The following is a 113,466-nucleotide window of genomic DNA, read 5'->3' on the forward strand; positions in this document are numbered from 1 at the left end:
CTTCGGGCTCGACGAAGATCTGGTGGCTGGCCTTTTCGGCGAAGCGCACCACCTTGTCCTCGATGGACGGGCAGTAACGCGGGCCGATGCCTTCGATCTGGCCGCTGTACAGCGGCGAGCGGTGCAGCGCGCCACGGATGATCTCGTGGGTCTGCTCGCTGGTATGGGTGATCCAGCAGCTCACCTGCGCCGGATGCTCGGACACGCTGCCCAGGAATGACATCACCGGGCGCGGGTCGTCGCCGGGCTGCTCGTCCATGACGCTGTAGTCCAGCGAACGGCCGTCGATGCGCGGCGGGGTGCCGGTCTTCAGCCGGTCGATCGCAAACGGACGCTCGCGCAGGCGCGCGGCCAGCGTGGTGGCCGGCGGGTCGCCCATGCGGCCGGCGGCGTACTGGGTCTGGCCGACGTGGATCTTGCCGGCCAGGAAGGTGCCGGCGGTGAGCACCACCGCCGGCGCATTGAACTGCAGCCCGGTCTGGGTGATGACGCCGCGCACCGCGTCGCCGTCGATCACCAGGTCATCGACGGCGGCCTGGAACACGGTCAGGTTCGGCTGTGCCTCGACCATCCCGCGGATCGCCATGCGGTACAGGTTGCGGTCGGCCTGGCAGCGCGTCGCGCGCACGGCCGGCCCCTTGGAGGCGTTGAGCGTGCGCCACTGGATGCCGGCGCGGTCGGCGGCATGCGCCATGGCGCCGCCGAGGGCGTCGATCTCCTTGACCAGGTGACCCTTGCCGATCCCGCCGATGGCCGGGTTGCAGCTCATCGCGCCGATGGTTTCCACGTTGTGGGTCAGCAGCAGCGTACGCACGCCGCTGCGGGCGGCCGCCAGCGCGGCTTCGGTGCCGGCGTGGCCGCCGCCGATGACGATGACGTCGTAGCCGTAGAAAGAGTCGGTCATGGGTAGCTCGGGAGCGGGCCGGAACGGCCCGGATCAGCCCTGGGGCAGGGCGTGGCAGGTGATTTTAGCGCCGATCGCGGCAGGTCCGTGAACCGTGGCCGGCCAAGGCGGCGGCCGCCCCAGCGAAAAAAAAACGATATTCACCCTCAAGTTGGCACGTTTTCTGCAGATAACCCAATAGCACCCAGGATGGCAGGTGCCTTAGGGCGCTACGAACCGGAATTGGAACAGGGGCCGGTTCTTGCGCATCCAGGGGAAGCAGAGGGGTCGGCAGTCGGGGGACTGTCGGCCCTGTTTTTTTGTGCCCGCGCCACGTAGGGGGCGCCAAACAAAAGGCCCCGCCATGGCGGGGCCTTCTGCTTTATAGGTGCCGACATCCGACAGGGCCGGAACAGGGGGGATCCAGATGTTCCTGTCGGATATCGACATAGAGCTCAATGTGACGCCCCGTGTCGTTTTTGTCACTTTTCGACCGAGGCCGTCACCACCCGGCTAGATTGAACTGCCAGGGGCGTGAAAATCAAGCGCCTTCATCTCTCTTGTGTGCGCTGGTTCACCCTATCCATATTTCGCCAGGGTGAACCGTTCGACCGCTGCGCCGGCGGATTGGGCCGCGACTGCGGTGCGCTGACCGGCCGCTGCTGCTGGACCTGCTGCGGCGGGCGATCCGGGCGCTGCGGGCGGCCGCCCACCGAATCCATGTTCCGCCACGGGGAGCCGCCGTTGTAGGGCGGGCGCGGGCGGTCCGGCGGACGCACCTGGCCACCCTCGCCGTTGCCGGGACGCGGCGGCGGGCGATGGTTGTGCGGCGGGCGATAGTTCGGGTACGGGCGGTAGATCGGGTAGCTGTTGTAGCCACCGTAACCCCCGTAGCCGTAGTAGCCGCCACCACCGTAGTAGCCGCTGCCGTAGCCATAGCCGTTGCCGTAGCCATACGGATAGCCGGCCGGGTAGCGGTACTCCACCGATGGCGCGCCGTGGTAATAGCCGCTGCCACCGCCACCGCCGACGTAGTCGTAGGTGGCGCAACCGGACAAGGCCAGCAACAGGCCGCCGGCAAACATCAGGCGCATCTTCATGATCGGGTCCCCCCAAGGGTATGGCCCCAGCTTCAGGCCGGCGCATTGAATCGGCCCTTAACTTCGACCCATCCGGATGAATGGTTGCCATCGTGTCACGTTCGGCGCGGGCGGTGCGAATCGGAGGCTTACGTTAATCTTGTGTCATGACCGATTCATCCTTGCCCTGTGCCGATGACCTGTTGGCCGCCGCCGCGCGGATCGCGCCGCACGCCAGCGTCACCCCCGTGCTGCAGTCGCGCAGCCTGGACGCCCTTGCCGGGGCGCGGCTGGCCTTCAAGGCCGAGCATCTGCAGCGCGGTGGCGCGTTCAAGTTCCGCGGCGCCTGCAATGCGGTGTGGGCACTGAGCGATGCGGTGGCCGCGCGCGGCGTGGTCACTCATTCGTCCGGCAACCATGGCGCCGCGTTGGCCCTGGCCGCGCGCACCCGCGGCATCGCGTGCCATGTCGTGGTTCCCGAGGGCGCGGTGGCGGCCAAGCTGGCCAACATCGTGCGCCATGGGGCGACCCTGTGGCGGTGCGAACCCAGCATCGCCGCGCGTGAGGCGATGTGTGCGCGCGTCGAAACCGACACCGGTGCGACCCTGGTCCACCCCTATACCGACCGCCAGGTGATCGCCGGGCAGGGCACGGCTGCGCTGGAACTGCTGCACAGTCACGGCCCGTTCGACACGCTGGTGGTGCCGGTGGGCGGTGGCGGACTCGCGGCAGGCACCCGCCTGGCGCTGCAGGCCGCCGCCCCGGGCACGCGGCTGGTGCTGGCCGAGCCGGCCGGGGCCGCCGATACCGCGCGCTCGCTGGCCGCGGGCGAGCGGCGCGTGGACTTCACCCCCGATACGATCTGCGACGGCCTGCGCGGCACCCTGGGCGCACCCAACTTCGCGCTGCTGCACGGCGCCGCCGAGGTGATCACCGTGAACGACGCGGACACCGTCGCCGCCATGCGCCTGCTCTGGCAGGTGCTGAAACAGGTGGTGGAGCCCTCTTCGGCGATCGCGCTGGCCGCGATCCTGTCTGACCCGGCGCGCGTTGCCGGGCAGCGTGTGGGCGTGGTGCTGTCGGGCGGCAACGTCGATCTGGACGCATTGCCCTGGACCGGCGCATGACCCGGCGCGCGCGCGTAGGCCTGATGGGGTGGGTGTGGCGGCTGTGCATCCTGCTGGCCGCCTGGCTGCTGTGCGTGACCGCATGGATCGTCTGGGTGGGGGAGCGCGACCAGGCTGCGAAGGCCGATGCCATCATCGTGCTCGGCGCGGCCGCCTATGACGCCAAGCCGTCGCCCGTGTTCGAGGAGCGCATCCGCCACGGGCTGGATCTGTACCGGCAGGGCTACGCCCCGCTGCTGATCTTCACCGGCGGCTATGGCGGCAGCGGCGCACGCTTCTCCGAATCGCAGGTGGCGCGTCGCTACGCGCTCAAACAGGGCGTGCCGGAAGAGGCCATCCTGATCGAAACCGCGTCGCGCACCACCCGGCAGAACCTGGTCGAGGCGCGCCGGTTGATGGACCAGCACAAGCTGCACCGGGTGATCATCGTCAGTGATCCGCTGCACATGGCCCGCGCGCTGCGCCTGGCCCAGGAGCTGGGTATCGACGCGCTGGCGTCCTCCACGCCGAGCACGCGCTTCCGCAGCTTCCACACCAGCTGGAAGTTCCTGGCGCAGGAAATCTATTTCTTCCATCGGGACATGTTCCCGTCGTCGAACGGTTCCTGACCGCGCCGGACACGCATGGCGTGTCCCTACGGAGGGTTACGTGGTCTTGCGCCGGATCGGAATCGCCGACACCGGCACGCTGGCAACATCCTGCCCTCGCTCGCGGATCGGCGCACCCGCTTCAGGTGCCCACGCGTGCGCATAGATCACTTCCCAACTGCTGGGCAGCTTGCCATCGTCGCGGCGCAGCGGTTCGTAGGCCGCACGTGCAGCGGCGAAGCGCCCACGGCCGGTCAGGGTATGTCGGCGGTCCTGACGCGCGTTGGTGGCGCCGATGGCGCGCAACTCGCGCATCAGGGCATCCAGGTCGTTGTAGGTCAGCGTGAACAGGTCGCGGTCCAGCACCGGATCGCGGAACCCGGACATCATCAGCGCGTCGCCGAACTGGGCGATGGGCGGGAAGCGGCTGACATGCGGGCTGTTGTCGGCACTGGCAAACGCGTCGCGCAGTTCGATCAGCGTCTCCGGGCCGAACGTGGAACACAGCAGCAGCCCGCCCGGCTTGAGCGCGCGCCGGAAGCCGGCGAACACCGCCGGCAGATCCTCCACCCACTGCAGGCACAGGTTGCTGTAGATCACGTCGACACTCTGGTCCAGCACCGGCAGCGCCTGCGCGTCGCCGCACACGCGGGAAAACGGCTTCCACCAGCCTGCCTGTTTCTTCGCCTCGCGCAGCATCGGCGCGGCCAGATCCAGCGCGATCACCTGCGCCTTCGGCCAGCGCTTCTTCATGGCCGCGCTGGCGTGCCCGGTGCCGCTGCCTACATCAAGAATCACTTCCGGCTGCCGGCTTTCCAGGTAGTCCAGCGATTCCAGCAGCCGCTTCTCCACCTCGCGCTGCAAGGCAGCGGCGGCGTCATAACTGCTGGCGGCGCGCGAGAACGCGCGGCGGACGTGATGGGGATCGAAGCTGGAAGTCATGAAAGGCTCACTACGGAGAACGGACAACATGCCGGGAGCATCCCCGGCCGGTAGCGCACGACCGTGGGTCGTGCGGCGGAAACTCAGAACGTGCCGGGATACGCCCCGCCATCAATCAGCAGGTTCTGGCCGGTGATGTATCCCGAATGCGCGCTGCACAGGAATGCACAGGCCGCACCGAATTCGTCGGCAGTGCCGAAGCGTCCGGCCGGAATATGGGTGCGCTTGCGCTCGGCGATCTGCCCGGCATCGACGCCCTGCTGCTGGGCCATGTAGGCGAAATTGCCGCGCAGGCGGTCGGTATCGAACTGGCCGGGCAGCAGGTTGTTGAGGGTCACGTTGTGGGCGACGGTGCGACGGGCCAGCCCGGCCACGAAGCCGGTCAGGCCCGAGCGTGCGCCGTTGGACAGGCCCAGGATGTCGATGGGTGCCTTCACCGACGAGGAGGTGATATTGACCACGCGGCCGAAGCCACGCTCGATCATGCCGTCCACGGTGGCGCGGATCAGCGCGATCGGCGCGAGCATGTTCGCGTCCAGCGCGGCGATCCAGTCGTCGCGCTCGAACTGGCGGAAGTCACCTGCCGGCGGACCGCCGGCGTTGGTGACCAGGATGTCCACCTGCGGGCAGGCCGCCAGCGCGGCGGCTCGGCCCGCTTCGGTGGTGACGTCGGCGACGACGGTCACCACCCGACCGGCGCCGGGCAACGCCTGCAGTTCCAGCCCGGCGCGCTGCAGCGCTTCCTCGCCACGCGCGGCGATCACCACGTTGACCCCTTCGCGCGCGAGTGCCCGCGCGCACCCCAGCCCCAGGCCTTTACTGGCGGCGCAGACGAGGGCCCAACGGCCGGCGATTCCAAGATCCATGGGTCAGTTCCGTAAGCGAAGGCAGGGAGACATGATCGGCGATGCGCGTGCGCGGTGGGTCAACCGAGCGCGGCAACGAAGTGTTGCAGCTGCGCGGCCACCTCGTCGGTATGGCCCAGGAAGGGCGCATGGCCTCCGTGGGCCACCACATGGGCCGTCGCCTGCGGCGCCAGCGCGGCGCCGGCCTGCATCGCCCGCGCCGACACCAGCCGGTCACGCTGGCCCGCCAGCCACAGGCTGGGCACGGGCAGGGCGGGCAGTGCGCCGCGCAGATCGGTGTTCTCCAACAGGTGCAGGCCTTCCTGCAGCGCCCTGGGCGCGGGCTCGCCGCGCTCCACCAGGGTGGCGCGCAGCGTGCGCAGTTCCTGCCGGGCATGTTCAGAGCCCATGGCGTCCAGCGCCAGGAAGCGCTCCAGCGTGCCGCGATAATCTTCGGCCAGGTCCTGGCCGAACTGCGCGAACACCGACGGTTCCACCGCGTGCGGCCAGTCCTCGCCACGCACGAAGCGCGGGGTGGCCGCGATCATCGCCAGCCCGCGCACCTTGGGCATCGTGGCTGCCGCGTGCAGGGCGAACAGGCCGCCCAACGACCAGCCGCACCACACCGCCGGGGGTGTCGCGGCGGCAATGGCACCGACCACGAACGGCAGTCGCAGCGGCGTGGCATCGTCGCGACTGTGGCCGTGACCCGGCAGGTCCACCAGGTGCAGTTCGAAATGCGCGGAAAGCCGTTCGACCAGCGGCGCGAACACGCCGCCATGCAGCGCCCAGCCGTGGATCAGCACCAGCGCCGGACCGGTGCCGACGACCTCGATGTGCATGCTCACGCCCAACCGCCCTGCATCACGCGCTCAGCGCGTCCAGCGATTGCTGGCGCAGCACCTGGTCGCGCGCATGCGCGATCGCATCGGTGAGTGCGCGGACCTGCGGCACCGTGTGCAGCGCGGACAACGTCACGCGCAGGCGCGCCTTGCCTTCGGGAACGGTCGGCGGGCGGATCGCACTGACCAGGAAACCGGAAGCCTCCAGTGCCGCCGACAGCGCCATCACCGTGGCCTCGGCGCCGCACAGCAGCGGTTGGATCGGGGTGTCGGACGGCATCAGCTCCAGGCCATGCTGGCGTGCACCGGCGCGGTACACGCTGATCAGTTCGGCCAGCTTTTCGCGGCGCCAGTCATCGCGCCGCGCCAGCTTCACCGCCGCCAGTGCGGCCGCTGCCTGTGCCGGCGGCACCGCCGTGGTGTAGATGTAGGGGCGGGCGGTTTCGGCCAGGTGCTGGATCATCGCGTCATCGCCCACCACCACCGCACCACTGCCGCCAAGCGCCTTGCCCAGCGTGATCAACTGAAGCGGCACATCGGCCACGCCCAGCCCGGCCTCGGCCACGCAACCGCGGCCGTGCTCACCGACCACGCCAATGCCGTGTGCATCGTCCACGTACAACAGCGCTTCCTGCATGCGCGCCACCAGCGACAGCGAGCGCAGCGGCGCAATGTCGCCGTCCATGCTGAAGACGCCGTCGGTGACCAGCATCGCCGCGCCGTCGGGCGCGTGCTTGAGCTGGCGCAGCGCGCCTTCGGTGTCCAGGTGCGGGTAGCGGCGCAGGCGGCAGCCGGCCAGGCGCGTGGCGTCGAGCAGGCTGGCGTGGTTGAGCCGGTCCTGCACGCACACATCGTCTTCTTCGCTGAGCAATGCCTGCTGCACCGCCAGGTTCGCGGCGAACCCGCTGCCGAACAGCAGCGCACGCGGATAGCCCAGCCAATCGGCCACTTCCTTTTCGAGCGCCTCATGCAGTGCATGGTGGCCGCAGATCAGGTGCGAGGCGGTGGCCCCGGCGCCTTCGCGCGCGGCGGCATCCTGCAGGGCGCTGACCACGCCGAACTGCTGGGACAGGCCCAGGTAGTCGTTGCTGCAGAAGCCGGTGAGCCATTGGCCGTTGACCTCCAGGCGCACGCCATCGCGCCGGGTCACGGTGCGGCGCACCCGGATGCGGCCCTGCGCGTCGCGAAGCTTGCGCTGGGACTGAATGCGGTCGTGCAGGTCAGGACGGGCCATGGTCGTCAATGTCATGGGCGGGCAGGGCAGCTAGCGTACCCGGTTGCCGGGCGTTGCGCTGCACCGCCCGGGGGAGGGCTCAGGCCGCCTGTCCGCATCCGCCGCCGCACGTAATGTCGGCGTGCACCGTACCCGGGTGGTCATGTCCGGCCGCGTCCACCTGCACCGCCATCGGGCGAAGGCCCAGCCGGCTGAACAGGGCCAGGTCGCGTTCGGTGTCGGGGTTGCCCGTGGTCAGCAGTTTCTCGCCATAAAAGATGGAGTTGGCCCCGGCCACGAAGCACAGCGCCTGCAACTCGTCGCTCATCGCCTCGCGTCCGGCCGACAGCCGCACCATCGCCTTGGGCATGACGATGCGCGCCACCGCGATCATGCGCACGAATTCGAACGGGTCCAGCTCGGCGCTGCCATGCAGCGGTGTGCCGGCGACCTGCACGAGCCGGTTGATCGGCACCGAATCCGGGTGCGCCGGCAGGTTGGCCAGCGCCAGCAGCAGCCCGGCGCGGTGCGCGCGGGTTTCGCCCATGCCGACAATGCCGCCGCAGCAGGTCTTCAACCCGGCCTCGCGCACGTGCTCCAGCGTGTCCAGCCGATCCTGGTACCGGCGGGTGTGGATGATGGAGTCGTAGTAATCCGGCGCCGTGTCCAGGTTGTGGTTGTAGTAGTCCAGCCCGGCCTCGCGCAGCGCCACGGCCTGCGCGCCGTCGAGCATGCCCAGGGTGGCGCAGGTCTCCAGACCCAGCGCCTTCACCTCGCGGATCATCGCCGCCACCTTGGGGATGTCGCGGTCCTTGGGCGAACGCCAGGCCGCACCCATGCAGAACCGCGACGCGCCGGCGGCCTTGGCCTGGCGGGCCTTGGCAACCACCTCTTCGGTGGCCATCAGCTTCTGAGCGCTCACGCCGGTGTCGTAGCGCTGTGCCTGCGGGCAGTACGCGCAGTCTTCCGGGCAACCGCCGGTCTTGACCGACAGCAGGGTCGACACCTGCACCTCGGCCGGGTCGAAGTGCTCCCGGTGCACGCCCGCCGCCCGGTGCAGCAGCTCGGGGAAGGGCAGGTCGAACAGTGCCAGCAGTTCCTCGTGGTGCCAGTCGTGGCGGATGACAGAAGCCATGGGAGTGTCCTGACAGATTGGGCGATGAAAGGGCGGCAGTCTGGTGAGGTTGAGAGGGGCTGTCAACCTTATGGTCTTTGGTAAAGTTTACGATGCGCTGGGCTGGCTTGGACGTCAGTGCCTGCCGCTGCGCTGCCTGGTCTGCTCCAATCCCGGCAAGGATGGCCTGGACCTCTGTGCGGCCTGCCATGCCGAGCTGCCGTGGAACGACCACGCCTGCCCGCTGTGTGCCTTGCCGCTGCCGTCCGGTGAGCCAGTGGGTGCCTGCGGGGCCTGCCTGCGCGAGCCGCCGCGCCAGGTGGGGGCGGCGGCCACGTTCCTCTATGCGCCCCCCATCGACCGGCTCGTGCTGCGCTTCAAGTTCCATCAGGACCTGGCGGCCGGACGGCTGCTCGCGCAGCTGATGCTGCAGGCGGTGCCAGCCTTCGCAACGGACCCGTTGCTGCCCATGCCCCTGCATGGGCGCCGGCTGCGTGAGCGCGGCTACGATCAGGCGCGGGAGCTGGCGCGTCCGCTCGCCCGCGAACTCGGCCTGCCGCTGTGGTCGGGGCTCTGCCGCAGCCGGGCCACCGTGGCGCAGTCCACGCTGGACGCCGACGCGCGCCGCCAGAACCTGCGCGGCGCCTTCGCCGTACAAGCCACCCCGCCTCCACGGTTGACCCTGGTCGACGACGTGATGACCACGGGCGCAACGCTGGACGCGGCGGTGCGTGCGCTGCGCCGGTCGGGGCTGCAGGAGGCCACGCTGTGGGTCTGTGCCCGGGCGCCCTGAACCCCCTTGTCACGGCGTGCACAGGGCGCAGGCCTAGAATCGCGGTTGACCCTTCCGCCAGGAACACCGCCATGAGCCAGGCTCCGGAACTGCGCAGCACCTCGCTGTTGTCGTTGGTTGGCCGCAGTTGGTGGGTGGTGCTGCTCTACGGGCTGCTGGCGGTGGGCTTCGGCCTGATCGCCATCACCCGGCCGCTGTCCGCCGCCGCCGGGCTGGCCTGGGCGATCGGCATCATGGCGCTGGTGGAAGGCCTGATCAGCCTGTTCGCGGTGTTCAGCGGCAACAGCGGCACGCCGCGCGGCTGGGCGCTGGTCTACGCGCTGGCCTCTATTGGTTTCGGCGCGCTGGCGGTGATCAACCCGCTGGTGACCGCCAAGGTGCTGGTGCTGCTGCTGGCGATCTGGCTGATCATGGCCGGCATCTACCGCATCGTGTTCGCCATCCGCGTCCGCAAGCAGATCGAAGGCGAGTGGCTGCTGATCGTCAGCGGGCTGCTGGCCATCGTGCTCGGCGCGATGATGGTGGCCAATCCGCTGGGCGGGGTGGCAGTGACCACCCTGTGGATCGGTATCGGCAGCCTGATATACGGCGTGCTGCAGATCGTGGTGGCGTTCCGGCTGCGGAAGTTGCGCTGAACCCCTCCGTTCGGGCAACAATGCCCGCACCACACGGGGACGACGAACATGCGCAAGGGATGGCGATGGGGCCTGTTGGCCGCGGGTATGCTGCTGGCAGCCTGCAACAAGGACGGCACGGCCGAGCGACTCGATGTTCCTCGCGGCAACCCGCCGCGCAGCGACGCGCGCATTGAGATGCGGCTCGTGTCCCCCGATGAGTCAGGCGTTACCGCCCGGTTGCCGAATGGATCTGTGGTCAAGCTGGTGGGCCCGCCCATCATCACGACGTCGGCCATCGCGAGCGTGCGCCAGGAAGTCGGTGAGGATGGACTGGCAAGCATCTACTACACCTTCACCGAATCCTCCGGTCCGCGAATCCAGCGTGCTACTGAAGGGTTGGTCGGACGCGCTGCGGTGATGACGGTTGATGGCGAACCAATCAGCCAGGCGATGATCAGCGGCCCGTTCGGCAAGAGCATGATGACCTCGGGCGTGGATCCGGATGAAGCACGGGAACTGGTTTTCCGGATGACAGGACAACGCTGAAATGGAACGTACAGGCCCCAAACGCGGCTGCACCGGATCAGGGCATGCCGCGCTCGACTTCAACAACGTCCGGCTGGCAGATGCCGTTATACGTAGCGTTGTTTCGACGGGTAACGAACTTCGAGTTATCTATGTCGATTGGCGCGAGGTTGAACAGGGGCTGACCTTTCGCGATCTGGCCGGCTACCAGTCGTTTAGTCCCGAGGGGAAGGATCTCAGCCACGGCAACCGTGTGGAGATGGATCCCTTCATCGCGTTTGCGTGCCAAGCCGCCGAAGAAGAGGAGGTGGAAGGCTTCAGGGCGTACTCATTCATCGCCGCGTGCAGCGGTGCGGTCATTCTCAAGATCGTTGCCAAGGATGTGGTGATCTGTGAAGCGGGCACTCAAGCATGACTGCAGAGCTGTGCAGCCTTCGAATGCCAGGCGGCATCTTTGCGTTTGAATCTGCTTCTGGATCGGGTCGAGTGCTGGCGGCGACCAACCTAAGAGATACGTAGTCGTCGCTCCAACGTCCTGACCAGCACGAGGTAGACGCGTTCAGCGGAACTTCGCCTCGATCTCCTCCAGCGTTTTGCCCTTGGTTTCCGGCAGCAGGAACGCGGCGACCAGGAAGTAGAGCAACGTGCACCCTGCCCAGAAGAAGAACATGCTGGCGTAGCCGTGGTGGCCGACCGTAGGAAGGAAGATCGCGGCGATCACCGTTGACACGAACTGGTTGATCAGCAGCGCGATGCTCATGCCGTTGGAACGGATCCGCGTGGGCATCAGTTCGGACAGCGCCAGCCACACGCACACGCCGGGGCCGAAGGCGAAGAAGGCCACGAACAGCAGGATGCAGCCGGCGACCAGCCAGCCGTGGGTGGGCGAGGGCACCGGGCCGACGACGGCACGCTCGATCACCAGCGGCGCCTGCGCGGCGGCGGCCGGGTCCGGGAACGGATTGAGGTGGATGCGGCGGAAGAACGCACCGATCACGCTGTCGGCCGACACCGCATCTTCGCGGCGGATCTGCAGCGTGGCATCGATGGGGTTGTCGCTGCGCAGCGAGCGCACGTTGCTGAAGCCGCCGTACGCATACGACACGGTGAGCTGCTGCGGCTGGGTACCGGCATTGCCATCCAGGCGCTGCCACTGCGCGGCGTCCATCGGCAGCGACAGCGTGTGTCCGGTGACCTGCTGCTGCAGCGCCGCCTGCACGTCCAGCCGGCCGTGTTCGCTGCGCACGAACAGCAAGGCCGCACCCAGCAGGGCGACGGTGATGCCGCCGGTGCCTAGCATCAGCAGGAACTTGCGGCCCTTGCGGTCCACCAGCACCAGCGCCACCACGGTCATCAGCGCGTTGAGCAGCTTGATGGAGACGTCGGCCCAGTTGGCCGCCGCACCGGGCAGACCGGCCTGATGGAGGACGTTCACCGCGTAGGCCAGCACCGAGTTGATGCCGGTGGCCTGGGTGAAGGCCAGCACCAGGCACGCCAGCACGAACGGCCACACGTAACGGCGGCTCAGCAGCGGGTCGCGCTTGGCCGGGGTGCCGTCGCTGGCCGGCGCGTCCGGCACCTGCATGCGCGCGAGCGTCGCCTCGACCTCGGCGGGCGCCACGGTGCGTTGCAGCGCGCTGCGGGCCTTGGCGATACGGCCACGGCGCACCAGCCAGCGCGGCGATTCGCTGATCAGCAGCACGCCGCCGGTGAATACCAGCCCGGGCAGCAGGCAGCTCCAGAAGATGGTGCGCCAGGCGTGGTCCTTCACTGTGTAGAGCAGGCGCTGCTGCTCCTCGCCTGGCAGATGCGCCACGGCAGCGGTGGCCACGTCCACGCTGTGGGCGTGATACAGCCCGATCACGGCCGCCAGTACGAGCCCGATGGTCAGCAGCAGCTGGAACATGGCCGCACCGCGTCCGCGCCGTTCCGGGCTGAGCACCTCGGCGAGGTACAGCGGCACCACCACGCCGATCAGGCCACCGCTGATGCCCTGCAGCAGCCGCCCCATCAGCAGCGGGCCGTAGCCTTCGGACAAGGCCATCACCGGAATGCTGGCGGTGAACAACACGCCGGCCAACGCCATCGCGCCACGCCGGCCGATCAGGTCGGCAACGGCGCCGGCAAACAGCGAGGACAGCACGCTGCCCAGCAGCACCGCGGCCACCACGAAGCCCAGTTGCTGGGTGGTGAGGTGCCAGCTGGCGGTGGCCGTGGCCTCCAGATAGGGCAGGGCACCGGCGATGATGCCGATGTCGATGCCGTAGAGCAGGCCGCCCATGCCGCCGATGAACAACAGATAGCGCACCGGCCAGCGCGGGGCGCGGTCGGAAGCGGGCACGGGCATGGCGGCGGAAACGTCGTTCATGGTGCGGTCCTGTCTACGGTGGAACGCGCCGCCTGCGGCGCGGAATCAGTCAATCAAGCGCGATGCATTCGCCTTCCACCACGACCTGCTGCACGCGCAGGTCACGGTCGAGTACGACCAGATCCGCCCAGGCGCCGGGCTGCACGCGGCCGCGGTCCGGCAGGCCCAGATAGTCGGCCGGGAAGCGTGAAACACGGTTGGACGCGTCATCCAGCGCCAGTCCCAGCGCAACCAGGTTGCGCAGCGCCTGGTCCATGGTCAGCGCGCTGCCGGCCAACGAGCCGCTCTCCAGGCGTACGCAGCCCAGGCACTTGTGCACCCGCTGCACGCCCAGCGCATATTCGCCATCGGGCATGCCGGTGGCGGCGGTGGCGTCGGTCACGCAGTACAGGCGCGGAATCGCGCGCAGTGCGGTGCGGATCGCGCCGGGGTGGACGTGCTGCAGGTCGGGAATCAGTTCGGCGTATTCGGCGTGGGCCAGGGCCGCGGTGGCGATGCCGGGGTGGTAGTGGTCTACGCCGGTCATGCCGTTGAACAGGTGCGTGAAGCCGGCCGCACCCGCCTCCAGCGCCGCCACGCCATCGGCGTAGGTGCCGGCGCTATGGCCCAGCTGCACGCGGATGCCCAGCGCGCACAGCGCGGGAATCAGGGCCTGGTGCTGGCCAATTTCCGGCGCCAGGGTCAGCACCTTGATCGGCGCGATGGAGTGCAGGCGGCGCACCTCGTCCAGCGTGGCCTCGACCATCAATGGCGGCTGCGCACCCAGGCGTTCGGCGCTGATGAAGGGGCCCTCCAGATGCACGCCAAGCACGCGGGCCGTGCCCGGGGCGCGCTGCGCGATGGCAGACGACAGGCCCTGCAGGGCGCGCACGATGTCATCCGCATGCGCGGTCATGGTCGTGCCCAGCATCGCGGTGGTGCCGTGCCGTGCATGCGCGCGTGCCACGGTGGTGGCGGTGTCCCCGCCCTGCATGATGTCCACCCCGGCACCGCCATGCACGTGCAGGTCGATGAAGCCGGGCAGGATCAGCGGCACCTCGTCCTCGCCACGGGGGTCCGTGTGGTCGCTGCAGATCGCGACGATGCGCGCGTCGAAGTGGATATCGCCACGCACCCAGCCGTTCGGGGTCAGGAGGCGGCCATGCAGGGACGAGGCTGGGGTCAAGGGGTGGACTCGGCGATGATCACTTCGATGCCCAGCTTCTGCAGCCCTTCCAGGTACTCGGGGGCGATGCTGGCGTCGGTGATGATGGTGTGGACCTGCTCGAGGCGGGCGATGCGGTGCAGGCTGACGTGGCCGAACTTGGAGGCGTCGGTCAGCACCACCACGCGCCGGGCGCGTTCGACCATGCGGTGGTTGAGGCTGGCCTCGGCTTCGTGGTGGGTGGTCAGGCCGAACTGCAGGTCCAGGCCGTCCACGCCCAGGAACAGGGTGTCGAAGCTGTAGGTGTTGAGGCTGGCCTCGGCCTGGCTGCCCTGCAGGGACAGCGACTGCTTGCGCAGCAGCCCACCGGTCAGCAGCAGCTCTACGCCCGGCGCGTTGGCCAGCTCCCAGGCGATGTTCAGGCCGTTGGTCATCACCGTCACGTCGCGGTGCGCGCGCAGGTGCCGCGCCAGCGTCATGGTGGTGGAGCCGGAATCGATGATGATGTTGTCGCCCGAGCGCACCAGCCGCGCGGCATGCGCGCCGATGCTGTCCTTCAGCGGCAGGTTGAGGGTGTCCTTCTCATGGATGTCCTGCTCCAGCGGCGGCTTGCGCACCAGCGTCGCACCGCCGTGGGTACGGGTGGCCAGGCCCTGCGACTCGATGTGGGTCAGGTCGGCGCGGATGGTCACCGCCGACACCCCAAAGCGCTCGACCAGTTCGCTGACCTGCACGTTGCCGTGTTCCACCAGCAGTTGCAGGATCTGTTGACGACGCTGGCGTGTGTTGCGCATGGAGGCGATTCCGTTCGGAAGGAAAGCCGAAGCTTACCGTTCCGAAAGCTCCGTGGCGCAAAAAGCTTCGTTATTTGGGTCAAACACGTTGCGAGCGCAAGCGCGGGCGTATTCCGCCAGACGCAGGCCCACCTTGTGCTGGATCAGCGCGAGCGGCTCGGCGCGTAGCGCGCCGGTCTCCACCGCCGTGCGCTGCTCCGGCAGGAACTGGCTGAGCAGGATCAGCGGCGGCGCGTGGCGGGTGAGGTTGTCCATCAGCGTGGCCAGCGCTGCCCGCACCGGCGGTTCGCCCCAGTAATAGCGGCTGCGGTCGCTCAGCGAGTAAGCGCGCAGCAGGCGCAGTTCGTGCGCGTCGCCCTGGTAGTAGCTGCGCCAGCTGGCCGGCTTGTCCTGCATGCAGCGGTCGAGCACCTCGATGAGCTGCGAGCAGTCCGGCGCCGGCAGCAGCTCGCGCTCGATCATCGCCAGCGCGAAGACGGCTTCGCGGAAGGCATACGTGGCCGCAGGGCCGACCTTGAGGATGGCGAAGTGGTCGCGCACCAGGGCATGCAGGCCGGCTTCGGTCTGGTAGTCGGTGGAGTGCGCCTCGAACACGATGCGCGGCTGGGTGCCTACAAATGCAGACAGTGCCTGCGCGGCCGCCGGGTCGTAGTGGTGCACGCTGCTGTGGTCGAAATCCACGCCCGGCTGCACCACCATCGCGATGACGCGTTCCCAGGCCGGCAGAAGATCCGGTGCCGAGAATGCCTCGCGGTGGATCGCCAGGGTGGTCGCTGCGGCGGCCGGCGTGGTCACCGCCAATCCCCCTTCCAGCGACGCTTCACCGCCGGGTATCGGTACTTCGGTGCCGATCACATAGACCGGCGGCGGCAACCCGTGTTCGGCAGCCGTGCGTTCGGCGATGCGTGCCAGTTCGGCCGAGCGCGCAGCCACGACCGCATCCGGCAGCGGGCTCGGATCATCGGCGCAGGACATGCTGCAATCCAGGTGGATCTTGTGGAAGCCGGCGGCAACGTAGGCTTCGATCAGCGTGCGCGCGTTGGCCATCGCGGCCTCCGCCGGCCCCTTCTGCCACGCATTCGGGCCGAGGTGGTCCCCGCCGAGGATCAGGCGTTCGGTCGGGAAGTCCTGGCTGCGCGCCAGTTGCAGCACGTAGTCGCGGTACTGCGGCGGCGTCATGCCGGTGTAGCCGCCGAACTGGTCCACCTGGTTGGAGGTGGCCTCGATCAGCAGCACGGTGTCGTAGTCGCGCGCGACCTGCATGGCGGCCAGCAGCACCTGCTCGTTGCTGCAGCACACGCTGTACAGGCCAACGGGCTGGCCCTGGCGATGGGCGGCGATCAACGATTGGACGGCAGACATGGCAACGCTCCAGCGTGGCGGAAGGGAAAGAGGGGGAGTCAGCGCGCGGGATGGTGCTGGCGTGCCAGCAGCGCTGCACCGCGGGCACCGCCGGCATCGCCGAAGGCCGGCGGCAGGATCGGCGGCACGCGCGCGCCGTTGAACAGGTACGGAGCGATCGCCGCGGGCAGGTCGCGGTACAGCTGTTCCAGCTTGGAAAGGCCGCCGCCCAGCACGATCACGTGCGGGTCCAGGGCCAGGATCAGGCTGGCGAAGCTGTACCCCAGCAGATCGCGGTGGATCGCCAGCGCCTGCAGCGCGATGGCATCGCCACCGTGGGCCAGCGCGACCACCGCCGAGGCGTCCACCGCGGTGCCGCCCTTGCGCGCGTGGATCATCGCCAGGCCGCTGCCTGACACGTAGCGCTCAAGACACCCGCGCAGGCCGCAGCCGCAGTCCAGCAGCGGCAGGTCGTGGCGCAGCTGCAGCGTGGCGGGCAGGCTCCAGTGGCCCCACTCGCCGGCAATGCCGTTGTTGCCGGCCACCAGCTGGCCGTCCAGGCAGTACCCTCCGCCGGCGCCGGTGCCGAGGATCACCCCGAACATGCTCGGGTAGCCTGCGGCCGCACCCCCATGGGCTTCGGACAAGGCAAAGCACTGCAGGTCGTTGCCCAGTGCCAGCGGGCGCTCGAGTCGCACCTGCAGGTCGTGCCCGACGGTGCGACCGCTCAGCGCCGGAACATTCGCGCTGAGCTGGCGGCCGCTGTCGCGGTCACGCACCCCGGGCAGGCCCAGGCCCACGGCATGCGCACGCGTTCCCAAGGCGGCATCGGCGGCGTCCACCAACTGGCCGATCGCCTGGACGAACGCCGGGTAATCGTCCGTAGGCGTCGCCACGCGCTGGCGATGGTGCACCTGCAATGCCGCGTCGCACGCCACCAGCTCGATCTTGGTGCCGCCGATGTCGATGCCGTACCAGGTCTGCATGGGGTGGGTGTGCTCAGCCATGGGGGTGGATGGTCACACCCTGTACCACACGGTTGACGGTGCCGTCGGGGAAGGGGTTATCCGGAGTCAGTCCCAGCGCGGCCGAACGCTGCAGCGCGAAGCATTGCGCCATCACCAGCCACAGCGGTGCCAGCCACGCGTCCGGCAGCGCCGGCGCGTCGAGCACGAAGTCGCCCTCCACGGCGTCCGCGCCGGAAGGCCCGACCGAGATGACCCGCGCCGCAATCCCGTCGCGGCGCAGTTCGTTCAGCAGGTCCTGCTCGTAGCGCCGGGCCAGTGGCTGTGCACTGCGCAGCATCACCACCAGGGTGTCGGCATTGAGGGTGGACTTGGGGCCGTGGCGGAACCCCAGCGGCGTGTTGGCCAGCGCCAGCACGCGCCCGGCGGTGAGCTCCAGCACTTTCAGCGCGGCCTCGCGCGCCGCCGCTTCCAGCGGGCCGCTGCCCAGGTAGATCACCCGCGTGCAGTCGGCCTGTGCCAGCGCCGCCACCGGGGCATCCCACGCGTGCAGCGCCTGCTCGCCGTGCACGGCCAGATCGCGCAGGCGCGCAATGCGCTGCGGCCATGCCGCGCTGTCGAACACGCTCAGCGCGGCCAGCAGCATGCAACTGAGGCTGCTGGTCATCGCGAACGCGCGGTCGCAGCTGGCCGCGGGCATCAGCAGCGACAGCGTGTCGCTGCGGCCTTGGCCATTCTGGGCCAGCGCGCCGTCGGCATTGCAGGTGATGTCCAGGAAGCGCGCGTCATCCACCTGCGCACGCACCAGTTCCACCGCCGCCACGCTCTCCGGGCTGGAGCCGCTGCGCCCGAACGACACCAGCAGGGTCGGCCGGTCGCGCTCCAGGTACAGCTCGGGATGGGTAAGCAGGCTGGTGGTATGCAGTGCGCGCACCTCGGCCGGCCACTGCGCGTTGATCTGGTCGGCCACCATCTCGGCGATGAAGCCGGAGCTGCCGGCGCCGGTCAGGATCACCCGCTGCCCGGGCTGGCGGAGCGTATCGGCGAGGAAGCTGTCGATACGCGTATGGGCTGCCTCCAGTGCGTCGGCCAGGGCCGACCACAGGCGGGGTTGCTGTGCGATTTCTTCTGCAGTGTGCGCGCCGCCAAGGCGCTGCCAGGCGGTCAGGTCGGGGAGCAGGGTGACGTGCATTTGCAATTCCTGTTGGGCGACCGCAATTTCGATGTTTTCTTTCGAAATGTCAATTATCGAAAGATTAAAATAAGTTTGGTCGGTCACAGTTTTCGATCTCAATGTCGTTCCCTGCGCCATAGGATTTGCCTATCCCCACGCCGCACAAGGACATTTTGTCGCGTTCAGCGTGCATATAGAAAGTGGTGCTTTGCATCATCTTTCGTTTGAGCGCGATTCCCATTCTTTTTTCTTTTCAATTTGTTGACATCTTTCGAGTAGCTGCCCCATAGTCCGCCGCAATGGTTTCGGACACCCGCCAACCGCGGGCTTTGGGGGCAACGTGGTTACCCGCTGTCGACGCACCGTACTCAGCCTCTCCCTGTTGGTCCCGCTGTTGCTGGCGGTGCCTGCGCACGCCGCGCCGCTGGGCAACCTGCAGTCCATTCGCGCCGTGCCTGGGGGCACTGCAACGGCATGGACGCTGGCCACCGACAACGGCATGACGGTCCGCGTGGACCTGCTGCGCGACGACCTGCTGCGCGTACAGGCCGGGCGCGGCGCCACGCTGCAGCCCGCCGGCGACAAGGCGGCCCCGATCGTGCTGCCGCAGTCCCCCGCCGCCGTGCCATTCCAACTGGAGGAAGACGCCGCCGAACTGCGCATCCGCACCGGGGCGCTGGTGCTGCACATCCAGCGCCAACCATTGCGGCTGGCATTGGACCGCCGCGATGCCGGCGGCGATGTCGCGCTGTGGCGCGAACTGCAGCCGCTCGACCTGGATACCGCGCAGAGCGTGCAGGTGCTGAGCAGTGAAGCGGACGAGCAATTTGTCGGCGGCGGCCAGCAGAACGGCCGCTTCGCCTTCAAGGGACGCGAGCTGGAGGTGTCGTATTCCGGCGGCTGGGAGGAGGGCGACCGCCCCAATCCTGCGCCGATGCTGCTCAGCTCCCGCGGCTGGGGCATGCTGCGCAACACCTGGAGCGATGGCAGCTACGACCTGCGCCAGGCCGACCAGGCCACGCTGCTGCATCGCGAAGACCGCTTCGATGCCTACTACTTCGTCGGCGCCGGTCTGCCCGCACTGCTCGATCGCTATACCGCGCTGACCGGGCGCGCCGCGCTGCTGCCGCGTTGGGCGTTCTCGTATGGCGATGCCGACTGCTACAACGACGGCGACAACATCAAGAAGCCCGGCAGCGTGCCCGAAGGCTGGAGCGATGGCCCCACCGGCACCACCCCGGATGTGGTGGACAGCGTGGCCAGGCAGTACCGCGACCACGACATGCCCGGCGGCTGGATCCTGCCCAACGACGGCTACGGCTGTGGCTACAAGGGGCTGCCGGAAACGGTGAAGGGCTTGGCCGGCTACGGTTTCAAGACCGGGCTGTGGACCGAAAACGGCGTGGACAAGATCGCCTGGGAAGTCGGCACCGCCGGCACCCGGGTACAGAAGCTGGACGTGGCCTGGACCGGCAAGGGCTACCAGTTCGCGATGGATGCCAACCAGTCGGCGTTCAACGGCATCCTGCACAACTCCGATTCGCGCCCGTTCCTGTGGACGGTGATGGGGTGGGCGGGCATCCAGCGCTACGCAGTGGCCTGGACCGGCGACCAGAGCAGCAGTTGGGATTACATCCGCTGGCACATTCCCACCCTGGTCGGCTCGGGGCTGTCCGGCATGGCCTACGCCAGCGGCGACGTGGATGCGATCTTCGGTGGCAGCGCCGAGACCTTCACGCGCGACCTGCAGTGGAAAAGCTTCACCCCGGTGCTGATGGGCATGTCCGGCTGGTCGGGCAGTGCGCGCAAGCACCCGTGGTGGTTCGATGAACCCTACCGCAGCGTCAACCGCGATTACCTGAAGTTGAAGATGCGCATGACCCCGTACATGTACGGGCTGGCGCATGACGCGGCGACCACCGGCGCACCGATCCTGCGCGCGCTGATGTGGGATTACCCGCAAGACCCCAACGCGTGGAACGAAACCTACAAGTACCAGTTCCTGCTGGGCCGCGACCTGCTGGTGGCGCCGGTGTACCGCAGCCAGGCCGCCAGCCGTGGCTGGCGCCGCGACATCCACCTGCCGCAGGGCCGCTGGATCGACTACTGGGATGGCCGCGCGGTGCAGGCCGGTGCCGAAGGCCGCCAGCTGGATCGCCCGGTCGACCTGGCCACCCTCCCACTGTTCGTGCGCGCCGGCGCCATCGTGCCGATGTACCCGGAGATGCTGTACGACGGCCAGAAGCCGCTGGATGAGGTCACCTTCGATCTGTATCCGCAGGGCAACTCGCAGTACACGCTGTACGAAGACGACGGCACCACGCGCCGCTACGAGAAGGGCGAATCCAGCCAGCAGCAGATCACCATGCAGGCGCCGGCGCAGGGCAGTGGGCCGGTGCAGGTCAGCATCGATGGCGTGCGCGGGCAGTACCAGGGGCAGCTGGCGCAGCGCCGCTATGCGCTGCGGGTGCTCAGCCGGCAGAAGCCGGCGGCGGTCAGCCTCGACGGCCGCGCACTGCCGATGGTGGCCGACGCCACTGCGTGGCAGGCCGCGCCGGAAGGGTGGTACTACGACGCAGGCGAACGCCGTGGCACCGTGCACGTGCGCACCGCGCCGACCGACATCCGCCAGCCGCTCGCCTTCCAGCTGGATATCGCGCAGGCGCCCGCACCCGCCGATGACGTGTTCCCCGCCGCGCCGGTGCTGGGCCGCGCGCTGCCGGCCGACAGCCTGCTGGTGGTGAACCGCCCCGCCGAAGAGCGTGGCTACGAGCTGGAAAAAGCGTTCGATGACGACCCGGCCACCTGGTTCCGCACCGTGCGCAACCAGGCCGTGCGTACCGGCGCCCACGAATGGGTGATCGGTTTCGGCGAACGTCGGCTGATCGATGGCATCGCACTGGCGCCACGCAACGACCAGCACTGGAAGAGCGGGCAGATCCGCGACTACGAGATCTACCTGGCCGACAGCAACGGCGAATGGGGCGAGCCGATCAAACGCGGCCGCCTGGCGTTGAAGCAGGACCTGCAGCAGATCGACTTCCCCGCCCGCGCCGGCCGCCTGCTGCGCTTCCGCGTGCTCAGCGTGCAGAATCCGGACGGCGACGGGGCCGCCGGCAGTGATCCGATGGTCACCGCCGCGCAGGGCAACGTCGCGCGTGCGGTGGATGCATTGCAACCGCGCGATGTGGGCCCGATCACCCTGTCCACCTTCCAGATCCTGGAACACCAGTTTGCAGAGCGCCCGGCGCAGCAGCGCTACCTGTCCGAACTGACCTTGCCGGCTGCCGCCAGCGCGCAGGTGCGCGCCGACCTCGCCTTCCAGGGCGGCCAGCCCATGCGCATGAACGGCCTGCTGTTCCGCCGCGGCCTGGGCGTCGCTTCGGTGAGCCGCATCGACCTGCAACTGCAGGGCCAGTGGCGCCTGCTGCGTGCCGACCTGGGTATCGATGATGCCTGCCGTGCCTCTGGTGGCATGCAGTTCCAGGTATGGGGCGATGACCGCCTGCTCTACGACAGCGGCCTGGTGAAGGCGCCGGGCGTGGTCAAACCCGAACTGGATATTCGCGGACTGCAGCGGCTGAGCCTGCGCACGCTCGGCGCGCAGGGCACGCAACCCGCACAGGTATGTGGCAATTGGGCCAACGCCGCCTTGATCGGACAGGAGGGCGATACCGCCAGCATCGTGTCGCCCTGACCCACGCACCACCCCGCTGAAGAAATCCCCCCGTTTCCCGACTACGGCCCGCTGGCCGTGGTGCGGGGGACTGTTGCCCGAAAGAACCCACCCAGGCAGCCCCACGCTGCGGAATGCACAAGGAGCCAAAGATGTTGAACGAACGCCATCGCCATCGCCGCATCCCCGCTACACCCTTGTCCGTCGCGCTGGGGCTTGCCCTGGCCGTGAGCGGTCCGGCGCTTGCCCAGGACGACGACACCGCCACCGAAGGCAAGGCCAAGGCCAATGCCACCGAACTGGCACGCGTGCAGGTCACCGGCTCCAACATCCGCCGCAGCGATGTGGAAACGTCCTCGCCGGTACAGGTGATCAGCAAGCAGGACATCGAGAACATGGGCGCGCGCACGCTGCTGCAGGTGCTCGACAACCTGCCCGCCGCACGCCCCGGGCAGCAGGATTCGCGCTCGCTGTTCACCGGCTCCGACGGTGCCTCGCAGGCCAATCTGCGCGGCCTGGGTGCGCAGGGCACGCTGGTGCTGCTCAATGGCCGCCGCCTGTCGTACTACGGCGCGCCGGCCGGCTTCCAGACCCAGTTCGTCAACATCGACGCCATTCCGGCCGCCGCCATCGAACGCATGGAAGTGCTGACCGACGGCGCCTCGGCCGTGTACGGTACCGATGCCGTGGCCGGCGTGATCAACGTGATCACCAAGCGCTCCTACCAGGGTGCGGAGATCAACGTCACCGCCGACAAGTCCTCGCGCATCGATTCCTACGGCGAGCAGCAGGGCAGCATCACCGCCGGCTTCGGTGACCTGGATGAAGACCGCTACAACGTGTACGCCTCGGTGAATCTGTATCGCCGTGATGCGATTCCGCTCAGTGATTTCTACGACAAGCGGCCGAGCCAGTACTACGTCAACAATCCGAACTACATCACCAACCTGCGCCTGGGTACCGGCAGCAAGCCGGGTGTATTCAACCCGGGCAGCTACTTCGCCTTCGATCCGGTCACCGGCGCAAAAGTGCAGGAGGCGGCTCCGGGCTGCAACACCGTGCTCACCACCGAAGCCGCGGGTCCGCGCTGTATCTGGCAGACCTGGATGAACAACGAGATTGATGCCGGCGCCAAGACCGAGCGCAACACCATCTACCTCAATGGGCATTTCCTGCTGGGCGAGACCACGGAAGCTTTCGCCGAGGCGACCTACACCGACATCGACCTGACCGCCAACGGTGGCACGCCGCGCGCCTACGGCACCACAACCGGTAACCCGACCAGCTGGTTCTCGCGCAACACCGGTACCACCGTCAATCAGTTCCTGTACCCCTACCTGGGGCCGAACAACGAGTACAACCACGCGAGCCCGGAACTCAGGGCGCTGATGGGCGGCGTGGTGGGCCTGCAGTACCTGCTGCAGGACGTCGGCGCCAACCACTTCGGCCAGCGCAACACCGACCAGAGCTACCGGGTGCTCGCCGGCCTGCGCGGCAGCTTGGGCGACGACTGGAACTGGGAGACTGCCTTCGCCACCGCCGGTACCCACTCTGTCACTTACCAGACGACCAACGTGAATCTGGAAGGCTTCGAGCGCGCGTTTGGCCCGTACACCACCGACCCGGGCACCGGCCGGATCATCATCTCCGACCACCCGGCGTACAAGTTCGGTGAAATCAGCGAGGCCAACGCCGCGTTGATCCGTGAAGCCTTCCCGACCTTCGACATCCAGTCGTGGACGCGCCTGCATACCCTTGATGGCAAGATCGAAGGCCCGCTGTTCAGCCTGCCAGCCGGTGACGTCCGTGCCGCATTCGGTTTCAATGCAACCCGCGAAACGTTCTACACGCCCGGTAATCCGGACGCGGCCAACGGCCTGATCACCCAGCAGGGCGGCTCCTGGTTCGATGGCAAGCGCAACACCTATGCGTTGTTCGCTGAAGCGGTTGCACCGCTGACCGATAAACTGGAACTGGACGCCGCGCTGCGCGTGGACAAGTACCCCAACTTCAGCGCCAACCTTGCGCCAAAGATCGGCCTGAAGTACCAGGTCCTGCCGCAGTTGCTGCTGCGAGGCACATATTCGGAAGGCTTCCGCGCACCCAGTCTGGCCGAGGCCGGCACCGGCGGCGTGTTCGCCCAGCTCGGTGGCTACCGCGATGAAGTCCGCTGCGACGAGACCAACGCGATCGCCAACCTGCTGCGTCAGTCCAGCCGTACTGGCGACGTGGATCTGGGCAATAGCCTGCTCAACAGCGATTGCAGCCGTACTGTCGCGCGCATGACCCAGCCCAACCCGGACCTGAAGCCGGAAAAGGCCAAGATCTCCACGCTGGGCTTCGTATACGAACCGGCCAGCTGGATGTCGATCTCGGCCGACTACTGGTTCATCTACCGCCGCAACGAGATCGCCGCACCGGACTACAGCAAGGACGAAGACATCCTCTCGATGTCGCGCTCGCCGATCACCGATTCCGACCGCGCCAATCAGGCGGCGCTGGCGGCCATGTGCGCCGAGCCGGCCAGTGGCGTGAGCTGTCCGACGACACTGCCCGGCTACAGCGTGGGCAATGTCTCCAGTGTCGTGGGCCAATACAAGAACCAGGGCCGAACGCTGGTGGATGGCTTCGACATCGACGCACGCAGCCGCTTCTCGCTGGGCGACTGGGGCAGTCTGAACATCGGCCTGGCCGCCACCATCGCGCGTCGCAAGGAAACCTACACGGACGACGAAACCCGCTGGTACTACGGCAACACCATCGGCTACTACGGCAACCCGCGCCTGCGTGCCACGTTGAATGCCGACTGGTCCTACAAGCAGGTCACCACCAGCTTCTTCATCAACTACGTGGGCACCACCAAATGGGCCTGGGACCAGATCGACGCTGAGGACAACAACCCGGAGACCTGCACCGCCGGCTTCCTTCCGGTCAATCCGTCCCAGTGCGACGGCGTGCCGTCGTGGTGGACCGCCAACCTGAGCGTGGGCTGGCGCCCGGACGACCACTGGAGCCTGGGCTTCACGGTCAAGAACCTGTTCAACCGTCTGCCGTTCTACGACCCGAACAGCTTCCTGGGTGACTCCAGTGACTATGCCAGCATCTTCGGCCGCAGCTACAGTCTGCAGGTCGGCTACAAGTTCTGATCGTTCCAATGCGCCGGCGCACGCCGGCGCGATTCCACAGGAGTAACGTTCCATGAAGCGTAGGGAATTCATTGCCGCCAGCGCGGCCTTGGCTGCCACCAGCCTGCTGCCGGAAACCCCGGCCTGGGCGCGCGGCCGCACGCTGCGGCTGGGCCTGATCGGCACCGGCATGCGCGGCCAGGTGCTGCTGAAGGAGCTGGTCCGCCGCGACGACGTCGAAGTGGTCGCGCTGTGCGACATCGAACCGATCATGCTCAAGCGCGGCATGGACATGGTGGCCAAGGCCGGCAAGAAGGCGCCCACCGCCTACGGCCAAGACGGCGACCGCAACGCGTGGAAGCGCCTGCTCGAACAGCGCGGCCTGGACGGCGTCATCATCGCCACGCCGTGGGAGTACCACGCCCCGATGGCGATCGCCGCCATGCAGGCCAAGGTCGCGGTCGGCTGTGAAGTGGTTGCCGGCATCACCCTGCAGGACCACTGGGACGTGCTCAAGACCCAGCTCAGCACCGGCACGCCGTACATGCTGCTGGAAAACGTCTGCTACCGCCGCGACGTGATGGCCGCACTGCAGATGGTGCGCAAGGGGCTGTTCGGCGAGCTGGTGCACCTGCAGGCCGGCTACCAGCACGACCTGCGCGGGGTGAAGTTCAACTCCGGCGATCCGTCGCAGCCGTATGACAGCGGCGTGGAGTTCGGCCCGCATGCCTGGTCCGAAGCACGCTGGCGCACCCAGCATTCGGTGGACCGCAACGGCGAGCTGTACCCCAGCCACGGCATCGGCCCGTGCGCCATGTACACCGGCATCAACCGCGGCAACCGCTTCACCCACATCAATGCGTTCGCCAGCAAGGCGCGCGGCCTGCACGAGTACACCGTGGCCAAGAGCGGTGGCACCACCCATCCCAGCACCAAGGTGAACTTCAAGCTCGGCGACATCGTCACCACCACCCTGGCCTGCGAAAACGGCGAGACCATCCTGCTGCAGCACGACACCTCGCTGCCGCGTCCGTACTCGCTGGGCTTCCGTGTGCAGGGCACCCACGGTTTGTGGATGGATGTGAACCAGTCCATCCACATCGAGGGCCGCAGCCCGCCGCACAAGTGGGAACCGTTCCAGGCCTACCAGGACCAGTACGAGCACCCGCTGTGGAAGCAGCACGCCGACACCGCCGCCAGCGCCGGTCACGGCGGCATGGACTGGTTCGTGATCCACGCGTTCGTGGAGGCGCTCAAGGCCAAGGCCCCGATGCCGATCGACATCTACGACGCCATCACCTGGAGCGCGATCACCCCGCTGTCCGAGCAGTCCATCGCCAACAGCTTCCAGACGCTGGAATTCCCGGACTTCACCGCCGGCCTGTGGAAGCAGCGCAAGCCGATCTTCGCGTTCGACGGCACGTATTGACCTGATCCCGCGCAACGCCGGGCTCCGCCCCGCCGTTTGCCGTCCGGCACCCCGCAGCCACGCAGGGCGTGGCTCTACCGGGAAAAGCACGCGCACCGTAGAGCCACGCCCTGCGTGGCTGCACGCACGCCAAAACCGACCGGTAGCGCCACGCTCTGCGTAGCTGCCCGGCATATCCGGCGAAACAGGAATTCGAACGAGGTGGTGCGCCCGGAGGGATTCGAACCCCCGACCAATGGCTTCGGAAGCCACTACTCTATCCGGCTGAGCTACGAGCGCATATTGGAACCGCCGTGCCGCCGGCCAGGCCGGGGCGGGCATCGCAGCGCCTTGAGGCGGTGCGGGACGGGCATTCTATCCGTAAACGCGGCGCAGGTCTGCCCCCTGGGGCGAAACGCGTCGTACAACGCCCGACGGCGGCCTTGGCGGTATCCTTTACGCATGGCTTACGAACGTTTTGACGCCCCCGCCGGTGCCCCACCGTCGCGTTGGGGCCAGTACTGGAAACTGATGCGCGCCGATCGCCCGATCGGCACCCTGCTGCTGCTGTGGCCTACCTGGTGGGCGCTGTGGCTGGCGTCCGGTGGGCTGCCGCCGCTGTGGACCCTGTTCGTGTTCACGGCCGGCGTCTGGCTGACGCGTTCGGCCGGCTGCGTGATCAATGACTACGCCGACCGCTGGCTCGACCCGCACGTCAAGCGCACCAAGGACCGGCCGCTGGCCAGTGGCCGGGTGTCCGGCCGCGAGGCGCTGGTGCTGTTTGCCGGGTTGATGCTGGTGGCGTTCGCGCTGGTGCTGACCCTGAACGCGCTGACCATCGGCATGAGTTTCATCGGCATCTTCCTGGCTGCCAGCTACCCCTACCTGAAGCGTTACACCCATCTGCCGCAGGTGTACCTGGGCGTGGCCTTCGGCTGGGGCATCCCGATGGCGTTTGCCGCCGTGAAGGGCGAAGTGCCGGTCATCGGCTGGCTGCTGTATGGCGCCAACATCCTCTGGTCCACGGCCTACGACACCTGGTACGCCATGGTGGACCGCGACGACGACCTGAAGATGGGGTCGCATTCGACCGCCATCCTGTTCGGCGATCTGGATCTGGTCATCCAGGGCATCCTGTACGCGCTGTTCCTCGGCACCATGGCCCTGGTGGGCGTGCGGGGCGGGCTGGGCGGTTACTACTGGCTGGGCGTGGCCGTTGCCGCCGGGCTGATCGCGTACGAATTCTGGCTTGCCCGCAAGCGCGAGCGTGATCCGTGCTTCAAGGCCTTCCTGCACAACAACTGGGTGGGCGCGGCGTTGTTCGCGGGTATCGCGGCGGCATTGGCGACCGGCTGACCAGTCACCCGACCAACGGTCGGGGGCTACCGATTGATGACTGTGGGAGGGTGGGGCATGGCGAGCAACGTATCTGCAGCGGCACATGACGGCTGGATGGCACGCTTGGCGCTGCGTTCGGCCGCCTGGGCGGAGAAGTGGTTCCCCGACGCGTACGTGTTCGCGGTGCTCGGCGTGGTCATCGTCGCCGTTGCGGCCATGGGCTTCGGGGCCAGCCCACAGGCTACCGCGCGCGCGTTCGGCGACGGCTTCTGGACGCTGATCCCCTTCACCATGCAGATGGCCTTCGTGGTGATTGGCGGCTACGCGGTCGCCACCGCGCCCGTGGTGGCGCGCTTCATCGAACTGCTGGCGCGGGTGCCGCGTACCGGTCGCGGTGCAGTGGTGTACGTGGGCCTGGTCAGCATGCTGGCCTCGCTGCTCAGCTGGGGCTTTTCGCTGGTGTTCGGCGGATTGCTGGTGCGCGCGCTGGCGCGCCGCGAAGACCTCAAGATGGACTACCGCGCCGCCGGTGCGTCGGCCTATCTGGGCCTGGGCGCGGTATGGGCGATGGGCCTGAGCTCCTCGGCCGCGCAGCTGCAGGCCAACCCGGCCAGCATGCCGCCCGGCCTGGTGGAGATCACCGGCGTGCTGCCCTTCACCGAGACCATTTTCCTGTGGCAGTCCATCGCACTGACGGCCGCGTTGATCGGGGTATCGCTGCTGATCGCCTGGTTGACCGCGCCGGGCCCGGCCACCGCGCGCACCGCGCGTGAGTTCGACGGCGCCGCGCAGGCCGAGCCGCAACCGCTGCAGCCGCGCACGCGCGCCGGCGAATGGCTGGAGTACAGCCCGCTGCTGACCATCCTGCTGTCGCTGCTGGCGTTCGGTTGGTTGTTCAGCGAATTCGCCAGCAAGCCGGTGGTCACCGCGATCGCCAACCTCAACACCTACAACTTCCTGTTCATCTCGCTCGGCCTGCTGCTGCACTGGCGCCCGCGCAGCTTCCTCAATGCGGTGGCCAAGGCGGTGCCCAGCACTACCGGCGTACTGATCCAGTTCCCGCTGTACGGCGGCATCGCCATGATTCTCACCCATGCGGTCGGCAGCGGCGGCGAGACGCTGGCGCATCGGCTGTCCAGCGTGTTCGTCCACATCGCCACCACCGACACGTTCGCACTGGTGATGGGCGTCTACTCGGCGGTGCTCGGCTTCTTCGTGCCGTCCGGTGGCGGCAAGTGGATCATCGAGGCGCCGTACGTGATGCAGGCGGCGAACGAACTGCAGGCGCACCTGGGCTGGGCGGTGCAGGTCTACAACGCCGCAGAGGCGTTGCCCAACCTGATCAACCCGTTCTGGATGCTGCCGCTGCTGGGTGTGTTGGGGCTGAAGGCGCGCGATATCGTCGGCTTCACCTTCATCCAGCTGCTGGTGCACATCCCACTGGTGCTGGGCCTGCTCTGGCTGCTCGGCATGACCCTGGCCTATGTGCCCCCGGTCATGCCGTAAGCCCGCAGTGCCGCAGGCGGCTCAGTCGGCGGCCGACCAGTGCGGTGCCCGGGCCAGTACCGCGTCCACCACCGCGTGGACCTGGTCGGACTCCAGGCAGCCCTGAAGCAGCGGCGGCAACGCGGCTCGGAGCATGTCCCTGAACACCTGCGGCGGCATCGGGCGCGCGTCCGCTACCAGCGCATCGATCTGGGCGCCCATCCGGCGATACAGATCCGGGTTTGTCGCCACGTCGGCAAACCCACCCAGCAGCAACAGGCCGCGAGAGCACGGTGCCGCATCGCCGGCGCCAAGCGGTGAGCGCTGCGCACTGTCCAAACCGATCAGCGCCTGCAGGCGGGCATCCGGGTCGACACCCTCTGACGGCACCTGCAACAACGCGTGCCGCGCCGGGTCCACGAAACGCGGCTCCTCGGCGGGGTCGTCCAGGCGCAGCCGCAGCTGGGTGTAAAGCTGGTTCGCGCGTTGCGCGGCGGAAGCGTCCGGTCGTTCGGTGGCGCGCAGCATCAGATAGTCGGCCTCCAGCTCGCGCACCTCCGGCGCCTGTTCGCGTGCCCAGTGCCGCACACGCACATCCTCGGCCCCATAACGCCCCAGCTCCAGCGCCTCGTGGCTGGCCGCATCGCGCAGCAGCGAGTAGCGGTGCAGTTCGCGGCGGTACTGAGCGCCCAGCGGGGCGGACGGCATCCCTCCCCCGGTGGTCTCGGCCGCGGCCACGATCTGCAGGCGCCGCCCGAAGGCGGTGACCCGGCTATGCAGCAGGTCACGCCGCCGGCGGTGCCGGTCAACATCACCGCCCTGGGAGGTCAGCGCCCAGTGGGGGGCGAGGTGGTCAAGGCAGGCATGGAAGTCCTCGTCGGCATCCACCGGCATCAGCACGTGCAGGCGCCTGCGCTGGGAGGACAGCAGCTGCGGGTCCGCCGCCAGCGGCGCGGGCACCCAGTCCCAAGAGGGCGCTTGGGGGTGTTGCATCGCGTGCTCCATCGGCGCGTCATGGAGGTCCACCAACAGCGCTGCGTGCTTGTCCGGGTGGGGTGACGTGGTCATCCCGACGGCCCGCAGCCGCTCGGCGCCTGCCAGGGCACGGTCGATGTACAGCAGCGCCAGCCGTGGGTCCCGCGCCGTGGGCAGTGCGCCATGGGCGATGATCAGTTCGACTTCGGGTGGCACGGCGCGGCGGGGACGATTCCTCGGGACGCCGTAGGCGTCGTACCTGATCGCCTCGACACGCAGGTTCCCTTCCACTGCGAAGGCGTGCTGGTAGTGCTGCGCTTGCTGCTGGGAGTCCACCAGCAGCAGTGCCCGCAGGTCACGTTTGGCCAGGCGGACGAAGCGATGGAAGTGCTGTGCGATGACCGGCGCCATGCGCGCGCTGTGCAGGGCCTTGGCCGCGTCGGCGTCACGCGGAGGTGGAACGTGAAGCGCGGCATCTGCAAGGAGCGGGCCGTCGGTCCAGACGGGCACCACGACGCCATCCTCCACCGCCTGGCGCGGGGGGTAGTGGAACAGTCCCGCGCCTGGGTCGAGGTCGGGCGCGCGCGTGGCGACGGGGTGCGCGGCGAGAGTGAGCCATCCTGAGCCGGGCAGCGCGTGCCGCAAACCGCGCAACTCCTTCGGGTCGCTCGTCCAGAAATCGGCGTCCACCAGCAGGACCAGGTCGTTGCGTTGGACGGGCTCAGCGACGCCGCGCGCCCACCGGTGCAGGACACGTAGCGGCACCTCGAGCGAAGACGGCGCACACCCGGCAAGCAGCTCGTCCACCTCGCAGGCGGGGAGCGGGTCGCAGGCCTTTCCTCGCGGTTGCCGCGCCGACGCGGCGCTGCGCGTAACCGGTACCAACACGCGAAGCGCCGGCAGGCCGGGTTCGACAGCCAAGGCCTGCAGCAGCCATTGCCGCGTCTGCCGAAGACCCGAGCCGGCCGCCAGACAGAGCTGCCCGCCACTGCGTCGGCCGTTGGCGTCCACCGTGCGCAGTGCCTGCAGTGCTTGCTGCACGGCGAAGAACTGCGCAGACCGGGCGATGCAACGGCCGCCGTCGGGGCCAACACGCACGAAGCCACGTAGCACCTGCAGCAGCCGGGTACGCGCCAGCAGGCCGTGGAGCAGCTCGGCATGCGCAGACCGTGGCGATTCCAGCGGATCGTCGACGAACGGCACCGCCGCATCGCGCGGTTGCGCCTGCACCGCCGCGTTCCATCCGTGTTCGCGCCAGCGGACCCACGCATGCTGCGGCGTGCCCACGGTGGCGTAACGGCCACCGCGACGCTCCATGCTCAGCAACAGCTGTGCCTGCAATGGGGGAGGATCGATGTTGCCGGAGAGCATCCCGCGCCACAGGTGCTTGATACCCTCCGCCGCCGTGCCCCAGCGCCGCTGCCGGTCGCGCTCCACGCACGCCACCACCACCAGCGGCAGGCCATTGACGTAGCCCACCAGTTCGCGGATGTCCGGCGCGCCGCAGGGCGGCAGGCCGTAAGTGGCCTCGGCGACATCCCAGTGATTGCGTAGCACATTCACCCCGTCGACCAGCGGTACCTGCAGCAGGACCCGGCTACCGTCGGGCATTGTCTGCTCTGACGGCACACCCTCAAGCAGCAGGTGATGAAGCGCGTTGCTGGCGCTGAGCCAGTCGCGCAGGTGGCAGCACGCCGCCACGCGTTCGATGATCTCCGGGAGAGAGTCGGGTGCGAGCGGCACCTGCTGATCCTTCCACTCGAATCGGTACCGTCGCAACCAGGGCAGCAGGCGCTTCTCCAGTACAGGGCTGCCTTGTGCGTCACGCAGTGGCGCCAGTGCCGCTTCTGTCAGGTAGTTCCACCCCAGCCGACGCAGCCAGCCCACCACCGAGCGCCGCACCTCATCGTTTGGCAGGGAATTGATCATGCCGCTGGCTCCGCGATCAGGGGGAGCAGCGCATTGCGAGTGCGAAAGTGCGGGCCGGTGATATGCATGGCCCAGTGTGTTCGATCCGATGCGTGGCCGGTTGTGTGCATCATTCCGGTTCCTGCGTTGGCCAAGGCGCAACGCAGCAAATCTTTTGATCCATTGGCAAAACTACATAGTCACAGCCAATCATCGACGCGTACGTGCGTGCAGGCAGCACCTGGCGGTTCACTCAGCCTCGGAGAGCTCCAGCGCCAATGCCTCCAGCTCTGCATTCAATGCCTGCTGAATCTCGTCGAGCTGCGCGGTCAGCGCAATCCGGTGCTGCCTGTGCGCGGCAAAGTCGGCCGCCGTAGAGGAGGCCGGCGCCGGCTGCACGTAGCGCGCTACGCTCAAGCTGCCGCCGCTCGCTGCTACCTCGTCCGTCCGAACGAGATGTGCGATGCCGGGTACGCTGGCGCGATCGGCGCAGATGCGACGGATATCTTCGGCGGCGGTCGCATCCAGTCGCGGTTTGCGGGTACCGGGCTTGCAGAGCGCAGATCCATCGACGAACAGCACGGCGGCGTCGCGGCGAGCCGCGCGCATCACCAGCAGCGCAGTGGCCACGGGAGTGCCGGCAAACAGCCGATCAGGCAGGCAGATCACGGTTTCCACCAGATTCGCCTCCAGCCATGCCAGCCGCAGGCAGGCCTCGGCGCCATCGCGGAACAGCACCCCATGTGGCACCACCACGGCCATGCGGCCGTGCTGTGGATCCAACGTGGCGAGCATGTGCTGGACCAGGGCGGCGTGCGCCCACTGACGCGGCGCGATGGCGTGCATGAAGCGAAGGTGCGGGTCGTGGTAGCCGCGTGCCGGTGACCAGCGCAGGGTCAACGGTGGGCATGCCAGGCAGACGCGGAAGCGCCGGAGCTGCCCGCCGTCAACAAGCGGCTCTTCCAGCGGCTCGCCGGCAAGGATATGAAGATTGGCCAAGCCATGCAGCACAAGGCGCAGACGTGCGACCGCACAGCGCCCGGGATCGCGATCCTGGCCAAAGAGCAGCCATTGATGCGCGCCCAGCCGGCTGTGCCCGCCGTGTGCATCGCTGACCCAGCGGGCGGCCGCAAGCAGCAGGCTGCCCTCGTCACAGGTGGGGTCATACACGCTCTCATCCGTATCGGGATCGGTGAGCGCGGTCATCAGCCAGGCAAGCGATTCGGGGACCTGCGGTGAGGCTGCACTGCCACGCCGCCCGGCCGAGCGTTCCAGCATCCGATCCACGGCCTCGCCGACGTCGGGCCGGTGGGCCAGCGGCCGCCCACGGAAGTCCAGCGCCGGGATGCAGAAGCGGTCGAGCAGCCGCCTCAACGCCGTGTCACGACGTTCGGCATCGGCCGGCAGGGCATTTTCGAGGCGAAGGTTCGGAAAGAGGTTGCACAGCTGGCTGGGGTTGGCCTGCGCAAGCACGCGCAGCGCCGCCATGAACCGCGGCGCGTTGCCGGGTGTGTAACGCTGCTGGAACAGGTACTCGAAGTGGGCCTGGCTGGGCGCCTCGAGCAGCGGCAGGGAGCGCACCGCGCCCAATGCCGCGCTATCGGCAGAAGGCTCACGGGGCGTCGTATCACTGGCGATCTTCAGCAGCAGCAAGGCGAGCAGCAGGAGAGTAGCGGAGCCGGCGTCGTCTCCACCCTCCAGCACCTCGCGCGCCGAGGTCAAGGCAGCAAGCGTGGCGTGCGCGCCTCGCAGGGGTATGCGGCTCATGCAGGTCTCCTTCAGAGCAGTCGTGCGGTGACGGCGGCGATTTCCTGGCGCCGCGCGGCGATGAGGGCTTCCAAGCGGGAGCACTCCAGTTGCGCGGCGCGTGCGATGGCGACGATGCGCCGCTGCTGCGCCAACGGGGGCAACCGCAGCACCAGCTGCTCCACCGCGATCTTGCGCACGCTCTTCTGGCGTGATCCGGCCGACTGGCGGCGCAGTTGTTCCTGCGCCGGCGGCTGGTTGAGCTGCCAGGCAAGGAAGGCGGGCAGGACGGTGCAGGTTGACGTCACCCGGATGACGTAGAGGTGCGGGGTGCACACCGTGTCCGGGGGCGGCGAGCACAGCAGGGCAGCCACCGGGCGGTTGCCCCGCGCCGTCAGCAGGACGTCCTCATGCCGTACCCACTCCGGCTCCTTGCGCGGGCGCAGCCGCGTACGCAGCAGCGCGTGCGGTTCGTGCAGTCCCGAGGCGGTCACGTTCTTCAGCTGGATCACCCGCACCGGCCCATCGGAAACCTCGGCGATCGCACCCCGGAACGGGTGGCCCTGGCGCACGCTGGCGATGTCGGCCAGTCGCAGAGTGGAAGGCTCAACGCGGTGGGAGTACGACGACATAGCGAGGGTTCCGATAGTGGAAGATTGGATATAGCGTTGGCAGCTGCTCCATCACCATGCGCGGTCATGCCGAAAACCATCCATCGACCCGAGTACAGGCTGCTTGTTGATCTGGTGCGCGCCCTGCGTATGAAGGCAGGCCTCACACAGAGCGACGTTGCCGAGAGGCTAGGCGTCACGCAGTCACACGTCAGTGACGTAGAGCGCGGAAGCCGCCGATTGGATGTGATCGAGCTGAGAGATCTGGCGCGCATCTGCGGAACATCACTTCCGGACGTTGTGGCTGAGCTGGAGTCCAGCTTGCGGAAGAAACGCGTTCCTCAAGGAACAAAGGGACAGTAATCCGCTGATCCTGACGAGTTCGTCCATGTCGGCGATCACGCCTGGAAAGGAGTTTCGCTGGCGCAGGTTCGCAATCTCCGCGAGTTGCAGAATCGGATGCAGGGTGTTCATGGGTTCCAACCTTGCGTGGCGCAGGATGGAGCGTCAACGTGGCGCTCTGCACCATTCGGACTGGTGCACAACGCCCCCGGGAACTGGAACGGATCGCTGGGTTCTTGAGAGGTTGCGTATCTCGCGATTGGTTGCTGCAGAGAGTTGATCAATCGCGTTTCAACGCGTGCGCAGAATGCAGTCGTTCCGGCCTGCGCCGACATCCGTGTTCAGGGTGATGACTACGCTAGCTGCCGGAGAACGTCATCAGGGAATGACATCACGGCATAAGCGTGCCGGGAGCGCATGGAGGCCGTTGATAACACAGTCATTGCCGATGCATTACGGCACGGAATTGACGAATTTGTATGGAAATTGCCACGCGGCCTTAACCCAGCGCTGCACACGATTGCTCCGACCGCGGCATTCCGCACGCGGCATCCGGAGACCCGACATGTCCCAGCAGCGCAAGCAGAGTTCGCAGAGCCAGCGTGGTGAGCAGCAGGAGCGCGGACGCGAGCAGCAGCAACAGCAGCAGGAACAGCAGCGCAACCAGAATCAACAGCAGGGCTGGAAGGACGAGGAAGAGTGACGGCGGGCGGCATCGATCACCCCTGAGGGCCCCGCTTCGGCGGGGCCTTCATCGTTCAGCGGTCGCCATCAACTCGTCTTCATACGCCGAGAAGCGCTGCAGGTCGAAGGTATCCAGCCGCATCGCCTGCGCTGCGGTCGAGAAGGCCAGTGTCGCCAGCACACGCTCGGGGTGCTGCGCCCACGGCGGCACGTAACGGGGGGCGGCGATCAGCCCGTTGTCCCGGTAGGGCGCCAGCGTCACCAGGTCGCCCAGATCGACCCGCCCGCAGAACATCAGGCGCAGCGTATCGCCGCGATTCTCATGCAGGGCGCGCTTGATGAAGGCGGTGACCAGCAGCAGCCCCTCCAGGTACGCCCCGTCCTTGGTGAAGCACACCCGGCCGCGGACGTCGCCACCGCGGAAGATGCGGGCCGCGCTGCGGTAGCTGTCCACCTCCGATTGCCCGGCCGCCAGAAATGCGCGGAACACCTCGATGAAGTCGGCGCCTTCCAGCGCTTCCTGCAGGCGTACAACGCGCAGCGCCAGCCGCCGCAGTCGGTTGATGTCCATGGCCCCGGTGATGATTTCCGAGAACGTCGCCAGCCCCTCCTGCGTGCGGGTGGTGCGCGGTGCGCCGGCACCCAGGCAGCGCAGCCACGGTTGGTGCTTGCCATTGAGCAGCGTGGCCGAGTGGATGAAGGCCTCATGCTCGACCAGCTGGTCCAGGTCCAGGGTCGAGAACAGCGCATCGGCGCGCAGGCGGATGACCTTGCTGCCGGCGGCGGCCTTGGAGGCCAGCTCCGTATCCAGCACCACCTTGACCGGGTCATCGGTGAAGAAGGGCTCGATCCGTTGGCGCAGCAGCACGGAGAAGTCCGGGGCGGGAATCTCGTACTGGATGCGGGGCACGTACTGCGAGCCGATCAGCTGATCGGTGATGGCCAGCATCTGCGCCGCCGACTGCGCGGTGGTGGTGGCCTGCGAGCGGTACTGCGTGGCGGGCTGGCCGTACAACAGCGTGGAGCACTCGGTGAAGCGCGGTGTGCCGATGTTGGCCAGCATGATGGCCGCGATGCGGTAGCTCCAGGCGGTGCGGTACAGCCAGTCGCCCACCGGGTGGCCCCGGTCCAGGTGCTGCAGGATGTTGTCCAGTGCGCCGATGGTGTCGGCGTGGTCGACCGGCTGGGTCGGCGGGGCCGGCATTTCCGGTTTCCCGGCGCGCCAGGCGTCGAGGAAGCGAGTCTCCAGCTCGATCGGCCACGCCAGCCCGGACAGCACGCGAATCCTGCTGCCCAGCTTGGCCAGCTTGGCATCCACCTCCAGCAGCGGCGCAAGCGCAGGGTCCGCCTGGGTGGGGTCAGGGACGGGCGCGGAGGTGGCGTTTTCCACGGCATTACCCAGCGTTGAGGCACCTTCCCACTGTGTTGGCCGCCGGTTGCCCCGGCAACCGCGCTTCTACCTGTCGGGGATCAGCAAATGTACTGGGCGCAGGTGAATGCGGGTGCCAGCTCAGCCCGCCGCAGGCGCGGTCACACGCCAGCCCTGCTCGGGGTCATCCAGTTCGCCGGCGCGCACATCGCCCAGCGTCACCACAATGCCGCGCGCGTTGGGCAGCACCTTCTGCTCGGGAAACCAGCGGCGGGTGGCGTCCACCACGATCAACAAGCCCTCGTCATCGCCCACGGCGGCGAAATGCGGAACCGGCGGGCTGAGGTAGCCCAGCCCGAAGGCCGCTTCGGCGCGCGCACCCAGTGCCGCCACATCGGCCGTGGGCAGCCCCACCTCGCTCACGCAGGTCAGCTCGCTGCCGTTGAACGCGCCCACGCGCCCGGATGCGGGCAGCCGGCGCCGGCCGATCAGTTCCAGGATCAGCCCGTCGGGCCCGTCGAAGTAGATGGATTCCGAATCCCAGCGCCCGCCGAACATGAAGTGCGCTTCGCCGGCCGCATTGCGCTGCAGCGGCGTGCGCTCCAGCAGCCATTCGGTGGCGGCGTTGAAGCGATCCGCCGGTACGTTGAAGGCCAGGTGCACCCCGCCTACCGGATCGCTACCCGCCGGGCGCAGTTGCAGTGCCGTCCAGCCGATCAGCACCACGTCGTCCTGCAGGGGCAACTGCAGCACCTCTGCAAAGTAACCGCTTACCTGAGCAACATCGGATACGGGAAGCTGGATCGTGTGGATTCGCATGGAACAAGGCACCGGATGCAGCAGGAGATGTCAAAAGGCTGACATCGCGTCTTGGGATAATGGACTGGCGGCCCTTACAATGTGATGGGCATCACGTTAATTTCGTGCTTTGCATCACGCATGTCGTTATCGCCCCGGGCCGTGGGCGGGATGTGAACGCCATGGCATTGGCGCGCCGCTATGCTACGCGCCCCGGCGTAGTGTGATGTGCGCCACGACACGAATCAGGAGGATCCGTTGTCCCACTCTCGCCCCATGACCTTGCTGGCCCTGTCGCTGAGCATCCTGCTGGCCGCGTGCAAGCCCGACGCCGCCGCCCCGACTGCGCCCGCCGCACCTGCCGCCGCCGCACCTGCCGCCGCCGCGCCGGTGGCCGCAGCACCTGCTGCTCCTGTTGCTGCACCGGCCACCGCAGCCGATGCATCCGCTACCTGTGCCTACGCGGACTTCGATACCTTCCTGCCGCATTTCGGCCGTGAGATCGCCCTGCAGGAGAAATCGGTTGCCGATCCCCTGCTGAGCGAGCGCTACGACACCGAAGGACATGATGAGCCCACGCTGGTCAGCGAGAAGGTGCCGCTCAGCGAGGTGACCTGGCCGGTCATGCCCAATCCGTCCGGCTTGAAGGACATGGGCCGCGAGATGCAGGTCAGCCGCCAGGACGACGGCAGCATGAAGGTGCTCATCCGCACGCCCGATACCAGCAACCAGCAGTCGTACTACTTCGCTCAGCGCCCGTGCTGGCAGCTGGTACGAATGACCGACGAGTCGATCTGATCCAGGCGGCCGGCGCGCGTGCGCGCATGGCCGCCCCGCAACGGAGTGTGTGATGTCGACCTTGCGTTTCGTTCCTCCGCTCGCGCTGGCCCTGCTGCTGGCTGCGTGCAATGCACCCTCCGGGCCGGCTGGCAGCGCCGCCGCCCCGGATGCCGCCGTCGCGCCCGCGAGCGCTGCGGCCGCCACCCCTTCACCCACACAGCAGGAAGAGAAAGGCATGCACAAGGAATGCCCAGGTGCAACGTTGCACCTGACCGCGTTGCCGGCCAAGGACGGTGAAACCACCCACACCCGCCTGGAGATCGAGAAGGACGGCCAGCGCCGTGCCATCGACGCCCCGGCGGAGATGAGTGACTACACCGCCGTGGGCCTGGCCTGCGCGGAAGACACCAAGGGCGCATCGTATTTCGTGGTGCAGTACGGCGAACTGCCGTTCGGCTGCGCGTTCTGCGAATGGTTCTACCTGTACGACGCCGACGGCAAGCAGCTGACCCACAGCACCCCGCCACTGCGCGGCGAAGCCGATGCGCAGTCGCCCAACAATGACGAGTACTCGCAGTTGATCGCCAAGCTCGGCATCACCCATCCGGAGGTGGACTACCTGGAAGACTGAGTTGGACATCGACACGACGTCGATGCGCGTTGGCCGGAAATGATTTCCGGTAGGTATTGACCGGTGGTCAATACGCTTCAAAGGAGCGGTACCCCTTAAGGAAAGCCCCTTTCTCATAGAATGGATAGCACAGACATGCCTAACGACATTTACACCAATATGGTGCAGCCGCCCGGCGCGGCATACCGCAGCAGCCAGATCGAATCGTGGAGCCACTATCGCGAGCCGATCGACGAAAGCCGTGCCCTGCATGGCCAATCGCGCCGCTGGGGCGACGCATCCCCGGAAGTACAGTCGCGCGTCATCGACTCGCTGATCGAGTCCTCGCGTAATGCCGGCCTCACCCCGCGCGAAACCGCGCACGTGCTGGCCATCGCCCGCGTCGAATCGGGCTTCAATCCCGACGCTGCCGCCGGCACCACCTCGGCCTCCGGCCTGGGTCAGTTCATCGACAGGACCGGCAAGCACTACGGTCTGAACAACGCCAACCGCTTCGACGTCGACGCACAGTCGGACGCACTGGTGGCGCACTTTGTCGACAACCGCAACCTGGCCCGCGACCGTGGGCAGGGCGAAGACTACATCTACAAGTATCACCATGACGGCCCGACCAAGGATTACGGCGGCCTGGGCCTGTCGCACCGCAAAGTCGCCCCGCATCTGGATGAGTACGAACAGTTCGTCACCCAGCGCCTTAGCCAGACCCAGGGTCAGACCCATGCGCCGACGCATGCCCCGGGCCAGCCGCAGCCCGCAGCGCCCGCTGCTGCCGCCGTCGCCGGTGCTGGCGCGGCCAGCCATGCGGCCGGCCAGGCACGCTCGTACGACCACACCATGCAGGTGATGCTGCCACCGCAGAACGGCGTCAAGCCGCACATCACCGGGCACTTCGGTGAACACCGTGGCGAGAAGAGCCACGGCGGCAGCGACTTCAACTACGTGGGCGGCCAGGCCGGGCGCAACCTGCAGCACCCGACCATCCACGCGCCGATCGCCGGCACCGTGACCTCGGTGGGCGGCAAGTACGGCACGGTGATGATCCAGGACGCACAGGGCAACTCGCACCAGATCCTGCACATGCAGGACACCAAGGTGAAGGTCGGCCAGCACGTGCAGCCGGGCGATCCCATCGGCACCATGGGTGGCCGTGGCCCGCAGGGCGCGAACCAGTACGCCCAGCACGTGCACTACCAGATGAAGGATCCGGCCGGGAAGCTGATCAACCCGGAAACGTACTGGAACAAGGGCGTCCAGCGGGAAGCGGGCAAGCATGGTCATGCGCACGACCATGACCATGCACCGGCCGGCACCCTGCGCAAGGGCGACCGCAGCGACGAGGTGGGCAAGCTGCAGGAAGAGCTGAACCGCCTGGGTGTGCGCGATGCCAACGGCAACCGCCTGTCCGAGGACGGCAAGTTCGGCGACAACACCCGCGACGCGGTGCTGGCCTTCCAGAAGCAGCAGGGCCTGAAGGAAGACGGCGTGGTGGGCCGCGACACCCTCGGCAAGCTGACCGCCGCGCAGTCGCAGGGCGCCGACACCCGCACCGCCGCCGGTCCGCTGCTGGGCGACAAGGGCCATCCGGACACGGCGCTGCACAATGCGATCCGTGGCCAGCTGCCCGCTGCCATCTCCAACGAAGCGGCCGCCAACGTAACGCTGCAGGCCAAGCAGGCCGGCATCGATTCGGCGGAGAAGCTGCAGAGCGTGACCGTGCAGGATGGCAAGGCCTTCGTGATGGGCACCACGCCGGGCTATCGTGCCGCGGTGGACCTGAGCCACGCGCCGCCGGTCGAGCAGACCAGCGCGCAGCTGCTGGGCAGCAACAGCCAGCAGCAGAACCAGGTGCAGGAAGAGCAGCAGAAGGTCGCCATGGGCCGCTGAGCCCGAGGTCTGACCGACGCGTAACGTGTGTGTAGTGATGAAGCCAGCCAGGGAAACCTGGCTGGCTTTTTTTGCCTCTACGGCAGCCATCGAGGCAGAGTGAGCGCGTGCTGCCGGTGAGTGGGCGGCGCTGAAGCACGCCACTGGTAAACTAGGCCGTATTGCTGGAATGCCAGTGCAAGCCGCGGTGCGAAAGGTTGAGCGTGATGGACAGGAGCAGCCGACCACCGGCTATTGAGCTGGTTGCCATCGATATGGATGGCACGCTGCTGGACCCGGCGCACCGGCTCACGCCACGGGTGAAGCAGGCCATTACCCGTGCCCGCGAGCAGGGCGTGCGGATCGTGCTGACCAGTGGCCGGCCGGTATCGGGCCTTGCGCCGTTCCTGGACGAGCTGGGGATCAACGGGAGCGAGGACTACTGCATCGCCTGCAATGGCGGCCTGGTCACGCGCGTTGCCACCGGTGAGGTGGTAGTGGAGTATCCGCTCAGCTTCGATGACTTCCTGTTCTGTGAGCAGGTGGCACGCGAGCTGGGCGTGCACTTCCAGGCGCTGGATGGCGAGCGGCTGTACACGCCCAACCAGGACATCAGTATCTACACCGTGGCCGACTGCCACCTGTCGCGCGTGCCGCTGTCGTATCGGAGCGTCCGCGACATGGACCCGGAGATGTCCTTCATCAAGCTGATGATGGTCGACGAGCCGCATATCCTCGACGCCATCATCCCGCAGCTGCCTGCCGCGTTGACCGAGCGCTTCGCGGTGCTCAAGAGCGCCGCGTTCTTCCTCGAAGTCTTCGATCAGCGCGCAGGCAAGGGACCGAGCCTGCAGAAGCTGGCCGAACACCTCGGTATCGACCGCGCCCAGGTGATGGCCATCGGCGACCAGGAAAACGACCTGAGCATGCTCCAGTACGCCGGCACCAGCGTGGCGATGGGCAACGCGGTCGATGCCGTCAAGGCTGCCGCCCTGCACCAGACAGCAACCAACTCGGAAGAGGGCGTGGCCCTGGCCATCGAGCGTTTCGTGCTAAGCGACGAAAAAGATCGATAACGCTTCGTGCTGAACGACGCCGCACATCAATACTGCTGCGCGCTGCATGGCGCCGCACATCAATACTGCTTCGCGCTGCATGGCGCCGCAGATCGGTAGGGTCGGTTCCCAAACGACTGCCCTCGGCCCTACATGATGCATTGACGCATGGACCCAAAACGGAGCGACGCTTCTGCTATCAAGCGCCCCGCACGGCACCGCCCTGCTGGGCGACATAAGCATCCCAAAGCGCCGGCAGATCCTCGCCGGTGTGCTGCTTCCACAACGCAGGCGTATAGCGGCCCTTCCGCAGCGCCGCATCCAGCGCCTTCACCAATCCCGGATGCCCGGCCTCGCCCCACTTCAGGAACGCACCGGTAACCCGGTAACCCGTATCCACCTTGTGCTCAGCCTTCACCTGCGCGGGTAGCGCCCAGCCGCCGGCACCGTTGTCGACACCGTAAAAGTCACGTGCATAGTCGGCGATCCCCTCCACCAACCACGAAGGCGCCTGTTCGCTGGCGTAGCCCGGGTAGCCCTGCACGATGTGCATGGCTTCATGGGTGACCAGGTCGGTGTCGTTGGGATGCTTCTCCAGCCAGCGCGGGTTGATGGTGATGGTGGCAGATTTCTCCTTCTCACCCACGTACGCAACACCGTCGTACGACGGGTCCATGACGATGCGCACGCTGGACGGTGCCGAGGGATGGAAGTCCCTCCGCTCACGCGGATAGGTAGCGAAGAACGTCGCGATGATGCGGTCACGCACCGCTGCAACCGTTGAGCCACTCTCGTCCTGATAGGTCAGCGTGACCCCGTCGCGGGTCTGTTGAATCTCCGCAGCGTGTGCGGCGGGGAAGGCGAGGGCTGCAGCGACGACAGGGGCGATCAGGCAACGGCGCAAACGCATACGTGGCACTCCAGGACGGGATGGGCAACCGCGACGATCCTGCAACAGCGGCCTGGTCCATCGCAAGTGCCATTTAGTTCGATCTAAGCGCTTGGAATTGGTTTCATTTCAAATTATTGACAATCCATTTAGATCGATCTAGAAAAGCTGCACCCCACGCCCCACGGAACCCTTCTACACACCCAACCCTCCTGCGCCCCTGCGGCGCCGGGAGACCTTGTACTGGAGATCTGCAAGATGAAGCGCACGTTGCTGTCGTTGCTGGTGTCGTCCGTACTGCTCCATCCCCTGGCCGCACAGGCACAGGCAACCCCGCCCGCTGAAGACGACACCACGCCGGCCACGCGCCAGCTCGATGCCGTGAACGTCACCGGCTCATTGATCCCCCGCGCGCAGATCGAAGGCCCTTCGCCGGTGACCACCATCACCGCCGAGAAAATCGAGGCGCAGGGCTTCACCACGGTGTTCGATGCGCTGCGCTCGCTGCCCGTGGCCAACGGCTCGGTACAGGACTCCCAGGGCACGGGCTCCTACACGCCGGGTGCAAAGGCGGTGAGCCTGTTCGGGCTCGACCCGAGCTACACGCTCACGCTGCTCAACGGACGCCCGCTCAACAGCTATCCGCTTGCCTACAACGGCAATACCAGCATCGTGGATATCGCCAATATCCCCTTGGGCATGGTGGAGCGCATCGACGTGCTGACCGGCGGGCAGTCGTCGGTGTACGGCTCATCGGCCGTGGCGGGCGTGATCAACATCGTGCTGAAAGACAAGGTGGACGGCACGCACTTCCGCTACCGCGCTGGCGGTTACAGCGACGGTGGCGGATCGAGCCAGCGCTTCATCTTCAGCAGCGGCCATACCTTCGGCAACCTCGATCTCAGCTACGGCCTGGAGTACACAAAGCAGAAGCCCATCTTCGCCTCCGACCGCAGCTACATCGACAGCGTCAACGACAGCCCGACCGGGCCGCAGGACCCCTCGCGCACGTTCCTGCGCATGCAGATGTCCCCCAATGGCTACATCGACCCCGGCCAGGCCACCTGTGCGCCGCTGTCCTACCTGTTCGGTGGCAGCACCACCTACGCGCACCGCAACGCGGCGGGAACGGGCTACTACTGCGGCAGCCCAGACAACGTCGGCACCGCCACGCTCTACAACAGGAGCGAAGACGTCAACGCCACCACGTTCCTGCGCTACCACCTCAGCGAAACCACCGAGCTGTACTCGGACATCCTCTTCAGCTTCGGCCGGCCCACCTATTCCGGCGGCAGCCCTTTCTGGAACAAGACCTTCTACAACCAGACCACCGGCAACTACGAGCAGTGGCAGCGCATCTATGCACCTGAAGAAGTGGGCATGGACGCGAAGGACCAGCGTGTCTATACCCGCTCGCTCAACATCACCGCCGGCGCCCGCGGTGGTCTGGGTGATACCGGCTTCGACTACGACGTGTACGTGAACCGCTCGAGCACCGACGTCACCCGCAAGTCCACCGACTTCCTGGCCAGGGGCGGCATTGACGACTACTACCTCGGGCCGCAACTGGGCAAGGTCAACGGCTACGACGCCTATGCGCCGAACCTGGATGTGCTGTACCAGCCGCTGACGCGGGAACAGTACGACCAGTTCAGCGGCACCAACCGCGCCGCCTCGTCGGCGTCGCGTACCGGGGTGACCGCGCTGGTGACCAACACGTCGCTGTTCGGCCTGCCTGCCGGTGACGTGGGCTTTGCGATGATCCTGCAGGGAACCCGCGAGAAGTTCTTCAACCAATCGGCCGATCCCAATGCGTCGGTCCTGTTCCGCGGCCAGACGGCAAGCACATCGGCCGAGGGCCAGCGCGACCTGTACGCGGTGGGTGCCGAGCTGCAGGTGCCGATCTTCGACACGCTCAACGCCAACCTGTCGGGGCGCTACGACAAGTATTCCCTGCAGGGCGGCGGCGGCAATGGCAAGGCGACCTGGAAGCTCGGCCTGGAATACCGCCCGATCGAATCGCTGCTGCTGCGCGGCAGCTATGCAACCGCGTTCCGATCGCCCGACATGTTCTACCTGTACTCGCGCGAAAGCAGCGGCTACACCACCAACGTGGACACCTTCCTGTGCCGACAGGCCGGTTACACCTCCGAGAACTTCGATGAGTGCCCGCAGTCCTCGCTGCAGGTACTGTCCTCCAGCACCGGCAACCGCGACCTGAAGGACATCACGGCGGAGACCTTCACCTATGGCTTCGTCTGGTCGGCGCTGGACAATGCCCTGAATCTGTCGGTCGACTACAACTCGGTGAAGATCGAAAACGAAGTCGCCATCCTCGGCACCGACAGCATCCTCGCCACCGAGGCCAACTGCCGTCTGGGAACCTCCGAGAATGGCGACGTGGCGTTCGACATCAACTCGCCGACCTGCCGCCAGATCCTCGCCCAGGTGCAGCGCCTGCCGGCCACCGACCCGCTCAACCCCAACGGCGTGTCCAAGGTCTTCTCCTACCCCATCAACCTGGCCAAGCAGCGCCAGACCGGTATCCAGGCCTCCGGCGACTACCGCTGGAAGGCGGGAAGGCTGGGCGATTTCGGCGTGAGCGCGGGCTACTACCGCCCCCTGAAGCACGAACAGCAGCAGCAGGAAGGCGACCCGGTGTACGACATGCTGTGCTGCGGTAACTCCAATGAGCTTCAGTACCGGGCAACACTGGGCGTGAACTGGAATATCGGTGCGTTCAACACCAACCTGTACGGCGTCCGCAACGCCCCGACCTGGAATGCCACGGGAGAGGAACGCAACATCGGCCCGTGGACGACCTGGAACGCCACGGTCAACTACCGCATCAACAAGCTCGCCAGCGTGCTGTTGACCGCCAACAACCTGACCAATGAGCGCCCGCCGGTGGACAACACCAACGGCAACTGGCCGTACTACGACCAGGGCGTGTACAACGCCTTCGGCCGTTCGATGTTCGTGGAGTTGTCGTTGGACTTCCAATAGCCGAACGCCGAGGTATCGGCCGCCAAGCGAAACCCGACCCTGCCGGGGAGCATCGAAGCCGGTAGGGTCGGTTCCCAAACGACTGCCGATAAAGGGCCATCGTCCGGTAACGCATGACCCGAAACGGAGCAAAGGCCGTCCCGACCAATCGTCATTCCATCATCGGAAGTGTGTAATTCAACTGTGGTGGTTCCTTGGTTTGCAGATTGATTCAGCCCGTACCACCCCGATCCACCTGCCGGTAGCTGATGGCCTCGGCCAGATGCGCGGTTGCGATCTGGTCGCAACCGGCCAGGTCGGCCACCGTCCGGGCCACGCGCAGGATGCGGTGCATGGAGCGCGCTGACAGCTGCAGTTGCTCCACGGCGGACTCCAGCAGCTGTTGGTCGTCATCCGTCAGCCGGCAGTGCTGGTCAAGCTCGCTGGGCAACAGTTGCGCATTGGGTCCGCCACTGCGCGCGAGCTGTACTTCCCGTGCGGTTACCACCCGGGCACGCACGCAGGCGCTTGCCTCACCCGGTGGCGCGTCGCTGCGCAGTTCGGACGGCTCCAGCCGGGGCACCTGCACATGCAGGTCGATGCGATCCAGCAGCGGGCCCGAGATGCGGCCGCGATAGCGCGCGATGCTGTCCTGGCTGCAGCGGCAGCGCCCGCTGCGGTCGCCGGCCCAGCCGCAGGGGCAGGGGTTCATGGCGGCCACCAGCTGGAACCGCGCCGGGAAGGCATCGGTGCGCGCGGCGCGGGCGACCATGACCGTGCCGGACTCGAGCGGCTCGCGCAGCACTTCCAGCGTGTGGCGGCTCCACTCCGGCAGCTCGTCCAGGAACAGCACGCCGTTGTGGGCGAGTGAGATCTCGCCCGGACGAGGGTGCGCGCCGCCCCCGACCAGCGATACCGCGCTGGCCGTATGGTGCGGCGCGCGATACGGGCGATGGCGCCAGCGGGCGGTGTCGATGCCGGCGCCGCTGCAGGAGGCGATGGTGGCCGTTTCCAGCGCTTCGGCTTCGGTGGCGTCGGGCAGGATGCCGGGCAGGCGCGAGGCGAGCAGGGTCTTGCCGCAGCCGGGGGTGCCGACCAGCAGCAGGTGGTGCCCGCCGGCGGCAGCCACTTCCAGCGCGCGTCGCGCCTGTTGCTGGCCGCGAACGTCGCGCAGGTCGGGCACTGCCAGCGGCGTGACCGGTGCCGGCACTGCGTGCGGCAGCGAACGGCCCGCCAGTGCGGCGCACACCTCAAGCAGGGTGCGGGCCACGCGCACGTCGGCATGCTGGGCCAGTGCCGCCTCGGCGCCGTTGCTGGCCGCGACCACCAGCGTGCGGCCCAGACCTGCGGCGGCGATGGCGGCGGGCAGCGCACCGTCCACGCCGCGCAGTTCACCGGTAAGCGCCAGTTCGCCCAGGAACTCGTAGTCGGCCAGCAGCTGGCGGTCGATCTGGTCGCTGGCGGCGAGGATCCCCAGCGCGATGGCCAGGTCGAAGCGCCCCCCTTCCTTGGGCAGGTCGGCCGGGGCCAGGTTGATCAGGATGCGCCGCTGCGGGTACTCGAACTGGGCGCAGACCAAGGCGGCGCGGACCCGGTCGCGCGACTCGCGTACGGCCGCCTCGGGCAAGCCGACGATCTGCACATGGGGCAGGCCACCGGAGAGGAGAACTTCGATCCGGACCGCGGGCGCATGGACGCCGGCGCGGGCACGGCTGTGCACCAGCGCCAGGCTCATGGGGGTTCCTTTACGGGGCCGGGCGCTCGGCCGGCGGTTGGGCGGCCGCTTCCAGCGCGGCGACGGTCTGCTCCAGCGCGTCCAGCTTCTCGCGGGTGCGCAGCAGCACGGCGCGCTGCACGTCGAATTCTTCACGGGTCACCAGATCCAGCCTGGCCAACCCGGCCTGCAGCGCGCTCTTGAACGTGGCCTGCAGTTCTTCGCGCTGCTCGCGCAGGCCCGGGGGGACCATGTCGCTCAGGCGGCGGGCAAGGTCATCAATTTGGTTGAGGTCAATCATGGTGTCTCCGCTGGTGGGGGCATTCTCGGCCTTGCCGGCCGTGACCACCATCAGGCTGGTCAGGCTTCACGGGTAAGGATAATCCGCAGCGCACAGGGTGGTGGCGTCCGCCCGCATCGCGTTCATCGGCAGACAGGCGTTATCCTCTGCCGCGAAGACAGGAGCGAACAGATGAAGATGGTCATGGCGGTGCTCAAGCCGTTCAAGCTCGACGACGTGCGCGAAGCGCTGGCCGAGCGTGGCGTCACCGGTATCACGGTCACCGAGGTCAAGGGCTTTGGGCGGCAGAAGGGTCACACCGAGCTGTACCGCGGCGCGGAATACGTGGTGGACTTCCTGCCCAAGGTGAAGATCGAGGTGGCGGTCACCGACGGCCAGGTGGACGAGGTGGTGGAAGCGATCGTCAAGGCCGCCGGCACCGGCAAGATCGGCGACGGCAAGGTGTTCGTATACGACCTGGGCAGCGTGGTGCGCATCCGCACCGGCGAACTGGACGCGGACGCGCTGTAGTGCCGGGCTCTGCCCGGCAGGCATTCAGGCCTTGAACCACCGGTAAAACCGCTTCCACGCCACGCGCACCCCGGCCACCCAGCGCGGATCGGCCACCTGTGCCGCCTCGGAGGCGCTGGGGCGGGTGCCGGTGAGGCGCTGGCGCATCTTCAGCAGGTTCTTCATGTCGCTGCGGCGCAACTGGCGCGAGACCGGGTGCACCGGCAGCCAGCGCGTGCTGCGCCAGGCCGAGGTGAAGTCCACCAGCACCGGCACGCCACCGCTGACCATCACGTTGGTGCCGTGCAGGTCATTGTGGGTGATGCCGGCGGCATGCAGCCGGCCGAGCGCATGCTGCAACTGCTCGAACACCTCGATGCCAACCGACTGGGCCGCGCTCAGCGTCTGGCCAGGGATGAACTCCATGCCCAGCGCCAAGCCGCCTACCATGGTGCCCAGCAGGGCTGGCGCGTGCTTCCAGCCGCTCAGGCGTTGCAGGATGCGCGCCTCGCGGCGAACCAGCAGGCGGGCCACCGGCGACAGCGGGGTGCCCCGATAGCGGGTGTAGTCCTTCACCACGGCTGGCCGGCCGTTGAGGCAGGTGCGGTAGACATCGGGTTCAAGCAGGCGTTCGCCGCGCTTGAGCAGCTCGGCGGGGGTGGTGTCGTCGACACACGAAGCAGCAGTTGTATTCATGACGTTTTGGGGCGACCCGGCGGTCGGCGCAAAGCGTCAGGCGTACCGGTGTTGCTGAATGGGGGAGAGCTAAGATTTCGTTAATTTTAGTACTCATGAGTACACCAAACCAGTATTTGTCGGAAAAATGTCGTAACCGGGGGTGGAACAGTTTGTCGCGGCAGCGTGTCGCAAAACGCCTGAAAAATTCTCACATTCACATTTAAATCAATGATTTGAGAATGGCTGGTAACGCCACTGGCGGGCCGGACAGTGGGCTGTTCCCCGGTCCTGTATCCGTCGGATGGACATGAATGTCCCGTCCGCCTGGCTTGACCGGGGGCAGATCGGTGCCGACCATAGCGGTGTTGAATACAGCCTGCGCGGCAGTACCCGCACCCGACGGCACGTCTCCGTCGCGCCTGGCACTCCCCCCTTTTCACCCCGATGGGTTTTCCGGCAGCGGCCGGTGGATGCTCGATGATCAAGATAATTGTGGTGGCGCTGTTCGTGGCGTGCGTGCTGTACGTGCACTACCGCGGCAAGGTGCGCGCGCGCTGGTCGCGCCAGTTGCTCGACCATTCCAGCTTCATGGCACCGATCAACGTGGTCATGTACCTGTTCTCGAAGGTGCCGACCACGCCGTTCCTGGACCCGGGCCAGTCGTTCCCGCAGCTGCAGCCGCTGCGCGACAACTGGCAGATGATCCGCGACGAGGCGCTGGCGCTGCGCGACGCGGACAAGATCGCCGCGTCCAGCAGCTACAACGACGCCGGCTTCAATTCGTTCTTCCGTCGCGGCTGGAAGCGCTTCTACCTGAAGTGGTACGGCCCCTCGCACCCGTCGGCCAAGGTGCTGTGCCCGCAGACCACCGCGCTGCTGGAGTCCATTCCGGACGTGCGCGCGGCAATGTTCGCGCAGCTGCCGCCGGGCAGCGAGCTGCGCCCGCACCGCGACCCGTTCGCCGGTTCGCTGCGGCTGCATCTTGGCCTGGCCACGCCGAATGACGACCGCTGCTACATCGAGGTGGACGGCATCCGCAAAAGCTGGCGCGATGGCGAGTGGATGATGTTCGACGAGACCTATGTGCACCATGCGCACAACGAGACCGACGCGGACCGGGTGATCCTGTTCTGCGACATCGCCCGCCCGCTGCGGTTCGGCCTGCCGGGCCTGTTCAACCGCGCCGTGGCCGCCACGCTGCTGGCCGGTGGCGCCTCGCCGAACTTCCCCGGCGACCCCACCGGCGGCGTCAACAAGGCGTTCGGTGGCCTGTACAAGGTGCGCCTGAAGGCCAAGGCGCTGCGCGCGCGCAGCGCGTTCGCCTACCACGCGATCAAGTGGGGGCTGGTGTTGCTGGTCATTGCTGGGATCTGGGCCCTTTGAGGCCCGTATCGATCAACGGTCGATACCTACCAGAACGAAAAAACCCGCGCTGTCGCCAGCGCGGGTTTTTTTAGGTACCGACCGTTGGTCGGTACGCGTTTCGATCAGCCCTTCAGGGCTGCCGCCACGAAGGGCGGGGTCACCAGCACGCCGGTATGCAGCGCGGCGGTGTAGTACAGCGTGTCGAAGCTCTTCGAGGCCGAATCGGCCTGGCGGAAGTCGAAGCTGCTCTGGCCCTTGCGCGCCAGGGTCACGCTCCACCAGCCGGTGGGGTAGCACGGCTGCGGGAACGGCAGGGTCTTGAAGGACTGGAAGCCGGCCTTGCCCATTTCCGTGCGCATTTCGTTGATCAGGTCCAGCTGCATCAGCGGCGATTCGGACTGCTGCACCAGGATGCCGTCGTCCTTCAGAGCCTTGAAGCAGCTCTCGTAGAAGGCCTTGTTGAACAGGCCCTCGCCGGGGCCGACCGGATCGGTGGAATCGACGATCACCACGTCCACGCTGCCGGCCGGGCAGTTGGCCATGTAGGCCACGCCGTCGTCGAACATCAGCTCGGCGCGCGGGTCGCCGTTGGAATCGCACAGTTCCGGGAAGTACTTCTCGGCCATGCGGGTGACCTGCTCGTCGATGTCGCACTGGGTGACGCTCTCCACGCCCTGGTGCTTGAGCACCTCGCGCAGGGTGCCGCAGTCACCGCCGCCGATGATCACCACGCGCTTGGGGGCGGCATGGGTGAACAGCACCGGGTGGCTGATCATCTCGTGATAGAAGAAGTTGTCCTTGCTGGTCAACATGATGGCGCCATCGATGGTCATCAGATTGCCCCAGTCGGTGGTCGCGAAGATCTCGATCTTCTGGAACGGCGACTGCACCTCGTCCAGCTTGCCCGTCAGGCGGTAGCCGATGGCCGAGCCGGTGCGCTCGAAGTGCTCGATGTACCAGTTGTTGTTGTCAGTCATGGGGTAACGGTCCTGTTCGGAGGGGGGGATAACGCCGGGCAGCCCTGTTCAGGTTCCAACCTGGGCACGGGCACGGGCGCGGGCGCGCATGATAACGGAGCTGTCGCCATATAGGCGTTATCATGCACCCCCTTTTTTACCAACCAGGCCCACTGAAATGACCGATTGGTCCCTCGACCAAGCCCGCAAGACCTACTCGATTCCGCATTGGGCGGATGGTTACTTCGACGTGGATCAGGCAGGACACATGGTGGTGAGACCGACTGGCCAGGACGGCCCGGTGGTGTCCTTGCCGAATATCGTGGACGCCGCACGCGCGGGCGGGGCCAAGCTGCCCCTGCTGGTGCGCTTCCCGGACATCCTCGGCCAGCGCCTCGGCAAGCTGCAGGCCGCATTCGGCCAGGCCCAGGCCGACTGGGACTACGCCGGCGGCTATACGGCGGTGTACCCGATCAAGGTCAACCAGCACCGTGGCGTGGCCGGCACCCTGGCCAGCCATCACGGCGAGGGCTTCGGCCTGGAGGCCGGCAGCAAGCCGGAGCTGATGGCCGTGCTGGCGCTGTCGCGCCCGGGCGGGCTGATCGTCTGCAACGGCTACAAGGACCGCGAGTACATCCGGCTGGCCCTGATCGGCCGCAAGCTGGGCCTGCAGACCTTCATCGTGATCGAGAAGCCCTCCGAGCTGAAGCTGGTGCTGGAGGAGTCCAAGGCGCTGGACGTGAAGCCGGGCCTGGGCGTGCGCATGCGCCTGGCCTCGCTCGGCGCGGGTAAGTGGCAGAACAGCGGCGGCGACAAGGCCAAGTTCGGCCTCTCCCCGCGCCAGTTGCTGGACTTGTGGAAGTCGCTGCGCGACACCGAGTACGCCGACTGCCTCAGCCTGCTGCATTTCCATATGGGCTCGCAGATCTCCAACGTGCGCGATATCGCCAACGGCATGCGCGAAGCCACCCGCTACTTCGTGGAGCTCTCGCGCCTGGGCGCGAAGATCACCCACGTGGACGTCGGCGGCGGGCTGGGCGTGGATTACGAAGGCACCCGTTCGCGCAGCTTCTGCTCGATCAACTACGGCCTGGATTCGTACGCCAGCAACATCGTGCAGCCGCTGGCCAACGCCTGCGAGGAGCATGGCCTGACCCCGCCGCGCATTGTCACCGAGTGTGGCCGGGCGATGACCGCGCACCACGCGGTGCTGATCGCCAACGTGTCCGAGGTCGAAGAGGCGCAGGAAGGCCGCGTGCCGGACCAGCACGACGACGAGCCGGCCGCGATCCGCCACCTGCGTGAGATCCACGACGACCTGGACCAGCGCCCGGCTGTGGAGCTGTTCCAGGAAGCCCAGCATTTCCACGCCGAAGGCCTGTCCAGCTATGCGCTGGGCCAGATCGACCTGCCGCAGCGGGCGCGCATCGACGATCTGTTCTACGCCATCGCCCACGCCGTGCGCGCGCGCCTGAGCTACGACGAGAAGAGCCACCGCCCGGCACTGGACGAGTTGAACGAGCGCCTGGTGGACAAGTATTTCGTCAACTTCAGCGTGTTCGAGTCGATCCCGGACGCCTGGGCGATCGACCAGGTGTTCCCGATCGTGCCGATCGAGCGCCTGGACGAGCAACCGCAGCGCCGCGGCATCATCGCCGACATGACCTGCGATTCGGACGGCATGGTCAAGACCTACGTCGAGAACGAAAGCCTGGATACCTCGCTGCCGCTGCATGCGGTGAAGCCGGGCGAAAGCTACCGCATCGGCTTCTTCATGGTCGGTGCGTACCAGGAGATCCTGGGCGACATCCACAACCTGTTCGGCGACACCGACGCGGTGGAAGTGCGGGCCGATGCCGGTGGTTACGCGATCACCCAGCAGCGTCGTGGTGATACCACCGATGTGATGCTCGATTACGTGGGCTACAGCCTCGCGGACCTGCGTGCGAGTTATGCCGAGCGGGTGGCAGCGGCGAAGCTTTCGCCGGCGCGTGCGCAGGAGCTGTCCGACGCGCTGGAAGCAGGCCTGACCGGCTACACCTACCTGTCCGACGAGCCGCTGGTCTGATCGGCGCGGTCGACATCAACGCGTACGGCGCGGCGGCTCGATGAGCAGCCGCGCCATCTTCCATCTGTTCCTGCATGCGGCGGTGCCGGCTTTGCTGGCGTGGATGTTCTGGCGCAAGCGGTTCCTGTCGGCCTGGGCGCTGTTGCTGCTGGGCTGGATCATCGACCTGGACCATCTGCTGGCCGACCCGATCTACGCCCCGAACCGCTGCAGCATCGGCTTCCATCCGTTGCATACCGCACCGGCGATCGCGGTGTACGCCGGGCTGTGCGTGCCGAAGAAGACCCGCCTGTTCGGGATCGGGTTGATGGTGCACATCGTGCTGGATGCGATTGACTGCTGGTGGATGCACGCGGGCAGGTAACCTGCCCGCGCAGCCGGGCAGAGCCCGGCTCTACGGCGGGGCCGGCAACGTCAACGTCGCCTGCAGCCCCGGCGTGCGATTGCGCAACGCCAACCCACCGCCGTAACTCTCGGCAATGTCGGCCACGATCGCCAATCCTAGACCGCTGCCCGGCGCGCGCTCGTCCAACCGAACGCCGCGCCCCAACACGCGTTCAAGATCGTCTTCCGGCAACCCACGGCCATCGTCGTTGACCTCGATATGGATGCGGTTCCCGGTCTGCGCGACCGTTACCTCCACCCGCCGCGCGGCCCACTTGCCCGCGTTGTCGAGCAGGTTGCCCAGCATCTCCTCCAGATCCTCGCGTGCACCGGCGAACACGCCAACCGCCTCCGCATCGAAGGCGAACACCACCTCACGCTCGCCATGCACGCGCTGCATCAACCGGCACAGCGCAACCACCACCGGTGCCACCGGCGTGCGCTGCTGGTGGTCGGCCGCCACCCCCACCGCCAGGTAGCGGTCAATGCTCGCCTGCATCCGCGCGGTCTCGCTGCGCAGCGTGCGGCGCCAGTCATTGCCGTCGCCCGCCGCTTCGGTGGTCAGCACGGTCAAGGGCGTCTTCAGTGCATGTGCCAGATCTTCGGCACTGCGCCGTGCACGCAGCACCATGCGGCCATGGTGGTCCAACAGCGCATTGAGCTCGCCCGCCAACGGCGCCACTTCCTTCACCAGGCCCTGCTGCGGGAAACGCACGTTCTCGCCATTGCGCACCTGCTCGGCGATGCGACCCAGCTCAGTCAGCGGGCGCAGCCCGTAATGCACCTGGGTGACCAGCACGGCGAACCACAGCGCGATCAGCATGATCAGCGCCAGCGCGGTGCGTTGGCGGAACGCGGTCACCTGCGCATCCAGCTGGCTGCGGTCGGTAGCCACCACCACCCGCAGCGGGGTCGCCGCGCGCGGCAGGGTGACCTGCTGGGCGAGGGCACGCAGCGGCTGCTGCAATGGGCCTGTGGTGTCGAAGGACTGGGCGGGCCCGGTGCGCAGCGTTGCGGGAACCGTGAGCGTTTCATCCCAGAGCGAACGCGATTGTCCCAGCGCCTGGCCCTGCGCATCCTGGAGCTGCCAGTAAGCGCCGGAAAAGACGCGCCGATAGCGTTCGTCGCCCAGCTCGCCGCGCACCTGCACGCCGCCCTGCGCATCGGCTTCCACCAGCGCCAGCACCGCGATCAGGTCGTTGCCCAGCTGCTGGTCCATGGCGGTACGCGCCGAACGCTCGTACATCGCGCCCAGCCACCACGTGGCCAGTGCCGAGACCAGCACCATGCCCAACCCACCGGCCAACAGCAGGCGGCTGCGCAGCGAGCGGGTCTTCATGGCTGCGCCGACAGGCGGAAGCCCTGGCCGCGATGGGTGTGGATGAGCGTGCTGCCGAGCTTGCGGCGGATCCGCCCGATCAACACATCCAGCGTATTGGACTCCGGATCGAAGCCGGCCTCATACACATGCTCGCCCAGCCGCGAACGGCTGATCACCACATCGGGGTGGTGCATGAAGTAGCTCAGGATGCGGTGCTCCTGTGGGCTCAGGGGCAGCGGCACGCCGTCCAGCTCGAAGCGGCCGGCATTGACGTCCAGCCGCAGCGGGCCGCATTGCAGGCGCGGGCTGGCATGGCCGGCGCTGCGGCGGATCAACGCGCGCAGCCGCAGCAGCAGCTCTTCGGGCTGGAAGGGCTTGGTCAGGAAGTCATCGGCACCGGCATCGAAGCCGGCCAGCTTGTCGTGCCAGCGCGTGCGTGCGGTGAGCACCAGCACCGGAAAATCGCGCCCGGCCTCGCGCCAGCGCTCGATCACGCTCAACCCATCGAGCCCTGGCAGGCCCAGATCGACAATCGCCGCGGCGATGTCCTCCACCTGGCCCTGGTACTCGGCGTCACGGCCCTCGCTGCTGTGGATCACCACGTAGCCGGCGTCCTCGAGCAGCAGCTGCAGCTGGCTGGCGAGCAGGGCATCGTCCTCGGCAAGCAGCAGGCGCATCAGTCCTCCTCCATCTTGAGCAGGCGGCCGCTGGTCGCATCATAGTCCAGTTCCATCACCACGCCGTTGGCGCCGAGGATCTCGATTTCGTACCTGCCATCGTCCAGCTCCACTTCCAGCAATTGTCCCGGGTAGCGACGCAGGGCGTCGCGCACCACCGTTTCCAGTGGCACGTAGCGGCCCTGCTGCACGGCCTGGCGCACGGCCTGCTGCTGGCGCGCGCCACCATCGAGGACCCGCATGGGGTCCTGCGCGGCGGCGGTCAACAGCAGGGGCAGGAGCAGCGACAGGGCGGGCATGGCGGCGGGGCAGGAAGGGCTGCATACGGTATACGCCGCGCGCTTAAACGGTTCCTGACAGCCGGGCTCATGGTCCGCTTAAGGGCGCTTGCCAGACTGGCGGCGCCGGGATGGTCCGGCCCTTTCAGGAACAACCCCATGACCAAGCTGATCCTCGTCGCCGCCCTGGCGGCCGCCTTCACCACCGCCCCGGCCTTTGCCGCCGACCTCTCCGCTGCCGACGTGCAGGCCAAGCTGCGCGCCGCCGGCTACACCCAGGTGCACGAGCTGGAGCGCGATGACGGCGTGTGGGAAGCCGATGTGACCCGTGCCGATGGCAGCGTGGACGATGTGATCATCGACCCAACCACGGGCGAGATCTTCGATCCACGCGATGGACGCGCCATGCTCGATGCCGGGCAGATCCTCACCCTGGCCGGCAAGGCCGGGCTGACGAAGATCGAATCGGTCGAGCGGGACGGCGCGACCTGGACCCTGGAGGCGCGCAATGCCCGCAACCAGCGCGTGGATGTACGCATGAGCGGTCACGATGGCCGTGTGCTGAGCAGCCGCCGCGACGGCTGGTGGGACTGAACCCGGACATGCAAACGGCCGGGTTTCCCCGGCCGTGCTGGTGAAGCGTGCGAAGTCGGTTACCAGCCCACGGGGGGCGGACCGTCCCAGCCACGGCCGTAACCGCCATACCCACCCCCATACGGTCCATAGAAGCCCGGGCCCTTGCCCTCGCTGATCTGGATGTTGAGGTTCATGTTGCGGGTCTTGCCGTCGTCGTTGGTGTAATTCTTGTTGAGGTTCAACTCGGCGGCGTTGTAATGCGTATTGCCGAAGTTCTTGGCGTAGCCGATGCCGGTGGTGATGCTGCCATTGACCCGCAGCTTGTCGTCGGCGATGTCGGCGATGCCGTTGGACGCGCCGTTGCGCGGGGTGGCGCGACGGCCGGTCTTGTCGCCGTAGAAGGTGCCCGGCGGGTCGCCTCGCAGGGTCGGGTCGTTCAGGTACTGCAGCGGCTGCTGCGGGAGCGACAGGTCCAGATCGGTCGCCGACTGTGGCCCAGTGGCACCGGCAGCGGACTGCGCCAGCACTACACCGGGGGCCAGCAGGCACAACAGCAGGGAAAGCGGGCGGATCATGGTGGGGCTCCGGGGCAGGCAATGCGGCCGACAGCGCTGACGCTAACAGGCGTAGGTTGAATGATGCCTGTCATGGGCTGGCGTGCAAGGGGAACCTTGCGCCGTGATCCGCGGTCGTCTGGGTCAGGTCACCCGTGCGAAGCCGAACAGGCCTTCCAGGGGATGGCGGCGGCGTTCGATGCGCGCCCGCAGCAACCCCGCGCCGATCATCGAATAGGTGATGCCGTTGCCGCCGTAGGCCATGGCGAACAGGACCCGCGCGCCCCACTGCGGGTGCGGACCGAAGAACGGCAGCCCGTCATGGGTCTCGGCGAAGGTGCCGCCCCAGGAGAACGCCGGCCGCAACGGCAGGTGCGGGAACAGCTTGGCCACCTGCTTGAGCAGCGTACCGGTCTTCGACGCCACGCGGCCGTCGCGGCGCGCCGGAATGTCCACCGTATCGTCCTCGCCGCCGACCAGCAGGCGGTGGTCGCCGGTGCTGCGCATGTACAGGTACGGGCGCGCCGACTCCCACACCATGGTATCGGCCAGCGGCCCGAGCTCGGCCGGGTCGATCGGGTCGGTGATGAAGGCGTAGCTGCTGCGGTTGCGCGCCACCCGCTGCTTCAGCCACTGCTGGCCGGCGTAGCCGGTGGCCAGCACCACGTGCCGGCTGCGGATGCGCACGCCTTCCGGAGTGGTCGCGGTGACGCCGCGTGTGGTGGGTTCCAGGGTGTGCAGCACGGTACGGTCATGCACCGGGCAGCCGCGCTTCTGCAGGCGCATCAGCAGGCGATAGGTCAGCTGATAGGGATCCACGCGCGCGGCCAAGGCACTCAGGATCGCGCCCGGGGCCTCGATGCCGTAGCCCTCGCGCACCGCATCGGCATCCAACCAGCGCACGTCGAAGCCGTGCCGAAGGCGCAGCGCGTACTCCTCCTGCAGCACCGCGCGATGGCGGCGCTTGCTGGCGTAGTACAGGCTCTGCATCGGCTGGCAGTCCACGCCGCGGAAGTCACCCGCCACGGCGCGCAGGTCGCCGATCGCCTCGGCGCAGGCGCGGTAGGCCATCACCGCGGCCGGCTCGCCGTACTGCTGGGCCAGATCGATCAGGTGGGTATCGATTTCGTACTGCAGCAGCGCGGTGCTGGCCGCCGTGCTGCCCCAGCCGATGTCGCGCTGCTCGATGAGTGCCACGTCATGGCCGTGGGCAGACAACTCGTTGGCGATCAGCGCGCCGCTGATGCCGCCACCTACCACCAGCACGTCGCAACGCAGGTCCTGCTGCAGGGGCGGGAAAGCATGCATCAGCCCATTGCTGACTGCCCAGAAGGGATAACCGCTCTTGAGGTCCATGCGGTCAGGCAGTCGGACGGCCGGTGTGCGGGGTATGGATCAACGTGGTGAGGTCGAAGCCCTGCTGGCGCGCCTGCGCCAGGTAGTGTTCCCGGGTGGTGGCGTCCAGCTGCGGTTCGCGTGCAAGCAGCCACAGGAACTTGCGGTCGGGGCTGCCGACCAGCGCCACGCTGTAGTCCGGCGCGACCTGGATGACCCAGTAGTCGCCCTTGGTGAACGGAATCCAGCGCAGGCCCTTGGGCAGAAAACTGACCTCCAGCCGCGCGCTGTCGTTGTCCACCGCGCAGGCTTCGCCTTCGGCTTCTTCGATCTCATTGCCCAGCCGGCAGCGGTTGAGCACGGCGACGTGGCCGTTCTCCTTCAGGCTGTAGTGGGCGCTGACATCGGTGCACTCGGCCGGCTCATGTTTCATGGGCAGCCGCGCGATTTCATACCAGGTGCCGAGGTACCGCGGCAGCTTGAGGTCGGGAACGGTTTTCAGGTCTGCGTGGGTGTTCATCGCATGCACGGTGGCGGAATTGATCGCCACGATGCAGATACCGACGCCACGGCAGAGTGAAGCCGATCTTGACGCGGAAACGATGTGTTGCCGTGGCGTGACGCCATGCGGATAGGCCCGACGCTATGCTGGCCAGGCGGGCGCCACGCGCCCACTCGACCCCTTCAAGGAGCTGCGTATGTATCTGGTGATTCTGCTCAAGAACGAGGGCGGCTTCGCCCGCGCACGCTGGGAAACCGTGGACGAGGTGGTGGAGCACGAAGGGGTGACGTATTCCTTGCGGGCGGGCCCGCGCCAGCCGCTGCCGACCGACCACGCGTGGGACGAGGTGGCGGTGTACGCACCGGAGGAAATCAGCGAAGAGGAGTTCCAGGACTGGTACGCGGCCCTGCGGCCGCAGGTCGAGGAGCTGCGGCTGAAGTACTGAGCGCGCATACCCGGTGTAAACGCGGCTCGGTTTATAGTTCAGGAAGGCGCGATGTGCGCGTGAACTCCAGGTGCAGGTTTGTCCTTCCGTCCTCGCTTCCCCCTGTTGCGGCCGCTGACCGCCGTGTTGCTGTTCACCTGGCTGTGCATGGTCCCCGGGGCCTGGGCGCAGACCCCGGACGATCCTGCAGACCAGGCCAAGGCGCAGCTGGCCCAGGCCGACAAGGAGCTGAAGGCGATCCGAGCCGCGCTGCCCGATGCGGATACGCGCGAGACGCTTACCCCGCTGTTTGAACGCGCGATGGCGGTGCAACGCGATGCGGACGATGCACAGGCCACGCTGCAGCCGGAGCTGGACCAGCTCGACACCCGCCTCACCCAGCTGGGCACGGTGCCCGAAGGCAGCGTGGAGGCACGCGACGTTGCCCAGCAGCGCAAGGCGCTGAACCAGCAGCGCGCCGACATCGCCGCGGCTATCGCCCGGGCCAAGCTGCTGGCCGTGGATGCCAAGCAGCTAGGCGCCGATGTCGAGAAGATGCGCGTCACCCAGCTCAGCGAGGACCTGGCCCGCAAAGTCAATTCACCGCTGTCGCCGTCGCTGTGGCGACAGTTCGCCCACGATGTGCCCACCGACCTGAAGGAACTCGGGTCGCTTTACCGGCAGGCCGAAAACACCGCGCGCAAGGCGATTGCCCAGCACGGCTGGACCGCGCCGATTGCCGGTCTCGCGGTGGCGTTGCTGATGTTCCTCCCGCTGCGGCTGTGGCTGCGTGCGGCCGGACGCAGGTATGCGGCGTCAGAGCGGGCGCCGGACGGGCGCCTGCGCCGCTCCGGTCTGGCGGTGTGGCTGCTGGTGGTGGGCACGATGCTGCCGGGCCTGGCCTGCGTGGTGTTCATCGGTGCACTGGATGCGATCGGCGCGATTCCGCCGCAGCTCCAGAAAGTGGTGTTCAGCATCGAGGTGGCGACCTACATCGCCGCCTTCATCACCGCGTTGAGCGCCGCCCTGTTGGTGCCCAAGCGCCCGTCGTGGCGCCTGCTCAACCTGGATGACACCGCTGCGTGGCACCTGCGCAAATACGCATGGGGTGCGGCCGGGCTGACCTGGATCAGCATCGTGCTGATGGCGCTCAACCGCGCCGCCCGCACCAGCGCGATCACCACGGTGGCGGTTGATGGCCTGATCGCCCTCACCTACATGGCGCTGATCATCGCCATCCTGGTCTCGTTGGGGCGCATGCACCGCCGCCAGACCGATGAGGCCGCCGCGAAGCTGGAGGCGCAGGCGCATTCCGACGGCAAGGCCAAGGGCCCGCCGCGGCGCAGTGGCTGGATCGTGGTCGCACGGCTGGCCGGGCACGTGGTCGTGGCCGCGGCGGTGATCGCCACCCTGCTGGGCTACCTCAATCTGGCGCTGTTCGTGGCCCAGCAGCTGGTCTGGGGCGCGGTGGTGCTGATGGCCGCCTCGCTGCTGCTGAAATTTGCCGACGATCTGGCCACCTGGCTGCTATGCCCGACCAGCAGTGTGGGCCGCACCGTCCTGCTGACCACCGGCCTGAGCGAGTCGCGGCTGGTGCAGGCCGGCGTGCTGCTCTCGGCCGGGCTGCGCATTGGCGTGATCCTGCTCGCGGTCATGGCGCTGACCGCGCCGCTGGGCAATCTGAGCGCGCTGTACGGTGGCCTGGATACGCTGTCCAAGGGCATCCATCTCGGCGACAACCTGACGCTCAAGCCGAGCAGCGTGCTGTACGCGGTGCTGGCCTTCCTGCTGGTCTGGGCGGTGATGCAGGCCTTCCAGCGCTGGCTGACCGATACCTACCTGCCCAAGACCGAGCTCGATGCCGGCGCGCGCAACTCGATCAGCACCGTCACCCGCTACCTGGGCATCATCGCAGCAGTACTTTGGGGCCTGACCGCGTTGGGGATCGGCTTCGAGCGCTTGGCGCTGGTGGTCAGCGCGCTGTCGGTGGGTATCGGCTTCGGCCTGCAGGCGATCACGCAGAACTTCGTGTCCGGCCTCATCCTGCTGGCTGAGCGGCCGGTCAAGATCGGCGACTGGGTGAAGCTGGGCGACCAGGAGGGCGACATCAAGCGCATCAACGTGCGCTCCACCGAGATCCAGGTGGGCGACAAATCCACCCTGATCGTGCCCAACTCCGAGCTGATCACCAAGACCATCCGCAACATGACGATGGGCAACGCCCAGGGCCGGATCCAGATCCAGTTCACGGTGCCGCTCAATACGGATGTGGCGGCGGTGCGGCAGATCCTGCTGGACACCTACACCGAGCATGTGGGCGTGCTTGCCGACCCCGCGCCATCGGTGTTCATCGACTCGATCGCCAACGGGCAGGTGGCCATCAACAGCTTCGCCTACACCTCCGGACCGCGCGCGGTGTACGGGGTGCGCAGTGACCTGTACTTCACCATGCTGCAGAAGTTCGCCGCCGCACACATCGCGTTGTCCTCGCCGACCGACATCCACCTGGTGCAGGACGGTCCGCCCGCGCACGATCCCTGAGCGCGCGGGCGGTGGCATCATCGATGAACAGCCGGCGGGGTGCGGCCCTCGCGCGTGGCCAATGACAGGTCGGGGGGCTGCAACGGAATGTGCGCGTCATCGTCCTCCTCCTCCGATGCCTTGGGCCCTTGCTTGATCGGCTTGACCGCCTTGCCGGGCGACACATGCGGCGCGCGCACGTTGCTGCCTGCCTTGAACAGCATGCCGGCCGCGCCGCCGCTGCTGCCGATGCGCTCTTCCAGCGGGGCGCCGTACAGCGACAGCGTTGCCGGGTCGATCAGGTGCAGGGCGCGGGACTCGTCGCCGCCCGGCAACGGGGCGACCAGGGTATTGGGGATGCCATCGACCGTGCGCAGTCGGACGTCGTACAGCGACGAGGCCAGCGTGTGGCCCTTCTTGGCGATGGCCATCCCCTCACGCATCACCCAGCGCACGCCGATGGCGCTGGCCGTGGTTGGGTCGGGACCGGTTATCGGCCACAGGAAACGCAGATTGCCGCGGGCGCCGCGTTGCACGACGCACACGCCGAGGCGCAGGAGCGTCAGGCTGCCGGCCGCCGGGTTGACCGCATCCACCGCGCCGCGTGCCAATACCCGGGACAGTTCGGCGGCGCGCGGCATCGTCATCCTCAGGCCCGGCCGAGCCAACACCTTGACCACGCCGCCGATGATCGGGCCCACCACGATGATCGATTCCAGATACAGGCCGAACGCGGCCATGCCGAATTCATTGCGGTTCTTCGAGGAGAGGCTGCGCAGGTTCTCGACGAACGGCACAAGGAAATCTACGGTCTTGAGCCACAGCGGCTTGTCCTCCAGGTAGGTTTCGTAGCTGGTGGGTGCCCACCCTTCACGACGGAACGCCGCAGCATCCAGCCAGAAGAACCCGCGCTGGACAGGCCCCACCAGCGCGTGGAACGGCGAGCGCATGCGTTCGCCGGGGGCGGCAGGCGGTACCGGCAGTCGCTCGACGATCACCAGCGACGAGATGCCTTCGACCGGTGCCTGGTCCGAGGCGTAGGCATTCCAGTCCACGGGCAGTGAAGTGCCGCGGCGCACCTGGATGGTGGCGACGTTGCCGCTGCGCAGGCGCACGCTGCGGTTCTGCAGGACGCCGCCCAGTGGCAGGGGCCCTTCCAGTGGCAGCGGTAGGATTCTGCTCTGCAGCGGAAACAGCTGGAAATGCCGGGGTTGCCCGTCAATCTTCAGCGTGTACACGATGCCGAAGCGGCCGCGGTAAGGGTCGGTGTCGTTGCGGGTTTCCTGCTGCGCTTCCAGCTCCGGCTCATGCGTGCGCAGGGTGAACACCTCCACATCACCGCGCAGCAGCGCCACGCGTTCGTCCTCCGGGCGCTGATACAGCGCTTCCTCGATGAGCACGCCGTAGCCGTGCTGCGCGGCGCGGAAATAGGCGTCGAAGCGTTGCTGGTACTGGAGGGTGATGTTGGGCAGCCTGTCCAGCTGGGGCTTCATCTGCGCATAGGCCCGATTTACCGCAGCGTCGTACGCCGGATCGCCCTGGGCCTGTCGAATCGGTGTGCGGGGAACGAAGCTGCGGCACGGGCGCCATGGCGCCGACGCGTCGCGCAGCACACCCGCAGCCACCAGTTCGTGGAACGGGAAGCAGCGTCCGATCGCGGCGTCGTCCTCGAACAGGCGGAAGCGGGTCGAGTTCCACGGGTGGCTGGTGAGAATGCCCGGATACGTGGGAAACACGCGACGGATCTCCGTTTCCAACAACTGCATGCGGTACGGCAGCGGTGCCAGCACGTCGTCGATGGCCTGTTCGATGTCGGTCACGCGCTGATCGAACGCGTCCAGCGCCACCTCGATGCGCTGGCCGGCAGCGGGAGGCGCAGGCAGACCCGATTGATGCTCCAGCTGCCGGAAGACGTACCAATCCAGTGTTGGCAGGCGCCGCGCATCCAGCGCCAGCTGCTTGACGATGTCGGGCGTGTCGGCGTCCTGGGTCAGGTCGGCCGACAGGGTGAGCAGTTCGCTGAATCGCATCTGCTGTGACAGCCCGCGCTGGATGCGTTCGGCAAGGTGCACGCCGCTGATGAAGTTGATGGAGGCGATGGTGTTGGCGTAGACAAGGTTGTCCGGCACATCCTCGACCAGAAGCTCGGGCGCCAGGTCCTGCAGCGCAAGCGTGGCCGCCATGCCGAGCAGCGCATGGGGCAGCTGCCCCATGCTGCGCAGGTAGTCCTGGAAATCCACGCGGATCCGGGCATGGGTGCGGCCCCAGTTCGAGTGTTTGTGCAGGTGATAGCCGAGCAGGACCCGGGCATCGCGGTCGGAGCGGGGCCCCAGATCCAGCACGATGGCGTGCCGGGTCAGGCTGGCCAGCAGCGTGGGCGAGGTGGGTGCGGCGCGGCAGCCCCGGTGCCAGCCCAGCGCCTGCAGCAGCGCGGTCTGCAATGCGAGCGCCCGTGGCGTGCGCGCGATGCACGCCAGCAGATGCGCGCTGCGCTGCGGTTCGTCCCAGGTGGGCCCGCCGCCTTCCACCACCGGTGTGCCGAGGTATTCCAGCAGGGACTGATCGTCCGGCACGTGCTGTGTTCTGAAGTCGGTGATGGCCTGGTGCAGCCGCTCGAGGTCCGCCGTGTCGAGCAGATCGGCAGCGTGCAGAAGATCGGCCCGCATCCCCAACCGCACCTCGCCGAGCAGTCGTTCCACGCAGCGTGCCGTGCCATTCAGAGCAGCCGTCTCCTGCGGTCCGCAACCGCCGTGCGCGGCGAGCTGTTGGGAGATTGCGATCCTGCCGTCGGAACGCACTTGTCCCCCGAGCTGGCGCGCGATGCCGCGCAGCGCGCTCAAGGACCCGTCCGCCGACGTGCCATTCAACGCTGCCGGCGGCAGAGCGAGTGGATGCGGTGAGCCGGTCGCGCCCTGCAACAGGACAGCCCCCGTTGAATTCACGCCCATCGTGTGGGGCATGACGTCTTCGCGGGCAAGCGCGGCCTGCACGCGAGCGTCCGCCAGCAGCCCGGCAAAGGCGCGCAGTGCGGGTGGGACGGTGGCCATGCTGGTGGTGCCCAGTGACGGGCGGTGCAGGCGCGTGGCGGCGTCGGGGTGTTGCATCAGCACACCGCCCAGGTCCTGCAACTCGTTGCTGGCCTGCCGCCAGCTGGGCGGGTTGGGGGCATGACGCTGCCAGCGCTCGGTTACCTGCGCGATTGCCAGCAGCAGCGCACCCCGCGTGCATGCGGCCGGTACCTCGCACGTTGCCGACGCGGGCCGCGGGTAGGCGCCGTGGAACTGCAGGGCATTGGTGAGCGGCACGGCGTCGCCGGGCGAGAACCTGCCGAGCCGGTCGATCGTCCGATGCAGTGCCTCCAGCAACGCGGACAGGGGGGCGGGCTGGGCGGAAAACGCGTCGACCACAACGACGCTTTGCCCCGTGGACCGTAACCGTGCCGTCAGGCCGTCCGTGCCGACGCGGAGCGCATGGAACGATGCGTTGGTGCGCCGCATCTCCAGCCACACGCCGGGCTGTTCGAATACCTGCCGCAACAGATCCTGAGCGTCGCGCCACGCCTCATGCAGTGGAGATGACGGCACCGGCACAACGTGTTGATGCGCCAGCGCCTGGTCCAGCGTCACCGGCAACGCATCGATGCGATTCCAGAGCGCATCCAGCAGCCGTTGATGGTCCTGCTGTGCGGTCGAATTGCTGCGTTCGTCCCACTCCACCCAGATGCCGCCGCGCTCGGCCGCCGGCCGCCGCTGGCGCGCCATCTGCAGCTCAAGCGCATCGAGGCAGGCATCGAACTGCGCGTCGTCCATGGGAATCGGCGGCAGCGGCGATTCGTAGTACGCCAGCATTTCCGGAACCCCAAGGCGGCCATCGGAGCGCGCGGGTGCATGCAGCACGGCGGCGAGGCCGCGCAGCATCGTACCGATCGCGCGCAGCGCGGCAGGTGGCTGCGCGGCGTCGAACAACGTCACGCTCCCCGAGCCATCGAGCGCGCGCGCGCGAACGGGCCCGACTGCGGGGTAGCTGAGCTGCGCCGGATCGGCGTGCCGATGCCAGCACAGCGACAGCAGCTCCGGATGTTGCGAGAGCTGCAGCAGCAGGCCGCGTGCCAGTGCCATGTTGTGGCCAAGGTGCGAGCGCGGGTCGGGCCGCCAGCTGCCCCAGTCCGGCGGCAGACCACGGATGGGCACCGACTTCAGGTACTGCACGCGCGCATGCAGCCGCACCAGCGTGGCGGTATCGTTGGCGGCTGCGGTGCCCCCCTGCGCATGCTGCAACGCGCGCTCAAGGCGGTGGATGGCGATTTCCAGCGTGGCGGGTGCTTGCGCTGATGCCGGGGCAGCCTGCTCAAGATAGAACCCCAAGGCGCAATCCAGTCGCGCGGGCAGCGCGTTGTCGAAGCAGGTGCCCGCGTCCAGCACCGCGCGCTGCAGTCCGCCCAGCAGCGCGCCCGTCTGCGCCGACCATGCTGCGTTGTCGGGCGTACCAGGTTGCGGGTGGAGCACCACCACGGTGCCCGAGGTGGCACGCTTTCCGGTCAAGGTGCCATTGGCCACAGCGAGCGAAGAGGGGGGCGTGCGTTCTGCATACAGGCGGTCGAGGAACTCGTCCTCGCGGTACAGCACGATCAGCTGCTGGCGTACGGCCTGCAGCGCGCGCGCGAACGGCGACCCGTCGGCCGGCTGGAAGGTGTGTTGTCCAGGCAGTGCAGGGGTCCCTGTAGAGGCCGTATCGCGCAGCGTCCACGCCACTTCGATGAGGTTGGCGAGGTCCTGCGTGGCGGCCACGTCGGACTCAGCGGACGGGGGTATGTACAGATCGGGCTTTGGCTGCGGCACCGAACGCGGCGCCCGCTGCAGCGCCCAGCCGGTTGCCGCGTCGAGCAGTGCGTCGTCGACCCCATCGTCCAGCCGGCACACCGCGCGCAGTGCCTGGCGATAGGTGAGCGCGTGCTGCTCGACGGGCAGGGCAAGCACCACGTGGGCCTGCGATGCCAGCCCGGCGGTATCGGCCGGGGTGCTGCGCGCGTTGCCCGTGCCCCAGTGGGCAAGCGCCGCCATGCGTACCCACAGCGCTTCGCCCAGTTCCTGTGCCTCGCGCGTCGCCGCCGCGCCGTACAGGGCGTCTTCGATCCGTTCCCCCATCTGCTGCACTGCCGCCGCGTAGGCGGCATAAGCCGCATGGAGTCGCCACCCGATGAGGCTTGCGCCTGCGACCGCGGCCGCCACGCCGGCCACGAGTGGGGTGGCGCGCCGTTGCCCCGCCGAGGGAACCAGCGGCACCAGCGCCGCAGCTGTTGCCAGCGCGGCCGGAAGTGCCGGAGACAATAGACGCGTAGTGTCGGTTGCGGACGATGTGGCAGGCATGCCGGCGCGCGTGGTGTCCGGCGGCAGAATGGCGCTGGCTCGGTCAGGTGGCGAGAACAGGCGACGCGCGGCGGTTCCCGTCAGGTCCAGCGTATCCAAGAGGTACGGAAGCCGCGCGGCCTGTCGTCCTGCCGCTGTGGTGGGGGGCGCGACGGGCTGCTGGCCTTGCCGGTGCAACCACAGCAACCCTGCGGCGCCCAGCAGCACCAAGCGCAGCGGATCGGAGGGCAGCTGCAGGTGCCGATGCAGGGTGTCGTGCGTGTCGGCTGCCTGCCCCCATACCGGATCCAGCCACTCTGGAAGGTTGCTGACCAACAGGTCCACCCAGAGGCACTCGCGCAGCGCCGGCAGTGGAAGCTGGCACAACCACTGCAGCCAGGGGAGAGCGCGCGTCTCCTGCAGCAGCCCAGGAACGACCCGCGCCTGCTGTGCCCAGAACAGCACCCGCGTGCCTTGGCTGCCCAGAACCCAGTTGGCCATGGTGTACAACGCCAGACCCACCGCGCGCTGGCGCTGAAGCCGACCCACGCTCGTCACCAGCGCCGCTGCTACCCGACCGCATTCATCGCGCCAGTGATCCGATGTGGAGGGGCCGAAGCGAGGCCATGACCGCAGGGTCTGCTGAAGTGCGTCGGTCCGGGCACCGATCGCGGTGATCCTCAGGGTGTCAGCAAGGTAGCTGCCGAGTTCATCGGGCGACACGTCCGCCAGCAGCGCATGCAGCTGCGATTCGAGCAACGCCAGCTCGGAAGGGAGGAGCGGGCAACGGCGCAGCAGACGGACCAGTCGGGGGGATAGTGGCGCCTGCTGGTCCTCGGTATGGGAGGTCGCCCGGCTCGGTGGCGCATTTCGCACTGCGTCAGGCGTAGCCCGCCGGGTGCGGGCCGCGGCGTCGGCACCCGCCGTACACCGCTCTGATGCACGCTGCCAGGTGCACGGGGAGACGAGACTGATGAGACCCTCGCGATCGGAGTCGATGATCGCCTGATTGTGCCCGCCGCGCCGACCCCATGCTGTGCGTGCAATCGCAGATTCGCAGCACGGTGCCGCCGGTGGCGGGTGGGATCAGCCGCGCGTGCCGCGCCGCGACGGCACCAGTGCGAAGGTGTCCACCGCCAGCTTCTCGGCATGGTTCAACCACGCGCGGATTTCCAGATCGTCCACCTCGTGGTCCAGCCCGAACGGCACATTGATGCGGCCTTCGGCATCGGGCTGCACCCATTGCTGGGCCACCACGACCTTGCGCTTGGACGACACCGCCTCGATCCAGAAGCCACGGTCCGGCGACTGCTTCGCCACCAGCTGCAGCATGTACTGGCCGGCCCGGGTGCGACGGCCCTTCTGGGTGATCATGTGCGCCTGGCGAAGGCTGGGACGCGGGCCATTGAACGGATCCAGCGGCGCATCCACCGCGAAGCCGGTGCGCAGGGCGTCGTCGCGATAGAGCTTGATGCCCTTGTCGCGGTTGACCAGCATGGCGCACCAGTCGCCGTCGGCCGAGCCGTCTTCGAAGGCGGTGCAACGGTCCACGTAGGCCAGCGTATTGGCGGGGTCTGCCTGTTCGAACTGTTTCGTGGTGTTCTCCAGATAGACCGACTTCAGGTCCCACTGCTTGTCGTATTCCAGCAGCACCGGCGGCTGCACGTGCTGCAGCCCGATCACCACCTGGTTGTCGTCGTCGATGCGCAGCTGTCGGGTCTTGTCGCCCAGCCACAGCGAGCGCGAGAACGCGAGGTAACGCGGGAAGTCCTTGCCGTTGTCGCGGAACACCGACGCGCTGGCGCTATCCGAACGCTCCGGGTGCAGCAGCGAGCGGCCGAAGCCGATGGCATCGATGCCCGGGTCGAGCAGGCTCAGCAGCGTGGCGCCCGAGTCCAGTGTGGAGCCGGTCCTGGCGGCGATCTGGCGCGGCGCGATGTCCTTGCCGAGGAACAGGAGCAGGTTCTCGCGCTTCTGCTTGGCCAGCACGCTGCTGAGGTCGTTGGGCATGGCCAGGTGATCGGAGGCGATGACGATCAACGTGTCTTCGCCGTACGGGCTGGCCTGGATGCGGTCGACCAGCTTGGCGATCAGCCCATCGCTGCACTTCAGCGCATTGAGCAGGCCGATGTTGCCGTAGTCGCTCGTATAGCGGGTGCGCTTGCACGCCACCGGCAGGTGGCCGGCCGGATGGTGGGTGTCCATGGTGAGCGTGGTCAGCATGAACGGCTGGCCGGCCTTGGACAGCTGCATGAAGCGGTCGTAGGCCTTGTCCAGCAGCACGTCGTCGTGCACGCCCCAGGTGGAGAAATGCGAGCGCGCGATCTTCTGCTGCTTGAACCAGGCCAGGTCGTCGACTGCATCGAAGCCATGCGTTGCCAGGAACTGCCCCTTGCCGGCGAACAATCCGTTGGCGCCGCCCATATAGTGGTTCGTATAGCCCTGCTGCTTGAGGTAATCGCCCAGGCACACCGCCTCGGGCAGGAAGCTGCCCATGCGGTCCATGCTGTTCTCATCGCCCTGCGCGGTGGTCAGGGGCACGCCGCACATCGACGACACCAGCCCGGCGATGGTCCAGCCACCGCCCTCGGCCGACACCAGGCCGCGCACGTCGAGCGAATGGCCCGCCAGGCGGTTGAGGTTGGGCATCAGGCCGGGGAAGGCGGTTTCGTCCAGGTAGGTGCGCTCCAGGCTCTCGCCGTAGATCCACACGATGTTGCGCGGTTTGTGCAGCGGCTGCTGCGGTACGCGGTATTCCGGCGCGACCATGCTGTAATCGACCGGACGCATCTGCTGATACAGGCGCTCGCCATCGCGATACAGCGGGCTGGCACCGATCGCCACCACCCACAACGCAAGGAAGCCGGCAAAGACACCGCGGCCGTGCGCGGTACGGTGCCAGCGCTTGATGCGAGGGGTCAGCAGGGGCAGGAGCGAGAGCAGTGCCAGCACGATGAAGCCGGCGATGTAGCCCTTGAAGTCCGCGACACCGGCGCCTTCCATGTCGGCGCCCAGGTGATACAGCGTGGCCGCATTCAGACCGTCGCCGGAGAGCTTGTTGATCAACCACCATGCGCTGAGCGTCAACAGCAGCAATGACATCAGGCTGGCCTTCCACCACACCCAACGACCGGATGCGAGCAACAGGCAGGTGAGCAGCAACAGCGACAGCAGCAGGATCCAGGGCATAGGCGGTATCGGCAGCGGAGACAGGTGGTGATGGACGCATGAATGCGTATTCCCATCCGACCGGCTGCCCAACCACACCTGCATGACAGACCGATGACTGGATCATGCCTGCACGAACCTGACTGAAATGTTTGTTGAAAACATGCGGCATTTCCCTACACCGCATCGCGTTTCAAGAGGTAAAGCATGCGTGAAGAAGCAACGCGTCAGCGTTGCTTCGGTAGGTGCCCACCGTGGGTGGGTACGCTTTTGCTAGCGATGCCCGCGTTCTTCCTTCGAACGTGCGCGTCGATCGAAGATCAGCGCACTGAGGATGATGCCCAGCCCGAGCGCAACGCCGATCAGCATCAACGTAAATGCAATGGCGGGATAGCCGAAGAAGTGCCACCCGGTGTCGACCTTCATCATCATCGCCGCGGCCAGGATCAACGCAGCGGTGACGATGCCGGCGGAAACCCGGTTGGCGATCTTCTGCAGGTTTTCCATCAACCGCGATTCTTCCAGCCCGGTCACCTTCATCTGCAGCCGGTTCTCGGCCAGCAGCGCGAGGATGTCGGACATCTTGCGCGGCCCTTCGCGCAGCAGCTGCTGCACTTCCATTGCTTCGCTGGCCAGATTGGCGGCCGACAGCGACTTCTTCAGGCGCGCGCGCATCACGTGCTGCAACTGGCGTTCGACGATGCGGCGGGTATCCAGATCGGGCGACAGCAGCCGGCACACGGCTTCCAGGTTGAGCAGTGCCTTGCCCAGCAGGCTGAGCTCCGGCGGCGTGCGCAGGCCGCTGGCGGTGGCGATGCGGACCAGGTCCAGCACCACGCGGCCTTCGGAGAAGGTGCCACTGGCGGCGTAGCGCGCGATCACTTGGCCCGTCTCGCGCAGGTAGCGCTCCTCGTCGAACGATTCCAGCCGGGTGCTGATGCCGATGATCTCGTCGGCCACTTCCTCGCCACGCCCGTCCACGGCCGCGAACAGCAGTTTCAGCAGCCGCTCGCGCAGGCGCGGCGGCATGTGCGCCACCATGCCCAGATCGAAGATCGCGAGGCGACCTTCTGGGGTGACGCGCAGGTTGCCGGGATGCGGGTCGGCATGGATCTCGCCATGCACGAAGATCTGGTCGATGTAGCCGCGGATCAGTGCGGCCGCCAGTGGCGCCATCGGCTCCTCGGTGCGGCGTACGTCGGGAATCATGTCCACCCGCACGCCTTCGGCCAGTTCCATGGTCAGCACGCGGTGGCTGCAGTAGTCCCAGATCGGCTGCGGCACCCACAACGGCTTGAACGGCTTCAGGTGCTGGCCGAACCGCTGCAGGTTCTCGGCCTCGGCCTGGTAGTCCAGCTCCTGCATCAGGGTCTTGGCGAATTCATTGAGCCAGTCGCGCAGGCGAACGCGACGACCCACCTGGGTGAGGTGGTCGGCGGCCAGGGCGAAGCTGCGCAGGACGTCGAGGTCCGAACGCAGCTGTGCGGCCACTTCCGGTTTCTGCACCTTGACCGCCACCTGGCGGCCGTCGTGCAGCTGCGCGCGGTGCACCTGGGCGATGGAGGCACAGCCCAGTGGCACCGGGTCGAAGCTCGAGAACAGCTTGGACACCGGGGCGCCCAGCTCCTGCTCGATGATGCTGCAGATGCGCTCGACCGGGATCGGCGCCACCTTCTCCTGCATGCGTTCCAGCGCCGTGGCGAACTCCACCGGCACCATGTCCGGGCGGGTAGACAGCATCTGGCCGAGCTTGACGAAGGTGGGCCCCAGCGATTCCAGGTCGGTGACGAACTGCTCCGGGTTGCCTTCCGGCGGCAGGTCATGGACCGCACGCGAATCCAGGTTCATCCCCGAAAACACCCCGGAATGGCGATAGCGCAGCAGCAGGCGCAGGATCTGGCTGCGGCGGTTCATGCCCTTGACCAGCGAGAGAGAACCAGGGGCGATGGGCGTGGTATTCAAGCAGGGCTCCGGGGCGACACGTACCCGCAGTGTCGCCGCAGCACGGTGGTGGAGCGGTGAACCCGCGCGATCTTCCACGAACGTGCCCGAATCGGTCAGAATCGGCGCCTCCCCTTGATCTCTGGAATGCCATGGCCGGTGCCAGCCTGTTTGCGTTGCTCGACGATATCGCCGCCCTGCTGGATGACGTTTCGGTATTGACCAAGGTGGCGGCCAAGAAGACCGCCGGTGTGCTGGGCGACGACCTGGCGCTGAATGCGCAGCAGGTCACCGGGGTCAGCGCCAACCGCGAGCTGCCGGTGGTGTGGGCGGTGGCCAAGGGCTCGCTGGTGAACAAGGCGATCCTGGTGCCGGCCGCGCTGGCGATCAGCGCGCTGGAGGCCTGGCTCAAGAGCAAGGGCTATCCGATTCCGATCGTGGTGCCGCTGATGATGATCGGTGGTGCGTTCCTCTGCTACGAGGGCGTGGAGAAGCTGGCCCATCGCTTCCTGCATTCCAAGGAAGAGGATGAGCAGAACAAGGCCGCACGCGTGAAGGCGCTGGCCGACGAGAAGGTCGACATGGTCGCCTGGGAAAAGGACAAGGTGAAGGGCGCGGTGCGCACCGACTTCATCCTTTCGGCCGAGATCATCGTGCTGTCGCTCGGCGTGGTGTCGGCCGCGCCGTTCCTCAACCAGGTTACCGCGCTGGTGATCATCGCCCTGGCGATGACCGTGTTCGTGTACGGGCTGGTGGCGGGCATCGTGAAGCTGGACGACGTAGGCCTGTACCTGTCGCGCAAGGGCGCGGGGTTGGCCGCCATCGGCCGCGGCATGCTGGTATCCGCACCGTGGCTGATGAAGTTCCTGTCGGTCGCCGGTACGGCGGCGATGTTCCTGGTCGGCGGCGGCATCCTGGTGCACAACGTGCCGGCACTGCATCACTTCGTGCTTGAACTCAGCGGCGACAGTCAGTGGGGCTGGTTGACCAACGCCTTTGGCAACATGGTGGTTGGCGTCATTGCCGGCGCGATCGTGCTGGCGGCGGTGATGGGTATTCAGAAAATGCGCGGGACCAAGGCCTCGCACTGATTCGCCGTTCGTAGAGCCACCCCATGGGTGGCTTCGCGGTCCCAGACGAAGCGCAGCCACCCATGGGGTGGCTCTACGGGTAGGCGTCTCAGCCCGCCTGCACGCGGTTCTTGCCCACGCGCTTGGCCGCGTACAACGCCGCATCTGCACGCTTGAGCAGCGCGTCGGCGTCTTCGCCCGGCTGCCACTGGCTCAACCCCGCGCTGAAGTGCACCAGCACACGGTGCCCGTCCAGCTCCAACGGTCGCTGCGCCAGCGAGCGCTGCAGGCGCAGCACGGTCGACATGCTGTCCGCGCCGGGGGTCTCTGGCATGAGCAGCACGAACTCATCGCCGCCGATGCGCGCGATGGTATCGCTGCTGCGCAGCAGCAGCTGACAGACGTTCACTAGGTGACGCAGGATCGCGTCGCCACCGGGGTGGCCGTAGCTGCTGTTGGTCTGGTGGAAGTCGTCCAGGTCCAGCAGCGCGACCGCCAGTGGGTGCGCATGGCGGGCCGCACGGGCCAGCTCGCGTTCCAGCAGCTCATCGAAACCGCGGCGGTTCAGCGCGCCGGTCAGCGGGTCGGTCCGCACCAGGCCGCTGACATCGCGCAGCTCCTGTTCCAGCTCGGCAATGCGCGCCTCGGCCTGTTCGACCTCGCGGCGTGCGTTGCCCAGGTGGTCGCGCGCCTGCAGCGCCTGTTCCTGCACGCGTCCGGTGTCCTGCAGCACGTCCTGCAGCAGCTGGTTGAGGTCGGCAATGCTGCGCGCCTCCTTCAATGCCAGCGCATAGCTGCTGATTCGGTCGTGGTACTCGCCGGTGCTGACCGCCATGCCGTCCAGGCGCTCGATGAAGCCGCCCATCAGGCTCTTCATGGCGATCTTGGATTCGGAAATGCCCTGCTTGAGCAGGCCCTGCTTGTAGATCACCTCGCGCAGGTTGGCGCGGGCCTGTTCCACCGAGTCGCGGTCCAGTGGGCCGCTGATCAGCGAGCGCACCGCATGTACCTGGCCGTGCAGCCAGCTGCTGTCGTCCAGCAGTTCGCCGATGTTGTCCAGCAGCAGGTCGAACAGGCTGAGCAGCAGTTCCTGCTGCTCCTGCCAGCCATCGCTGCGCACGCCAATCTGGTGGGTCAGCTCGCGCAGGCGCAGTTCCAGCGGCTGCAGCGGCTGCCCCGGGTGCCACTGGCGCAGCTCGGCCGCGATCTGCACCGGCTCGTCCTTCAGCTCGGGCATGTTCTGCAGCAGGCTGGCCACGGTCACCCCCAGGGTGTGCCGCAGCAGTTCGCGCAGGCGCAGGCTGTCGGGCTGGCCGTCGGGGCTGTCCTGTTCGATGGTGCGGATGTACTTGTCGATCAGCTGGCGCATGGCCCGGCCGTAGCTGACCCAGTCGGCGCTGCGCTGCGCCGACTGCAGGCGCAGGCCCATGTCGCCCAGCTCGCCGGGCAGGGTGGACATGCCGTGGGCGAAGGCCGCCAGCAACGGCTCGGGCTGCTCGGCACCGGCAAACAGGCGCTGCAGCATGGCGCTGCTGCCGCCCTTGGGCCCTGGCGCCTCCACGGCCACGTCCACCACGGCACTGGCCGCCTGTCGGCGCGACAGGAGCCGTCCCACGGCAGTGCCGGGGCTGGGAGGTGCGTCGTGTGAGTCCTTCATGCGGCGGGTCCTGGGCGGGAGGCACCGGCCGCAGACGGCCGGACGGGGGAGAACGTTGGAACAGTATCGGCGGCGCGGTCGCCGGCTTGAACCCGGTGGCTGTGCCACGATGGCAGGCAATCCGACGGCAGGAGTATGCGATGAAGGTGATGCTGGTGGGGGCGACCGGGCTGGTCGGCGGGCAGGTGCTGCAGCAACTGCTGGACGACACGCGCTGCGATGCGGTGGTGGCGCCGACGCGGCGGGCGCTGGACAGCGCCAATCCCGCCCTGCTCAATCCGGTGGTGGACTTCGATCGGCTGCCGATGGACGCGGACTGGTGGGCGGTGGACGCGGTGATCTGCGCGCTGGGCAGCACCATCAAGCAGGCCGGCAGCCGCGAGACCTTCGCCCGGATCGACCACGATTACCCGCTGCGCGTGGCCGAGCAGGCCCGGGCGCGCGGCGCGCATGCGTTCGTGCTGAATTCGGCGATGGGGGCCGACGCGGGGTCGCGGATTTTCTACAACCAGGTGAAGGGGCGACTGGAGCAGGACCTGCGCCAGCTGGGGTACCCGTCGCTGACCCTGGTGCGACCCGGCCTGATCGGCGGCGAGCGCAAGCAGCGTCGCACCGGCGAACACCTGGCCAGCCTGCTGCTGGGGACCCTGGGTCCAATATTGCCGCGCGCGTGGCGGATCAACCCGGCCGAACGCATCGCCGCGGCGATGGTGGAGGCGGCGCTGGCGCCGCGTCCGGGCGTCCATGTGATCGCATCAACCGAGCTGGCCTGAAGCCAAACCATTTCGCGACCTGACCAGAACCGATGCTGTAGAGCCACGCCCTGCGTGGCTGAGCAGGGTGCCGGATTCAACGGCAGGTGGCGCCGCGCCGGTCAAACGAGGCAATGCTGAGCACATTCGGAGTATTCGCAGAGACGAGCGCGGTTGTGAATGTCTAGCCTCTTCGCTTCTCATAAGCCGTCGAGGAATCACAGATGCTCGGAACCTGCGTGCGAATGATGGCGGGCGCCGCCTTCCTGTTCGCGGTTGGCGTGGCCAACTCGGCCCAAGCGGACTCAAACCCCGTTCCAGGTGTTCATCACCTGTCGTTGCGGGTCATGGATGAGGGCCGTGAGGTTATGGCACCGTCGGTGCAGATGACCGCCGACGGGCCGGTCCAGCTGTCGATTGGGTCTGAGAAAAAAACATACACGCTTGAACTGGATATTCTGGAGCGTTCCGAGTCCGCGACTTCCGATGCGGCGGCAATGCAGGTTGTTCTGTGGCGGGGAGCCGTGGGTTCGGGATCGCGCTTGTTGGATCGGGTGGTCCTGCTGACCCCCAATGGCGACGTCAGGTCAGCCGAGGCTGATGCCGACCCGCAACAGACAACAGGTGCGTCGGTCGAGCTGATCTCACATGCCGTGCAGTGGCCTTCGACCGATGACCGTGGGCTTGCGCGAGCCTGCGATGGCGAAAAGGATCCCAATCTGGCTTCTATACCGGGAGCCGCCAACCATACATGTTGCGGTCGGACATGCAGCGGTGACAGCGGTGACGCGGACCAGACGTTGACGTGCTGTGGCAGCAAGCCGACGACCTGCTGCGGTTGCGGGGTTTGCTGCACCAATCCGTAGCAATACACGTGAATGCACAACGAACAACGGCCACCGTGAGGTGGCCGTTGTCGTTACATCAATCGGCGTGCCGACCAACAGTCGACACCTACACGGCCAGCGCCAGATCATCCAGCATCGCGCGCAGGAAGCGCGCGGCTTCGCCGCCGGTGGCGGCGCGGTGGTCGAACGTGACCGACAGCGGAATCACCTTGTGCGCTTCCACGCCGCCCATCACCGGGGTCATCTGGTGGCGGGCACGCCCGGCACCGACGATGGCCACGCACGGCGGCACGACGACCGGGGTCGCGTAGCGGCCGGCGAACATGCCGAAGTTGGACAGCGAGATGGTGTAACCGCTGAGTTCGGACGCCGGGATCGCCCGCGATTCCACCTGCTCACGCAGACGGTTCACGCCTTCGCGGATGCCCCGTGCATCCAGCACATCGGCGTTGCGCAGAGCCGGCACGAACAGGCCGTCGTCGGTATCCACGGCAATGCCCACGTCCACGTGCGCGTGCAGCGTACGGGTCAGCGCGTCACCATCGAACCACGCATTCAAGGCGGGGACCTTCTGGCAGCCTACGACGATCGCACGCACCAGGCGGGCGGTGACGTCGTTGCCCGGCACCCACGCGTGGATGTCGGCGTCGTCGTTCAGCGTGGTCGGCACGACCTTGCTGTGCGCGTCGGCCATCACCCTCGCCATGTTGCGGCGAACGCCCTTGAGCTGTTCCGGCTGGCCCTTGGCCACCACGCCCGGCGGCTGGGTGCGCATCGGCTTGCCGGCGGCCGACAACGGCGCGCGGGCTTCGGCCTGGCGTGCCACCGGCGCGGGCGCGGCAACCGCTGCCGCGGCAACCGGCGCCGGTGCGGCGCCGATCTTGGCGCTGCCATCGGCGGCGGCCTGCTTGACGTCGGCCATGGTGACCGCGCCATCGGTGCCGGTGGCGCGCACGCGGCTGAGGTCGACACCCAACTTGCGCGCAGTGGCGCGCACGGCAGGAACGGCCTTCACCCCGCCGACCGCCACGGCCTGCTCGGCGTGCACGGCATTGGAGCTCTGCATCGCGCCGACCACGGTGCCGGCGTCATCGCGCTCGGCGCCCGGCTTGGCGATCTCGCCGCCGTCATCGGAGGCGACCACTTTGTCCGGCTGGGCGGCGGCGGTCTGCCCGGTGCTGGGCGTCGGCGCGGCGGCCGGGGCGGCGTGCCCGTGGCTGTGGCCGGTGTCCTGGCCATCGGCGCGCTGCGGCAGGTTGGGGTCCAGTTCGAACTGGGCCAGCACGCTGCCGGTGGGAATGATGTCGCCGGCGCCGCCGGCCAGCTTCAGTACCTTGCCGGAGAACGGCGAGGGCACTTCGACAACGGCCTTGGCGGTCTCCATGGAGACCAGCGGCTCATCCAGCGTGATGACGTCGCCTTCCTTGACGAACCACTCGACGATGGTCGCGTCGGGCAGGCCTTCGCCGAGGTCGGGCAGGTGGAAATTCTTGTTCTCACTCATGTGCAGTTCTCTTCCAGCAGTTCGAGATCGCGGGCCGGCAGCCAACCCGTCGCGCCATTCGCGCGTTCGGACCACCACCAGCCGCCGTGTTCATGATGCAACTTGACCAGTTCGCCGCTGTCCACATCCAGTTCGCGGGCGTCGTAGTCGCGCAGTGCTTCCGCGCGACCCTCGTCCAACCGCTGCAACCACGCTACCGGTGCCCAGCCGGCACGCCCGTCATCGGTGCGTACCCAGGCAAACGCCGGCCATTCCTCGTCACGAACACCCAGTTCGACGATCTGGCCGGTGCGGAACCGGAGCGGGTTGGGGTACTGGCTGCGGTACGGGCCTAAGAGGCGGGCCCGCATGTCAGCCCGCCGCCACCGCGCGTTTGGCCGCGCTGACGATCCGGTCCACGCTGGGCAGGTACTTCATTTCCAGGCGGAACAGCGGAATGTGGGTGTCGTAGCCGGTGACGCGCTCGACCGGTGCCAGCAGGTCGTACAGCGATTCCTCGGCTAGGCGCGCGGCGATTTCCGCGCCGAAGCCCGCCGTCTTCGGGGCCTCCTGCACGATCACGCAGCGGCCGGTCTTGGCGACCGATTCGGCGATGGTGGCGAAGTCGAGCGGGCGCAGCGTGGCCACGTCGATCACTTCGGCACTGATGCCTTCGCCGGCCAGCTTGTCGGCCGCTTCCAGCGCTTCCTTCACCTGCGCGCCCCAGGTCACCAGGGTCACGTCGGTACCGTCGCGCAGCACGAAGCAGACGTCCAGCGGCAGCGCTTCACCGTCATTGACCACCACTTCCTTGTACTGGCGGTAGATGCGCTTGGGCTCCATGTAGATCACCGGATCCGGCTCGCGGATGGCGGCCAGCAGCAGGCCATAGGCGCGCTGCGGCGACGACGGCAGCACCACGCGCAGGCCCGGCACGTTGGTGAAGATGGATTCGTTGGCTTCGCTGTGGTGTTCCGGCGCACGGATGCCACCGCCCCACGGCACGCGCAGCACCATCGGGCAGTGCAGGCGGCCACGGGTGCGGTAACGCAGGCGCGCGGCATGGCAGATGATGTGGTCCACCATCGGGTACATGAAGCCGTCGAACTGGGCTTCGGCCACCGGCTTCATGCCCTGCGCCGCCAGGCCGATGGTCAGGCCGGCAATGGTGGTTTCATCCAGCGGGGTGTCCAGGATGCGGTCGGCGCCGAAGCGCTGCTGCAGGCCGGCGGTGGCGCGGAACACGCCGCCGTTGACGCCCACGTCTTCGCCCAGCACCAGCACCGACTTGTCGTGCTCCAGCTCCCAGGCCAGCGCCTGGGTGATGGCTTCGATGAGGGTGATCGGGGTGGTGGTCATGGTCTGTTCTCCGCGCGCGATGGCGGCGCTGTCGGCGGCATTGGTCTGCGCGCTGGAGGCGCCGTTCTTGATCTCATCCATGGCGCTGCTCCAGGGCGATGGCCTGTGCACGCTGGGCCAGCAGGTCCTGCGGCGGATCGGCGTAGAGGAAGTCGAACATCGCCTCGACCGGCTGCACCGGGGTGTTGAGGTAGAGGTTCACTTCTTCGTCCACGCGCTTGCCGCACTCGGCGGTCCACGCGGCTTCTTCTTCCTCGCTCCACACGCCGGCATGGGTCAGGTACTTGCGCAGGCGCAGCATCGGCTCGCGCTGCCAGGCATCCTTCACTTCGGCGTCGTCGCGGTAGCGGCGCGCGTCGTCGGCGGTGGTGTGGTCGGAAAGGCGGTAGGTCATCAGTTCCAGCACCGTGCCGCCGTCACCGGCCAGCGCACGTTCGCGCGCCTGCAGCATGGCGGCCATCACGGCGATCAGGTCGTTGCCGTCCACCTGCAGGCAGAACAGGCCGCCGGCCAGGCCTTTCTGGGCCAGCGTTTCGGCACCGGTCTGGGCCGAGCGGGGCACCGAGATGGCCCAGCCGTTGTTGACGATGCACAGGATCAGCGGGAGCTTGTAGGCACCGGCCGAATTGAGCGCCGCGTAGAAGTCGGTCTTGGAGCTGCCACCGTCGCCACACACGGCCACGGCGATCTGCTTCTCGTTGTTGAGCTTGAACTTCAGCGCCGCGCCGGCCGCGTGCAGGCACTGGGTGGAGATCGGCACGCAGAACGGGAAGTCCTTGGCGGCATTGCCGCCGTAGTCGTTGCCGCGCTCGTCGCCGCCCCAGTACATCAGCACATCGTGCGGGCGCACGCCGCGCATGAACATGGCGCCGTACTCGCGGTAGGACGGTGCGAACACGTCGTCCTTCTGCATCGAGGCGCCGATGCCCACGTGCGCGGCTTCATGACCCAGGCACGCCGCATAGGTGCCCAGCTTGCCGGTGCGCTGCAGCGCGATCGACTTGCCGTCGAACACGCGCACGAACAGCATCTGCTTGAACATCGGCAGCAGGGCGCGCGGATCGCGCAGGGCTTCAGGCAGGTCATCGCGGACGAGCGTGCCGTCCGTGTCCAGGTACTGGAGATATTCGATCTTGAACTCAGCGGCAACCGTCATTGCGTACTGCACCTTCGACAGGAAGTTACAAATGATATGAATTGCCATGTTAAGGAAGGCGTACGAAAAAGCCGTCCTGCGGCGCAGCAAGATGTCCCGGGGGACAGGTTGCCGGTATACGCCTCCGGGGCCGGAAATGCCAATGCCTGCAACGTATTCAGTTGCCCTAACCGGGCATGAGCGGCCGCAGCAGGGCGCCGCAGGCCCCACCGCGCGGCAGGCCGGCGCGCGCAGAAACCCCGCTCGCCCGGCCACCACACGCCGGCGCATGGTGCCGGCCGCCCGGGAGCGCATGCTCTGCGCTACCCTTTGACCCCCTCACGCGGCCCCTGCCATGTCCGTCGAAAAGAACCAACGCGATCTCGAAGCCGGTATCCACACCGACCTGCAGGGGCGCCTGACCTATGGCGGCTACCTGCGGCTGGACCAGCTGCTCTCGGCCCAGCAGCCGCTGTCGAACCCGCCGCACCACGATGAGATGCTCTTCATCATCCAGCACCAGACCTCGGAGCTGTGGCTGAAGCTGCTGGCCCATGAGCTGCGCGCGGCGATCGGGTTCCTGCAGCGCGACCAGGTCTGGCAGTGCCAGAAGGTGCTGGCGCGCAGCAAGCAGGTGCTGCGCCAGCTCACCGAGCAGTGGTCGGTGCTGGAGACCCTGACCCCCTCCGAATACATGGGCTTCCGCGACGTGCTGGGACCGTCGTCGGGCTTCCAGTCGCTGCAGTACCGCTACATCGAGTTCCTGCTGGGCAACAAGAACGCGCAGATGCTGCAGGTGTTCTCGCACGACCCCGACGGCCAGGCGCAGCTGCAGCAGGTACTGGACGCGCCCAGCCTGTACGAGGAGTTCCTGCGCTACCTGGCCCGGTTCGGCCATGCCATCCCGGCCGACTACGTGGCCCGCGACTGGCGGCAGCCGCACGTGGCCGACGACGCCCTGCACCCCGTGTTCGAGCGGATCTACCAGAACACCGACCGCTATTGGCGCGAGTACGCGCTGTGCGAGGACCTGGTGGACCTGGAGACCGCCTTCCAGCTGTGGCGCTTCCGCCACATGCGCACCGTGATGCGGGTGATCGGCTTCAAGCGCGGCACCGGCGGCTCCAGTGGGGTGGGGTTCCTGCGCCAGGCGCTGGAGCTGACCTTCTTCCCGGAGCTGTTCCAGGTGCGCACCACGATCCGCAACGATGACCCGATGCCGCCGGACGCCTGACCGCGCCCGGCTCTCCTCCAAGCCTATTCATATTTTCCTGGTGCATCCGCCTTACGGTGCGGCAGGCCCCGCCGTTGCTGCGCTGGCGGCTGCGGGGCGGTAGTTGCAGATGCAAGTTCAGCGACCATGCGGCCAGCTGCGCACATCGGTGTGTATTTGACGTGAACGCCGTTGTTCTGGGATTCTCCCGCGTTGTCTCGCACATCGGACGTGCATGTCATCCACCGAACCCAGGAATCCCGCATGAGCGTAGACGCCGCCGCGAAATCCGTTCCCGATCCGGCGTTGCCGGAGTTCAAGACCACGCTGGGCCACCCGCGCCCGCTGTGGATGCTGTTCATGACCGAGTTCTGGGAGCGCTTCGCGTTCTACGGGATCCGCTGGGCGCTGGTGCTGTACATCGTGGCCCAGTTCTTCGAAGGCGATTCCGCCGGGCAGGCGGCGGCCAGCCGTACCTACGGTGCCTACCTGGCGCTGGTGTATGCCGCGGCCATCTTCGGTGGCTACGTGGCCGACCGGGTGCTGGGGTACCAGCGTTCGATCCTGACCGGTGCGGTGATCATGGCGGCCGGCCTGTTCATGGTCGCCATGCCGAACAAGGAAGTGTTCGAATTCGGCCTGGCCACGATCATCATCGGCAACGGCCTGTTCAAGCCGAACATCTCCACGATGGTCGGCAAGCTGTACGGCCTGAAGGATGAGCGCCGCGATTCGGGCTTCACCATCTTCTACATGGGCATCAACATCGGCGCGATGATCGCGCCCGTGTTCACCCAGTACCTGGCCGAAAAGGTCTTCGGTACCGAAGCCATGCCGGCCTACAAGATGGTGTTCATCGCCTCGGGTATCGGCATGCTGCTGAGCTTGGTGTGGTTCTACATCGGCCGCGCCGGCCTGAAGGGCATCGGTGCACCGCCGGTAGGCGGCGAGGGCATGGGCCGCGTGGTGATGGTGTTCGTCGGCTCGCTGGTCGCCGTTCCGGTGGCCTACTTCCTGTTGTCCACCGGCGCGACCGCGCTGGCCTGGATCCTGGGCATCATGTTCGTGGCACTGGGCGTGCTGCTGCTGGTGGAAGGCATCCGCGAAGGCAAGGTCCAGCGCGACCGCGTGATCGCGATGCTGATCATCTTCACCTTCAACGTCATGTTCTGGATGTTCTTCGAACAGGCCGGCAGCTCCTTCACGTTCCTGGCCGACGAAATCGTCAACCGCAAGCTGGGCAACTGGACCTTCCCGACTGCGTGGTTCCAGTCGGTGAACTCGGTGGCCATCATCGCGCTGGCGCCGATCATTGCCTGGATCTGGATCAAGCTGGGCCGCGCCAACCCGTCCATCCCGCGCAAGTTCGGCCTGGGCCTGCTGTTCAACGGTGCTGCGTTCGCGCTGCTGATGCTGGCACTGTCGAGCATGGTGGTGGACGGCAAGATCCCGTTCTGGACGCTGTTCATGGTCTACGTCATCCAGTCGGTGGGTGAGCTCTGCCTGTCGCCGATCGGCCTGTCGATGGTGACCAAGCTGGCTCCGGTACGTCTGGTCGGCTTCGGCATGGGTGGCTGGTTCCTGTCCACCGGCATCGGCAACAACCTGTCGGGCATCTTCGCCGGCATCGTCAGCGGCGAAAGCGGCATGACCGTCGAATCGGCATTGAAGGGTTACACCTTCGGCTTCTGGGCGTTGATGGGTTCGGGTGCGCTGCTGTTCCTGATCGCCCCGCTGATCAACAAGCTGATGCACGGCGTCAAGTGAGGTCTGCGATGCGCATGAAAACGCTGTGGTCCCCGATCGTTCTGGCCGGCCTGCTGGCGGCCTGTTCGCCGTCGGCGCCTACCGCTGCTCCTGCGCAGCCGCTGGACACCACCGAGCAGAAGCCACCGGTGGCCGACCCCGGTCAACCGGTGGCCTCGGGCAACACCCCGGCCGCAGCGGATGTCGCTGCGGTGGCGGGGCTCAACGCGCAGTTCGACCCGGCCCGCGATCCGGTTGCGGACCTGGCCACGGCCAAGGTCGAGGCCCAGCGCGGCGGCAAGCGCATCGTGCTGGACGTGGGCGGTGAGTGGTGCTCGTGGTGCCACCTGCTGGACGCCTTCATCGAGGGCGATGCGGAGATCCGCAGCTTCCGCGACGCCAACTACGTGTGGATGAAGGTGAACTACAGCGAGGACAACGAGAACGCGGCGTTCCTGGCGCAGTTCCCGCAGATCAAGGGGTATCCGCACCTGTTTGTGCTCGACGCACAAGGCAAACTGCTGCACTCGCAGTTCACCGGCGAGCTGGAGGCCGACAAGGGCCAGCCGAAGGGCTACAACCGCGAACGGTTCTTTGCCTTCATGAAGGAATGGGCGCCGCCGAAGGCGCCATGACCGAACGAAAAATGCCGCGACCCTCGCGGCATTTTTTTTGTGCGGTACGTCAACAGACGGTAGAGCGGACGGTTAGTCCGCTGTAAAGATGTCGCGCCCACTGCCGCTAAGTCCAAGGACCTCAAGGATTGAACGCATGCAGCCCGGCGCCAGCGACCGCACTTCCGAGACCCTCATCGACGCACCAGCCGGGGTGACCCTGCCGCCGGCGGACGTGCTGCTGGACGATCATTCGGCGCACGACGCGGCCAGCGAGGCCGACACCCCGGCCCCCGGCTCCACGCTCTACCGTCTGCCGCTGGTGTCGGTGCCCGACAACCTGCCGCTCAGGGCGGCCGTGCAGAAACTTGTCGAACAGAAGGCCCAGCTCGACCAGCTCGCACGCACGCCGGCAGTAGCCGGCCTGCTGCCCAGCGAGTGGCAGGGCAGCGGCACGCGCGGGGTAGACCTGCAGAGCTTCGTGCTCTCGGTGCTGCCCTACCTGCACAACGCCACCAAGGCCGAGACCGCCCCTGCGCGGCTGCCGCTCAAGCACGTGCTGGGCGACAGCGGGCGCTGGGACCAGAACGACGTGGCCGAGCCGAAATCGCTGGCGTTCTTCCTGGCGAGCGACGACCGCGCCACTGCGGGCGTGAAGGATCCGGCGGAGGCCTATCTGGTCGCGCCGCTGGGGCTGGCGTGGGCGCACGAGGGCAGGACCCGGCCGGGCTTCCTGCGCCAGATGGGGTATCCCAGCATGGCCGCGCGCGTGCACCTGCTGCCCTATCCGGAGCCGGGCCAGCTGGCCCTCTACAGCGTGGTGGCCAACGGCATCGCGCAGGTCTGGTGCGTGCTGGACCGGCGCAAGCTGCGCCCGTTGCTGGCGCCGTGGCTGAGCGTGCCATTGCTGACCGCCTACGGCGTGCCTGTGCCCACCCCGTGGCCGGCGTCCTATCCGTCGATCGACGAGGTCGCGCGGGTGCTGGCTACCGTGCGCATGGGCAAGGGCCCGGTGGAAGTGGATCTGCCCAAGGTCGTGGCCAAGATCGCCGAGGATGCGTCGGGCGAAACCTGGATGCCGGTCAGCCTGCTCCAGGTTGGCACCTGGGCACCGCGTTGGCGCTACTTCCTGGCCACGTTCATCGCGCTGCCCGCGGCCCTGCTGGTGATCGCCGCGCTGGCCCTGCCCGGCGCGCTGGAAGCGGCCGCAGTGGCCGCCTCACTCGGCCTGGCCGCCGGCGCCATTGGTGCGTTGGCCGCGCCGTGGGTGCATGCGCGAAGGAAGCACCTCAGCTGAGGCGTAACGACCAACGGTCGTTACCTACCAGCACTCCGACCAACGCTATTCCCGCCGTTGGCAAACCATCGGTAGGTACCGCAGGCTGCGGCGAAGCCGCTGCCAACGTCGCTTGTCGACGGCCCGGAGGGGGGCCGCCAATGGCGGGCATACCGTTGGTCGGTACGCGCCCGGATCAGCCCTCGTCCATCTTCTGCAGGCCTTCGCCAGCCAGGCGCAGGATCAGCGTCTCCAGCAGCTGCTCCTCCTCCTCGCTGAGCACCGACATCAGCTTGCGGGTGATTTCGATCACCAGCGGGGCGATGGTCTCGTAGACCTCGAAGCCGGCCGCCGACAGCGCCAGCACCGAACGGCGGCGGTCGTCGCCATGGGTTTCACGCTTGATGAAGCCGCGCTCGAGCAGTCTGGCCACGGCGCGGCTCACCGCCACCTTGTCCATCGCCGTGCGGTCGGAGACCTCGCTGGCCGAGGAGCCCGGGTACAGCGCCAGGATGGTGATCACCCGCCATTCGGGAATCGCCAGGCCGTAGCGGTCCCCATACAGCTTGGCGATGTTGCCGCTGACACGGTTGGACAGCACGCTGAGCCGGTAGGGCAGGAACTGCTCCAGATCGAGCAGGGCGTGCGTGGCGCGGATGGTCTGGCTGCTGGGATCGGGTGGGCTCATGCTGCGGTGCACCTTGATGGTGGTTTCATGTGAAACTATAACCTTCTTTCCGGACTCCGCATTCTCGCGGGTCTGCCTTCCGCCCGCACCTGGTTTTTTCCGGGGGTGGGCCGCTTCGGAGCCACGTCATGAGCAGCCAGCCCGCAACCGCGTCGCACGCCCCCAACCTGGGCATGCAGGTCACCACCTTCGAGAACCCGATGGGCATCGATGGGTTCGAATTCGTTGAATTCGCCGCGCCGGCCGGACGTGGCGCCGAACTGCACGACTATTTCCGCAAGATGGGCTTCACCGCCGTGCTGCGCCACAAGCAGCGCGCCATCACCGTGTACCGCCAGGGCGGCGTGAACTTCCTGGTCAACGAAGAGCCGGATTCCTTCGCGTCGGACTTCGCAGACAAGCACGGCCCCTGCGCCTGTGGCTTCGCGATCCGCTTCCAGAAGCCGGGCGAGGAAGTGCTCGCGATGGCACTCGGCAACGGTGCCGAAGCGATCGACTTCAAGCCGGACACCAAGGCCGTGCCGGCGCCGATCATCAAGGGCATCGGCGACTGCATGCTGTACCTGGTGGACCGTTATGGCGCTGCCGGCAGCATGTTCGATACCGACTACGCGCCGATTGAAGGCGTGGACCAGAACCCTGTCGGTTTTGGCCTCACCTTCATCGACCACCTGACCCACAACCTCTACTTCGGCAACATGCAGAAGTGGTCGGACTACTACGAGCGCCTGTTCAACTTCCGCGAGATCCGCTACTTCGACATCAAGGGCCTGAAGACCGGCCTGGTGTCCAAGGCGATGACCGCGCCTGACGGCATCGTGCGCATTCCGCTCAACGAGTCGTCCGACCCGAAGAGCCAGATCAACGAATACCTCGACGCCTACAAGGGCGAGGGCATCCAGCACATCGCCTGCTTCACCGACAACATCTACGACACCGTCGAGGCGATGCGCGCGCAGGGCGTGGAATTCCTGGATACGCCGGAAACCTACTTCGACGTGATCGACATGCGCGTGCCGGGCCATGGTGAAGACGTGGCGCGCCTGGCGAAGAACAAGATCCTGATCGACGCCGACCCGGAAACCAAACAGCGCAAGCTGCTGCAGATCTTCACCACCAACTGCATCGGGCCGATCTTCTTCGAGATCATCCAGCGCAAGGGCAACGAAGGCTTCGGCGAAGGCAACTTCACCGCGCTGTTCGAAAGCATCGAGCGCGACCAGATGAAGCGCGGCGTGCTGTAATCCACAAAAACGGATCCCCGACCATGCCCACCCCCCTCGAATCACGCGGCTACCAGACCGGTTTCGGCAACGAATTCGCCAGCGAAGCGGTGCCCGGCGCGCTGCCGGTGGGGCGCAACTCGCCACAGCGGGTGGCGCATGGTCTGTACGCCGAACAGTTGTCGGGCACGGCGTTCACCGCGCCGCGCGGCCGCAACCGGCGCAGCTGGCTGTACCGGATCCGCCCGGCGGTGACGCACGGCGAATTCCAGCCGTACGCGCAGCCGCATCTGCACGGCGATTTCGCGCACGGCGCGGTGTCGCCGAACCAGCTGCGCTGGGATCCGCTGCCGCTGCCCACCGCACCCACGGACTTTGTCGACGGCCTGTACACGATGGGCGGCAACGGCTCGCCCGACGCGCACGGCGGCGTGGGCATTCACCTGTACGCGGCCAACGCGGACATGCAGGGACGCTATTTTTACGATGCCGACGGCGAGCTGCTGATCGTGCCGCAGCTGGGTCGGCTGCGCCTGCTCACCGAGTTCGGCGTGATCGAGATCGAGCCGCAGCAGATCGCGGTGATTCCCCGCGGCGTGCGCTTCCGGGTCGAACTGCCGGACGGCCAGGCGCGCGGCTATATCTGCGAAAACTTCGGTGCGCTGCTGCAACTGCCCGACCTGGGCCCGATCGGCTCCAATGGTCTGGCCAACCCACGTGATTTCGAAACGCCGCATGCGGCCTACGAAGACCTCGACGGTGCCTTCGAGCTGATCGCCAAGTTCCAGGGCCAGCTCTGGCGGGCGGACATCGACCACTCACCGCTGGACGTGGTGGCGTGGCACGGCAACTACGCGCCGTACCGCTACGACCTGCGCCGCTTCAACACCATCGGCTCGATCAGCCACGACCACCCGGATCCGTCGATCTTCCTGGTGCTGCATTCGCCCAGCGATACCGCCGGCACCAGCAATATGGACTTTGCGATCTTCCCGCCGCGTTGGCTCGTGGCGCAGGATACGTTCCGGCCGCCGTGGTTCCACCGCAACATCGCCAGCGAGTTCATGGGCCTGATCCACGGCGCCTACGACGCCAAGGCCGAAGGCTTCGTGCCTGGTGGTGCCTCACTGCACAACAGCATGAGCGGCCACGGCCCAGACGCAGCCACGTTCGAGAAGGCATCCGCCGCCGACCTGAGCAAGCCGGACGTCATCAAGGACACCATGGCCTTCATGTTCGAAACCCGTGGCGTGATCCGTCCCACCGCGCAGGCGATGGACGCGGAACATCGCCAACGCGGTTATCAGCACTGCTGGCAGGGCCTGAAGAAAAACTTCCCGGCGTAGCGTTTCAGTAGTGATGGCGAAGGGCGGCGATCTGTACGATTCCGCCCGCTACGCGGTAGACCATCCGATGCTCAAGATCGATCCGCCGCGACCACCAGCCGGTTCTGTCGAAGCGAAGCAGCTCCGGCTTTCCAATGCCCTCAAAGGGCGTGCGCATGATCGCCTTGATCAGGCAATTGATCCTCTCCGTCTTGCGCCGATCGATCTTCTGCCACTGCAGGTAGTCCTCCCACGCCTCGTCGGAGAACTGCAGGATCATTCGATCAGCTCACGCACCGTGCCACCACCGGCCTCAAGCTGTGCAATGGCCGACGCAAGGCGCGCGGCATTGGCGGGGGAGCGCAGCAGGTAGGCCGTTTCCTCGATCGAGCGATAGTCCTCGAGGGACATCATCACGACGGCCTTTGCGTTCCGCCCACTTCGGGTGATCACGACAGGCTCGTGATCGTTGATGACGCGATCCATGGTTTCCGCCAATGCGGCGCGTGCCGCGCTGTATGTCAGGGTCTGCATGATTGATCGCTCCGCCACAGGTGTACAGAAAATTGTACATATCGATTCCCGGCGGTCAATTGATGCGCGCACTGGGTGCGCCCCGCGCCTGCTGGGGCCTCAACCGGCCACCACGCCGGCCTGCTCCAGCTGGGCCAGATGCGTCTCCGGCAGCACCTCGAACAGGCGCTGGCGCACCCGTTCGCAGTAGCCGGCGGAGGTGAGGCCGGGCAGGGCCTCCAGCGATGCATGCAGCGCCGACACGACCTGGTCGTCGCTACGGGCCTGCTGCAGGGTGTAGAGCAGTGCGGCGGCCTGCGGATGACGCTGCAGCTCGAGAATGCCCAGCAGGTAGATGCGCGCGGAAACGAGCGAGCGCCGACGCTCGGTCACCGGTGCGCCACCGCCCGCTGTGGTGGCGGTGGCAGGTGGCGCGGCTGCGGGCGCCGGTGCCGGCTCGGGTGGGGCGGTGGAGACCAGGTAGCCGCTCTGGATCAGCTGGATCACCATGGCCGACGCCTCCGGTCCGATCATGGCGGTGAGCTGGGCCAGGTCACGTTGGCCGTCGCACAGGATCAGCAGGCGTCGCTGGCGCATATCCAGTGGCGCACGGTGGGCCTGCAGGGCGTCGCGGGCGAGTTCGGTCTTGCGCGGTTGCATGGGCGTGGGGTCGAAGCGGTGCAGGCCGAGCCTGAATGCCAGAGGTGTAACTGTGATGACAGACACGATCTGCATGCACGGGCTGCACGCGCGCCACGCTAGCCTGCGGCCCACTGACAGGAGGACGTGCACATGAAGCAGCTAGGAAGCATTTTGGCATTGGGCATCGCACTGGGACTGGGGGGCTGCGAGCGCGCCCCCGAAACCCCCTCGGCAGACGCGGAGGCCGCCGTTCCGGCGCCCACACCGGCACCGGCAGCCGCCGGCCAGAGCAGCACCACGCCAGCGGCGCCCGCAGGCGACCCCGCCGCACAGGGGCCGGCACGCCTGGACGGCTATGGCCCGTTGACCCTGGGCAGCACCCTGGACGAGGTGCGTACTGCTTGGAAGGAACCGCTGCAGGGTGAGGTGGCGGACGACTACTGCCACGCGCTGCGGCCGCAGGGCGCGCAGGCCGACGATGTGATCCTGATGATCGAAGGCAAGCGCCTGGTCCGCTATGACGTGCGCAACGACCGCACCGTCGCGCCGGGCGGCGGCAAGGTCGGCATGTCGCTGGGGCAGCTGCAGACGCTGTATCCGGATCGCGGTGACCTCACCCCCCACAAGTACGACGAGCGCGGCCACAACCTGCGCGTGCGTCCGGCGACCGAGGGCGGGGCACTCATCAACTTCGAGATCAATGGCGACGGTAACGTCACCGCCTGGCGGGTCGGCCAGACCCCGCAGGTGGACTACGTGGAAGGCTGTTCCTGAGCCGGCGCGGGGCCGGCTTACCGGCCCCTGCCTCAAGGCTGCTCACCCGATGAGACCACCGTGGCCCTAGAATCAGGCCACGTCACCCTGGGGAACGTCTGATGATTGCCGCCACTGTCTGGTTCCTGCTTGGCCTGCTGCTGCTTGCACTCGGCGGCGACTCGATCGTCAAGGCGGCCTCCGGGCTGGCGCAGCGATTCGGGGCATCGCCGTTCGTGGCCGGTCTGCTGCTGGTCGCCTTCGGTACCTCGCTGCCCGAACTGGTGGTCAATGGGCGTGCCTTCGTTGTCGGCGCGGAGGAACTTGCGCTGGGCAACGCGATAGGCAGCAACATCGTCAACGTGGGCCTGACCCTGGGCATGGCGGCACTGGCCGCCCCGCTGCTGGTGCGGGCGCGCCTGCTGTCGCCGCTGCTGGTGCTGCTGGCAGTCGCCAGCCTGGCGCTGATCGTGTTCGGTCTGGACGGCGTGGTGACGCGTTGGGAAGGCGGCCTGCTGTTGCTGGGCTTTGTGGCCACCGTGGTGTTCCTGCTGCGCCGGGCGCCGCGGGAAGCCGAGCCGGTCCGCGAGGCCATCGCCGCCTATGCGATGACGCGTACCGGTTTGTTCCTCAACGTATTGCGCGTGGTGTTCGCGGGTGTGTGTCTGTACTACGGCGCGCGCTGGATCGTGGCTGCCGCGCCGGTGATGGGCGCGGGGCTGGGCTGGTCGCCGGTGCTGGTGGGCCTGTTGCCGGTAGCGATCGGCACGGCACTGCCGGAAGTAGCGGCGGCGATCATCGCTGCACGCCGCGGCCAGGGCGACATGGTGCTGGGCCACGTGATCGGCTCGAGCCTGTTCAACCTGCTGGTGGTGGTCGGTGGCATGGCCGCGCTGCGCCCGCTGACGCTGCCCGAGTCGTTCGTGAAACTGGAACTGCCGGCGGCCATCGCCTTCGTGCTGGTGCTGTACCCGATGCTGCGCGGCGACCTGACCATCAGCCGACGGGAGGGTGGCATTTTGCTGCTGGCGTTCGTGGGCTGGGTGGTGCTGGAGCTGGCGTTGATCGGGTAGAGCCACCCCATGGGTGGCTTCGCGGTGCCGGAAGATGTAGAGACACGCCATGCGTGTCTTCGCGGTGCCGGAACGAAGAACAGCCACGCATGGCGTGGCTCTACCAGCGTGTTCCGCCAACCATTAGAGCGTTTATTCCGTGGGGGCGGCTGGATCCGTGCGCGTGGCGACGCGTTCATCAGAAGGGCGCCCCCCGGTCTCAAGGCGCGGGCACGGCGGCGGCAACTGCTCTTCCTTCGCCGTCTCATGCCCCGGCAGCGTCGGGCGCTTCTCCATCATCAACGACAACGCCGCCTTGGCCATCATGTGCGCGCTGATCGGCGCGGTGATGAACAGGAATACGGTGATCAGCAGCTCGCGCGGCTGCGGATCCTCGCCCAGGAAAATGTGGTACAGCACCGAACCGGCCAGCACGCAGCCCACGCCCAGCGTGCTGGCTTTGGTCGGCGCGTGCAGGCGCTTGAAGAACGTGGACAGCTTCACCAGCCCCAGCGCGCCGACCAGGATGAAGAAGCAGCCGAACAGCAGCAGCAGCGAAAGCGCGACCTGGATGAAGGTGATCATTCCACGATGTCCCGGCGCAGCACGAACTTGCTCAGCACCACGGTGCTGCCGAAGCCAAGCATGGCGATCACCAGTGCCGCTTCGAAGTACACCGCCGAATTGAGGTACATGCCGAACAACATCAGTTCGGCGATCGCGGTCACCGACAGCGTGTCCAGCGCCAGGATGCGGTCCGGCACGGTCGGGCCGCGCAGCAGACGCCACGTGGCCAGCAGCATGGCCAGGCCGACCACATGCATGCACACCGCCATCGTGGTCTGGATGAAGGTGAAGCCGGTCATGGGAAGATCTCCATCAGCGGGGCTTCGTAGCGGGATTTGATCTGCCGGATCAGTTCGTCCGGATCGTCCAGGTGCAGCACGTGCACCAGCAGGTAGCGGCGGTCGTCGGACAACGCGGCCGAGACCGTGCCCGGGGTCAGCGTGATCATGCTGGTGAGCGCGGCAATGCCGTGGATGTTGGCGATGTCCAGCGGCAACCAGATGAAGCCGGGATGGATGCGGCGCTCCGGGCCCAGCACCTGGATGGCCACCCGGATGTTGGATACCAGAATGTCCCACAGGGTCACGCAGATCAGCTTCGGCAGCGGACGCAGCGAGCCGATGCGGGCGAACTCACGGTCCAGCCGCGCGGCAAACAACGGCACGCCGACGCCCAGCACCATGCCAAGCAGGATCTGGCCGAGCGTGAAGCTGTCGGACATCAGCACCCAGAACCCCATCACCATCACGCTCAGCGACGGGGAAGGGAACACGCGGCGGTAGAGGGAACGTCGGCGCGTCATGGCTGGCGGATCTCCGGCGTGGTCGCGCGCAGTTCGCCGACATAGTCCTGCGGATGCAGCAACTGGGTGGCCATGGCATCGGTGTACTGCATCAGCGGGTTGGCGAACACGCTCATGCCGATGCCGTAGCAGAGCAGCAGCGCGGCGGCGAACAGTTCAACGGTACGCGTGGGTGCCTTGCGGGGCGGCGGCACGCCTTCTTCCACCACCGGCACGCGCCAGAACAGGCGGATGCCGCCGCGGGTGATGCCCACGATCACCATCAGGCTACTGCCCAGCACCGTCGCCCACACCACGCCGGTATACGGCGCGGGCATACCGGCCAGCAGCGCTGCCTTGGCCAGGAAGCCGGACAGCGGCGGCAGCCCGGCCACCGACACCGCGGCGATCAGGAACAGCACGGCAGGTGTTTCCTTGCCCGGCATCGGTGCGATGATTTCCTTGCGGTCGCTGGCACCGCCACGACGGCGACGGATCAGGTCGGCGACCAGGAACAGCGCAGCCGCCACGAACGTACTGTGCGGCAGGTAGTACAGCCCGGCCGAGAGCACCTGCGGGGTGCGGATCGAGAAGGCGATGAACAGCGTTGCCGCCGACACCACCACCAGGTAGGAGATCAGCACGCGCAGGCGCGCCGCAGCCAACACGCCCAGGCCGCCCAGCACCAGCGTGGCAATGCCGGCCCAGAGCAGCCAGGTGCTGCCATACCCGGCCATCGGGCCCGCATCCTCGCCGAACCACAGCGTGCTGACCCGCAGCACCGCATACAGGCCCACCTTGGTCATGATCGCGAACAGCGCGGCCACGGCGGCGGGTGCGCGCGCGTAGGCTTCGGGCAGCCACAGGTACAGCGGCATCAACGCGGCCTTGCTGCAGAACACCAGCAGCAGCAGGCCCAGCGTGGCCTTGACCAGGGTCAGGTGGCTGGCCGGCACCTCGGCGATGCGCTGCGAAAGCTCGGCCATGTTCAACGAGCCCAGCGAGGCATACAGCAGGCCCAGCGCGATCAGGAACAGGGTCGAGGCAGTGACGTTGAACACCACGTAATGCAGGCCGATGCGCATGCGCAGGCCGCGCCCGCCGCTGAGCAGCAGGCCGTACGAGGCGATCAGCATCACCTCGAAGAACACGAACAGGTTGAAGATGTCGCCGGTCAGGAAGGCGCCGTTGAGCCCGACCAGCTGGAACTGGAACAGGGCATGGAAGTGCGGCGCGCGGCGGTCCCAGCCCGAACAGGCATGCAGCAGGCAGGGAATGGCCAGCAGCAGGGTGGTGAGCAGCATCCAGCTGGACAGGCGGTCGCCGACCAGGGCGATGCCCAGGCGCGAGGGCCAGTCACCCAGCAGATACACCGCGATGGTGCCATCGGCGGTCTGCGCGAACAGCAACCCCACCGCCGCGGCCAGCGCCGCCAGCGTGGTCCACGCCACGCTGCGTTGCACGGTGGGCCCGTAGCGGCGGTGTTCGACGAACAGCGAGCACGCGGCACCAAACAGCGGAATCAGGATGGGCAGGATCACCGCATGGTTCATGCGCCGCCCTCCCGGCCGGGGGCGGTGTCGGGGGTCTCGGCGGACTCGTCCTCGTGCGCATCGACGTGGTCGCTGTGATTGTCACTGCGGCTGCGCATGGCCAACACGATGCTCACCGCCGTCATGGCGAATGCGATCACGATCGCGGTCAGCACCAACGCCTGCGGCAGCGGATCGGTGTAATTGCCCAGGTGGTAGTCCAGGCCTTCCTTCAGCACCGGTGCCTTGCCGGTGACCAGCCGGCCACCGGCGAAGATCAGCAGGTTGGTGGCATAGGAAAGGAAGGTCATACCCAGGATGACGTCGAAACTGCGCGCGCGCAGCAGCAGGTAGATGCCGATCGCGCTCAGTACGCCGATCGCGCTTGCCAGGGCCAGTTCCATCAGTGCATCTCCCCGGTACGTGCCGAACGACGGTTGGGATCGATCTCGCCCTTGCGGGCGTTGCGGGTGCGCGAGGGCTTGATCGTGCCCATCATCGACAGCACCAGCATCGCGCCACCGAACACCACCAGGTACACGCCGGTATCGAAGCCGACCGCGCTGGCCAGCGGCACCGTGCCGATCAGCGGCAGCTCCAGATCCACATGGCCGCTGGTGAGGAAGGGCACGCCGAACAGCATCGATGCACAGCCGCTGACGAGGGCGATCAGCAGGCCCGCGCCGATGCAGCGGATGTAGTCGAAGCCGAAGCGTGACTCCACCGACGTGGTGCCCTGGATGACGTACTGGATCAGCAGCGGCACGGCGAGCACCAGCCCGGCGATGAAGCCGCCGCCGGGCGCGTTGTGGCCGCGCAGGAACAGGAAGATCGACACGGTGAGCGTGAGCGGGAACATGATCTGGGCCAGATCGGCCGGCACCGGCAGCTTGATCGGGGGACCCGGCATGATCTGCTCCGGTGCCATGCGCGAACGACGCAGCATGGCGTGCACCACGAGGGCGGCGATGCCGAACACGGTGATCTCGCCGAAGGTATCGAAGCCGCGGAAGTCCACCAGGATCACGTTGACCACGTTCTCGCCGTAGGCCTCGGGCAACGCCCGGGCGAGCATTTCGCCGGCCATGGTATTGGGCGGCAGGGTCATGGCGCTGTACGCCATCGCCGCCAGACCGCCGCCACCGATCACCGCGATCAGTGCGTCGCGGCGCTTGCGCCAACGCGATTTCTCCGGTGGCGACTCTACCGGCAGATAGTTCATGCCGAGCAGCATCAATACCAGCGTGACCATTTCCACCAGCAACTGGGTCAGCGCCAGGTCCGGCGCGGACAGGAACACGAAGGTGAGCGACACCATGAGGCCCACGCCACCCATCACCAGCACCGCCAGCAGACGTTGCCGGTAGACGAACAGCGCGCCCAGCGCGCAGCACATCATCACCAGCCACAGCGCCCAGCCCAGCAGCGGAATCGGCTGCGGCGAGGGCCAGTTGGGCGACACCGGGTTGGCGACAAACGGCGCGGCCGCGACCACGATGGCCACCACCACCAGCGCCATCAGCATCCGCTGCAGGCTTCCATTGGCCAGCGCCTGGGTGAGCCGGTGAGCGAAGCCGAACACCAGGTCCAGCTGCTTGTGGAACAGATTGCGGCCGGTGCTGCGGGTGATCACCGCATGCAGGTTGATCAGTTTGCGCAGCCCGAAGTACAGCGCGATGCCACCCAGCACGCCGGCCAGGCTCATCATCAGCGGCATGTTGAAGCCGTGCCAGACCGACAGGCTGTAGGCAGGCATGGCCGGGCCCAGGATCGACGACGCAGCGGCATGCAGCACCGGAGCGATGGTGATCGCCGGGGCCACGCCGACCGCCACGCACACCACCACCAGGATCTCTACCGGCACCTTCATGAAGCGCGGCGGCTCATGCGGCACGCGGTCCAGGTCGTGCGGGCCCTTGCCGAAGAAGGTGTCGTGCACGAAGCGCAGGCTGTAGGCCACGCCGAACACGCCGGCCAGCAGTGCGGCGATGGAGACCGCGATGCGCATCGGCTCGGGGCCCTGCGCGGTGATCGCCTCGGCGAACAGCATCTCCTTCGACAGGAAGCCGTTGAGCAGCGGGATGCCGGCCATGGCCAGCGAGGCGATGATCGCCAGCGCGCTGGTGAACGGCATCAACCGGCGCAGGCCGCCCAGCTTGCGCATGTCACGGGTGCCGGTTTCGTGGTCGATGATGCCCGCGGCCATGAACAGCGAGGCCTTGAAGGTGGCGTGGTTGAGGATGTGGAACACGCCGGCCACCACCGCCATCGGCGTGGACAGCCCGAACAGCAGCGTGGTCAGGCCCAGGTGCGAGATCGTTGAATAGGCCAGCAGGCCTTTCAGGTCGTGCTGGAAGATCGCGTTCCAGGCGCCGATCAGCAGGGTCAGCGCCCCGATTCCGCTCACGGTGTAGAAGAACAGCTCGCTGCCGGCCAGCGCCGGGTGCAGGCGCGCCAGCAGGAACACGCCGGCCTTCACCATGGTGGCCGAGTGCAGGTAGGCCGACACCGGGGTGGGCGCGGCCATCGCGTGCGGCAGCCAGAAGTGGAACGGGAACTGCGCGCTCTTGGTGAAGATGCCGGCCAGGATCAGGAACAGCGCCCACGGATACAGGGCATGGGCGCGGATCACCTCGCCGGCGGCCAGCACCACATCCAGTTCGAAGCTGCCCACGATGCGGCCGATCAGCAGCACGCCGCCGAGCAGGGCCAGGCCGCCACCACCGGTGACCACCAGCGCCATCCGCGCGCCCTCGCGCGCGTCCTGGCGGTGCGACCAGAAGCCGATCAGCAGGAATGAGCTGATGCTGGTCATTTCCCAGAACACCATCAGCAGCAGCAGGTTGCCCGAGAGCACCATGCCGAGCATGGCGCCCATGAACAGCAGCAGGTAGCAGTAGAAGCGGTGGGCGCTGTCGCGTGGGCTCAGGTAGTAATGCGCGTACATCACCACCAGCGCACCGATCGCCAGCACCAGCCCGGCGAACATCCAGGCCAGGCCGTCCAGGCGCAGCGAGAAGGCCAGCCCGATCTGGGGCAGCCATTCGCCGAAACTGCGCACCACCCCGCCGCCGAGGATGTCGGGGGTCATCGTGGCCAGCAGCACCAGCCCGCCCACGGGAGCGGCCGCGGCCAGCCAGGCGGCGGTCGCGCGCGACGTGCGGCGGAAAATGGCGACCGCCGCTGCCAGCAGGAAGGGCAGGGCGAGCAGCAGGAGCAGGCTTGGATTCATGCAGGGAATACGCGATTCACGAGCAGGCCGTTTAGTCTAACAGGCAGGCATTTGCCGCCGATACACCCGATTACGCCACCAATTGCATGCAACGTGCGTGATTCATTTTTTCAGTGCGAAAAACGGCCCCATTCGGGACCCGTTCGGCCCGTATGGAAATGTCGTGGCGACTTTGCCGGTTCTGGCCCGTCAAACGGCCTCGGCCCAGCAACGACGGGGCCTGAAAGCCGATCAGAGCTGGCTGCAGCATGAATGGGGCGCGGCGAGAGATGAGCATCCACAGCGATGCTGGAGCCGCGGGTGTGCAGCCCCAGTGAGCATCCGTTTCGTTCAGGTTCGCATCGGCCCACGTAGTGCCGGGCTCTGCCCGGCAGGTGGATCAATACCGCCAACCCATCCGGCGATACAGCTTGGCCAGCACCCAGGCCGGGCCGATCAGCAGGTAGGTCAGATCGGTCAGGAAGCTGGGCTTGCGGCCCTCGTACTTGTGCCCGACGAACTGCGCGATCCAGGCCACGACGAACACGCCGATGCCCAGCCACAGGAGGTTCTGCAGGCCGACTTCGGCCTCCAGCAGGCGGCACAGGCAGCCGAACACGAAGAACATGACCAGCATGCCGATGCCCAGCGGCCGCGACAGCCGGTTGTAGAAGCACCACGCGCCAAACATCGCGAAGGCGGCCCAGATACCGTTCTGGAACCAAGTGATCAGCGGTGGCAGGCACCACAGCAGGGCCACCACCGACCACAGGATCGCCGGTACCGCCACCACATGGATGCGCTGGTTCAGCGTATTGCGGTGGTCGTCAGAGTAGCTGGCGAAGTAGCGGTCGATGGGCCGCACAAGCTGGGTGGTCGTGGACATTGAGCCTCCGGAGTCCGCACAGGATACCCCGCCGCCGACGCGGGTAGAGCCGGGCGCTGCCCGGCTCCACCCACCAGTCTCAATCCACCGAGATACCCGCCAGACGCTGCAGCGCCTCGGCGTACTTGGCGCGGGTGCGCTCGATGATCTCTGCCGGAATGCTCGGGCCTGGGGCGGTCTTGCCCCAGTCCAGGGTTTCCAGGTAATCGCGGACGAACTGCTTGTCGTAGCTCGGCGGGCTGGTGCCCACTTCGTACTCGTCGGCCGGCCAATAGCGCGAGGAATCCGGCGTCAGCATCTCGTCCATGATGTACAGGCGGCCATCGGCATCGGTGCCGAACTCGAACTTGGTGTCGGCCAGGATGATGCCGCGCTCGCGGGCGTAATCGGCGGCGAACTTGTAGATGCGCAGGGTGGCGTCGCGCACGCGCTCGGCCAGGTCCGCACCCACTGCCTTCACCATCGCATCGAAGTCGATGTTCTCGTCATGGTCGCCCACGGCGGCCTTGGTCGAGGGGGTGAAGATCGGTTCGGGCAGCTGCTCGGCCTGGCGCAGGCCGTCGGGCAGCTCGATGCCGCTCACCTTGCCGGTGCGCTGGTAGTCCTTCCAGCCGCTGCCGATCAGGTAGCCGCGGGCGATGGCTTCCACCGGTACCGGCTTGAGCTTGCGGGTAACCACCGCGCGCTTGGCATACAGCGCCGGGTCCACGCCCTCGGGCAGCACGCTGGCCACGTCGATGCCGGTGAGGTGGTTGGGCATCAGGTGCGCGGTCTTGGCGAACCAGAAGTTCGACACCTGGCAGAGCATTTCGCCCTTGCCCGGGATCGGATCGGGAAGCACCACGTCGAAGGCCGACAGACGGTCGGTAGCGACCATCAGCAGGTAGTCCCCCGGCGGAGTGCCGGCGGGCAGCCGTTCGCGCGGAATGTCGAAAACATCACGCACCTTGCCGCGATGGCGCAAGGGCAGGCCGGGGAGATCGGATTGCAACAACGTGGTCGGCACGGGCACTCCTGAGGCTTCGTCGAGACAGCTGTCCAGGGCACCCGGAGGGCCCGCAGAGACAGCGGGCGGCCTAGTGTAAAGCGGGTTGGGCCCGCTGTGACGTAAAATGAGGTTCCTTTGTTGACACGGCCGCCCAGACCCTCCATGCGCTGGTACGGAAAACTGCTCGGATTCATCGCTGGCGCCCTGCTTTTCAGGCCCAATCCGCTGTTCGGGGCCGTGATCGGCCTGCTGATCGGCCATGCCTTCGATGCCGACTGGTTCCGCCTGAACAGGGAGAACCCCTACCGCGAGCTGGGGCTGACCTCGGAGGCCACCGACGCCGAGGTCGACCTGGCCTACCGCCGGCTGATGTCCCAGTACCACCCCGACAAGGTCGTCGGCGCCGCTCCGGAGCTGCGCCAGCAGGCCGAGCGCAAATCGCGCCAGCTCAACGCCGCCTACGACCGCATCAAGACCCTGCGCAAGCGCTGAGCGCGCGCGGCCCCCTCTCTACGTCCTCAAGGCACCGGCCATGTCCAACTGCATCATCGCCCCCTCCATCCTGTCCGCGAACTTTGCCCGCCTCGGCGAGGAAGTGGACAACGTGCTTGCCGCCGGCGCCGACTGGGTGCACTTCGACGTGATGGACAACCATTACGTGCCGAACCTGACCATCGGCCCGATGGTCTGCCAGGCCCTGCGCAAGCACGGCGTGACCGCGCCGATCGACGTGCACCTGATGGTGGAGCCGGTGGACCGCATCATTCCGGACTTCGCCGAGGCCGGCGCGACCTACATCAGCTTCCACCCCGAAGCCAGCCGCCACGTGCACCGCACCATCCAGCTGATCCGCTCGCTGGGCTGCAAGCCGGGCCTGGTGCTCAATCCCGGCACGCCGGTGGACATCCTGGACTGGGTGCTGGATGACCTGGACCTGGTGCTGCTGATGTCGGTCAACCCGGGCTTCGGCGGCCAGGCCTTCATTCCCTCGGCGCTGGACAAGCTGCGCGTGGTGCGCCAGAAGATCGATGCCAGCGGCCGCGACGTGCGCCTGGAAATCGACGGTGGGGTCAAAGCCGACAACATCGGCGCGATTGCCGCCGCCGGTGCCGACGCCTTCGTGGCCGGCTCGGCCATCTTCAACGCGCCGGTCAGCTACAAGGACGTGATCGACCAGATGCGCCACAACGTCGCCAAGGCGCGGGGCTGAGCATGGCCGCGGCCGCGCTGCAGATCCGCGACGCCACCGCCGACGATGCCGCGCTGATCCTGCGCTTCATCCGCGAACTGGCCATCTACGAGAAGGCCGAATCGTCGGTACAGACCGACGAGGCCGGCATTCGCGACAGCCTGTTCGGGCCGGGCGCCAAGGCGCGCGCGCTGGTCTGCGAAGTCGATGGCCAGGCCATCGGGTACGCGGTGTACTTCTACAACTATTCCACCTGGCTGGGCCGCAACGGCATCTACCTGGAAGACCTGTACGTGAGCCCGGCCCAACGCGGCAGCGGCGCCGGCAAGGCACTGCTGCAGTACATCGCGCGCCTCGCCGTGGCCGAAGGCTGCGGACGCTTCGAGTGGTCGGTGCTGGACTGGAACGAGCCGGCCATCAAGTTCTATGAAGCGGCGGGCGCCAAGCCGCAGAGCGAGTGGACGGTGTACCGGTTGGAAGGCGAGGCGTTGAAGGCGTTCGCGCAGCCGCGGTAGGTATCGACCGTTGGTCGATACGGCGCCTGCGCGCGGACGAAAAAAGACCGCACTCTTGCGAATGCGGTCCCGGGTATAGCGGGAGGCTGATCCTGCCTCCATCCATCATCCTTGCTATGGCCTTCCATTCTCCGGGCGGTCGGTGACCGTTTGATGACGTTCACCGGGGCTGAAACACCGCACTGCTAGCCTGCGCCTCCCCCTACCGTGGAAGTGCTGCATGCGTGGTCCCCGCTGGCGTCTGATCCTCAATGGCAAGTCCACCGGCAACGACGACCTGCGCGCGGCGGTGCATGCACTTCGCGAGCAGGGAGTGACGCTGGAGGTGCGGGTGACCTGGGAAGACGGCGATGCCGAGCGTCATGTGGCCGAAGCGATCGAGCACGGGGTGGACACCATTATCGCCGCCGGCGGCGACGGCACCCTGAGCGAGGTGGCTGAAACCTTGGCGCACCGCGATGAAGCGGCTGACGCACTGCCCACGCTCGGGCTGGTCCCGCTTGGCACCGCCAACGACTTCGCCACGGCGGCGGGCATCCCCGACGATCCGCTGCAGGCGCTGTTGCTGATCCAGGCCCAGCCGGCCTGCCCGGTCGACCTGCTGCGCATCGAGGCCGATGGCGAACGCTTGTGGTGCGCCAACGTGGCCAGCGGTGGCTTCGGCACCGAGGTGACCGTGGAGACCGATGAGGGCCTGAAGAAGGTGCTGGGTGGGTTGGCCTACCTGCTCACTGGCATCTCACGGCTGGGGCGCATCGAGCCGATCCAAGCCCGACTGCGCACGCCCGATTTCCAATGGGCCGGCGGCTTCATCGCGTTGGGCATCGGTAACGGCCGCCAGGCCGGCGGCGGCCAGGTCCTGTGCCCGGATGCGCTGGTGAATGATGGTCTGCTGGATGTCACCGTCATTCCCGAACTCAGCGGCGAAGTCGCCTCCACGCTCGGTGCGCTGGTGAAGGGCGGCAAGGCGGGCGCGCTGGAGCAGGTGGCCGAGCGCGCGCGTGCGCCCTGGGTGGAGATCGACGCCGATGAACCCATGACGTTGAACCTGGACGGCGAGCCGGTGCGCGCGCGCCGCTTCCGCATCGACTGCGTGGCAGCGCGGGTGAACATGCACCTGCCGCTGGGCAGCGCGCTGCTGCGTGAGAGCGGCGCGGCACCGTAGCGCCGGGCTCTGCCCGGCCGTTCGGTAATGCGGGCTCTGCCCGGCAGCCTCACAACAAGGGAATATCTTCTTCCTTCGTGGGGTAGCCAAAGGCTTCTCGCTTCTTGCGGATGTGCTCAGGCATCGGCGGTCGCGGGATGTTGCGCGCTATCAGCCATTGCTGGCACTTTTTCTGCCACGGAAGAAGGTCGGGCGTGGTGATTTCCCAATAGATGTCTTCCACCATCATCTGACGTGCGGGACTGGTTGATCCCACAGCAGCAGGTGCGGAGAGTCTCGGGTCCGCGTCGTGCTCCAGCAGCCAGTATGCTGAGTCAAAACCACCGCGAGCGGTGTACCAGCTCAACACCGTATCAGCCTTGCCTAGGTTGTTTTCGTTTACCTTCGCTCCCGCTTCAACCAGCTGCTGAACGTTTTTCCACTGATTTCCGTTGATAAACGCCTGGAACAGCAGCGACTCGCCGCCACTGCTTCGCGTATTGGGGTCGCCGCCATGCTTGAGCAGCAGCTGCAGGAAGGCTGGATCGTCCAGCCGCACGGCGTACACCATGGCGTTGTTGAACTTGAAAGGTTCGCCGTTTATCTCACGCACTTGCCGCGAATTCGGATCGGCGCCGTTGTCGAGCATCGCGCGCAGCCCCTCCACATTTCGGGCACGCAGTGGCCATGCGAGTAGTGGAATTCCATCCCGACGGGCAAAGGTAGTATCGGGATCGACACCTTCATCCTTGATCCAGTGTCGGATCGCTGTCGCGTCACCCTTCTCGGCAGCGATAGCCAGTTGCAATGCATTTCCGTCGAAGTAGTCTGCGGCACCATGTGAAGACGATGCCGCACATCCGTTGACTAGGAAAAGTGTGAGCCATGCCGCACTTACAAGGGCTTTTGTCATCGTGTTGTGAAGACTGATGCGCATGATCATCCTGATGTTGAGCCCCTGAAGGGGTGACATTAGCAAAGTGTTCTGCTATTCGATAACCAGCGCGGCTCGGGGGGATCGCGCGCCTTCACTGTGCAATGGAGCATGCCATGAGTGGTCCCGACAACGAGGCGCGCACGCGCGCCATCCAGGAGCAGAACCTTCTCGTCCAGCAGCTGCGCGACAGCGGCAATGACAATGAGGCAGACCGACTCCAGGAAACCTATTACGCGCGCGAGATGTCCGGTCTCGCTGCGGACGTCTATCTTTCGGCCAACCATGATGGTGAGCCGCCTGCGGGATGGACGCGTGCGAGTCTGGATCCCGCAGCGCTGCGCGCCGCTGGAATCGAGATGTCAGACGTCGAAATCCGTACGCGCCTGCAGCCGCCCGATTCCGGCTTCCGTGCGGAAATCTATATTCCCGACAAAAGCGTGTTCGGCGAGCACGCCAAGCCGGTGTTGGTGTTTAAAGGCTCGACCGGGCAAATTGTCGACCCTGGTGCACCGAGCGGCCGGCGAGAGTCTGGTGGTGAGGACTTCCTCAACAATGGCCAGCAGGGCATCGGGATGCGCAGCGATTACTACGATCGCGCGATGCAGTTGGGTGCGATGCTGAATCAGAAGACCGGCGGCAACTTCGAAATCGCCGGCCACTCCCTCGGCGGCGGCATGGCGTCCGCCGCCTCCGCCGTCACGGGTGCCCGTGCCACCACCTTCAACGCGGCCGGTCTGCATCCCGACACGCCCGCGCGTTTCGCCAAAGACAACGGTCTCCCCACCTTCAATCCGCAGCAGACCGTGCACACCTACCAGACCGCTGGCGAGGTGTTGAATGACGTACAGAACGGCATGCAGAAGCTCAGCGAAGAACAGCGCCGGGGCTACGGTGTGCTCGCCAATGAGATGGGCATGCTGATGAAGGAACCGGCCATCCAGAAGCTCGTGGGCGACAAGCTGCGCGAGATGATGCCGGCGGGCGCGCAGACCTCGGCCGCGCAGTTCGTCGAACAGCTGGCGACCAAGCCTGGGCAGGAGGCGCTGCGAAACTTCCCCGTGGCGGCGGGCAAGCTGGAGCTGTTGCTGGACGCCAAGATGGTCGACAAGAACGACAAGAACCACGGAATCATCGACCGCCCGAATGTGGCGCCACCCAGCCAGGTGGCCGAGCTTGCCGGCCCGCTGTCACATGCGCTGCATGCCACGGCTTACGGCATGCGCGGTGGCCGCATCATTGGCGAACAGGTCGAGCGGGTGGGCGCCGCCGGCGCGCACGTGCTGGACAAGGTGGGCGATGGTGCCGAGGTCGTGCTCAAGACCGAGGGCATGGCGATTGGCCAGGTGGTGAACTTCGGCTCTGCCACCTTGCAGGTCAGCACCAAGGCCACCACCACCGTGATCGCGTCCGGACGCGAGCTGACCGGCAGCATCGAAGCCACCCTGCATCGGGCCGAATCGCAGGCGCGCTCGGGTGGCATGTCGGCACTGTCGTGGATAACCGACAAGGTCGGCCTGGACAGCGTCTCCGAACGTCTGGCCAAGGAAGCCGAGCGCACCCGCAACGATGGCGAACACCGGGCGCAAGGCGCCACCCGCCACGCGCAGTCCGACGCAGACGGTATCCGTGCGGTGGGCGACCGCAGCGCCGCCGCCATCGGCCACAATGGTCAGTGGGTGGCGGGCAAGCTGCAGAACGGGTTTGCCACCGCCGGGGCCTACGTGGACAGCGGTTACGACCTGGCCGCGTCGCATGTGAAGGGCCTCACCTCGCACGCTCCGGCCGTCTTCGCTACGGTGGGCGGAGTAGGGGCGGGCCTTACCACGGCGGCGGCCACCCACGTGCCGGCGGGGCCGCTACCGCTGGCGCTGCACAACCTCTCAAACCTCGCCCAGTCTGCGCGGTTGATCGACGAGCTCAGCCCTTCGTTCGGCGAATCGGCGGCCCGCCATGGCATGGCCGATACCGTCATCCCCAGCCTGGATGCCGAACTGGTCAAGCAGGAAGCCCAGGCCCGCAAGCTGGTGGAGCAGCACGGGCGCATCCAGCACCCGGCGGAGGCACATGCCGGCATCGCCATTGAGCCGTCGACGCTGGTAGTGGGCATCAACGATCCCAATCACAAGCACTACCACATGTTCCAGGGCGCCCAGTCGGGGGTGCACGGCATCGACGTGGCCCACAACCGGGTGCCCGATCTGCAGAGCGACCAGCTGGCCGGTGCGCTGGCGGCCAAGGCCTCGCAGGAAGGCCTGGAGCGCATCGAGCGGGTGGTGCTCAGCGAGGACCGCACCCGCGTGTTCGCGGTCGATACCCAGGACCTGAGCTCGGTGCACCGCCACCTGGCGCAGGTGGACGTGGTGGCCGGCCGCCAGCAGCCGCTAAGCGTGAGCACCGAGCAGGTGGCCGAGGTCAACCGCCAGCAGGAGCGTGGCCCTGCGGCCCCGTCACTGGTGGCTGATATGGGTGCCGAACAGCGTGAGCAGGAACAGCAACACGCCGCCCGCCGAATGGGGTGACATCCGCGTGCCTTGCCGGGGTTTAGTGCCCCGGCGTGGCAGGAAACACTCTGTCGACCGCTTCCTGCTTCAGCTGTTCCTCTGCCGCAAGGAATTGATCGACGAGCCTGTCGATGGCGGCTTCCTTGTCCAGCGCTTGCATCCCCGATGCGTAGCTGTGGCGCTCGCGTTCGAGCGCTGCCTCGATGGAGCGCTGGATGAAGTGATACGGATCTGAAGTGCTGAACACAGCGTCGGCCTGCGGCATGTTCATTACGTCGTTGTAGGCGCTTGCAATGGCGCGCCCTCTGAGCTCGCCTCTCAGATCGAGTGAATCCACGCGCGCGTCGAGCGTGCCCGGCAGTTGCTCCCCCATCGGGAAGAGTGGGGCGTCCTTCAGAGCCAGCGCGACTGCATCGGCCACGCGGGCCCGGCGTACGCCGGCGTCCATGCCATGAGCGATTCCCGCGTTGGTTGGACATAGGGGAGTGATTTCAGCCGTCCGCGACAACGCAACTGCGTGAGGCGAGGGAGGGAAGCGGATGTATACGAACGATCCTGTAGCAATGGAGGAGGGGCGGTGCGTCTCGGTGCGGGGTGGCGGGGGCGCGGCACTCGCCCGGTTTTTCAGAGACAACAGGGACCTGGCAAACCTGCCCACGGCCATGAAGGGGGCCGCGATGCAGCGGGCGGCGGCTCTGGCCGCGCTGGAGATGTTCATGATTCACGTGCAACCGTCCGGGAAGGCATCCTTGCGCAGGGCCGGGCAGGCTGCTTCCAGATTTCACGCACCCGGCAGCCCGTGAGGCGGGCCGTCCGCCGGGGTTTCCCCGCGCGCTGCGGTGCGGTACAGTCCCCGGGTGTCCATTCTGACGACCCCGCATACCCTTTCTTCCGCTCGCCGTTGGTGGCGATGGTGGCCTGTTGCCGTCGTCCGTCCCGCCACCGCCGTTTCCCGGAAGGAAAGTCGTCTTGATCACGTTCGAGCAGTTCCAGCAGCAGGCCGCTGAAGGCCACACCCGCATCCCCGTCGTCCGCGAAGTGCTGTCCGACCTGGACACGCCGCTTTCGGTCTATCTGAAGCTCGCCGACGGCCCGCATACCTACCTCTTTGAATCGGTCGAAGGTGGCGAACGCTTCGGGCGTTATTCCATCATCGGCCTGCCGGCGCGCCGGGTGTACGCCTTCCACGGGCACACCCTGACCATCAGCGAGTTCGGCCAGACGGTGGAAACCCGCGAGGTGGCCGACCCCTTCACCGAGGTCGAGGCGCTGCGCAGCGCTCATTCGGTGCCCAAGCTGGCCGGCCTGCCGGGCTTCACCGGCGGGCTGGTGGGCTGGTTCGGGTTCGAGTGCATCGGCTACATCGAGCCGCGCCTGGCGCCGCCGCGTGGTCGCGATGAGCTGGGCACGCCGGACATCCTGCTGCTGCATTCCGAAGAGCTGGCGGTGTTCGACAACCTCAAGGGCCGGCTGTACCTGATCGTGCACGCCGACCCGGGCCAGCCCGGCGCGTGGGACGAGGCGCAGGGGCGGCTGGATGCACTGGTCGCCAAGCTGCGCGCGCCGGGTGCGGGCTACCCGGTACCGATCACCCGCGACGTGCTGGACGAGAACGACTTCGTGTCGGGGTTCACCCGCGAAGGCTTCATCGCCGCCGTCGACAAGTCCAAGGAATACATCCGCGCCGGCGACATCTTCCAGGTGGTGCTGAGCCAGCGCCTGAGCGTGCCGTTCAAGGCACGGCCGGTGGACGTGTACCGCGCGCTGCGCGCACTGAACCCGTCGCCGTACATGTACTTCCTCGACACCGGCGACGTGCAGGTGGTCGGCTCCTCGCCGGAAATCCTGGTGCGTCTGCAGGATGGTGAGGTCACCGTGCGCCCGATCGCCGGCACCCGCCCACGGGGCGCGACGGTGGAGGAGGACAACGCGCTGGAAGCCGAACTGCTGGCCGATCCGAAGGAGCGGGCCGAGCACCTGATGCTGATCGACCTGGGCCGCAACGATGCCGGTCGCGTGTCCAAGGCAGGCACGGTGGAAGTGGGCGAACAATTCGTGATCGAGCGCTACAGCCATGTCATGCATATCGTCAGCGAGGTGACCGGCCAGCTGCAGCCCGGCCTGAGCTACGCCGATGTGCTGCGCGCCACCTTCCCGGCGGGCACGGTCAGTGGCGCGCCGAAGATCCGCGCGCTGGAGGTCATCCGTGAACTGGAGCCGATCAAGCGCAATGTCTACGCCGGCAGCATCGGCTACATCGGCTGGCACGGCGATGCGGACACCGCCATCGCGATCCGCACGGCGGTGATCAAGGACGGCCGCCTGCACGTACAGGCCGGCGCCGGCATCGTCTACGACTCGGACCCGGGCAAGGAATGGGACGAGACCATGAACAAGGGCCGCGCGCTGTTCCGCGCCGTCGCGCAGGCCGCCAAGGGGTTGTGAGAGGCCGGATAGCGATACGGTGCAGCTTCCAGCTGCGCCGTCGGCATGTTGTGCCATCGTTCAGTGTGTGATGTGATGCCGGGCCATTTGGACCGATCCTGAACCTTGATGAAGTCGCGTGAACTGACCTACATGCCGCACATCGACGGGCTTCGCTGCGTCGCCGTCATGGCTGTCCTCCTGTTTCATTTCGGAGTTCCGGGGCTGGGCGGCGGCTATGTCGGTGTCGACATCTTCTTCGTCATCAGCGGGTATCTGATCAGTTCGATCATCATCGGCGAGCTGGAGGAGACCGGAGGCTTCAATTTCCGGCGTTTCTACGCGCGTCGCGTGCGGAGAATCCTGCCCGCGCTGATCGTCACGTTGCTGGCGACATCGATCCTGGCGTTGATGATCCTCACGCCGGCCGAGCTGGTGGCGTACGGCAAGTCCCTGATAGCAGCGTCGCTGTCGCTGTCCAACCTGCAATTCTGGTTGGAAAGCGGCTACTTCGATACTGCCTCGCAGACCAAGCCGCTGCTGCATATCTGGTCGCTCAGCGTGGAGGAGCAGTTCTACCTGGTGTGGCCTGCGCTGCTCTACTTCTGCCACCGATTCCTTGGTCGGCGTGGGTTGTTCTGGGGCATCGTCGTGGCAGGCCTGGCCAGTTTCGCAGCCAACCACCTTGCAGTGGCCCGAGCGGCCATCGGGTTCCAGTCAGACCTGTTCTTCCTGCCGCAGTTCCGGGTGTTCGAGTTCGCCATCGGTGCGCTGGGTTTCCATGTCATCAGGTTGCTGCCGTCCTCGCGGGCAGTGCAGGAGGCTGCGCTGGCGCTTGGCATCGCATTGATCGTGTACTCGGTCGTTACGTTGGAAGAGGGGGACATATTCCCTTACGTCAATGCCATCGCCCCGTGCGTAGGCACCCTGCTGGTCATCTCCGCGCGCAGATCGATGGCAGCAAAGGTGTTGCTTGCCAATCCGCTCTCGGTGTGGATCGGCAAGATCAGCTACGCGCTGTATCTGGCCCACTGGCCGGTGGTGGTATTTGTGGGCCGCTACATGACCGATGCTCATTGGGGGTGGCGACTGGTGGTCATGGCCACACTGTCCCTGGCCGCGGCGCTTCCGCTGCACTATCTGGTAGAGATGCGATTCCGCCATTCGGGACGCTCGGCGGTGGGTGGCAGGGCGGTGGGCAGGACACTCGCTGCAGCACTGCTGTGCAGCGTCATGGGTGTTGGATTGCTGGTGTCAGACGGCATGACCTGGCGCTACGCATATTTCACTCCCGGCGCCGTCGCGCGCACCGGCCTGGTGGAGCCGGCGTCGGCTGCGCCGGTGAAGGTGGCCGTTTTCCAGCCGCTAGGGGCGGCGGAGATCGAGGCTGGCAAGGCGAGGCGCTTCGAGCGGCTGGCGGGTGCCTGCAACGTCCAGACGCTGGGCGATCCCCTGCATTGTTCTCCGCGCCGGCCGATGCAGGTGCTGCTGTTTGGCAATTCGCACGAGCCTGATGCATTCAACGCTTTCGACGAGGTGTACGGCAAGGATCCTCGCGTCAACCTCATCAATTTTGGAACGGTGAACGACTGCAAGCTGGTGTTGGGGAAGCGCACCATGTCCTCTCCCACGCCCGAACAGGCGTGCGACAAGCGGTTCTCGGTGCTCAACAGCAAGCAATTCGTGCAGGACCTGGATGTGGTGGTATTCAACACCCACATGGGCTTCGATGCCATCGCCGCCGATCTATGGAAAGTCCTTGAGATCCTGAAGCAGCGAAACCCCTCCATTCGGATCGTGGCGCTGGGCTCCTATCTGCAGACCAGCACCGATTGCGCATCGTTGTACAACCAATACCGCTCCTTTGACGCGTGCCGTCGGCCCGAGTTCGTCAATTACATCAACATGGATGAGCGGGCAAAGTCACCCATTCCGCAGGTGCATTCGCTGGACTACCTCTACATCAGCAAGTATGCGCTGCTGTGCGAGGGGGGCACCTTGGCAGGGTGTGCGGTGGAGGCCAACGGCGAGCCGGCGTTCTACGACCAGCACCACCTCTCGTTGGGCTTTGCCCGCTACATGGGGCGAAAGCTGGCGATGGCACATGGCGCGGAGCTGGCTGCGGTGGGACTGCCGGTTCCCGATGGGCAACAGGGCCAGGCGGCAGGCGCCGCTGGACGCTGATGGCTCCCGCTGCATCCATGCTGATCCCGCCTGCATTGGGCCGATCGTTCCCGAGAGCCGCTCCGGCGGACCGCATCAGGTGGTCTGCGACCGCCCTGTGCGCCATTCCGCCCGAGATCTGATACGCTTGCGAAGCAAGACGTAGAAGCCCTTTTCCGGCTGTTCCAAACCTTCCGAGTCCCGAGTTATCCGATGACCCTCACAGCGCTGAACAATGTAGCCAAGTGGTGGCGCTTCCATTAGGAAGCGGCAGGTCGTCGCGGTCCTGGACCGCACCTTGCCGCCGTATCGGCGGGCAAGATCCAAGTCAACGCTCCCCGGCACGGCGGCTCCCCCAACAGGAGCTGGTTGATTGCTGTCCCATGGTGATGGTGTACCCCTGCAAAGTGACCGCTCGCGACGAGGCCCCCGGCACGTCGTGGTGCGGTCCTGCATGTTCCGCGCCCGGCTGTTCCCTTTTGCCAAGGAATCCCGCATGAAGCTGCTGCACGCATTGTTGCTGTCGTCGACGCTGGCCATGGCGGCCCCCAACGTGTGGGCGCAGGCCAATACGATCCCCTCCCAGCCGCACCTGCTGGTGAAGGGTGAAGCACGTCGCGTGGTGATGCCGGACCGCTTCGTGGTGAAGGTTGCGCTGGAATCGGTCGACATGCAGACCGATGTTGCCAGAAAGCGGGTGCAGGCCAACAGCGAACGAGTGATGCAGCTGTTCGCCAGCCACGCCGCCGTTGCCGGTACCGTGCGTGCCGACAACCTCAGCATCAAGCCTTCTACCCGTTACCGCGACGACAAGGATGTGTTCGAAGGCACGGCCGTCAGCCGTGATCTGGAAGCGGCCTTTCCAACCGCCGTGGCATTGCAGGCGTTCCTGGCAGACTTGAAAGCCAGCCGCGAAGTACAGGTGAGCACCGCCACGCCGACTTACTCGGGTGAGGCGCACCTGCGCGCCGAACTCAAGGCGGAAGCGGCGGCGCAGACGCGGGCGTCTGCCAAGGGTCTCGCCGACGCATACGGTGCGCGGATCACTGGGTTGTACAGCATCTCAGACGTGGCGCCGAGCTTCGCCTACGGTGTCCAGGCCGGCACGTGGCCAGCCGCGTCTGGCGCTTCGTACCGTGAAGACTACGCCGAGGGCCGTGCGCTGGACCGTGTGACGGTCACCGGCTCCCGCGCCGGCGCCCCGGGCGAGCTGCTTGCCGCAGCCCCCATCACGTACACCGAAAACGTGTATGCCATTTTCCTCATTCAAGACGGATCCTGACCATGTTGTTGATGCTCGACAACTACGACAGCTTCACCTACAACCTCGTGCAGTACCTGCAGACGCTGGGTGCCGAGGTGAAGGTGGTGCGCAATGACGCCCTGAGCGTCGATGAGATCGCCGCGCTCGCTCCTGAGCGCATCGTGATCTCGCCTGGCCCGTGCACGCCCAACGAAGCGGGCGTGTCGCTGGAGCTGATCCGCCGGCTCGGCCCGACCACGCCGATCCTCGGCGTGTGCCTGGGCCACCAGGGCATCGGCCAGGTGTACGGTGGCGATGTGATCCGCGCCGGCACCATCATGCACGGCAAGACCTCGTCCATCCGCCACCAGGGCAAGGGCGTCTTCGCCGGCCTGCCGGACCGCTACCAGGCCACGCGCTACCACTCGCTGGTGGTGGACAAGACCACGCTGCCGGGCTGCCTGGAAGTGACCGCCTGGACCGAGAACGAAGACGGCACGGTCGAGGAAATCATGGGCCTGCGCCACCGCGAGTACCCGGTGGAAGGCGTGCAGTTCCACCCCGAATCGATCCTTACCGAGCATGGCCACGCCCTGCTCAAGAACTTCCTGCAGCGCTGAGGCGCCGCACCCGCATCGCAAAGGAACCCACATGACCTTCTCCCCCCAGGAAGCCCTGCAGCGCACCATCGAACACCGCGAAATCTTCTTCGACGAGATGGTCGATCTGATGCGGCAGGTGATGCGTGGCGAGGTCTCGCCGGTGATGACCGCCGCGATCCTCACCGGCCTGCGGGTCAAGAAGGAAACCGTAGGTGAAATTGCCGGTGCGGCCACGGTGATGCGCGAGCTGGCGCTGGCGGTGCCGGTCGAGGACCGCACCCACCTGATCGATATCGTGGGTACCGGTGGCGACGGTTCGCATACCTTCAACATCTCCACCTGCGCGATGTTCGTGGTGGCCGCCGCCGGTGCGAAGGTGGCCAAGCACGGCAACCGCAGCGTGTCATCCAAGTCCGGCAGCGCCGATGCGGTCGAGGCGCTGGGCGCGATCATCGAGCTGCGGCCGGAAGAGGTTGCCCGTGCGATCAGTGAAACCGGCATCGGCTTCATGTTCGCGCCGATGCACCACCCGGCAATGAAGGTCGTGGCGCCGGTCCGACGCGAGATGGGCGTGCGCACCATCTTCAACATCCTCGGGCCGCTGACCAATCCGGTCGGGGCCACCAACGTGCTGATGGGCGTGTTCCACTCCGACCTGGTCGGCATTCAGGCGCGCGTGCTGCGCGAGCTGGGCGCCGAACGCGCGTTGGTGGTGTGGGGTCGCGACAACATGGACGAGATCTCGCTCGGCGCCGGCACCCTGGTGGGTGAGCTGCGCGACGGCAAGGTGCGCGAATACGAGATCCACCCGGAAGAT

General features: G+C 67.0%; 98 protein-coding genes and 1 tRNA gene (1 of these 99 only partly in view). 46 read left to right on the plus strand and 53 right to left on the minus strand.

What is annotated here, in order from left to right:
- Together ACREPD_RS00005 and ACREPD_RS00010 are read right to left on the minus strand one after the other, a co-directional pair.
- On the minus strand, positions 1–904 hold a 904-nt coding region (locus ACREPD_RS00005; RefSeq protein ID WP_431597379.1), incomplete at its 3' end, for an FAD-dependent oxidoreductase.
- Between the two features lie 530 nt (positions 905–1,434).
- Positions 1,435–1,983, minus strand: coding sequence for a hypothetical protein (locus ACREPD_RS00010; RefSeq protein WP_431597380.1), 549 nt, complete (start codon positions 1,981–1,983; stop codon positions 1,435–1,437).
- Between the two features lie 146 nt (positions 1,984–2,129).
- Between ACREPD_RS00010 and ACREPD_RS00015 the strand changes: the two genes are divergently transcribed.
- Positions 2,130–3,089, plus strand: a complete 960-nt coding sequence (locus ACREPD_RS00015) for a pyridoxal-phosphate dependent enzyme (RefSeq protein ID WP_431597381.1) — start codon at positions 2,130–2,132, stop codon at positions 3,087–3,089.
- Positions 3,086–3,697 carry a YdcF family protein gene (locus ACREPD_RS00020; protein ID WP_431597382.1) on the plus strand — a complete coding sequence of 204 codons (612 nt, stop codon included), beginning with the start codon at positions 3,086–3,088 and terminating at the stop codon, positions 3,695–3,697. Before ACREPD_RS00015 ends, ACREPD_RS00020 begins: the two co-directional genes overlap by 4 nt.
- A 36-nt stretch (positions 3,698–3,733) precedes the next feature.
- On the opposite strand, the gene bioC is transcribed toward ACREPD_RS00020, so the two are convergent.
- From bioC to bioB, 5 genes are all read right to left on the minus strand, one after another.
- Positions 3,734–4,618 (minus strand): malonyl-ACP O-methyltransferase BioC, encoded by an 885-nt coding sequence (gene bioC, locus ACREPD_RS00025; RefSeq protein WP_431597383.1) that lies wholly within the window; start codon positions 4,616–4,618, stop codon positions 3,734–3,736.
- 83 nt (positions 4,619–4,701) lie between these two features.
- Positions 4,702–5,484, minus strand: coding sequence for an SDR family oxidoreductase (locus tag ACREPD_RS00030; RefSeq protein ID WP_431597384.1), 783 nt, complete (start codon positions 5,482–5,484; stop codon positions 4,702–4,704).
- A 59-nt stretch (positions 5,485–5,543) separates the two neighbouring features.
- The gene (gene bioH / locus ACREPD_RS00035; RefSeq protein ID WP_431597490.1) at positions 5,544–6,305 is read right to left on the minus strand and encodes a pimeloyl-ACP methyl ester esterase BioH; all 762 of its coding nucleotides are present in this window, start codon (positions 6,303–6,305) and stop codon (positions 5,544–5,546) included.
- A 22-nt stretch (positions 6,306–6,327) separates the two neighbouring features.
- A complete protein-coding gene (gene bioF, locus ACREPD_RS00040) occupies positions 6,328–7,539 on the minus strand; it encodes an 8-amino-7-oxononanoate synthase (protein ID WP_431597385.1) in 1,212 nt (403 codons plus the stop codon).
- Positions 7,540–7,618: 79 nt separating this feature from the next.
- Entirely contained in the window at positions 7,619–8,653 is a 1,035-nt protein-coding gene (bioB, locus tag ACREPD_RS00045) for a biotin synthase BioB (RefSeq protein WP_431597386.1), read from the minus strand.
- Positions 8,654–8,723: 70 nt separating this feature from the next.
- On the opposite strand from bioB, the gene ACREPD_RS00050 reads away from it, so the two are divergent.
- From ACREPD_RS00050 to ACREPD_RS00065, 4 genes are all read left to right on the plus strand, one after another.
- Positions 8,724–9,425, plus strand: coding sequence for a ComF family protein (locus ACREPD_RS00050; RefSeq protein WP_431597387.1), 702 nt, complete (start codon positions 8,724–8,726; stop codon positions 9,423–9,425).
- A 71-nt stretch (positions 9,426–9,496) separates the two neighbouring features.
- Complete coding sequence (locus ACREPD_RS00055) at positions 9,497–10,060, plus strand: HdeD family acid-resistance protein (RefSeq protein WP_431597388.1); 564 nt, start codon at positions 9,497–9,499, stop codon at positions 10,058–10,060.
- 48 nt (positions 10,061–10,108) lie between these two features.
- The gene (locus ACREPD_RS00060; protein WP_431597389.1) at positions 10,109–10,588 is read left to right on the plus strand and encodes a SecDF P1 head subdomain-containing protein; all 480 of its coding nucleotides are present in this window, start codon (positions 10,109–10,111) and stop codon (positions 10,586–10,588) included.
- A gap of 1 nt (position 10,589) precedes the next feature.
- A complete protein-coding gene (locus ACREPD_RS00065; RefSeq protein WP_431597390.1) occupies positions 10,590–10,982 on the plus strand; it encodes a hypothetical protein in 393 nt (130 codons plus the stop codon).
- Positions 10,983–11,126: 144 nt separating this feature from the next.
- Here ACREPD_RS00065 and ACREPD_RS00070 read toward each other — a convergent pair whose 3' ends face one another.
- From ACREPD_RS00070 to ACREPD_RS00095, 6 genes are read right to left on the minus strand one after another with little or no spacing between them, the layout of a single operon-like run.
- Positions 11,127–12,935, minus strand: a complete 1,809-nt coding sequence (locus tag ACREPD_RS00070; RefSeq protein ID WP_431597391.1) for an MFS transporter — start codon at positions 12,933–12,935, stop codon at positions 11,127–11,129.
- A 49-nt stretch (positions 12,936–12,984) separates the two neighbouring features.
- On the minus strand, positions 12,985–14,100 hold the full coding sequence (gene nagA, locus ACREPD_RS00075) for an N-acetylglucosamine-6-phosphate deacetylase (RefSeq protein WP_431597392.1): 1,116 nt from the start codon (positions 14,098–14,100) through the stop codon (positions 12,985–12,987).
- Positions 14,097–14,873, minus strand: coding sequence for a DeoR family transcriptional regulator (locus ACREPD_RS00080; RefSeq protein ID WP_421567851.1), 777 nt, complete (start codon positions 14,871–14,873; stop codon positions 14,097–14,099). Before ACREPD_RS00080 ends, nagA begins: the two co-directional genes overlap by 4 nt.
- A 33-nt stretch (positions 14,874–14,906) precedes the next feature.
- Positions 14,907–16,235, minus strand: coding sequence for a D-tagatose-bisphosphate aldolase, class II, non-catalytic subunit (locus ACREPD_RS00085; protein ID WP_431597393.1), 1,329 nt, complete (start codon positions 16,233–16,235; stop codon positions 14,907–14,909).
- Between the two features lie 38 nt (positions 16,236–16,273).
- Positions 16,274–17,200 carry an ROK family protein gene (locus ACREPD_RS00090; protein ID WP_431597491.1) on the minus strand — a complete coding sequence of 309 codons (927 nt, stop codon included), beginning with the start codon at positions 17,198–17,200 and terminating at the stop codon, positions 16,274–16,276.
- A gap of 13 nt (positions 17,201–17,213) precedes the next feature.
- Complete coding sequence (locus ACREPD_RS00095; RefSeq protein ID WP_431597394.1) at positions 17,214–18,371, minus strand: SIS domain-containing protein; 1,158 nt, start codon at positions 18,369–18,371, stop codon at positions 17,214–17,216.
- Between the two features lie 322 nt (positions 18,372–18,693).
- Here ACREPD_RS00095 and ACREPD_RS00100 point away from each other — a divergent pair, with 322 nt between their 5' ends.
- The 3 genes from ACREPD_RS00100 to ACREPD_RS00110 all read left to right on the plus strand — a co-directional run bounded on the left by ACREPD_RS00100 (position 18,694) and on the right by ACREPD_RS00110 (position 26,583).
- Positions 18,694–22,050 carry a TIM-barrel domain-containing protein gene (locus tag ACREPD_RS00100; RefSeq protein WP_431597395.1) on the plus strand — a complete coding sequence of 1,119 codons (3,357 nt, stop codon included), beginning with the start codon at positions 18,694–18,696 and terminating at the stop codon, positions 22,048–22,050.
- A gap of 131 nt (positions 22,051–22,181) precedes the next feature.
- Positions 22,182–25,175 carry a TonB-dependent receptor domain-containing protein gene (locus ACREPD_RS00105; protein WP_431597396.1) on the plus strand — a complete coding sequence of 998 codons (2,994 nt, stop codon included), beginning with the start codon at positions 22,182–22,184 and terminating at the stop codon, positions 25,173–25,175.
- A 52-nt stretch (positions 25,176–25,227) separates the two neighbouring features.
- Positions 25,228–26,583 (plus strand): Gfo/Idh/MocA family protein, encoded by a 1,356-nt coding sequence (locus ACREPD_RS00110; RefSeq protein WP_431597397.1) that lies wholly within the window; start codon positions 25,228–25,230, stop codon positions 26,581–26,583.
- A 202-nt stretch (positions 26,584–26,785) separates the two neighbouring features.
- Here ACREPD_RS00110 and ACREPD_RS00115 read toward each other — a convergent pair.
- Positions 26,786–26,862, minus strand: a tRNA-Arg gene (locus ACREPD_RS00115).
- A 162-nt stretch (positions 26,863–27,024) separates the two neighbouring features.
- Here ACREPD_RS00115 and ubiA point away from each other — a divergent pair.
- Both ubiA and ACREPD_RS00125 read left to right on the plus strand, forming a co-directional pair.
- Positions 27,025–27,918, plus strand: a complete 894-nt coding sequence (gene ubiA / locus ACREPD_RS00120; protein WP_431597398.1) for a 4-hydroxybenzoate octaprenyltransferase — start codon at positions 27,025–27,027, stop codon at positions 27,916–27,918.
- Between the two features lie 96 nt (positions 27,919–28,014).
- On the plus strand, positions 28,015–29,406 hold the full coding sequence (locus ACREPD_RS00125) for a short-chain fatty acid transporter (protein WP_431597492.1): 1,392 nt from the start codon (positions 28,015–28,017) through the stop codon (positions 29,404–29,406).
- 21 nt (positions 29,407–29,427) lie between these two features.
- Here the strand turns inward: ACREPD_RS00125 and ACREPD_RS00130 are convergent, their stop codons facing one another.
- The 3 genes from ACREPD_RS00130 to ACREPD_RS00140 form a co-directional block, all read right to left on the minus strand.
- Positions 29,428–32,289 carry a hypothetical protein gene (locus ACREPD_RS00130; RefSeq protein WP_431597399.1) on the minus strand — a complete coding sequence of 954 codons (2,862 nt, stop codon included), beginning with the start codon at positions 32,287–32,289 and terminating at the stop codon, positions 29,428–29,430.
- Positions 32,290–32,517: 228 nt separating this feature from the next.
- The gene (locus ACREPD_RS00135; RefSeq protein WP_431597400.1) at positions 32,518–34,035 is read right to left on the minus strand and encodes an N-6 DNA methylase; all 1,518 of its coding nucleotides are present in this window, start codon (positions 34,033–34,035) and stop codon (positions 32,518–32,520) included.
- A gap of 11 nt (positions 34,036–34,046) precedes the next feature.
- Entirely contained in the window at positions 34,047–34,646 is a 600-nt protein-coding gene (locus ACREPD_RS00140; RefSeq protein ID WP_431597401.1) for a restriction endonuclease subunit S, read from the minus strand.
- Between the two features lie 129 nt (positions 34,647–34,775).
- Between ACREPD_RS00140 and ACREPD_RS00145 the strand changes: the two genes are divergently transcribed.
- Positions 34,776–34,988, plus strand: coding sequence for a helix-turn-helix domain-containing protein (locus tag ACREPD_RS00145; protein ID WP_431597493.1), 213 nt, complete (start codon positions 34,776–34,778; stop codon positions 34,986–34,988).
- Here ACREPD_RS00145 and ACREPD_RS00150 read toward each other — a convergent pair.
- Positions 34,911–35,099, minus strand: a complete 189-nt coding sequence (locus ACREPD_RS00150) for a hypothetical protein (RefSeq protein WP_431597499.1) — start codon at positions 35,097–35,099, stop codon at positions 34,911–34,913. The genes ACREPD_RS00145 and ACREPD_RS00150 overlap by 78 nt on opposite strands.
- Positions 35,100–35,532: 433 nt before the next feature.
- Here ACREPD_RS00150 and ACREPD_RS00155 point away from each other — a divergent pair, with 433 nt between their 5' ends.
- On the plus strand, positions 35,533–35,670 hold the full coding sequence (locus ACREPD_RS00155; protein ID WP_421567865.1) for a hypothetical protein: 138 nt from the start codon (positions 35,533–35,535) through the stop codon (positions 35,668–35,670).
- 48 nt (positions 35,671–35,718) lie between these two features.
- On the opposite strand, the gene ACREPD_RS00160 is transcribed toward ACREPD_RS00155, so the two are convergent.
- Both ACREPD_RS00160 and ACREPD_RS00165 read right to left on the minus strand, forming a co-directional pair.
- Positions 35,719–37,041, minus strand: coding sequence for a flavohemoglobin expression-modulating QEGLA motif protein (locus ACREPD_RS00160; RefSeq protein WP_431597402.1), 1,323 nt, complete (start codon positions 37,039–37,041; stop codon positions 35,719–35,721).
- A gap of 120 nt (positions 37,042–37,161) precedes the next feature.
- Positions 37,162–37,839: a VOC family protein gene (locus ACREPD_RS00165; RefSeq protein ID WP_431597403.1), complete on the minus strand. Its 678-nt coding sequence runs from the start codon at positions 37,837–37,839 to the stop codon at positions 37,162–37,164.
- 237 nt (positions 37,840–38,076) lie between these two features.
- Here ACREPD_RS00165 and ACREPD_RS00170 point away from each other — a divergent pair, with 237 nt between their 5' ends.
- From ACREPD_RS00170 to yidA, 4 genes are all read left to right on the plus strand, one after another.
- Positions 38,077–38,616 (plus strand): hypothetical protein, encoded by a 540-nt coding sequence (locus ACREPD_RS00170; RefSeq protein WP_431597404.1) that lies wholly within the window; start codon positions 38,077–38,079, stop codon positions 38,614–38,616.
- A 52-nt stretch (positions 38,617–38,668) separates the two neighbouring features.
- Positions 38,669–39,229 (plus strand): hypothetical protein, encoded by a 561-nt coding sequence (locus ACREPD_RS00175; RefSeq protein ID WP_431597405.1) that lies wholly within the window; start codon positions 38,669–38,671, stop codon positions 39,227–39,229.
- A gap of 135 nt (positions 39,230–39,364) precedes the next feature.
- On the plus strand, positions 39,365–41,113 hold the full coding sequence (locus ACREPD_RS00180; RefSeq protein ID WP_431597406.1) for a peptidoglycan-binding protein: 1,749 nt from the start codon (positions 39,365–39,367) through the stop codon (positions 41,111–41,113).
- Positions 41,114–41,319: 206 nt separating this feature from the next.
- On the plus strand, positions 41,320–42,168 hold the full coding sequence (gene yidA, locus ACREPD_RS00185; protein ID WP_431597407.1) for a sugar-phosphatase: 849 nt from the start codon (positions 41,320–41,322) through the stop codon (positions 42,166–42,168).
- A 178-nt stretch (positions 42,169–42,346) separates the two neighbouring features.
- Here yidA and ACREPD_RS00190 read toward each other — a convergent pair whose 3' ends face one another.
- Positions 42,347–43,057 carry a basic secretory protein-like protein gene (locus ACREPD_RS00190; RefSeq protein ID WP_431597408.1) on the minus strand — a complete coding sequence of 237 codons (711 nt, stop codon included), beginning with the start codon at positions 43,055–43,057 and terminating at the stop codon, positions 42,347–42,349.
- 237 nt (positions 43,058–43,294) lie between these two features.
- Between ACREPD_RS00190 and ACREPD_RS00195 the strand changes: the two genes are divergently transcribed.
- A complete protein-coding gene (locus ACREPD_RS00195) occupies positions 43,295–46,042 on the plus strand; it encodes a TonB-dependent receptor plug domain-containing protein (protein ID WP_431597409.1) in 2,748 nt (915 codons plus the stop codon).
- Positions 46,043–46,253: 211 nt separating this feature from the next.
- On the opposite strand, the gene ACREPD_RS00200 is transcribed toward ACREPD_RS00195, so the two are convergent.
- Positions 46,254–47,756 carry a YifB family Mg chelatase-like AAA ATPase gene (locus ACREPD_RS00200; protein WP_431597410.1) on the minus strand — a complete coding sequence of 501 codons (1,503 nt, stop codon included), beginning with the start codon at positions 47,754–47,756 and terminating at the stop codon, positions 46,254–46,256.
- 10 nt (positions 47,757–47,766) lie between these two features.
- Positions 47,767–48,036 carry a ubiquinone biosynthesis accessory factor UbiK gene (gene ubiK, locus ACREPD_RS00205; RefSeq protein WP_421567881.1) on the minus strand — a complete coding sequence of 90 codons (270 nt, stop codon included), beginning with the start codon at positions 48,034–48,036 and terminating at the stop codon, positions 47,767–47,769.
- 171 nt (positions 48,037–48,207) lie between these two features.
- Between ubiK and ACREPD_RS00210 the strand changes: the two genes are divergently transcribed.
- Positions 48,208–48,546: a P-II family nitrogen regulator gene (locus ACREPD_RS00210; protein ID WP_068854331.1), complete on the plus strand. Its 339-nt coding sequence runs from the start codon at positions 48,208–48,210 to the stop codon at positions 48,544–48,546.
- A 24-nt stretch (positions 48,547–48,570) separates the two neighbouring features.
- Here the strand turns inward: ACREPD_RS00210 and ACREPD_RS00215 are convergent, their stop codons facing one another.
- Entirely contained in the window at positions 48,571–49,221 is a 651-nt protein-coding gene (locus ACREPD_RS00215) for an RIO1 family regulatory kinase/ATPase (protein WP_431597411.1), read from the minus strand.
- Between the two features lie 459 nt (positions 49,222–49,680).
- Here ACREPD_RS00215 and ACREPD_RS00220 point away from each other — a divergent pair, with 459 nt between their 5' ends.
- Positions 49,681–50,586: an aspartyl/asparaginyl beta-hydroxylase domain-containing protein gene (locus ACREPD_RS00220; protein ID WP_431597412.1), complete on the plus strand. Its 906-nt coding sequence runs from the start codon at positions 49,681–49,683 to the stop codon at positions 50,584–50,586.
- Positions 50,587–50,690: 104 nt separating this feature from the next.
- Here the strand turns inward: ACREPD_RS00220 and speE are convergent, their stop codons facing one another.
- Positions 50,691–51,545: a polyamine aminopropyltransferase gene (gene speE / locus ACREPD_RS00225; RefSeq protein WP_431597413.1), complete on the minus strand. Its 855-nt coding sequence runs from the start codon at positions 51,543–51,545 to the stop codon at positions 50,691–50,693.
- A 157-nt stretch (positions 51,546–51,702) separates the two neighbouring features.
- Here speE and speA point away from each other — a divergent pair, with 157 nt between their 5' ends.
- On the plus strand, positions 51,703–53,592 hold the full coding sequence (gene speA, locus ACREPD_RS00230) for an arginine decarboxylase (protein ID WP_431597414.1): 1,890 nt from the start codon (positions 51,703–51,705) through the stop codon (positions 53,590–53,592).
- Positions 53,593–53,632: 40 nt separating this feature from the next.
- A complete protein-coding gene (locus tag ACREPD_RS00235) occupies positions 53,633–53,956 on the plus strand; it encodes a DUF6122 family protein (RefSeq protein WP_431597415.1) in 324 nt (107 codons plus the stop codon).
- A gap of 30 nt (positions 53,957–53,986) precedes the next feature.
- Here the strand turns inward: ACREPD_RS00235 and ACREPD_RS00240 are convergent, their stop codons facing one another.
- From ACREPD_RS00240 to ACREPD_RS00250, 3 genes are read right to left on the minus strand one after another with little or no spacing between them, the layout of a single operon-like run.
- Entirely contained in the window at positions 53,987–55,315 is a 1,329-nt protein-coding gene (locus ACREPD_RS00240) for an ATP-binding protein (protein WP_431597416.1), read from the minus strand.
- On the minus strand, positions 55,312–55,974 hold the full coding sequence (locus tag ACREPD_RS00245) for a response regulator transcription factor (RefSeq protein WP_431597417.1): 663 nt from the start codon (positions 55,972–55,974) through the stop codon (positions 55,312–55,314). The genes ACREPD_RS00240 and ACREPD_RS00245 overlap by 4 nt, the downstream gene beginning before the upstream one ends.
- On the minus strand, positions 55,974–56,273 hold the full coding sequence (locus ACREPD_RS00250) for a PepSY domain-containing protein (protein WP_431597418.1): 300 nt from the start codon (positions 56,271–56,273) through the stop codon (positions 55,974–55,976). Before ACREPD_RS00250 ends, ACREPD_RS00245 begins: the two co-directional genes overlap by 1 nt.
- Positions 56,274–56,411: 138 nt before the next feature.
- Between ACREPD_RS00250 and ACREPD_RS00255 the strand changes: the two genes are divergently transcribed.
- Positions 56,412–56,846 (plus strand): PepSY domain-containing protein, encoded by a 435-nt coding sequence (locus ACREPD_RS00255; RefSeq protein ID WP_431597419.1) that lies wholly within the window; start codon positions 56,412–56,414, stop codon positions 56,844–56,846.
- 59 nt (positions 56,847–56,905) lie between these two features.
- On the opposite strand, the gene ACREPD_RS00260 is transcribed toward ACREPD_RS00255, so the two are convergent.
- The 3 genes from ACREPD_RS00260 to ACREPD_RS00270 form a co-directional block, all read right to left on the minus strand.
- Positions 56,906–57,403 (minus strand): hypothetical protein, encoded by a 498-nt coding sequence (locus tag ACREPD_RS00260; RefSeq protein ID WP_421567895.1) that lies wholly within the window; start codon positions 57,401–57,403, stop codon positions 56,906–56,908.
- 123 nt (positions 57,404–57,526) lie between these two features.
- Entirely contained in the window at positions 57,527–58,738 is a 1,212-nt protein-coding gene (locus tag ACREPD_RS00265) for an NAD(P)/FAD-dependent oxidoreductase (RefSeq protein ID WP_431597420.1), read from the minus strand.
- A 4-nt stretch (positions 58,739–58,742) separates the two neighbouring features.
- The gene (locus tag ACREPD_RS00270; protein ID WP_431597494.1) at positions 58,743–59,237 is read right to left on the minus strand and encodes a lipocalin family protein; all 495 of its coding nucleotides are present in this window, start codon (positions 59,235–59,237) and stop codon (positions 58,743–58,745) included.
- A gap of 178 nt (positions 59,238–59,415) precedes the next feature.
- Between ACREPD_RS00270 and ACREPD_RS00275 the strand changes: the two genes are divergently transcribed.
- Both ACREPD_RS00275 and ACREPD_RS00280 read left to right on the plus strand, forming a co-directional pair.
- Positions 59,416–59,664 carry a hypothetical protein gene (locus tag ACREPD_RS00275; RefSeq protein WP_431597421.1) on the plus strand — a complete coding sequence of 83 codons (249 nt, stop codon included), beginning with the start codon at positions 59,416–59,418 and terminating at the stop codon, positions 59,662–59,664.
- Between the two features lie 147 nt (positions 59,665–59,811).
- A complete protein-coding gene (locus ACREPD_RS00280) occupies positions 59,812–62,184 on the plus strand; it encodes a DUF3772 domain-containing protein (protein ID WP_431597495.1) in 2,373 nt (790 codons plus the stop codon).
- A gap of 17 nt (positions 62,185–62,201) precedes the next feature.
- Here the strand turns inward: ACREPD_RS00280 and ACREPD_RS00285 are convergent, their stop codons facing one another.
- From ACREPD_RS00285 to ACREPD_RS00295, 3 genes are all read right to left on the minus strand, one after another.
- Positions 62,202–68,057: a hypothetical protein gene (locus ACREPD_RS00285; protein WP_431597422.1), complete on the minus strand. Its 5,856-nt coding sequence runs from the start codon at positions 68,055–68,057 to the stop codon at positions 62,202–62,204.
- Between the two features lie 537 nt (positions 68,058–68,594).
- Entirely contained in the window at positions 68,595–70,697 is a 2,103-nt protein-coding gene (locus tag ACREPD_RS00290; RefSeq protein ID WP_431597423.1) for a phosphoglycerol transferase I, read from the minus strand.
- A 252-nt stretch (positions 70,698–70,949) separates the two neighbouring features.
- Positions 70,950–72,590, minus strand: a complete 1,641-nt coding sequence (locus ACREPD_RS00295; RefSeq protein WP_421568114.1) for an ABC1 kinase family protein — start codon at positions 72,588–72,590, stop codon at positions 70,950–70,952.
- A 179-nt stretch (positions 72,591–72,769) separates the two neighbouring features.
- On the opposite strand from ACREPD_RS00295, the gene ACREPD_RS00300 reads away from it, so the two are divergent.
- The gene (locus ACREPD_RS00300) at positions 72,770–73,708 is read left to right on the plus strand and encodes a DUF808 domain-containing protein (protein ID WP_431597424.1); all 939 of its coding nucleotides are present in this window, start codon (positions 72,770–72,772) and stop codon (positions 73,706–73,708) included.
- Between the two features lie 88 nt (positions 73,709–73,796).
- Here ACREPD_RS00300 and ACREPD_RS00305 read toward each other — a convergent pair whose 3' ends face one another.
- Positions 73,797–75,344, minus strand: coding sequence for a GGDEF domain-containing protein (locus ACREPD_RS00305; RefSeq protein WP_431597425.1), 1,548 nt, complete (start codon positions 75,342–75,344; stop codon positions 73,797–73,799).
- Positions 75,345–75,484: 140 nt separating this feature from the next.
- Between ACREPD_RS00305 and ACREPD_RS00310 the strand changes: the two genes are divergently transcribed.
- Both ACREPD_RS00310 and ACREPD_RS00315 read left to right on the plus strand, forming a co-directional pair.
- On the plus strand, positions 75,485–76,117 hold the full coding sequence (locus ACREPD_RS00310; protein ID WP_431597426.1) for an NAD(P)H-binding protein: 633 nt from the start codon (positions 75,485–75,487) through the stop codon (positions 76,115–76,117).
- Positions 76,118–76,320: 203 nt separating this feature from the next.
- Positions 76,321–76,962, plus strand: coding sequence for a hypothetical protein (locus ACREPD_RS00315; RefSeq protein ID WP_431597427.1), 642 nt, complete (start codon positions 76,321–76,323; stop codon positions 76,960–76,962).
- Between the two features lie 88 nt (positions 76,963–77,050).
- On the opposite strand, the gene ACREPD_RS00320 is transcribed toward ACREPD_RS00315, so the two are convergent.
- The 4 genes from ACREPD_RS00320 to pdhA are packed head-to-tail and all read right to left on the minus strand — an operon-like array spanning position 77,051 to position 80,942.
- On the minus strand, positions 77,051–78,448 hold the full coding sequence (locus ACREPD_RS00320) for a dihydrolipoamide acetyltransferase family protein (RefSeq protein WP_431597428.1): 1,398 nt from the start codon (positions 78,446–78,448) through the stop codon (positions 77,051–77,053).
- A complete protein-coding gene (locus ACREPD_RS00325; RefSeq protein ID WP_313345406.1) occupies positions 78,445–78,798 on the minus strand; it encodes an SH3 domain-containing protein in 354 nt (117 codons plus the stop codon). Before ACREPD_RS00325 ends, ACREPD_RS00320 begins: the two co-directional genes overlap by 4 nt.
- Position 78,799: 1 nt before the next feature.
- Positions 78,800–79,867: an alpha-ketoacid dehydrogenase subunit beta gene (locus ACREPD_RS00330; RefSeq protein WP_421567913.1), complete on the minus strand. Its 1,068-nt coding sequence runs from the start codon at positions 79,865–79,867 to the stop codon at positions 78,800–78,802.
- Positions 79,860–80,942, minus strand: coding sequence for a pyruvate dehydrogenase (acetyl-transferring) E1 component subunit alpha (gene pdhA / locus ACREPD_RS00335; protein WP_421567914.1), 1,083 nt, complete (start codon positions 80,940–80,942; stop codon positions 79,860–79,862). Before pdhA ends, ACREPD_RS00330 begins: the two co-directional genes overlap by 8 nt.
- Positions 80,943–81,276: 334 nt before the next feature.
- Here pdhA and ACREPD_RS00340 point away from each other — a divergent pair, with 334 nt between their 5' ends.
- The 4 genes from ACREPD_RS00340 (at position 81,277) to ACREPD_RS00355 (ending at position 85,791) form a co-directional block, all read left to right on the plus strand.
- Positions 81,277–82,155, plus strand: a complete 879-nt coding sequence (locus tag ACREPD_RS00340) for a tryptophan 2,3-dioxygenase (RefSeq protein WP_431597429.1) — start codon at positions 81,277–81,279, stop codon at positions 82,153–82,155.
- 243 nt (positions 82,156–82,398) lie between these two features.
- A complete protein-coding gene (locus ACREPD_RS00345) occupies positions 82,399–83,901 on the plus strand; it encodes a peptide MFS transporter (protein ID WP_431597430.1) in 1,503 nt (500 codons plus the stop codon).
- 8 nt (positions 83,902–83,909) lie between these two features.
- Positions 83,910–84,515: a thioredoxin family protein gene (locus ACREPD_RS00350; protein WP_431597431.1), complete on the plus strand. Its 606-nt coding sequence runs from the start codon at positions 83,910–83,912 to the stop codon at positions 84,513–84,515.
- Between the two features lie 136 nt (positions 84,516–84,651).
- Positions 84,652–85,791: a hypothetical protein gene (locus ACREPD_RS00355; RefSeq protein ID WP_431597432.1), complete on the plus strand. Its 1,140-nt coding sequence runs from the start codon at positions 84,652–84,654 to the stop codon at positions 85,789–85,791.
- Positions 85,792–85,966: 175 nt separating this feature from the next.
- Here the strand turns inward: ACREPD_RS00355 and ACREPD_RS00360 are convergent, their stop codons facing one another.
- Positions 85,967–86,458, minus strand: a complete 492-nt coding sequence (locus ACREPD_RS00360; RefSeq protein WP_421567920.1) for a MarR family winged helix-turn-helix transcriptional regulator — start codon at positions 86,456–86,458, stop codon at positions 85,967–85,969.
- Positions 86,459–86,586: 128 nt separating this feature from the next.
- Between ACREPD_RS00360 and hppD the strand changes: the two genes are divergently transcribed.
- Positions 86,587–87,702 (plus strand): 4-hydroxyphenylpyruvate dioxygenase, encoded by a 1,116-nt coding sequence (gene hppD / locus ACREPD_RS00365; RefSeq protein WP_431597433.1) that lies wholly within the window; start codon positions 86,587–86,589, stop codon positions 87,700–87,702.
- Between the two features lie 23 nt (positions 87,703–87,725).
- Positions 87,726–89,027, plus strand: a complete 1,302-nt coding sequence (hmgA, locus tag ACREPD_RS00370) for a homogentisate 1,2-dioxygenase (RefSeq protein WP_431597434.1) — start codon at positions 87,726–87,728, stop codon at positions 89,025–89,027.
- Between the two features lie 4 nt (positions 89,028–89,031).
- Here hmgA and ACREPD_RS00375 read toward each other — a convergent pair whose 3' ends face one another.
- The 3 genes from ACREPD_RS00375 to ACREPD_RS00385 form a co-directional block, all read right to left on the minus strand.
- On the minus strand, positions 89,032–89,286 hold the full coding sequence (locus tag ACREPD_RS00375) for a Txe/YoeB family addiction module toxin (protein WP_431597435.1): 255 nt from the start codon (positions 89,284–89,286) through the stop codon (positions 89,032–89,034).
- Entirely contained in the window at positions 89,283–89,540 is a 258-nt protein-coding gene (locus ACREPD_RS00380; RefSeq protein ID WP_431597436.1) for a type II toxin-antitoxin system Phd/YefM family antitoxin, read from the minus strand. Before ACREPD_RS00380 ends, ACREPD_RS00375 begins: the two co-directional genes overlap by 4 nt.
- Before the next feature lie 99 nt (positions 89,541–89,639).
- Positions 89,640–90,179 carry a hypothetical protein gene (locus tag ACREPD_RS00385; RefSeq protein ID WP_431597437.1) on the minus strand — a complete coding sequence of 180 codons (540 nt, stop codon included), beginning with the start codon at positions 90,177–90,179 and terminating at the stop codon, positions 89,640–89,642.
- 132 nt (positions 90,180–90,311) lie between these two features.
- On the opposite strand from ACREPD_RS00385, the gene ACREPD_RS00390 reads away from it, so the two are divergent.
- Both ACREPD_RS00390 and ACREPD_RS00395 read left to right on the plus strand, forming a co-directional pair.
- Complete coding sequence (locus ACREPD_RS00390) at positions 90,312–90,935, plus strand: hypothetical protein (RefSeq protein WP_431597438.1); 624 nt, start codon at positions 90,312–90,314, stop codon at positions 90,933–90,935.
- Positions 90,936–91,036: 101 nt separating this feature from the next.
- On the plus strand, positions 91,037–91,987 hold the full coding sequence (locus ACREPD_RS00395) for a sodium:calcium antiporter (RefSeq protein ID WP_421567928.1): 951 nt from the start codon (positions 91,037–91,039) through the stop codon (positions 91,985–91,987).
- A 132-nt stretch (positions 91,988–92,119) separates the two neighbouring features.
- On the opposite strand, the gene ACREPD_RS00400 is transcribed toward ACREPD_RS00395, so the two are convergent.
- The 8 genes from ACREPD_RS00400 to ACREPD_RS00435 all read right to left on the minus strand — a co-directional run bounded on the left by ACREPD_RS00400 (position 92,120) and on the right by ACREPD_RS00435 (position 99,949).
- Complete coding sequence (locus tag ACREPD_RS00400) at positions 92,120–92,551, minus strand: Na+/H+ antiporter subunit G (protein WP_431597439.1); 432 nt, start codon at positions 92,549–92,551, stop codon at positions 92,120–92,122.
- Entirely contained in the window at positions 92,548–92,832 is a 285-nt protein-coding gene (locus ACREPD_RS00405; RefSeq protein WP_068854300.1) for a K+/H+ antiporter subunit F, read from the minus strand. Before ACREPD_RS00405 ends, ACREPD_RS00400 begins: the two co-directional genes overlap by 4 nt.
- A complete protein-coding gene (locus ACREPD_RS00410; RefSeq protein WP_431597440.1) occupies positions 92,829–93,335 on the minus strand; it encodes a Na+/H+ antiporter subunit E in 507 nt (168 codons plus the stop codon). The genes ACREPD_RS00405 and ACREPD_RS00410 overlap by 4 nt, the downstream gene beginning before the upstream one ends.
- Complete coding sequence (locus ACREPD_RS00415) at positions 93,332–94,867, minus strand: monovalent cation/H+ antiporter subunit D (protein ID WP_431597441.1); 1,536 nt, start codon at positions 94,865–94,867, stop codon at positions 93,332–93,334. Before ACREPD_RS00415 ends, ACREPD_RS00410 begins: the two co-directional genes overlap by 4 nt.
- Positions 94,864–95,250: a Na+/H+ antiporter subunit C gene (locus ACREPD_RS00420; RefSeq protein WP_431597442.1), complete on the minus strand. Its 387-nt coding sequence runs from the start codon at positions 95,248–95,250 to the stop codon at positions 94,864–94,866. The genes ACREPD_RS00415 and ACREPD_RS00420 overlap by 4 nt, the downstream gene beginning before the upstream one ends.
- Entirely contained in the window at positions 95,250–98,078 is a 2,829-nt protein-coding gene (locus ACREPD_RS00425) for a monovalent cation/H+ antiporter subunit A (protein WP_431597443.1), read from the minus strand. Before ACREPD_RS00425 ends, ACREPD_RS00420 begins: the two co-directional genes overlap by 1 nt.
- Positions 98,079–98,457: 379 nt before the next feature.
- Positions 98,458–98,943, minus strand: a complete 486-nt coding sequence (locus tag ACREPD_RS00430; protein WP_431597444.1) for a DUF962 domain-containing protein — start codon at positions 98,941–98,943, stop codon at positions 98,458–98,460.
- Positions 98,944–99,022: 79 nt separating this feature from the next.
- Positions 99,023–99,949: a phosphoribosylaminoimidazolesuccinocarboxamide synthase gene (locus ACREPD_RS00435; RefSeq protein ID WP_421567936.1), complete on the minus strand. Its 927-nt coding sequence runs from the start codon at positions 99,947–99,949 to the stop codon at positions 99,023–99,025.
- A gap of 144 nt (positions 99,950–100,093) precedes the next feature.
- On the opposite strand from ACREPD_RS00435, the gene ACREPD_RS00440 reads away from it, so the two are divergent.
- The 4 genes from ACREPD_RS00440 (at position 100,094) to yegS (ending at position 102,800) form a co-directional block, all read left to right on the plus strand.
- The gene (locus ACREPD_RS00440; protein ID WP_431597445.1) at positions 100,094–100,423 is read left to right on the plus strand and encodes a J domain-containing protein; all 330 of its coding nucleotides are present in this window, start codon (positions 100,094–100,096) and stop codon (positions 100,421–100,423) included.
- A 40-nt stretch (positions 100,424–100,463) separates the two neighbouring features.
- The gene (rpe, locus tag ACREPD_RS00445) at positions 100,464–101,141 is read left to right on the plus strand and encodes a ribulose-phosphate 3-epimerase (RefSeq protein ID WP_311183026.1); all 678 of its coding nucleotides are present in this window, start codon (positions 100,464–100,466) and stop codon (positions 101,139–101,141) included.
- Positions 101,142–101,143: 2 nt separating this feature from the next.
- Positions 101,144–101,635, plus strand: coding sequence for an N-acetyltransferase family protein (locus ACREPD_RS00450; protein ID WP_431597446.1), 492 nt, complete (start codon positions 101,144–101,146; stop codon positions 101,633–101,635).
- Positions 101,636–101,855: 220 nt separating this feature from the next.
- On the plus strand, positions 101,856–102,800 hold the full coding sequence (yegS, locus tag ACREPD_RS00455; RefSeq protein WP_431597447.1) for a lipid kinase YegS: 945 nt from the start codon (positions 101,856–101,858) through the stop codon (positions 102,798–102,800).
- Positions 102,801–102,849: 49 nt separating this feature from the next.
- Here the strand turns inward: yegS and ACREPD_RS00460 are convergent, their stop codons facing one another.
- Entirely contained in the window at positions 102,850–103,716 is an 867-nt protein-coding gene (locus tag ACREPD_RS00460) for an ankyrin repeat domain-containing protein (protein WP_431597448.1), read from the minus strand.
- A gap of 113 nt (positions 103,717–103,829) precedes the next feature.
- Between ACREPD_RS00460 and ACREPD_RS00465 the strand changes: the two genes are divergently transcribed.
- Complete coding sequence (locus tag ACREPD_RS00465) at positions 103,830–106,235, plus strand: XVIPCD domain-containing protein (RefSeq protein ID WP_431597449.1); 2,406 nt, start codon at positions 103,830–103,832, stop codon at positions 106,233–106,235.
- 22 nt (positions 106,236–106,257) lie between these two features.
- On the opposite strand, the gene ACREPD_RS00470 is transcribed toward ACREPD_RS00465, so the two are convergent.
- Positions 106,258–106,665, minus strand: coding sequence for a hypothetical protein (locus ACREPD_RS00470; protein WP_431597450.1), 408 nt, complete (start codon positions 106,663–106,665; stop codon positions 106,258–106,260).
- 521 nt (positions 106,666–107,186) lie between these two features.
- Between ACREPD_RS00470 and trpE the strand changes: the two genes are divergently transcribed.
- The 5 genes from trpE to trpD form a co-directional block, all read left to right on the plus strand.
- A complete protein-coding gene (trpE, locus tag ACREPD_RS00475) occupies positions 107,187–108,662 on the plus strand; it encodes an anthranilate synthase component I (protein ID WP_431597451.1) in 1,476 nt (491 codons plus the stop codon).
- Between the two features lie 108 nt (positions 108,663–108,770).
- Positions 108,771–110,825: an acyltransferase family protein gene (locus ACREPD_RS00480; RefSeq protein ID WP_431597452.1), complete on the plus strand. Its 2,055-nt coding sequence runs from the start codon at positions 108,771–108,773 to the stop codon at positions 110,823–110,825.
- 475 nt (positions 110,826–111,300) lie between these two features.
- Positions 111,301–112,086, plus strand: a complete 786-nt coding sequence (locus ACREPD_RS00485; RefSeq protein WP_431597496.1) for an SIMPL domain-containing protein — start codon at positions 111,301–111,303, stop codon at positions 112,084–112,086.
- A 2-nt stretch (positions 112,087–112,088) separates the two neighbouring features.
- Positions 112,089–112,667 (plus strand): anthranilate synthase component II, encoded by a 579-nt coding sequence (locus ACREPD_RS00490; RefSeq protein ID WP_431597453.1) that lies wholly within the window; start codon positions 112,089–112,091, stop codon positions 112,665–112,667.
- Positions 112,668–112,698: 31 nt separating this feature from the next.
- Positions 112,699–113,466 carry the 5' portion of an anthranilate phosphoribosyltransferase gene (trpD, locus tag ACREPD_RS00495; RefSeq protein WP_431597454.1) on the plus strand. Its footprint extends 270 nt past the window's final position, so 768 of the gene's 1,038 nt are visible here — the first part of the coding sequence; it begins with the start codon at positions 112,699–112,701; its stop codon lies off the right edge, out of view.

Source organism: Stenotrophomonas sp., from assembly GCF_050737075.1.
Taxonomy (GTDB): Bacteria; Pseudomonadota; Gammaproteobacteria; order Xanthomonadales; family Xanthomonadaceae; genus Stenotrophomonas.

Excerpts from the sequence above, each read along its gene's own strand:
- speE (WP_431597413.1), bottom strand. The coding sequence starts at position 51,545 with ATGACTGACAACAACAACTGGTACATCGAGCACTTCGAGCGCACCGGC.
- ACREPD_RS00355 (WP_431597432.1), top strand. The coding sequence starts at position 84,652 with ATGCAGCCCGGCGCCAGCGACCGCACTTCCGAGACCCTCATCGACGCA.
- ubiK (WP_421567881.1), bottom strand. The coding sequence starts at position 48,036 with ATGATTGACCTCAACCAAATTGATGACCTTGCCCGCCGCCTGAGCGAC.
- ACREPD_RS00310 (WP_431597426.1), top strand. The coding sequence starts at position 75,485 with ATGAAGGTGATGCTGGTGGGGGCGACCGGGCTGGTCGGCGGGCAGGTG.
- ACREPD_RS00280 (WP_431597495.1), top strand. The coding sequence starts at position 59,812 with ATGGTCCCCGGGGCCTGGGCGCAGACCCCGGACGATCCTGCAGACCAG.
- ACREPD_RS00260 (WP_421567895.1), bottom strand. The coding sequence starts at position 57,403 with ATGATCCGCCCGCTTTCCCTGCTGTTGTGCCTGCTGGCCCCCGGTGTA.
- ACREPD_RS00470 (WP_431597450.1), bottom strand. The coding sequence starts at position 106,665 with ATGGACGCCGGCGTACGCCGGGCCCGCGTGGCCGATGCAGTCGCGCTG.
- ACREPD_RS00240 (WP_431597416.1), bottom strand. The coding sequence starts at position 55,315 with ATGAAGACCCGCTCGCTGCGCAGCCGCCTGCTGTTGGCCGGTGGGTTG.
- ACREPD_RS00340 (WP_431597429.1), top strand. The coding sequence starts at position 81,277 with ATGTCCGTCGAAAAGAACCAACGCGATCTCGAAGCCGGTATCCACACC.
- ACREPD_RS00135 (WP_431597400.1), bottom strand. The coding sequence starts at position 34,035 with ATGAGCCGCATACCCCTGCGAGGCGCGCACGCCACGCTTGCTGCCTTG.
- rpe (WP_311183026.1), top strand. The coding sequence starts at position 100,464 with ATGTCCAACTGCATCATCGCCCCCTCCATCCTGTCCGCGAACTTTGCC.
- ACREPD_RS00150 (WP_431597499.1), bottom strand. The coding sequence starts at position 35,099 with ATGAACACCCTGCATCCGATTCTGCAACTCGCGGAGATTGCGAACCTG.
- ACREPD_RS00480 (WP_431597452.1), top strand. The coding sequence starts at position 108,771 with ATGAAGTCGCGTGAACTGACCTACATGCCGCACATCGACGGGCTTCGC.
- ACREPD_RS00440 (WP_431597445.1), top strand. The coding sequence starts at position 100,094 with ATGCGCTGGTACGGAAAACTGCTCGGATTCATCGCTGGCGCCCTGCTT.
- ACREPD_RS00060 (WP_431597389.1), top strand. The coding sequence starts at position 10,109 with ATGCGCAAGGGATGGCGATGGGGCCTGTTGGCCGCGGGTATGCTGCTG.
- bioB (WP_431597386.1), bottom strand. The coding sequence starts at position 8,653 with ATGGCTTCTGTCATCCGCCACGACTGGCACCACGAGGAACTGCTGGCA.
- hppD (WP_431597433.1), top strand. The coding sequence starts at position 86,587 with ATGAGCAGCCAGCCCGCAACCGCGTCGCACGCCCCCAACCTGGGCATG.
- ACREPD_RS00110 (WP_431597397.1), top strand. The coding sequence starts at position 25,228 with ATGAAGCGTAGGGAATTCATTGCCGCCAGCGCGGCCTTGGCTGCCACC.
- ACREPD_RS00350 (WP_431597431.1), top strand. The coding sequence starts at position 83,910 with ATGCGCATGAAAACGCTGTGGTCCCCGATCGTTCTGGCCGGCCTGCTG.
- ACREPD_RS00275 (WP_431597421.1), top strand. The coding sequence starts at position 59,416 with ATGTATCTGGTGATTCTGCTCAAGAACGAGGGCGGCTTCGCCCGCGCA.
- ACREPD_RS00235 (WP_431597415.1), top strand. The coding sequence starts at position 53,633 with ATGAGCAGCCGCGCCATCTTCCATCTGTTCCTGCATGCGGCGGTGCCG.
- ACREPD_RS00030 (WP_431597384.1), bottom strand. The coding sequence starts at position 5,484 with ATGGATCTTGGAATCGCCGGCCGTTGGGCCCTCGTCTGCGCCGCCAGT.
- ACREPD_RS00050 (WP_431597387.1), top strand. The coding sequence starts at position 8,724 with ATGGTCTTTGGTAAAGTTTACGATGCGCTGGGCTGGCTTGGACGTCAG.
- ACREPD_RS00375 (WP_431597435.1), bottom strand. The coding sequence starts at position 89,286 with ATGATCCTGCAGTTCTCCGACGAGGCGTGGGAGGACTACCTGCAGTGG.
- speA (WP_431597414.1), top strand. The coding sequence starts at position 51,703 with ATGACCGATTGGTCCCTCGACCAAGCCCGCAAGACCTACTCGATTCCG.
- ACREPD_RS00215 (WP_431597411.1), bottom strand. The coding sequence starts at position 49,221 with ATGAATACAACTGCTGCTTCGTGTGTCGACGACACCACCCCCGCCGAG.
- ACREPD_RS00255 (WP_431597419.1), top strand. The coding sequence starts at position 56,412 with ATGACCAAGCTGATCCTCGTCGCCGCCCTGGCGGCCGCCTTCACCACC.
- ACREPD_RS00405 (WP_068854300.1), bottom strand. The coding sequence starts at position 92,832 with ATGACCGGCTTCACCTTCATCCAGACCACGATGGCGGTGTGCATGCAT.
- ACREPD_RS00320 (WP_431597428.1), bottom strand. The coding sequence starts at position 78,448 with ATGAGTGAGAACAAGAATTTCCACCTGCCCGACCTCGGCGAAGGCCTG.
- ACREPD_RS00430 (WP_431597444.1), bottom strand. The coding sequence starts at position 98,943 with ATGTCCACGACCACCCAGCTTGTGCGGCCCATCGACCGCTACTTCGCC.
- ACREPD_RS00485 (WP_431597496.1), top strand. The coding sequence starts at position 111,301 with ATGAAGCTGCTGCACGCATTGTTGCTGTCGTCGACGCTGGCCATGGCG.
- ACREPD_RS00080 (WP_421567851.1), bottom strand. The coding sequence starts at position 14,873 with ATGCGCAACACACGCCAGCGTCGTCAACAGATCCTGCAACTGCTGGTG.
- ACREPD_RS00210 (WP_068854331.1), top strand. The coding sequence starts at position 48,208 with ATGAAGATGGTCATGGCGGTGCTCAAGCCGTTCAAGCTCGACGACGTG.
- yidA (WP_431597407.1), top strand. The coding sequence starts at position 41,320 with ATGGACAGGAGCAGCCGACCACCGGCTATTGAGCTGGTTGCCATCGAT.
- ACREPD_RS00130 (WP_431597399.1), bottom strand. The coding sequence starts at position 32,289 with ATGATCAATTCCCTGCCAAACGATGAGGTGCGGCGCTCGGTGGTGGGC.
- ACREPD_RS00250 (WP_431597418.1), bottom strand. The coding sequence starts at position 56,273 with ATGCCCGCCCTGTCGCTGCTCCTGCCCCTGCTGTTGACCGCCGCCGCG.
- ACREPD_RS00410 (WP_431597440.1), bottom strand. The coding sequence starts at position 93,335 with ATGACGCGCCGACGTTCCCTCTACCGCCGCGTGTTCCCTTCCCCGTCG.
- ACREPD_RS00385 (WP_431597437.1), bottom strand. The coding sequence starts at position 90,179 with ATGCAACCGCGCAAGACCGAACTCGCCCGCGACGCCCTGCAGGCCCAC.
- ACREPD_RS00065 (WP_431597390.1), top strand. The coding sequence starts at position 10,590 with ATGGAACGTACAGGCCCCAAACGCGGCTGCACCGGATCAGGGCATGCC.
- ACREPD_RS00165 (WP_431597403.1), bottom strand. The coding sequence starts at position 37,839 with ATGCGAATCCACACGATCCAGCTTCCCGTATCCGATGTTGCTCAGGTA.
- ACREPD_RS00325 (WP_313345406.1), bottom strand. The coding sequence starts at position 78,798 with ATGCGGGCCCGCCTCTTAGGCCCGTACCGCAGCCAGTACCCCAACCCG.
- ACREPD_RS00415 (WP_431597441.1), bottom strand. The coding sequence starts at position 94,867 with ATGAACCATGCGGTGATCCTGCCCATCCTGATTCCGCTGTTTGGTGCC.
- ACREPD_RS00330 (WP_421567913.1), bottom strand. The coding sequence starts at position 79,867 with ATGGATGAGATCAAGAACGGCGCCTCCAGCGCGCAGACCAATGCCGCC.
- ACREPD_RS00010 (WP_431597380.1), bottom strand. The coding sequence starts at position 1,983 with ATGAAGATGCGCCTGATGTTTGCCGGCGGCCTGTTGCTGGCCTTGTCC.
- ACREPD_RS00125 (WP_431597492.1), top strand. The coding sequence starts at position 28,015 with ATGGCACGCTTGGCGCTGCGTTCGGCCGCCTGGGCGGAGAAGTGGTTC.
- ACREPD_RS00090 (WP_431597491.1), bottom strand. The coding sequence starts at position 17,200 with ATGCAGACCTGGTACGGCATCGACATCGGCGGCACCAAGATCGAGCTG.
- ACREPD_RS00420 (WP_431597442.1), bottom strand. The coding sequence starts at position 95,250 with ATGGAACTGGCCCTGGCAAGCGCGATCGGCGTACTGAGCGCGATCGGC.
- ACREPD_RS00270 (WP_431597494.1), bottom strand. The coding sequence starts at position 59,237 with ATGAACACCCACGCAGACCTGAAAACCGTTCCCGACCTCAAGCTGCCG.
- ACREPD_RS00015 (WP_431597381.1), top strand. The coding sequence starts at position 2,130 with ATGACCGATTCATCCTTGCCCTGTGCCGATGACCTGTTGGCCGCCGCC.
- ACREPD_RS00180 (WP_431597406.1), top strand. The coding sequence starts at position 39,365 with ATGCCTAACGACATTTACACCAATATGGTGCAGCCGCCCGGCGCGGCA.
- pdhA (WP_421567914.1), bottom strand. The coding sequence starts at position 80,942 with ATGACGGTTGCCGCTGAGTTCAAGATCGAATATCTCCAGTACCTGGAC.
- hmgA (WP_431597434.1), top strand. The coding sequence starts at position 87,726 with ATGCCCACCCCCCTCGAATCACGCGGCTACCAGACCGGTTTCGGCAAC.
- ACREPD_RS00295 (WP_421568114.1), bottom strand. The coding sequence starts at position 72,590 with ATGAACCGCCGCAGCCAGATCCTGCGCCTGCTGCTGCGCTATCGCCAT.
- ACREPD_RS00220 (WP_431597412.1), top strand. The coding sequence starts at position 49,681 with ATGATCAAGATAATTGTGGTGGCGCTGTTCGTGGCGTGCGTGCTGTAC.
- ACREPD_RS00490 (WP_431597453.1), top strand. The coding sequence starts at position 112,089 with ATGTTGTTGATGCTCGACAACTACGACAGCTTCACCTACAACCTCGTG.
- yegS (WP_431597447.1), top strand. The coding sequence starts at position 101,856 with ATGCGTGGTCCCCGCTGGCGTCTGATCCTCAATGGCAAGTCCACCGGC.
- ACREPD_RS00175 (WP_431597405.1), top strand. The coding sequence starts at position 38,669 with ATGTCGACCTTGCGTTTCGTTCCTCCGCTCGCGCTGGCCCTGCTGCTG.
- ACREPD_RS00290 (WP_431597423.1), bottom strand. The coding sequence starts at position 70,697 with ATGCCCTGGATCCTGCTGCTGTCGCTGTTGCTGCTCACCTGCCTGTTG.
- ACREPD_RS00055 (WP_431597388.1), top strand. The coding sequence starts at position 9,497 with ATGAGCCAGGCTCCGGAACTGCGCAGCACCTCGCTGTTGTCGTTGGTT.
- ACREPD_RS00450 (WP_431597446.1), top strand. The coding sequence starts at position 101,144 with ATGGCCGCGGCCGCGCTGCAGATCCGCGACGCCACCGCCGACGATGCC.
- ACREPD_RS00380 (WP_431597436.1), bottom strand. The coding sequence starts at position 89,540 with ATGCAGACCCTGACATACAGCGCGGCACGCGCCGCATTGGCGGAAACC.
- ACREPD_RS00070 (WP_431597391.1), bottom strand. The coding sequence starts at position 12,935 with ATGAACGACGTTTCCGCCGCCATGCCCGTGCCCGCTTCCGACCGCGCC.
- ACREPD_RS00140 (WP_431597401.1), bottom strand. The coding sequence starts at position 34,646 with ATGTCGTCGTACTCCCACCGCGTTGAGCCTTCCACTCTGCGACTGGCC.
- ACREPD_RS00460 (WP_431597448.1), bottom strand. The coding sequence starts at position 103,716 with ATGCGCATCAGTCTTCACAACACGATGACAAAAGCCCTTGTAAGTGCG.
- ACREPD_RS00155 (WP_421567865.1), top strand. The coding sequence starts at position 35,533 with ATGTCCCAGCAGCGCAAGCAGAGTTCGCAGAGCCAGCGTGGTGAGCAG.
- ACREPD_RS00315 (WP_431597427.1), top strand. The coding sequence starts at position 76,321 with ATGCTCGGAACCTGCGTGCGAATGATGGCGGGCGCCGCCTTCCTGTTC.
- ACREPD_RS00195 (WP_431597409.1), top strand. The coding sequence starts at position 43,295 with ATGAAGCGCACGTTGCTGTCGTTGCTGGTGTCGTCCGTACTGCTCCAT.
- ubiA (WP_431597398.1), top strand. The coding sequence starts at position 27,025 with ATGGCTTACGAACGTTTTGACGCCCCCGCCGGTGCCCCACCGTCGCGT.
- ACREPD_RS00465 (WP_431597449.1), top strand. The coding sequence starts at position 103,830 with ATGAGTGGTCCCGACAACGAGGCGCGCACGCGCGCCATCCAGGAGCAG.
- ACREPD_RS00245 (WP_431597417.1), bottom strand. The coding sequence starts at position 55,974 with ATGCGCCTGCTGCTTGCCGAGGACGATGCCCTGCTCGCCAGCCAGCTG.
- bioH (WP_431597490.1), bottom strand. The coding sequence starts at position 6,305 with ATGCACATCGAGGTCGTCGGCACCGGTCCGGCGCTGGTGCTGATCCAC.
- ACREPD_RS00360 (WP_421567920.1), bottom strand. The coding sequence starts at position 86,458 with ATGAGCCCACCCGATCCCAGCAGCCAGACCATCCGCGCCACGCACGCC.
- ACREPD_RS00085 (WP_431597393.1), bottom strand. The coding sequence starts at position 16,235 with ATGTCTGCCGTCCAATCGTTGATCGCCGCCCATCGCCAGGGCCAGCCC.
- ACREPD_RS00265 (WP_431597420.1), bottom strand. The coding sequence starts at position 58,738 with ATGGACCTCAAGAGCGGTTATCCCTTCTGGGCAGTCAGCAATGGGCTG.
- ACREPD_RS00095 (WP_431597394.1), bottom strand. The coding sequence starts at position 18,371 with ATGCACGTCACCCTGCTCCCCGACCTGACCGCCTGGCAGCGCCTTGGC.
- ACREPD_RS00400 (WP_431597439.1), bottom strand. The coding sequence starts at position 92,551 with ATGATCACCTTCATCCAGGTCGCGCTTTCGCTGCTGCTGCTGTTCGGC.
- ACREPD_RS00200 (WP_431597410.1), bottom strand. The coding sequence starts at position 47,756 with ATGAGCCTGGCGCTGGTGCACAGCCGTGCCCGCGCCGGCGTCCATGCG.
- ACREPD_RS00020 (WP_431597382.1), top strand. The coding sequence starts at position 3,086 with ATGACCCGGCGCGCGCGCGTAGGCCTGATGGGGTGGGTGTGGCGGCTG.
- bioF (WP_431597385.1), bottom strand. The coding sequence starts at position 7,539 with ATGGCCCGTCCTGACCTGCACGACCGCATTCAGTCCCAGCGCAAGCTT.
- ACREPD_RS00105 (WP_431597396.1), top strand. The coding sequence starts at position 22,182 with ATGTTGAACGAACGCCATCGCCATCGCCGCATCCCCGCTACACCCTTG.
- ACREPD_RS00425 (WP_431597443.1), bottom strand. The coding sequence starts at position 98,078 with ATGAATCCAAGCCTGCTCCTGCTGCTCGCCCTGCCCTTCCTGCTGGCA.
- ACREPD_RS00300 (WP_431597424.1), top strand. The coding sequence starts at position 72,770 with ATGGCCGGTGCCAGCCTGTTTGCGTTGCTCGACGATATCGCCGCCCTG.
- ACREPD_RS00345 (WP_431597430.1), top strand. The coding sequence starts at position 82,399 with ATGAGCGTAGACGCCGCCGCGAAATCCGTTCCCGATCCGGCGTTGCCG.
- ACREPD_RS00395 (WP_421567928.1), top strand. The coding sequence starts at position 91,037 with ATGATTGCCGCCACTGTCTGGTTCCTGCTTGGCCTGCTGCTGCTTGCA.
- ACREPD_RS00145 (WP_431597493.1), top strand. The coding sequence starts at position 34,776 with ATGAAGGCAGGCCTCACACAGAGCGACGTTGCCGAGAGGCTAGGCGTC.
- ACREPD_RS00190 (WP_431597408.1), bottom strand. The coding sequence starts at position 43,057 with ATGCGTTTGCGCCGTTGCCTGATCGCCCCTGTCGTCGCTGCAGCCCTC.
- ACREPD_RS00390 (WP_431597438.1), top strand. The coding sequence starts at position 90,312 with ATGAAGCAGCTAGGAAGCATTTTGGCATTGGGCATCGCACTGGGACTG.
- ACREPD_RS00305 (WP_431597425.1), bottom strand. The coding sequence starts at position 75,344 with ATGAAGGACTCACACGACGCACCTCCCAGCCCCGGCACTGCCGTGGGA.
- bioC (WP_431597383.1), bottom strand. The coding sequence starts at position 4,618 with ATGACTTCCAGCTTCGATCCCCATCACGTCCGCCGCGCGTTCTCGCGC.